We start from the raw sequence: 113,771 nt of genomic DNA, 5'->3' as shown, positions 1-113,771 counted from the left end.
GACATTCCGTACATCGATCAGAGCTTTGGTTTCCAGACGGCGGTCGCGCACGCCACCGAGGTGATCCGGGCCGCCCATGTGGAGGCCACCGCGTTCCCCGGCGGGATCGGGCTCGTACAGCTGATGGGTCGGCATTCGGGTTTCATCGCCTGCTACGCGGCGCTGGCCACCCACGACGCCGATTTCGTCCTGGTGCCCGAGGTTCCGTTCGCACTGGACGGCCCGGGTGGCCTCCTGACGCACCTGCGTCGCCGGGTCGCCGACCGGGGGCACGCGACGGTCGTCGCCGCCGAGGGCGCCGGCCAGGAGCATCTGGCCGGCGAACCCGTCGGGCACGACGCCTCCGGCAATCTGCGGCTGCACGATTTCGGCCGCTACCTGCGGCAGCGGATCGTCGAGGACTTCGCCGACGCTGGACGCGAGGCGAGTGTGAAGTACATCGACCCGAGCTACACGATCCGTGGGGTTCCGGCCAACCCGTACGACAGTGTCTACTGCATCCGGTTGGCGCATGCGGCGGTGCACGCGGCGATGGCCGGTCGGACCGACCTGGTGGTGGGTCGGTGGCGGGGCAGGTTCGTGCACGTGCCGATGCCGCTGGCGGTGAGCGCCCGTAACCAGGTCGACCCGTACGGCGACCTGTGGCTGTCGGTCCTGGAGGCCACCGGTCAGCCGCCGTTGATCGCCTGATCGCCTGATCGGGCGGCCGGTTTGGCCGCCCACTACACAGAGGATGCTCACCAGCAGCGGCTCACCACCACTGGCGTACTGTCACGGTCGCGGCTCCGCTGTTGTCGCTGAGGTTGTCGTCGTTGATCGTGACCTCGAACCTGCCGCCGACCAGCCCGGCGGCTTCGTAGAGCAGGCACGGCGAGGTCGACGGCGTGCCGGTGTCCCGGGTGCCGACGATCGGGAACCATCTGCCGGCCTCGTACCATCCGCGCCCGCTGACGAAGGCCGCGCCGGCCGTCACCGAGCCGATCAGTGAGTAGGGAGGCTCACCGGGCGCCGGGTAGCCGGGCACGGCGTGCTCCCAGGAGTACCCGTGCACCGGCTTGACGCTGCCCCAGAAGTCGGTCCTGATCTCCCCGGTCGCGTCGACGCGCAGGGCATCGCCGTTCTCCAGGCCATGCGCCGCCAACCAGGGGGTCACGTGGTTGCCGGCGGCGGACCAGGGGTCGGACGTGTGGTTCGGCGTGGTCATGGGTGGCTGGCATTTCTGCAGGGCCGACGACTCCGGGGGCAGCAGGTAGCCGGTCTCGCGGCGGTACAGGCCCCAACCGGCGGCGGGCGAGCTGTAACCCGCGACCCGGTTCCACGTCGCCAGGGCGGCGTTGTCCTCGGTGGCCGGGTGTAGAAGGCCATGCCGCCGCCGACCGGTAGCGCGATCGGCACGTACCCCTCGATCCGGAACAGCGTGTACTCGTGGCCGGATGTCTTGCGGTCGCCGACGTTGCCGGCCCAGTTGGGGTCGGTGGTGAGGAAGTTGTCCGCGCGGTCGGGGCTCCACCAGTGGTAGAGCGGGGTGGTGCCGGCCGGCCTGGGGTTGTCGGGGTTGAAGACGTGCCCTTGGATGCCGACGCTGTGGTAGAGCGGGTCGGGCGCGCAGCCGGCGAGGCGGAAGTACTTGCAGGTCCACGCCGACTGGCTGGTGGTGAAGTAGTCGCCCCGGGCGGGGCTGAAGAAGGTGACGAGCGGGACCAGGGTGGGGCCGCCGGCGGTGGCCGGGGGCGCCGCGAGGGTCACCGCACCCGCCGTCGCGATCACTCCGGTGACGATCCCGGCGGCCAGCAGGCTCCGGATTCGGGCTAACGCAGTGGTGAACATCGATCATCCTCGTGGGGCTGAAGGTGGCGAAAGCAGGCACAGTCCAGCACCGGATCCCGGAGGTTGGCGTGAGTAGCGCGCCGCTCAAATCGGTGCGGCGGCTACTCACCCGGTGGTCGGCCGGGGATGTCCGCTGCCGACCCACCCCGATTCTTGTACGCTTGTACATGTACTTTTGTACAAGAACGGAGACGATCATGGCGTACGTGTTCCTCGCTGCCGCGATCACCGCCGAGGTGATCGGGACGAGTCTGCTCAAGTCGACCCACGGGTTCACCCGGCTGTGGCCGACGCTCGCCCTGGTCGCGGCGTACGTCACCGCGTTCGCCTGCCTCGCCCAGGCGGTGAAGACGATCCCGGTCGGTGTCGCGTACGCGCTGTGGGCCGGGCTCGGCACGGCGGCCATCGCCGCGATCGGCGCGACGTTCCTGGGCGAGCCGTTGACCCTGGCGAAGGTGACCGGGATCGGGCTGGTCATCGCCGGTGTGGTGGTGCTCAACCTGGGCGGTGCCCATTGACCGCCGACCCGGGCAGCGCGGCCAGCCGGCGTCCGGCGCGGCCCCGGGACCCGGAGGGCCGCCGCCGGGCGCTGGCCGCCGCCACCCTGGAGGTGGTCGCCGAGGTCGGCATCGGGCGGACCACGCACCGGGCGGTCGCCGCCCGCGCCGGTGTCCCGCTCGGGGCGACCACCTACTACTTTCCGACCCTGGCCGACCTGATCGTGGCCGGGCTGCGGCAGGCCCAGACGGACGTCGAGGCCGAGTTGCGCCGCTGGGCCGATCAGCTCGGCGACGGCACCGACCTGCCGGCCCGGCTCACCGGGCTGATCGGGGAGTACCTGGCCGACCGGGGCCGGGCGCTGACCGAGCTGGAGCTGTACCTGGCCGCAGCCCGCAGCCCCGAGCTGCGGCCACTGGCCCGCGCCTGGCGGGACCGTCTCTGCGAGATCCTGACGCCGCTGATCGGCGACCGCGCGGCGTACGCGGTCGCCGTCTTCGTCGACGGTGTCCTGCTGCAACACTTCGCCATCGGTGAGCCGCTGGACACCGCCGCTGTCGAATCGTCGATCGCCGCCCTGGTCAGGGTGGATCAGCCGGCTGCTGCCCGTGGTCGTCGGGCTGCTGCTGGCCGGCCGGCTGCCCGTCCGGGGTGACGGCGGCCGGCCCGTCCGGGGTGACGGCGGCTGGCCGGTTGTCCGGCTCGGCGGCGATCATCGCGGTGGTGTCGTCGATCAGGTCGGCCAGTCCGGCGGGGCTGAGTCCTTCGTCGGTGACCAGGGCGACGACCAGCAGTGTCTGCGCGGTGATGGTTTCGGCGGTGGCGGGCAGGGTGTCGTGCTGGCCGAGGGCGGCGTACATCAGGGTTTCCGCCACTGTCGGGTCGATGGCGGTGCCAGCCGGGTCGAAGCGTTCCCGGACGCTGGCGACGAAGCGGATCACCGCGCCCGGTTCGCCGGGCCGGAAGCGTCGGTCCACGGTGAGGACGAACAGTCCGCTGAGCAGGTCGAGGTATTCCTGCCACTGGTCGTCGTCGAAGCGGGCGAGTTGGCGTTCGTGTGCGCCGGTCTGCCCGGCGACCAGGTAGGTCAGGGCGGCGGTGGGTGCGCTGGTCACCGGCTCCTCCAGGTGCGGAAGGCGTCTTGCCAGATGTGGTGGCGGACGAGCTGCCAGAAGGTGCGGAACCTGACGTGGTGCCGGCCGGCGGCGACCAGCGACGCAGCGGTACGGGCGGCGACTCCGCGTACCTCGGTCGGTGGCTGATGCCCGGCGGAGCCGGCACCGTCGCCGGGTGGATCGCCGTCGTCGGTGTCGGCGGCGGCGGGTGGGGTGCCGGTGAGCGGGCGTCGGGCGGCCAGCCGGCGCAGCCGCTGCTGCGGCGGGTCGTAGCCGTTGGCGAGGGCGTTGAAGTAGCGGTCGAGGGCACCGGTGCCGACGCCGAGGCTGCCGCCGAGCTGGTCGAGGCGGGCCAGGGCGGTGCGCAGCCGGGCGGCGGCGGCCTGGGCGTACGGGTCGTCGCTGCGGGCCAGGCGGTCGGCGGCGGCCAGCACCCGGGGTCGGGCGTCGCCGGTGGTGCCGGCGGCGTGGGTGGCGTGCTCACGGGCGGTCCGCAGGCCGCGCATGATGGTGGCGACGCCGACCGGGCGGCTGCCCGGCAGCTGCGGCCGGGCGACGGTGACGGCGTCGAAGACTTCGCCGTACGCCTCCCACGCCTGGTGCAGGGCTTCCTCGTAGCGGTCGACGGCGAGCCGGGCGTCCGGGGCGAGCGTGTGGGCGTCGCCGAGCTGCTCGGTGACGTGGGTGACGGCGGTCTCCAGGGCCAGGCAGACCGCCCGCAGCGCGCCGATCGTGTCGGCGGCGACCTGCAGCGCTTCGCCGTCAGCGGCGTACTCCCGGGTGCTCATGCCGACCTGCTCAGCCAGGAGAACCGGGGCCGGTCGGCGGGGGTGTCGGCGACCCGGTTGGGGTCGAGCAGGGTCGCGCCGGGGCGGCGGAACGGCAGCCGGTGGTAGCGGTGCATCGTCGCTTCGGCTTCGGTCAGGTCCGCGCACGGTCCGGGCCGTCCACAGCCGAGACAACACCCGGTGTACGCCGAGGTGGTGTGGCGGTCGATGGTGCGTTGCGCCTCGACGACACGGGCGCGGGCGTACCGGGTGTAGTAGGTCCCGGAACGCTGGTCGCCGGCCGGGCGTGGCCGGGTGGGTGGTGGTGGGACGGTCGGGGTGGGGCGGGGGTCGGGTGTCACCGGACGTTGCCTCCCGTACGCGTGGAGATGGCACCCGCCGCTGATGCGACTGTTGTCGCAGGTGGCGGGCAGGTTGACGCACCCGGCCGACCGACAGGCGGCGTCGGTCGACCGGGCTCTTTGCGACGCAACTGGCTCCGGGTTTGCAGACCTGGGAGCGGGTTGCTCGGTCATCGTATATAACAAGTGATGTACGAGCAAGTTCGCTGGTCATCGCTTGCCATACCAACCGATTCATGGTCGAATGTGAGGTGCAGATCTGGGAGTAGACAATGCCCGCCAAACCGAAGTGGGCGCAGATTGCCGACGGCATCCGCGCCAAGGTCGCCACCGGAGAGCTTGCTCCGGGCGACAAGCTGCCATCGACCACCGAACTCGGTCGCGAGCACGGCGTCTCGGCGATCGTCGTGCGACAGGCGATCAACACGCTGAAGGCCGAGCGCGTCGTCGAAGGCGTGCCGGGAGTCGGCGTCTTCGTCGTCGACCCGAACGAGGCGCAGGACTGATCCTGTCGACACGCGTGGTAGGCGTCCTACCCGTCTGATGGCTTGCCGGGCATCGGCGGTGACCTCGGTAAGGCAGTCACTTCACAGGGCGAGTTGGCTACATCGCTGACCAGGGGAGGGCCGGCGATGCCACCGAGCGCCAAGTGGGTGGGACGCCGTCGCAAGCATACGGTAGTAGGTCGGGTCCGACGCGCTCTCGCCAGACCGCCAAGTTTCCCTCCACATCGCAGCGCTGTGTCGAGCCCTGGTCGCCGGGATCGTCGTCCTCGACACCATAATTGGTCAATGCTACGAGCATTGTCGCAGGCGCGCTCGCTGAGGAGAGTCGGCCGGACGACGCGCGAGGAGTGACGAACCTGGCTATCGCCGCCGACGCCTTCCCGCCTGACTTAGCTCCATCTCAATTACAGCCTGCCTACCCGGATGCGGGACGTCGTGCAGCAATGGTTGGTCGTAGGTCAAGGTTATAAGGTTAATAGACTTTGATAGAGTTCGTTCCAGTGGGGGAAGCCCGTTGTCGGCCACAATAATCTGACATGCTGGGTACGCCAGTGACAGGCGATACATTCTCTCGTAAAGCCTTTGGCCGGCAGCGACGTCGTCCGGAGTATTTCCGAGGCTAGTTCTAGGGCTGTCAAGCAGAAGCGCGTCGGGCATGAGATACTCGCTACTGCTTAACGAGTATGCCAGGTTGGCAAGGTAATAGGCGTCATTCGCGAGGGTCTTGCTGGCTCCGCTTACGCTTAAGCGATCGAATGAGTCTCCGTTGATTACGGGTAGGTAGGTCTGAGGGTCCAGTCCTGCTTCCTGATATCCAGCGAAGCGCAGTTCACGAATCTCTTCGTCGAATATTTCGCCTAACTCACCAATTCTGTACCTATTCTCTTCAACTCGTCGTCGTTCGTATGCTTGTTGTGTGCGGTTTGAATCCAATTGCTGGCCCAAGCGGCGTACTCTCGATTCGATTTCTTCGTGCTGGTTCCATTGATCTCGGAATCGCTCAATATCGCGCAAACGCGAGCGGGCTCGCTCACGGTCAGCTGCGGCCTCACTTGCCTGATCGATACTAGGAAAAATCTGCCTAGGATCGGCTTGCCTTTCCAGATCGCCCGCAGCTTCGAAGAGTTGTTCGCGGAGTCTATCTACTTGATTTGTCCACTCAGTGACATAATCTTCATCTTCTTTCAGAAGCATCCGTGCTTCTTCTTTCTGTGCCAGAATTCGAGTCACTATTGCATCGTGATCGCTCCGCAGTCTGGGGCCGGACCGAGATGGCTGGACCTGGGTGCAAAGAAGGCATAGCCCTGGATCAAGGTCGCGATCTGACACGGATTGTAGGCACCGTGGACAAACGCTAAATTCGAGACCTGAGATCGAATTGTGAGCGTCTGCCTCCCGCTGGGCTCTTTGTGCGTCGAGTTCGAGTTGTGCGAGCAAGGCACGACCTCGGTCGACTGCCACCTGCGCCAGCGTGCGCTCCGCTTCAGCGTCTGCCGCCGCAGTCCTGAGGGTTGAGATTCTCTTCCGGAGATTCTCCTGGTCTGCGCCGATTTCTGAGCCGGCCATCCGCTTAGCTTCCTCAAGGCGTCTCTCCGCCTCGACGAGGTCAGATCGTGCTTCTGCCTCTTCGGTTGACAGTTCGGCTTCGTGGGGTGCGCCAACATTGAATAGGAAGCGGCGGACGGTCTCCGCCTCCAATTTCGCCTCTCCCTGTGCTCGCTCTAGTGCGGCAGCATCAACCTCTAGATCTCGGATACGTTCATCAGACAAGCCGTAGGCCAACTCGAAAATAGCACGTCTTTTTCGGTTCGTGAAAGGATCGTTGTGTCCCGCCACCGATGAATTGACGTCATCCTGTGGTAGGTAGACATATCGGAAAAGGTCGAAGAAGGTTAAGGGCTCGCTGCCTGTCTCGCTGTTATTGCTTAGGCGTGCGATAGGAAACTTGAGAAGCTTAAGAATTTCGATGCCGGACCTCGGCATTTTGCCCGATGTGGCGGTCCATCGATGAGTGTAGCCACCTGTATGGGTGACGGTAACCTGATTCTGGCCTACCGCGCGGCTTAAGGTTAGTCGGTCTGCCCCAATCGTCACTTCCAATGTAACGAGCTGAAGGTTCTCTTCAATTGTCGTCATTAGCTTGGCGCCTTTGGCGCCAAGCGCGAATTTCAGAAGCTCTAGCATGCTGCTCTTGCCAGTTTTATAGCTTCCGGTGATGACGTTCAGTCCGGGCTTGAAATCATACCTGCTCGTGGCTTGAGTGGTCTTGAGGGCTATGCTATGAAACTGAAGATGGACTGCCATAATTCGATCCTTTATCGTATGCCAGATCAGATGTAGGTGCGGTGTGGGCGGTCAACTACATCGGGCAGGTTCTTGTAGATCAAATCTTTAAGTCGACTTCCGGTCGTGTTGAAGTTCGCCGCAATAAATTCGCAACGGCCGGCGGTTAGCTGCCAGGTAGGTAGGGAAATAAGCTGAGATGCGACTCGTTTTCCGTCCCCTGTAGCGGACATTCGCAGCCTTCCCTTTCCGCCCGAGCTTTTTATGAGACCAGTCCCGATGAGTATCCCGAGGATTGGATAATATCTATCATCCCATGGGCCATACTTATATCGGATCATACGGCTCTCTACTGCCAGTCGTTCGTTATCGGTTGCCCGCAAGTGAGCGGGAGGACCCTTGCTTGCCTCGGCAAGCGAAAGCCTCTCCAGCATTGCTGGATACCTCAGGAGAAAGTCTAGTTTTGCAAGCTTGGTCAACCCGTCAATTCCATTGCGTTTACTGTGGCTGAATGCTGAGATTAGTAGCAGAATTCGGGCGGCGTGATAGTCTAATCCGTTGTCGCGCGGAAGTTGATGGTAGATGCCTGCTTCAGGATCAGGCATGACTATCACCGTTGAACATCGGAAGTGCTAGCTGTGTATGCTGGTTTCGGTTCTTGGCTCCAGTGTTCCAAGGAGCCTCGTATTGCGGATCGAATTCATCGGACCACCAAATCTTGCATTCGTCTGTTAATTGGTATACGCATCCCATAAGTTCCGGCAGCCCGACGGGAATCCTTGGACTTAGGTCGGCGGCAGAAATGAACTGACTTAGCTCCATATGCATCTGGGTTCCATACGAAGCTTCTGCCTTCCTTGTGCGCGTTTCCGCGACCAATGCATGATGCAGAATCTCTGCTCGGATCCTGCCGACCTCGTCGGCAACCGGGCTCGGTACGTCGGGGCGGAAGCTGGCCTCAACTTCATACCAGCGTCGACGTAGGCGAGGGGCTGCTGAAACTACGGTAGGTCCGAGCATTCCGGCGCGGAGTTTGCGGGACATTGCTGTTCCGCTTGCGTTCTGTTCGTCGATGGCGTCGTTGGTTATAGGTATCCCGCTATCTTGAAGTCTTCGTAGAAATCGGGCTTTGGTGATCATTCGGACGCCTTTCGAATGGTTAGCAAGGTCATTGCCCACCATCCAATCAACATCTGGCTCGTGCGGATCGAGCCCTCGAACGGCTTCGTCGACAAGGTTGAACGCGGCGTCATAGGCCGCTCTGGCGAAGCCAGGACGCACGCCCAACCTGGCCAAAGTGGGTCGGACCGTATCGTCAATGACGAGCGCCCGCATGCTGTGCTCATCTCCGCCAGTGCTGTACATTTCTAATGCGGAGAGAAATTCGATGACTTCGTCCACGCTGCTAGAGCCAAGAGCGGACTGCAGGGCGCTAGCGTACCACTTCAGTGCATCCATGTCGCGAGAGTCGGGTTTGGTGGACAGGATTCTGGATAGCTCCCGTGCTTGGTTCTCGCCAACCTTGAATCCGTTATTTGTCACCCATAGGCACGTGTTTGTCTTTTCGCTCGCAATCCAACGTTCATAGAGGACCTTAAAGCCTCCTTTGGATGGCAAGTCGGCGAGTGACCAAGCTCCTTGATCTTGGTTTCGATGCTTTACTGAGACGAGGAGGTGTGGCTGTGTGCCGTCTGGTCCAGCACAGACATAGTCTGTATGCCACTCGCACAGCACCCACGGTCGCGGCCGTGTAAGCATCGCGAAGCACTCGCGAGTCGTGCACGCGTACTGGTACGCGTACCATTTTGCCGTCTCGTGGCCTCGGTCCTCCACCGGCTTCTCGGACAAACCGGGTCCAAGTAGCGGCGCAGTCTCTTCATGCACGTACAGCACGCTAGGGCCTGGTTGCCCTCTGTGTCCACTGCCGGTACGTACTTCCGCTCGGATACGTGCGGCACGTTTGTGAACTACAAGACGCTTGCGAAGATTGTGATCTTGAGGTATGGCGTTGGGTCTACGTGTCGGCAGTCAGGGCTTTTGCGTAGTCGACGCTCCGGGTTGTGAGCAGGGCAGATGCGAGGTGAATGACGACGCGGAGGCAAGTGAGCCGGCAAGGTCTCCGTCGCTGCAGGAGCAACGAGATCTCTCCGCACTGAAGTCGGCCATGTCCCATCGACTCAGCGCTCCTTTGCGGCAAACTGCTCCATGATGCCCACCCCGGGTTGTCCGCCGGTGTTCAGCAGGCTCGGTAGATGTAGGTAGGGCCGCCGGGTGCGGTGACGTCGACGTCGCGGCGGACCACGGAGACGTTCGCGCCGACCGCGGTGCACGCGGTGGTGTAGGCGTCGTCGGTGTACTCGATGTCGATGACGTCGTCGCCGTACACCTCGGTGTAGTCGCCGCACTCGGCGTAGCGGCCACATTCCTCGGCGATCGCGAAGTCGAGGCCGGCGGCTCTGCCCCGGGCGCCGAGTTCGGTGGTGTTCTTCTGGCCGATGGCCAGCCCGGCGGCGTGGGCGTGCGGGGCAAGCAGTTTCAGGTATTCGACGGCGTCGTCGAGGGTGAGCAGGTCGTCGGAGCGGTCGTACGAGTCGATGTTGTCGGGTTCGACGGCCTGGAAGCCGTCGGCGGCGCAGCCGTCGATCCATCCGTTGACGATGTCGGCGATGGCGGTGCGCTTCGCGGCGGTGGAGATGTCGAGCAGGATCTCGTCCCAGTCGCCGTTGACGACGTACTCGCCGTCGGCGTCGCGTAGCAGCAGGTCGTCGTGGTTGCGCTGCCACCAGCTGACTTCGTGGGGCTGGACCTGGAAGGCGTTGACGTAGCAGATGGTGTAGCGGCCGGCGGCCGGGGACGCCTCCCGGTCGCGGCTGACCACCGTGACACCGTCCGGTGGGGCGTACGGCTCGCCGATCTGGTAGTCAAACCGGGCATCGACCGGCGGCAGAATGACCCCGGCGGCGGCCGGGGTGGCAGCTGCCTCGGCGGCCGGGTCCGAGTCGACGCCGACGCTGGCGGCCACGAACAGCGCCCCGCCGACAAGCACGGCACCGGCGACGAGACTGACGGCAACGGTACGCGGCACCACGACTGGCCTCCGGGCCTGAGCTTCAGTGCTGGAAGACCGTGTCAGTGTGCCATTCGAGCAGGTCGTGGTCGGGGCGGCGGGCCTTCTGCTCGGGTACGGCGATCTGGGTGCCGGCGCGGGCGTAGAACTGTTCGCCGTTGCCGAAGTCGTCGCGCAGGCGTCGGCTGACGAGCAGCCGATACTTCGGGTCGACGCCCAGGTAGCCCTGGTCGAAGAGGATGTGTACGTCGGCCCGCAGCAGCATGCCGTTGTCGATGCGGTGCTCGCCGCCGGCGGCCACCGGGCGGATGTGCGCCGCCTGCAGCGCCGGCCGCAGTTTGCTGTCGGTGATCGCGCAGCGCCGGGAGTACGTGTCGAGGACGACCGCCTTGAACGACTGCTGCCCGAGGCGCTGCGGCCGGAGCCGGGGGTCGCCGAACACCGGTCCCGGCCGGTGCCAGGAGCCTTCCGGGTCGACCCGCACCTCGCCGCCGAGCAGCAGTTTCGTCAGGTGTTCGAAGTAGTCGAAGTGCGTGCCCGTCGACAGGTCGTAGGTCTTGCCCTGGGTGAGGTTCGACGGAAACTCTGGCGGTGGCTCCGGCTGCCGGCCCTCGGGGAAGAAGACGGTGTCGCGGATGAAGATGCAGCCGATCACCGGGTCCTCGCCGGGGCCGATCGGATCCTTGCGGTACTTGCCGATGTCGCGGGCCATGTCGGCCAGGGAGCCCGCGCCGTTGGCCTCGCCGAACAGCCCCCACGCTTCCGAGAGCCGCAGCTTCGCGAAGCCGCTGAAGAAGCCGCCACCGACGATGCGGTTGTGCGGGTAGCGGCTCTTGAAGAAGAACGGCTCGCCGGGGGTCAGGACCTTGAAGCTGCCGCCGCCGGGCCGCCAGAAGTTGACCTCGTTGATCTGCGGCCGGGCGGCGAGGAAGCTGCGCCACTCGCCGTCGGTGACCCCCACGAACGCCTTCACCCGGTCATCTTGCTCGGCAGGCGGCGCAGCCCGGAATGGGCCGACCGGCTGACAGTCGAGAGTGCACCTTGCCGGCGCGGGCCGAGCGCGGTTGGATGCGGGACTATGCGGGAGCTGCCGGCGTTCGGAGTCCAGTTGGCGCTGTTGGCCGGGCGACGCGGTCTCGACGCCGGCTCGCTGGCGCGCGGTACGGGCACCGCCGACACGGTGATCCTGTCGGTGCTCGCCGGTGGCGAGCCGGACCCGTCGCTGCTGTGTCGGCTCGGCCCCGTCCTCGGCCTGCACCGGAGCGACCTGTTCGTGATCGCCGGTCAGCCGGTGCCGGACGATCTCACCCCGCTGGACGCCACCGCGTCGAGCGCGCTCGGTTGGCTGGCCTGGTCGCTGACGTACCTACCGGGTGCCGTACCGGAACTGCACCAGCTTGTACGCGCGATGCCGCAGCAACCCCGCCCGGCCCCGCCGCCGCCGGAGCCACCGCGCCACCGGCGCCTGCGCGGCCCCGGTGGCCTGGTGGTGCGCCTGCTGCAAAACCGGAACCTGGGCCTGCCCGGCTCCGCCAAGTACCTGTTCGGCATTGGCAAGGGTCCGATGCTGTCGGCGTCGACGATCGGGTTGATCGGCGGTGCCGAGAAGACGTTGACACCTGAGCTGCTCGCCGGGTTCGCCGCGTTCATCGACATCCCCCGGGACGACCTCAGCGCGCTGACCGGAATCGACCTGGCTGGAGTCGACCAGCCGGCCCACCCGGACGCGGCCAAGGTCGCCGAGCTGATCTGGGCGGCCCGCCGGCTGACCGCCGACCAACTGCAACAGGTCGACCGTCACGCCCACGCCATCCGGCATCAGCGCACCGACGAACTCGAACCCTGGCTCCGATGCAACTGCCACGACCCTGCCTGACGCCAGGCCGCATGAGACGGACGGGCAGAACGCGACGTGATCGGCGCGGGCGGTTGACGGCAGTGGTTAGCGTCGGCGCATGGTAAGTGGGCTTCTTCGGCGGATCTCGGCCGTCCTCGGTGCTGCGGCGGTCGGTGTGGCCGCCGCTGTCGTCACGGCGGCCGGGCCGGCTGCGGCGGACGTCACCCCGGCGGTGACCGGCTACGTGTGGGCCAGCAACCCCAGCGCCGCCAGTCACACGGTGCCGATGTGGACCTCTGGCGGGCACACCTACTACTCGTACGCGAAGAATCCCGGCGGCGGGGCGATCACCGTGACCCGGTCCGGTGCCGGCGTTTACCAGGTGCGTTTCGGTGGGCTCGGGTCGCTGGTGACCGGCGGTGGGGGAGTGGTCCACGCCCAGGCGTACGGTGCGGCGGTCCGGTTCTGCACCGTGGGCTCCTGGTATCCGTCCGGCGTCGATCTGCTGGTCAACGTCTACTGCTTCGGGGCCAGCGGTGCCCGGCAGGACGCGTACTTCGTGGCGAACTTCGTCGAGGCCAGCGGCTCCACGCTGGCCGCCGACGGCGTGTCGTACCTCTGGTCGAATGATCCGACCTCGCCGATGTACACCCCGAACAGCTGGTACCGCTTCGACGCCGGTGCGGGCACACCATGGGTGGCGCGGGACGCGCCCGGTTCGTACGCGGTGAAGCTGCCCGCCTCGGCCGCCCAGACGCAGGACACCTTCTACCAGATCACCGCCTACACGTCGGCGGCCGTCAAGTGCAAGGTGGTAGGCTACCTCGCGGACGGGATCGCCCGGGTGCTGTGCCGCAAGGCCTCCGGAGCCTTCGTCGACTCCCGGTTCACGATCACCTGGACGATCCACAACCTGCTGCAGCAGATCGCTCCGACAGCGCTGGCGACGGTCGACGACACGTACCCGTCGGGTGGGCCGGCACCGGCGATCACCTGGACCAACGGCAGTTCGGTGAGCGGCGACTACGCCGTCACCCGGACCGCCACCGGGCGCTACGAGATGTTCTTCCCGCAGATCATCGACTACTCCGGGCACGCCGTCGCGTACGCGCTGGGCTACCAGGACGCCCACTGTCACGTGCAGTACTGGCACCCGGTCGGCACCACCGACATGAAGGTCGGCGTGACCTGTATGAACAGCGCCGGCAGCCCGGTCAACACCCCGTTCATGGTCGGCTTCACCTGGTAGGGCGCGACACGCGGACACCCAGGCAGGGCGTCAGGACTTCCGGAGTCGGCGTAGCCACTCGATGCCGAGCCGGTGGCCGTCGGGGAACTGGTCGTCGCGATCCCAGCGCCAGGTGGTGATCATCGCCAGCACGAGCGTTCGGCAATCTCGGAGCAGGTGGTGATCGACGCCCGGGTACCGGTCGCCGACCTCGTCGGGGGCGTGGGCCAGGTCGAACTCGACCGGTCCCCGGCAGCACGTCTCGAAGTCGATGAAGAGCAGGCCGACCGGGGTCGAGAGCAGGTTGCCCGGGTGGGGTTCCCCGTGCAGGAGTTGTTCGGGCCGGCCGCTGTCGCTGACCGCTCGGCGCAGCCGGTCCAGCTTGTCAGCCAGGAAGATCCGGTCCGCTTCGGCCAGCCTCGGGGTCCGGTCGCGGTCCGCCACGAGCGCCTGGGCCTCGGAAACCCGGTCCGTGAAGTGCGGAGTGGGCAGGTCGACCCGGCGCATTCCGGCGTGCAGACGTCCGAGCGCATCGGCGTAGTCCGCAGGCGGGATCGATCGAGTCACCGGCTCGTAGTAGGTCCACAAAGTGACCACGTAGTCGTCCCAGGCGAAGACCTCGAGAGCTTCCAGCGCGGCCACCGGGCTGCCGACCTCGAACAACCGCTGAGCGATGTCCACTTCACGCTGGGCGCACTGGTGCGCCGCCGGTGCCACCTGCGCCAGCACGTCGCAGGGCCGCAGCCGCAGGGTGAGCTTGTTCGAGTTGTGCAGGACGGCGGCGTCGTCGACGGTCAAGCCGAGCGACGCGGCGATCGACATGGCTGCCTGCGTTGCCCGCTGGGCCGCCTCCGCCTGCATCGGACCACCGTAACGTCAGCTACGTTTCCTGGGCATGAGCCACGATCGTCAGGTGGGCAGGGTGCGGCAGCTGTCGCGTTACCCGGTCAAGTCGATGCTGGGGGAGGATCTGGACCGGGCGTACGTCGACGAGGCGGGCATCGCCGGAGACCGCGCCTTCGCAGTGCTCGATTGTCTCACCGGCAGGGTGGCCAGCGCCAAGAACCCGCGCCTGTGGCGGGACATGCTGACCGTACGGTCCACGTTGCTGCCTCCCGACGCCGCCGGTGCCCCGGCGGTCCGGCTGACCATGGTGGACGGTATGACCGGGACCGTGACGGTGACCGGCCACCGTGATTCGGCGCTGTCCACGCTGCTGGGCCGGGATGTGCGCCTGCTCGACCGGGCCGCGCCGGGCGCGACCATCGAGCGGATGGACCCGGACCAGGTACGCACCGACGACGACCTGTCGCGCGCGCAGACCGCCAGCTCCGTGCTGGCTGCCGGCTCGCCACCGGGTACGTTCTTCGACTTCGCGCCCCTGCACCTGATGACGACCGCGACACTGACCGCCCTCGCGGCCCACTCAGGTCGGCCGGTCGACGCGCGCCGCTTCCGGCCCAACGTTGTCGTCGAGGTGCCCGACCCGGGTGCCGGTCTCGTCGAGAACCTCTGGCCGGGGCGTCGGCTGCGGATCGGTCGCGACGTGGTCGCCGAGGTCGTCGTCGCGACCCCACGGTGTGTGGTTCCGGCGCTGCGGCATGGTGACGTCGAGCCGGATGTCGCGTTGCTGCAGGTGCTGAGCCGGCACAACCGTCTGCGTCTGGAGGGCGTCGGTGTTCTGCCGTGCGCCGGGGTGTACGCGCGCCCGCTGGAGTTCGGCGTCATCCGCTCCGGTGACCCGGTCGAGTTCTGCTGACGGTGCCCGTACTCGGTGATTCAGCGTGCGCGGCGGTAGTGCATGGCCACCGCGCCGTTGCGCAGCGGCTTTGCTGAGAGCAGTTCGAGCTGGCGGGTGCCGGGCAGCCCGCCCTGGTACAGCGTCGGCCCGTGGCCGGCGATCCGGGGATGGACGAGCAGCTTGTACTCGTCGATCAGGTCCAGCCGGTCGAGTTCGGTCGCGAGCGTGCCGCTGCCGAGGAGGACCCCGGCCGGGTTCGCGTCCTTGAGCTTCCGCACGCCCTCCCGCAGATTGCCGGCGATGTGGTGACTGTTGGTCCACGGGAAATCGGTGCGGGTCGACGACACCACGTACTTGGGTTTGGCTTCCAGCTTGACCGCCCACTCGCGTACGGCCGGCGGCGTTTCCTGGTCGCCGCGGGCGACGGCCGGCCAGTAGCTCTCCATCATTTCGTAGGTGACGCGACCCCACAGCATTGCCCCGCTGGCGTCCATGAGGCGGGTGAAGAGGGCGTGCGTCTCATCGTCAGCGATCCCCTCCTGGTGGTCGACGCAGCCGTCCAGGGTGAGGTTGAGGCTGAAGGTGAGCAGGCCCATGGCCGGCGAGTCTAATGCCGCTACGGTGTCACCGCCTGCGACTCTGACCTCGGGATGCACCTGGAGGACGCCGGGACCATCGCTCGTGCGACGATCAGGTAGTCAGAAGCCGGTCGACAAGGGTCTTGAGTGTCTTGGCGTCGTCGGTGCCGAGCGGGTCCACCAGGTGGCGGCGGGTCGCCGCCTCCAACGCCGGCAACGTAGCGTCGATCACGCGTCTACCGTCCGGTCGTAGGGCGACTTCCACCCCGTTCGGGACCTTGGCGCGGGCCACGTAGTCGCGTTCGGTCATCCGGGTCAGCAGATGCGACAGCCGCGTCCGGTCCCAGCCGAGCGCGGCGGCGAGAGCGTTCTGCCGTTGGCTTCCGCCGGACTCGTGCAGGCAGACCAGGACGCTCAGTTCCGGCTCGGAGACGCCGGACGCGGTGGTGGTTTCGACGATGACAGCGGCACGGACCGTCTCGTAGGCGCGTTTCCACCGCAGCCACAGTTCAGTCCCCTCACCTGCGCCATCTGTTGACATGTCAACACCTCTCCTTCTAGGGTACGGCCCAGACAGAGACCACTCAGTCGTAGGAGGGCTTCTCCGATGTTCGATCCTCGGCGGCACTACGCCAGCCTGCGCCTAGTGGCGCTGCTCCCACTCTTCCTGTTCCTCCCCGCCGTGATCGCCTTCTTCGTGGACCCGGACGTCACGTGGGGAGAGTACTTGGGTGTCTTCTTCCACCTCTCGATCCTCTTTCTGGTCTCACGCCTGCCAGCGGTGCCGTGGGCCAAGGCGGCCGGCTACGGCTGGGTGGCACTCGACGTACTCGCCGGCATAATGATGATCAACGGGATCGAGTACGAGACCGCGTGGGCGGTCCGGCTCGGTGGCCACGTCCTCGCCGGGGTCTGGATCGTCACGAGTTCCCTGGCGAGCCACTTCTGGCCGGTGCGCGTGGTCGGCGTTCTCACCGGCGTATGGCTCGCCGGGTACTCCTTCGTCGGTACCCACCTCGCCGAGGAGTTCCTACGCCCGGCCGGCATCATGATCCTGGTCTGGTTCGCTCTTCTCGCCACCTTCGACGGCAACCAGCCGGAGCGCCCGGCGGTGGCGGCCAGCGTCGCGTGAATCGTGGGACCAGCCCTACGGGCTCGCTGGTCCAAGATTCGCCAGGTATGCCTTGATGATCTATAGAGGACTGTGACGGCTGTCACAGGTATAGGGTCGTAAGTCGGAGCCTTACAAGGGTGCCACCTGCGCGTCCACAGCTGACTCCAACATCATCCGGTAGCGGTCCGGTGACCCAGGGTTGACGAACCCAAATGGGTCGTTGACTATGGCAATGGCGGTTCAACAAGCAGGGTGTAGGCCGACCGGCCGCACAGAGTCGCCGTCGCCGTTGCTGCTGTTTCCGCAGCATCAACCTCCGTCCTCGCCATTCCAAATCCTGGAAATGACGCGTGGATTCGCAAGCAACCGGGATGGTTGCTCGACAAAAGGAGTTAGCCGCATGGGTGTGCCCGGTAGAACCCGTATTACCCGGGGTGCTCGGCGCCTCGGTGTCATCGCGCTGGCCGTGGCCGTCGCGCCCGTCCTGTCCGCCACCGGGGCCACTGCGGTTCCGGCCGAGGTGGAGACCAAGCCGACCCGGGTCGCCGGCTCCGATCTGAGCACCAGCAGCTCGCTCGCGCCGGTGCAGCTGCCGGGTGACAAGACCGCCCGCACCTATTCACCCGCGCAGCTCAAGGCGTTCGAGCGCACCGGCGGAGACCCCGACGTGCTGGCGTACTGGACACCGGAGCGGATGAAGGCGGCCAAGCCGCTGGACGCACCCGGCGACGCCGTGTGGGTCGAGAACACCGCGCGGGCCATCGCCAGCAAGACGCCCACGGTCGTGACCAAGCCGGTGGCCGCCACCGTCGCGACGAAAGAGATCGCTGCCCCGGATCCGGTGACGAACTTCTCGATCACCAACGGCAAACTGTTCATCGGCGGCTACGAGAGCGGCTCGTGGTGCTCCGCCTCGGCGGTCGCCACCTCGTCCAAGCGGGTGTTGATCACCGCCGGCCACTGTGTCCACAGCGGCCAGGGCGGTGACTGGCTGAGTAACCTCGTCTTCGTGCCGAAGTACAACGCCTTCAACGCCGACCACGACCCGGTCGGCCGGTTCCAGGCATACCGGTTGCGGACGTTCAACGAATGGATGAACAACAGCAACCTCAACCGGGACGTCGGCTGGGTGACCACGTTCTCCGGTGGTGACTGGAACACGACGGTCGTCGACACCGTCGGCGGGCATGGCCTCGCCTACAACGGCGGCACCGAGTTCGATGTGTCAATTTTCGGATACCCGAGCAACCGCGACGGCGGGGACAAGATGTGGGCCTGCTGGGGCACCGCCGTCGACAACAGCATTCTCGACAACCGTTCGAAGATCACCTGTAACTTCGGTGGCGGTTCCTCGGGCGGTCCATGGATCTGGAATTACAGCAACGCCACCGGTCTCGGCCATGTCCGATCGGTCATGTCCACCGTTGACGGCAGCGGAGTGAACCGGGGGCCGTATTTCGACACGGCGGTCCTCGACGGCACGAACGCCGCCAACGGCGACTGGTAATCTGAGTCGATGCTGACGCGACGACCGCCCCGACTGACAGCCGTACTGCTGGTCGGGGCGGTCGTCGCGCTGAGCGCCTGCGGCTCGGCGGCCGAGCCGGGCGACGACGGCGACGGCACCACCGCCACCCGGGCACCGGACGCCGCAACGAGCCCGGGGGCGCTGCCGGTCCGCGACGACCTGGTTGACCCGCAGGTCGTCGCCTGGCGCCGCTGGCGCGCCGTCGACGACCGTACGCTCGAATTCACCGTGACCGCCGGTCCCGCCGACTGCTACGGCGCCGAGCCGCAGGTGCAGGAGAGCGAGACAGCGGTGCGCGTCCAGATCCGGGTGGGCCGGCTGCCTGAAGCGGCCGACGAGGAATGCCCAGCGATCGCCCTGGAATCGGCTGTCCTGGTACGCCTGGCCGCGCCGCTGGGCGACCGCGAGGTCGAGCAGTTGAACTGACCCCGTCCCGTGCCCCGGGTCGTCGTGCATGGCGGCACGGCCGGGTCGAAGGCCGCGCCTACCATCGGGGTCATGGCACTGACGGCGGACGACGTCGACCGGTTCGAGGCGGCCCGGCCACGCCTGGCGGCGATCGCCTACCGCCTGCTCGGCTCCGCCAGTGAGGCCGAGGACGCCGTACAGGAGACGTTCCTGCGCTGGCAGGCCGCCGACGTCGACCGGATCGACGTCCCCGAAGCCTGGCTGACCAAGGTCCTCACCAACCTGTGTCTCAGCCAGTTGACCTCCGCGCGGGCCCGCCGCGAAACGTACGTCGGCCAGTGGCTGCCCGAGCCGCTGCTCGCCGGCGACCCGATGCTCGGCCCGGCCGACACCGCCGAGCAGCGCGAATCCGTCTCGTACGCCGTCCTCGCCCTGATGGAACGCCTGACCCCGCACGAGCGGGCCGTCTACGTCCTGCGGGAGGCGTTCGGCTACCCGCACCGCGACATCGCCGGCATCCTCGGCGTCTCCGAGGCCGCCAGCCAGCAGATCCTGCACCGGGCCCGGCGGCACCTCGCCGACGGCCAGGCCCGCACCGAGGTCGACCGGGTCGCCGCCCGGCGGGTCGTCGAAGAGTTCCTGTCCGCCGCCACCAGCGGTCGGATCGAGCCGCTGGTACGCCTGCTCACCGGCGACGCCGTCTCGATCGGCGACGGCGGCGGGCACGTCCCGGCCCGCGCCACGCCGGTCGTCGGTGCCATCGCGGTCGCGAAGTTCCTGCGCGGCCTGTTCACCCCGGGGGCGGCCAAACGCGCCCTGCTCGGCGGCTCACCCGAGGTGTACGCCTGGACCGCCAACGGTGACCCGGCGGTCGTGGTCGTCATCGACGGCCGGGTCATCGGCGTCATGTGCCTGCAGGTCACCGCCGACGGCGTCGCCGTGGTCCGCAGCCAGGTCAACCCCGACAAGCTGCACCGGGCCACCACGTCCTGGGCCGCCGCCGACCACGGGGAACCGCTGTTCATCGCCTTCTGACCCCACCGTGTGAGCTGCGTCACGCCGCTGTCGCGTCAGCAAACGCGGGGCTGCCCGGTTCAGGTGGCGTCACACCCCGTGCAGACAGACAGGAGCAGGACATGCGGCACCGCATCATCGTCCTCGGCGCCGGCTACGCCGGAGCCACCGCCGCCGGCCGCCTCGCCCGGCGGCTCGACCCCGCAGACGTCGCCATCACCGTCGTCAACGCCGAACCCGACTTCATCGAACGCGTACGGATGCACCAGCTGGCGACCGGCCAGGACCTCAAACCCCGGCCGTTGCGGGAGATGTTCGCCGGCACCGGCGTCGAGCTGCGGATCGCCACGGTCACCGGTGTCGACGTCGACGCCAGGACCGTCACGGTCGCGGACGCGGCCAGCGACGGCCCCGACGGCAGCGGAGCCGACACCCTCGGCTACGACACGCTCGTCTACGCCCTCGGCAGCGGCTGGAACCCCGGAGCCGTCCCCGGCGTCGTCGAACACGCCGACGAGATCGCCAGCCGGCCCGGCGCGCTGCGGTCGCGGGACCGGCTGGCCCGGCTCGCCGCCGGGCAACCCGTCGTCGTGGTCGGCGGCGGCCTGACCGGACTGGAAACCGCGACCGAGATCGCCGAGGCCCGCCCGGATCTCGATGTCGCCCTCGCCGTGCGCGGCGGCCTCGGCGACACCCTGTCGCCGAAGGGCCGGGCGCATCTGCGCAAGGTCCTCGCCGGGCTCACCATCACCGTGTACGAGCACACCGCCGTTACCGGCGTCGCCGCCGACCGGGTCACCACCGCCGACGGCGGCACCATCCCGGCCGCCGTCACCATCTGGACCGCCGGGTTCGCCGTCCACCCGATCGCGCGTACCACCGGATTGCAGCTTGCTGACAGCGGCCAGATCGTCGTCGACGGCACCATGCGCTCGGTGTCGCATCCGGACGTGTACGCGGTCGGCGACGCGGCCCGGGCGATCGGCCCCGGCGGCAAGCCGCTGCGGATGTCGTGCGCCTCGGGCACCCCGATGGCGTGGCAGGCCGCCGACTCGATCGCGGCCCGGCTGACCGGCGGGAAACTGCCGAACGCACCCCTGCGCTACTTCAACCAGTGCATCTCGCTGGGCCGTCGTGAGGGCCTGATCCAGTACGTCACCGCCGACGACCGCGCCAAGCCGGCGGTGCTGACCGGACGGCTCGCCGCCGGCTACAAGGAGCTGGTCTGCAAAGGCGCCGCCTGGGGCGTCGCCAACCCGACCCTGCGGCTGCCGACCCGCCGCCGCCGCGTAACCCGCAGCGCCGCCCACACGGGCACCGCAGCCGGCTGACCCTCAGCCGTCGAGCGACACTAGCCGGCCTGGTAGACGTAGGTGGGGCTGCCGGGCGCGGTGACGTGGAGGTCGCGGCGGACCTGATGACCACCGACGAAACTCGACCGTACGGCGTCCCCGCGGCCGCCCCACGTGAGGTCACCCGGCCGGGATTCTGGTCCGGGTGAACTGCTCCGAGACCTGCCACATCCGAGCGGCGTCCTCGGTGAGCAGCGGGGAGAAGGTCCGGTGCTCGACCGGCGGGCCGCCCAGGTTGCCGAGGCCGCTGGGACCGTACAGCACACCGCCTTTCGCGTCCGGGGCCGTCGCGGCGAGCAGCGCCGGCAGGGCCGCCGTCTCGACGGTGCCGAGCAGGATGCCCCGGGCGGACAGGGCACGGATCAGCCGTACCTGCGGGGTGTCCTTGCTGCGGCCGACCTCCGGGCGGGCGGCGAGCAGGCTGGTCGGGGCCACCCCGGGGTGGGACAGGTTGCTGGTGATGCCCCAGCCCTCGGCCTGGCTGCGCCGGTCCAGCTCCAGCCCGAACAACCCGAACGCGATCTTGGATTGACTGTAGGCGCGCTGCCCGTGGTAGCCGCGTTCCCAGCCCAGGTCGTCCCAGTTGATGGTGCCGCTGCGGGCCGCGATGCTGATCTGCGAGGTCACCCGGGCCCGCCCGGCGCGCAGCAGCGGCAGCAGGTTGCCGACCAGCGCGAAGTGCCCGAGATGGTTCGTGCCGAACTGCAGCTCGTGCCCGTCCGCCGTCGTCTGACGCTGCGGTGGGGTCATCACCCCGGCGTTGTTGATCAGGATGTGGATCGGCCGGTCCTGCGCGAGCAGGGTCTCGCTGAGGGCGGTGACCGACGCCAGGCTGGACAGGTCGAGGTCGCGCAGCGAGACGTCCGCGCGCGGGGCCGCCGACCGGACAACTCCCATCGCGTGTTCGCCTTTACGCCGGTTGCGTACCGGTAGGACCACCTCCGCCCCGGCGGCGGCCAGTCGGGTGGCGATCACCAGGCCCATTCCGTCGCTGGCGCCGGTGACCAGCGCTCGTTTTCCGGACAGGTCGGGAATCGTGATGTCGATCGTTCGCCGTGCCATGGTGCGTCTCCTTCGTCGGGTACCCCACCGATCCTCAGGCGTCGCCGGCACCGCAACCACGGCCTGCCGATCCCCGGCTCCGGCCGGCCCCCCCCCATCGGTCCGGCGGCGTCCCCGCCGGTCCGTCCCGTCGCAGGGGCGGATCGGCGATCCGTGGTTACCGCTGGCCACGGACGGTAGAAACGAGGCAGGACCGCGAAGGAGGCACCCCGATGATCGACCGCGCCGGGCTGGCCGAGTTCCTCCGCAGCCGCCGCGAGGCGCTGCAGCCGGAGGACGTCGGCCTGCCGCGCGGCCCCCGCCGACGCACCAGCGGGCTGCGGCGCGAGGAGGTCGCCGCCCTGTGCCACATGTCGACCGACTACTACTCCCGCTTGGAGCGCGAACGCGGGCCGCAGCCGTCGAGCCAGATGCTCGCCTCGATCGCCCAGGGCCTGCACCTGTCCCTCGACGAACGGGACCACCTGTTCCGCCTCGCCGGGCACCAGCCGCCGGCCCGTGGCGGCGGCGGCGTCACCGAACACATCAGCCCCGGCCTGCTGCGGGTCCTCGACCGGCTCACCGACACCCCGGCCGAGATCGTCACCGAGCTCGGCGAGACGCTGCGGCAGACCCCGCTGGGGGTCGCCCTCACCGGCGACACCACCCGGTTCACCGGGCCGGCCCGCAGCGTCGGCTACCGCTGGTTCACCGACCCGAGCGCCCGGGACCGGTACGCCCCGCAGGAACATCCGTTTCTCACCCGGATGTACGCCTCCGGTCTGCGCCAGATCGTCACCCTGCGCGGCCCCGACTCCCGGGCCGCGCGGCTGGCCGACCTGCTCCTCGCCGGTAGTGAGGAGTTCCGCCGGGCGTGGGACAACTACGAGATCGGCGTCCGCCCGCACGACGTCAAACACTTCGTTCACCCGCAGGTCGGCGCCCTGGAGCTGACCTGTCAACAACTGGTCGACCCCGGCCAGGCCCACTCACTGCTGGTCTATACGGCCGTCCCCGGCAGCGAAAGCCACGACAAGCTGCACCTGCTGTCCGTCATCGGCGCCCAGCCGCTGCGCTGACCGGCGCGGCCGCCCGCCGCGCCTGACGACGCGGCGGGCGGATGACCTCAGGTGGTCGTGCAGACCAGGTCGGTCGGTGGGTTGTTCGTCCCACCGACGCTGGCGAGAAACCCGAAGGTGGTCGAGCCGCCGGCCGGCAGCGACCCGTTGTAGGACACGTTGGTGACCCGTACGTTCGCGCCGCTCTGCGTGTGGGCACCGCTCCACATCTGGGTGATGACCTGCCCGTTGGGGAAGGTCCAGGTGACGGCCCAGCCCTGGATCGGCGAGGCGCCGGCGGTCACGGTTACCTCGCCCTGGAAACCGCCGGGCCACGACCCGGTGACCGCGTACGTCGCCCGGGCCCCGGACGGCGGGGGAGAGCTGCTCGGACTCGGGGTCGGGGACAGCGACGGACTCGGCGAGACCGACGGGGACGGGCTCGCCGACAGGGTCGGCGTCGGTGTCGGCGACACGCCGGGACGGGCGAGCCGGTAGGTGTGTCCGGCGCGGACGGCGAACTGGACCACGTCGGTCTCGGGTTGGGTGGCGCTCGGCGTACCGCCGTCGTCGACGTCGGTGAGAGTGAAGCTGCCGGTGAACAGCCGGGCCCGCAGCCGTACGGTGCCGTCGCGGTCGGCGCGGACGTGGAACTCGTCGGCCCGGCCGTCGTGCCACACCATCGCGACGGTGTAGCCGCCTCGACCCCGCAGCCCGGCGACCTGCCCGGTCGGCCAGGCGGCGGGCAGCGCCGGCAGCAGGTGCAGCTCCCCGTTGTGGCTCTGCAGCAGCATCTCGGCGACCCCGGAGGTGGCGCCGAAGTTCCCGTCGATCTGGAACGGCGGGTGCAGGTCGAACATGTTCGGTGCCAGCCGGTCGGTGCGGACCAGGTCACGCAGCAGCTTGTGGGCGCGGGCGGCGTCCTCCAACCGGGCCCAGAAGTTGATTTTCCAGGCCAGCGACCAGCCGGTGCCGTCGTCGCCCCGGATTTCCAGGGTCCGGCGCGCGGCCTCGAACAGCTGGGGGGTGCCGCGCCGGGTGATCTGGTTGCTGGGGTGCAGCCCGTAGAGGTGGGAGACGTGCCGGTGGTTGCGTTCCGGCTCGACCCAGTCGGCCAGCCACTCCTGGACGTTGCCCCGGGAGCCGATCCGCATCGGCGCCAGCCGGTCGCGGGCCGCCCGGACCTGGGTCCGCAGAGTCGGATCCACGCCGAGGACCTCGCTGGCCCGGGCGACCCCGTCGAACAGGTCGCGCAGGATCTGGTTGTCCATCGTGGGTCCGGCGCAGACGCTGGCGTCGCCGTGGTGGGCGATCTCGGGGGAGTTCGACGGGTTGGTGACCAGGTATCCCAGGTTCGGATGGGTGACCAGGGTGTCGAGGAAGAACTGAGCGGCGCCCTTCATCGCCGGATAGTTGGTCTGCAGGAAGGTGACGTCGCCGGTGAACTGGTAGTGCTCCCAGATCAGGGTGGCCAGCCACGCGCCACCGGTCTGCCACATACCCCAGAACGCGCCGTCGACCACCGAGGAGCCCCGCCACCCGTCGGTGTTGTGGTGGGTCACCCAGCCGCCGGCGCCGTACTGCGCCTGCGCGGTCCGCGCGCCGCTGACCGCCAGGTCCCGGACCATGTCGAAGACCGGCAGGAAGCACTCGGAGAGGTTGGTCGTGTCGGCCGGCCAGTAGTTCATCGGCAGGTTGGCGTTGATCGTGTACTTCGAGTCCCACGGCGGGGTCATCGAGTCGTTCCAGACGCCCTGCAGGTTCGCCGGCTGGCTGCCCGGACGTGACGACGAGATCAGCAGGTAGCGGCCGTACTGGAACAGCAGCGCGGAGAACTGCGGGTCGTCGACGCTCGCGTGCTGGGCGATCCGGACGTCGGTGGGCTGGTCGGCCGCCGCCGTGCGCCCCAGGTCGATCGACACCCGGTTGAACAGCGCCTGGTAGTCGGCCAGGTGCCGGCTGCGCAGCTGGTCGAAACCGACGGTACGGGCGGTGTCGAGATGGTTGCGGGCGATGCCCTGGTAGTCGCCGTTGACGGTGCGGAAGTCGACGTAACTGGATCCGATCGAGACCAGCAGGGTGACGCTGGTCGCGCCGGACACCCGCAGGCTCCCCCCGGAGCTGCTGACCGTCCCGCCGGTGGCGATGGCGGTGGTCAGGGCGAGGAAGCGCACCGAACCGGTGACGCCCTCCATGCTCCCGGAGGTGCCGTCGAGTGCGATCGTCGTCGCGTTCGGGCTGGAGACGGAGCTGCGCTGCGGGCTGTCGAAGGTGGCGGTGAAGGTGATCGCGTTCGACCGGTCCGCGGTCAGCCGTACGACGATCACCTGGTCCGGAGCGCTGGCGAACACCTCGCGCCGGTACCGCACGCCCCCCAGCACGTACGTGGTGGTGACGGTGGCCGTGGTGAGGTCGAGCGTACGGTCGTACTGGGACATGCCGCTGGCGGAGCCAAAGGCGAGCCGCAGGTTGCCGACCGGCTGGTAGGCCAGCTGCCCACCGGGCGAGCCCATCATCGTCTGGTTGATCAGGTTCTGCGCCTGGGTCCACTGGTCGGCGAAGACCAGCCGGCGGATCTCGGCCAGCGCGCCGGCGCCGCGCGGGTTGGCGGAGTCGTAGGGGCCGCCGGCCCAGACGGTGTCCTCGTTGAGCTGGAGCCGGTCGGTGTCGACGTTGCCGAAGACCATGGCGCCGAGTCGGCCGTTGCCGACGGGCAACGCGCGCAGCCAGTCGCTGCCGGCCGGTTCGTCGTACCAGAGCGCCATGTCGCCGGCTGCCTGCACCTGTGGTGGCGTCGCCGGGTCTGCGCGGGCGATCGCGGTCCACCCGGCGGGCAGCAGGACGGCACCCGCCCCGGCCGCCCCGGCGGTGAGGAGTTTGCGTCGGGTCACTTCAGACATAGCGGTTCTCCAGGATCCGTACCGGGCGGTTGGCCGCAGGCACGTCGACCCGGCCACCAGGTCATGCATTGATAACGATCGTTGTTAACGTTAACGATCGGGATGGTCCAGTGTCAACGATCTGCCGGGCGCCGTGCAGTGACGGGCGTACGCCCTCGGCGGTTCAGCGCAGCGACGTTGCCGGACGCGCCAGCCGGGTGCGTACGGCGGCGGCGTCCGGGTGGCCGGCCCGCTCCAGCAGCACCAGCGCCGCCGCCCAGTCGCCCCGGGCCGGGTCGACCTGGCCGCAGGCGTACCGCGCGTCGCCGAGGTCGACCAGGGTCTCCGCCTCGCCGCCCCGGTCGCCGATCGCCCGGAACAGCCGCAGCGCCCGCTCGTGGCAGCCGACCGCCGCGCGATGGTCACCGGCCGCCGCCTCGGCACAACCGGCGGTACGCCAGTTGGTGGCCGCCCCGTGCCGGTTGCCGAGCTCGGTGTTGATGGCGAGGGCCTGCCGGCAGAGCTCGCGGGCCTGGTCGGGCTCGCCCAACCGGATCCGGGTCCAGGCGATGTTGTTCATCGCCCGCGCCTGCCCGGTCAGATGCCCGGCCTGCCGGTACAGCTCCAGCGACCGCAGGTCGTAGTCGAGGGCGTCGGCGTCGCGGCCCTGCCGCTGCCGTACCCGGGCGAAGTTGACGTTGGTCTGCGCCTGGTTCGCCCGGTCCCCGACGGCGACGAACAGCTCCAGGGCCTGCGTCAGGTGCCGGGCGGCCTGGTCGGTGCGGTCCAGCTGGGTCAACGCCCGACCCAGGTTGCGGTGCAGATTCGCCTGCGCCGCCTGGTCGCCCAGCCGCACCGCCGCCGGCAACGCGGCACCCTGCACGGTCAGTTGGTCGTGCCACAGCGCCCGCAGGTTGACGTAGCTGGTCAGACTCCAGGCCAGCTCCCAGGCGTGCCGGTCGAAGCGCTCGCGGGACGCCAGATCGACCGCGCCGAGTAGCACCCGGTGCTCGGCCACCAGCCAGCGCATCGCCGCCGCGCCGTCGGCCAACGCCGGCACCACCACCCCGGGTGCCGGGCAGTCCAGCAGGATCGGGTCCCGGTGCGGGTAGAGCAGCCGGTCGGCGGCGTACGCGGTGTGCAGCAGGTGGTCGAGCAGCCGCCGGGTCGCGGCCCGCCGCCGCGTCGCCGGCTCCTGCGCCTCGGCCAGCTCGGCGGCGTACGCCCGCAGCAGGTCGTGCAGCACGTACCGTCCCGGCGAGTGCTCGGTTATCAGGCTGGCGCGGGTCAGCACGGCCAGCAGCCGTCGGGCGGCGGGCACCGTTTCACCGGCCAGGCTTGCCACCGCCGGCACGGTCAGCTCCGGCCCGGGATGCAGCCCGATCAGCCGGAACAGCCCGGCGGCGGCCGGGTCGAGCGCCCGGTACGACCAGGAGAACACCGCCCGTACGTCGGCCGCCGGATCGCCAGCGTCGAACACGTCCAGGCCGGCACCGGCCTCGGTCAGCTCGGCGGCCAGGTCGGTGAGGGTGACCGCCCGGTTCACCACCACCCGCGCCGACGCGACGGCGAGCGCCAGCGGCAGCCGGGCACACCGGTCGACGATCCGCTGGGCGGCGGCCGGCTCCGCCCGCACCCTTGCCGGCCCCAGCCGCCGGGCGAGGAACCGCCGCGCCTCGGCGGCGGTGAACAGATCGAGGGCGAGCGGCCGGGCCCCGTCCACGGCGACCAGACCGCCCAGCTGACCTCGACTGGTCACCACGGTGACGCAGCCCGGCGCGCCGGGCAGCAGCGGGCGGACCTGTTCGGCGTCGCGGGCGTTGTCCAGCACGATCAACATCCGCCGGCCGGCGACCAGGCTGCGGTAGCGGGCGGTCTGCGCGGCCAGCCCGATCGGCACCCGCTGCGGGACGACCCCGAGCGCGGCCAGGAACCCGCGTACCACCTCGGCGGGATCCAGCGCCGCACCGGCCGGGTCGAATCCACGCAGGTTCACGTACAACTGTCCATCCGGGAACCGGTCGCGGCTGCGGTGCGCCCAGTGCAGCACCAGGCTGCTCTTGCCGACCCCGGCGGTGCCGGTGACCACCGCCAGCGGCGGCTGCCCCGGGTCGTCGACCGGCAGCGCGTCCAACTCGACCAGCGCGGCGACCCGGCCGGTGAAGGCCGACGGCGCGGCCGGCAGTTGACGCGGTACGTCGGCCGCCTCTGGCGCGGCGCGCGGGGCCGGAGTCAGAGCCGCCTCCGGGGGTGCGGCCGTGTCCGGGGGTGCGGCCGTGTCCGGGGGTGCGGCCGTGTCCGGGGGTGCGGCCGCCGTCCCCAGTGCCGGGTCCGCGGTCAGGATCCGGTGGTACGTCTGCCGCAGCGCCGCCGCCGGATCGGTGCCCAGTTCATCGGCGAGCCGAGTACGGACCACCTGGTAGTGCCGCAACGCCTCGGCCTGACGGCCGGCCCCGTACAGCGCCCGCATCAACTGACCGGCGATCCGCTCGTCCAGTGGATGCTCGGCGGCCAGCGCGGTCAACTCGCCGAGCAGATCGGCGTGCCCACCGGCCGCCAACCGCAGGTCGACCAGGTCGAGTCGGGCGGCGAGCCGGTCGGCGGCCAGCGCGGTGCGTACCGTGTCGAGCCAGGCCGACTCCAGGGCACCGAACGGCGTACCGCGCCACAGCGACAACGCCTGGGCCAGCAACGCCATCGGATCGTCGACGGTCGCCGACGTCGCGTCGGTCCGCGCGGCGGTCGTGCCGGCCCTGGCCCGCCGAACCAGCTGATCGAACAGGTGCAGGTCGACCAGGGCAGGGTCGACCTGCAGCAGGTAGCCGCCGGACCGGCGGACGATCCGCAGCGGCTCGGCCGGGGCCAGCACCTGCCGCAGCCGGGACAGGTAGCCGGCGAGCGCATTGCGGGCTCGCTGCGGTTGCCGGTCACCCCAGACCCGGTCCAGCAGCCGGTCGGTGGGCACCAGCCGGTTCGCGTCGACCAGCAGCGCGGCCAGGACGCAGCGCTGCCGGGCGTGCCCCAGGTCGAGGTCACGGCCGCCGACCCGCACCGTCACCTCTCCGAGGACCCGCAGCTCGACGTCGGCCGATGCAGTGTCCACCTCTGCAGGATGCCCCGCATCTCGCGATCGAGCAGCCAATTTAACGACTGCCGAAACATCTCCGAAGGTCCACCGGCCACTGTCTGGATCGACGGCACACGCCAGTCACCTCGATCAATCCGAAAGAAGGAGCGATGAACACGAAACACCGTCGCACCGGTCTACGCGTGGCGGCGCTGCTCGCCGCCCTGACCGTCGGCGCGGCCGCCCAACTCGTCGCGACCGCGCCGGCCGCTGCGGTCAGCGGCCTGTTCCGGACCACCCACCTGGCCACCGCGACGAACTCACAGTCACCGAAGTTCCGGGCCGCCGAGTGCCCGGGCGACACCCGGGTGATCGGCGGCGGTGCCCGGGTGACCGGGCCGGCCGCCGGGTCGATCCGACTCAGCGCCCTGCAGCCGGTCAGCGGCCCCGGCCAGACCGACCGGTACGAGGTCTGGGCGGACGAACCGCCGGGCGGCGTCAGCGGCAACTGGGCGCTGGAGGGGTACGCCATCTGCGCACCGGCGGCTTCCGTGCCCGGCTACAACATCGTCCCCGGGAACTCCGCCTACTCCTCGTCGCCGACCCGCAGCACCGCCGCGGGCTGCTCGGGCAGCCAGCGGGTGATCGGCACCGGGGCGAGCGTCACCGGAGGCGGCTTCGGCAACGTCGGCCTGCAGATGTCCCGGGCCTCCGGACCACTGGACATCGCCCGGGCCGCCGCCGCCGAGGACGGCGCCTACTCGGGCAACTGGCGGGTCACCGCGTACGCCATCTGTGCGAACCCGGTGGGGGCGGCGGCCGAAGGATCGGTGCAGACCGGGGTCGCCTCGGCCAGCGACTCCTGCCCGGCCGGTGAGCAGGTGCACTCGGTCGGCGGGGCGACGGGAGCGGGTGCTTCCGGGCAGACCTTCCTGAGCTCGCTCTACCCGAACGCCGGTCTCAGCACTGTGCACCTCACGCTGACCGGTGTGCCCACCGATGGTCTGGCGATCCAGGCGATCTGCGCCTGACCCGACGGCCACGGTGACCCCGGGGCCGGCGGAGCCGACCAGCCGCACAGTGAGAACAGATGGGCCGCAGGGGGCATCCCGCCACCCTGCGGCCCACCAGGGATCCCTCATGTTTCCCTCATTACCGCCTCAGGTATCAGCAGGTCGACCGTGCGATGATCTTGGCGCCTCCCGACACGTCGAGGGTGGCGGTGAGGTGGAGACGGTGTCAGCGAACCGCGAGGTTCTGAACTTCTACGCGGGCCCGACCGGCCTGCCCCGCAACGTCATGGAACGCATCCGCGTCGAACTCGGCGACTTCCAGGGCACCGGGATGAGCGTGATGGAGATCAGCCACCGGGCACCCGAGGTCGAGTTCCTGCTGGCCGACACGACCGAGCGGGTCCGTCGCCTGCTCGGCCTCGGCGACGAGTCCGACGTTCTGCTCCTGCAGGGTGGCGGATCGCTGCAGTTCGCGATGGTCCCGATGAACTTCTCGGCACCCGGTGACCCGGTCGACTACGTCGACACCGGGTACTGGGCAGCCAAGGCGATCCGGGAGCCACGGACCCTCGGACGGGACGTCGCGGTGGTGGCCTCCTCCGCCGACCGGGACCACACCTACGTTCCGCCGGCCGGCTCGATCCGGCCCCGGCCGGACGCCCGGTACCTGCACCTGGTCACCAACAACACGGTGGAGGGCACCCAGTTCCACCAGGCACCCGCCGTTGCGGTGCCGGTGATCGCCGACATGAGCTCCGACCTGATGTCCGACACCTTCGACCCGGCGGCGTACGACGTCGTCTACGCCCACGCGCAGAAGAACATCGGCGTCGCCGGAGTGACCGTCGTGGTCGCGCGCCGCCGCATGCTGGACGACATCGTCGGTGAGCTGCCGGCGGTGCTCGACTACCGGGTGCACCGACAGCACGGGTCGAACTTCCACACCCCGCCGACCTTCGCCATCTACGTGACCTGGCTGATGCTGGGCTGGTTGGCCGACGAGATCGGCGGGCTGGCCAGCATGGGCGGGATCAACCGCCGCAAGGCGCAGATCCTCTACGACTACCTGGACAGCGTCCCGTTCTACCGCACCACTGTCGACCCGGCGTCGCGTTCGCTGATGAACGTGGTGTTCGACCTGCCCACCCCGCAGCTGCTCGCGGAGTTCCTGGCCGAGGCGCAGCAGACCGGTATCGCCGGGCTGGCCGGGCACCGCTCGGTGGGTGGCTGCCGGGCCAGCCTGTTCAACGCCGTGACCGTCGAATCGGTCGAACGGCTGGTCGACTTCCTGCACACTTTCGAGCGCCGCAACCGGACGACGGACCTGCCACCCGATCCGTCCACCGAACGATAGAGACAAGACACGATGAATGCTGCTCCGTTCCAGGAACTGCCCTGGCCGCGTATCCGGGAACTCGTGGTCGACGCGCTGAGCGTCGGCCACCGAACACACATGGCGCATGGCATGGTGGAGTTCGACGTGTCCCGCCCGATGGAGTTGATCGCGCGCTACCGTGCCCAGGTGCCCGACGGGCTGTCGTTCACCGCCTTCCTGGTCTACTGCCTCGGTCACGCGGTCGACGAACACAAGATGCTGCACGCCTTCCGCAAGGGCCGTCGCAAGCTGGTCGTCTTCGACGACGTGGACGTCAACACACTGCTGGAGAAGCGCAAGCCCGACGGATCGCTGGTACCGGTCATCTACGTGGTCCGAGCCGCGAACCGCAAGAGCCTGGCGCAGATCAACCACGAGATGCGCGCCGCCGCCCGTACCGACCTGTACGACGACGAGGGGGTCCGCCGGCGCCGCCAGCTCCTGCGGCTGCCGCGCCCGGCCCGGCGGGCAATCTGGTGGTGGATGCGGCGCGACCCGGCCCGGGTCAAACGTCAGTGGGGCACCGTCGGACTGTCCAATGTCGGATCCTTCATCAGCCCGCGCCCGTCCTGGGGGATCTCGATCTCGTTCCTGACCAGCACGCTCATCGTCGGCGGAATGTACGACAAGGTACGGTGGATCGACGGTGCCGCCGCACCCCGCAAGACCCTCAGCGCCACCGTCACGGTCGACCACGACATCGTCGACGGTGCACCCGGGGCCCGGTTCGGCGAGACGTTGGCCGGGCTGATCGAAAACGCCGCCGGCCTGGATGACGCGTTCGTCACCGAGAGCCTCGCGTTGCAGGGAGCCGACAGTGCGCCGAACTGACCACCCGCCGCTGCGGCTGCGGCTCAGCGCCCTGCGCACCGACCTGCTGGGCGTGCAGAAGCGGCTGGTCGCCGACCACCGTGGGTTCGTCCGGTACCGCGTACTGCACCGGGTCTTCACACTGCTGGCCGACGCGGACGCCAACCAGCGGGTGTTCATCGGAAACCTGCCCGGCTACGGTCGCAGCCTGCAGCACGACAACCTGTCGCTGATCATCGGCCAGGGCCTCATCTGCAGCGACGGTGAGACGTGGCGGCGGCAGCGGACGCTGACCCAGCCGGTGTTCAGCCGGGCGCTGCTCGAACGCGTCGTCGAGATCACCGCCACCCTGATGACCGAGGTCGTCGACGGCTGGGAAAGCGCCCGCGAGCGGGGCGAACCGGTCGACGTCTTCAGCGACATGCAGACCCTGGCCATGCGGGTCATGGCCGTGGCGCTGTTCAGCCACGACCCGAAGACGACCGCCAACGACTTCGTCGACACCGTACGGGTCGGGTTGGAAGTGGTGGTCCGGCGCAACATCAGCCCGGTGACGGTGCCCCTGTGGTTTCCCACCCGGCTGCACCGCCGGTTCGCCCGCCATCTGCGGGCGGTGGACGACTTCGTGGCGGATCGGATCGAGGAACGGCTGGCCGACAACGACCGGTACACCGACATCCTCGGTGACCTGATCCGCGCCTACGGTCCGCAGGCCGGTCAGCACCGTCGGGAACTGCGCGACCAGGTCGTCACCCTGTTCTTCGCCGGCTTTGAGACGACCGGGACGGCGCTGGCCTGGACCTGGCACCTGCTCGGCCAACACGACGAGAGCGCGGGCCGGTTCCGCGAGGAGCTGGCCCGGGTGCTCGGTGGACGGGCACCGAGCTACGACGACCTGGGCGCCCTGGGCTACACCCGGCAGGTGATCCAGGAGTCGATGCGGCTCTATCCGCCGGTCTACACCCTCACCCGCCGGGCTGCCGCCGCCGATGAGGTCGACGGCCACCGGATTCACCGGGGTGACAACCTCGTGATCCCGGTGCACGCGATGCACCGGATGCCGCAGTACTGGCCGGAACCGGATTCCTTCTGCCCGCACCGTTTCGCACCGGGTCGGATGACCACGCAGCAGCGGCGCGCCTATCTGCCGTTCGCCGCCGGGCAGCGCAAGTGCATCGGCACGAACTTCGCCATCACCGAGATGCTCACGGTGCTGGCGGTCGCCGGGCAGCGGGTGCGGCTGACCCCGGTCGACGGGCATCCGGTCGAGGTGGCACCGGCGGTCACCCAGTATCCCCGGTACGGGCTGCTCATGCATGTCGAACCGGTTGGCCCGGCATGAACGACGGCACCTGGTACGGAACACTCGACCCGGCCGACCCGGCGCAGGTGTCGGAGTACGAACAGGACTTCTACCGTGCCTACGCCGGCCTGACCGACAACCGGCTGGTCCGGCTGATCTGGGAGTGGGACGACACCGCACGGCGGCTGCGGACCCGGATTCCGTACCAGGACCAGATTGTCTACTGCTGGCGGGAGGGCACCGGCCGGCTCATCGGTGCGATGGCGGTCAGCATCTCCGCCGAGCGCGGGTTGCAGTCCGCGTCCTTCGGATTCAGCCCACCCGGGTCAACGGGTGCCGGCCGGGGCGGTGGGCGGGTCTGCGAGATCCTCAACGTGATGAGCGCCGGCGGCGGGCATGTCTGGACGCGCGCCACGTACACCGGTTTCATCCGCGACTTCGGCTACCGCGACCTGGTGGCGCGCGGCTACGACGTCGCCTACGCCACCTGCACCCGTCGGCGGCTACGCCCGTACCTGCTGCTGGGCGCCGAGCTGCTGGATCGCCGGTCCATCGACGGTGAGGAGCGCATGTTCCTGCGCTGGCCGATCGGGGCGATGTCGAACTGAGCCGGGCGGGGAACCGAGCACCATCGACGACGCCCCGTGACCGGAATCTACGGCGGTATCACCCAGGCGAAGTGCCGGTCGCGATCGAGTAGCCCGGTAGGCTGCCGGCCCGTGAGCCTTTTGCGCAAGTCGGGAGTCCTCGACCGGGATGTACCTGTTACCTCGGATGACCATCCGAGCACGGTGACGGAGAAATCGGATCGGCCCGGCTGGCTGCGACGGCACCGACGTTGGTGGTATCCGCTGGTCGTGGCGCTGCTGCTGGGGCAGATGGCGTTCGCGATGGTCACCACCGCGGTGGCGCAGGCGCCGACCATCGACGAGCCGGTGTACGTCGGTGCGGCCGCGCTCTACCTGCAGGGCGGCGGTCTGCAGGTCAACCCGGAGCATCCGCCGCTGGGCAAACTGATCATCGGGGCCGGCCTGCTGTTCGTCGACCCGTACATCGAGCCGTCCTTCCAGGGCAACCAGACGGACCTCGGGCGGCACGTGCTGTACGAAGCGGGCAACGACGCCGACCGGCTGCTGTTGCTGGCCCGGTTGCCGATGATCGGGCTGACCCTCGCGTTCGGGTTGGTGGTCTTCGCGTTCGCCCGCGACATCACCGGCCGGGCCGGTGCCCTGATCGCTCTGGCGGTGTACGCGTTCACGCCCGACGTGATCGCGCACGGCTCGCTGGCCACCCTCGACGTGCCCACCGCCGGGTTCCTGCTGACCTCGGTCTGGCTGCTGTGGCGGGCGCGGCGGCGACCGTGGCTCTACCTGCCGTTGGCCGGCCTGGCGCTCGGCGCGGCACTGGCCACCAAGATGAGCGCGTTGGCGGCGGTCCCGGTGCTGCTGGCGCTGGCCGCCTGGTCGGTCCGGCACGCCCGGCCGGCCTGGCCGCCCCGCCCGTCCTCACCCCGGGCCCGGCGGTACGTCGTCGCCGGCGCGGCCGCGACCGCGATCGGACTCCTCGCGTTGCTGACCGTGTGGGTGAGCTACCTCGTCGTCGACCCACGGCTGCAGACGGTGCCTTCCGGCTCGGTGCCGGCGATCGGCGGGTTGCGCGGAACCGTGGTCGACTGGCTGCCGTTTCCGGAGTCGTTCCGCGACGGCATGCGGATCCAGTTCGGCTTCGAGGACTGGAAATGGGGCGGGTACCTGTTCGGTGAGACCTACTCCGGCCACCGGTGGTACTACCTGCCGGCCGCGCTGCTGGTGAAGACGCCGCTCGGGGCGCTGGCGCTGTGGCTGGTCGGCGCGGCCGCGATGCTGTCGGTGCCCCGGCTGCGCCCGGCCGCCGGATACCTGCTGGTGCCGGCCGGCGTACTGCTGGCCGTCGCGATGACCGGCTCCCGCGACCTCGGCGTCCGGTACGCGATCGTCGTCCCGGTCTTTCTGGCCGTGGCGGCGGCGGCCGTGACCGCCGTACGGTGGCCGGCCGCCGCCCGGTACGCCCGACCGGCGGCGGCCGTGCTGGTCGTGCTGATCGCGGCGAGTTCGGCCCGCGCGTTCCCGTTCTACCTGCCGTACGCCAACGAGGCGTTCGGCGGCCCGGCGCGCACCTACCACCATCTGCACGACTCGAACGTGGACTGGGGGCAGGACCTGAGCCGGCTCGCCGACCGGCTTCGGCAGCGGTACCCGGACGAGCGGGTGTGGCTGGCCTACAAGGGCGCCGGCGTGCCGGAGTACTACGGCATCTCCGCCACTGATCCGCGCGAGGTGCCGCCCGAGGAGGTACGCGGTCTGCTGGTGGTGTCGAACACCTGGGTGGCGACCACCGGCGGTGAACTACGCGAGCTGATCGACAGCAGCGAGCCGATCGACCAGGTCGGTCACTCGATCACCATCTTCCGCCGCTGACCCGGTGACCACCGCGCGTATTTTCGGTGGGAGCTCACCGGTGCCGGTCGTGGGCGAGCCGCCGCGCGAGCCGGGCGACGGCCAGCCCGGCCGGTGACGTCGCGTCCCGCCGCCACACCAGCTCCAGATCGGGGGCGGGCAGCTCGTCGGTCAGCTGGAGCACCACCCCGTCCACTGTGGGTAGCTCGGCGAGTGAGCGGGGCACCAGGGCGAAACCGTCAACGTCTGCCAGCCCGATCCGGCGCCACCCCAGCTGCTCGCAGTCGACCACCTCGACGGCTACACCGGCGCGGGCGCAGGCGGCCAGGATCGCCGACCGGTAGCCGGGCGTCAGCTCCTCCGGTGGCAGACTCAGCCGGCCGTCGGCCAAGTCGGCCAACCTGACCGCGTCCGATCCGATAGCGGTACGCCCGGCCAGCGGATGCCCGGCGTCGACCACCGCCACCAGCGGCTCCCGGCGTACTGTCTGGCGGTCCAGGTCCTGGTGGCCCGGCATCCCCCGGGACAGCACCAGGTCGAACCGGCCGGCCCGCAGGCCGACGTCCAGCTCGGCCGGCCACGCCTCCCGCGTCCGTACGGTGATCTGCGGATGGGCCGCCCGTACCGCCGCCAGCAAGCGCGGCAGCACCTGCGACGTGGCGCTGGCGACCAACCCGATGCGTACCGTCCCGGTCTGACCCTGCCCGGCGGCCCGGGTAGCCCGGACCACCGAGTCGGCGTCGTCGAGCAGCCGCCGGGCGGACGCCACGAACGCCGCGCCCGCGTCGGTCAGCCGGGTCGGCCGCCGCTCGAACAGCGGTACGCCGAGCTGCCGCTCCAGGTCGCGGATCTGCCGGCTCAGCGGCGGCTGCGCCATGTGTAGCCGGCGCGCCGCGCTCTCGAAGCTGCCTTCCTCGGCGACGGCGACGACGTACCGCATGACGCGCAGCTCGACCGACATACCGGCACGGTATCCCGACATACCCAGGTGATCTTGTTGCGGGTCGTTCCCGCCGGTCAGGCTCGAACCGACCGACCACCGGAAGGGACACAGTGCACACATCTCGACTGCTCGTCGCGGCCACCGTCGCCGCGACGTCCGGCGTACTCGCCGCTGGGCCGACGGCGCCCGCGGCTCCCGCCGCGGCCGCGCCGATCGCGTTCCACGCCGCCTCAGCGCAGGCGCACCACCACCACCAGCGGCCGGGCAGCTACGTGCTGGCCGGCGACGACGCCTACCCGGAAGGCATCGCCCGCGACCCACGCGGCCCGTACTTCTACGTCAGCAGCCTCACCGACGGGCGGATCTACCGGGGCGACGTCCGCTCCTCGCGGACCACCGTCTGGCTGGCCGGCAACGCCGCCGACGGCCGGACCACCGCCGGTGGTATGAAGGTCGACCGGGCGGGTCGGCTGATCGTCGCCGGCGGCGGCACCGGCTACGTCTGGGTGTACGACACCCGCAGCGGCGACCTGCTGCACCGCTTCGCCACCGGCATCCCGAACTCGATGCTCAACGACGTCGCTCTGGCCGCCAATGGCGACGTCTACGTGACCGACTCGTTCCAGCCGACTCTGTACCGGATCCCTGCTGGGCAGCTGCGTGGCGGCGTCGGGGCGACCGCACCGCTGCGGCCGTTCGTCGACCTGCGGGGCACCAGCATCGACTACGGCGACGGGTTCAACCTCAACGGACTGGTGGTCACCCCGGACCAGCGGTATCTGATCGTCGCGGACTACAACGACGGCGCGCTGCACCGCGTCGACCTGCGGCGTCGTACCGTCTCCGCGATCGACCTGGGCGGCGCGGCGGTACACGGCGACGGTCTGCTGATCCGGGGCGGCCTGCTGTACGCGGTCAGCAACGTCGACGGTAACGGGGACACGGTCAACGTGCTGCGGCTGCACCGCCAGGCCACCCGGGCCACGCTGCTGGCCCGGGTCACCGATCTCCGGCTGCACGGCCCGTCGACGGCCGCGTTCGACGGCCGTGACCTGCTGGTGGTCAACTTTCAGTACGGGGCGACCGACCCGGTGCTGCCGTACACGGTGGTCCGGATAACCGCTCGCTGGTGACGATCCGCCGTTCGGCCCCCACACCACGGGTGCGGGGGCCGGACGGTCCGACTGGACCCCACCACAGGTCAGCGGCTGAGCCGCAGGTCCGTGCACCGACCCGAAGTAATTGATGCTGCTGTATGTTATCTGACACCCAATCTGGCTGACTCTGCGTATCGTCGTCGGTGGCGGCGACTACCCGAGTACGGACCGCGCCCGATGTGGTCCGGGCCAAGGAGGGTGCCGATGGCCCCCAGCGGACCTGGCCGACGCCGGCTTGCTCACCTCGTCGGCGTCGCGGACCCCGATGGGCTTCGCGAGCGCGCCGAGGCGTTCGCACTTACCGCCGACCACGACCACGACCACCGGTCCACCGGGCCGCACCACGCCACGGACACCACCGGCACGGTCAGCGTGACGGTTGACGACCGTGCCCGGGTCCTCGACGTCACGGTCGCCCGCCGTTGGCGCGAACGCCTGCCGCCATCGGCCTTCGCGGAGGCGTTGTACGAGGCGTACGTCAGTGCGGTGCGGGCGTCGTTCGAATCCGCCGCGCTCGCCGCGTTGCGTGTCGACGCCGGTCACCGCAGACGGAACGAGCCAGCGCCGGACGATCCAATACCGGCTTCGGACGAGCCGACGCCGGCTTCGGACGATCCCGGCTGGTCCGGCAGGCTGCGGGCGGCCCTGGACCGCAACGGCGCGGCACTGCGGCGGCTGTCCCGCAGGCAAACGCCGCCCGCCGTGGACGAACATGGCGTGCCGAGCCCGCACGGCTATCTGAACCTGCGGCTGCGTGGCCGTGGCCTCGTCGGCGTCATCGGCGACGTGCGACGCGTCGCCGGTGCCGACGCCGCACAACTGCGTGGCGACGCCCTGGCCGCGATGCGGGCCGCCGGTCTCGCCGGGCATCCCCATCAGCTCGGCCGATGAGGAGAGCGAAATGGCTGACGAACTGGACGTTGTCACCGACGCGTTGCGGGCCGAGAGCAGCAAGTGGCACCGTCTGTCCGACAGCATGATGAGTGTCAAGCTCGCCGCCGAGCGGTTGACCCTCGCTCCGACCGCGTTCTACATCGGCCAGGCCAGTGGCGACGTGCACTCCGCCGCGTACGACGAATTCCATGCCTTCCTGACCCGGGTGCTCGGCGAAGCCGCGACCGAGTTCGATGAGATCGGCGCGGTGCTGCGTGATTTGGCCGACCGCTACGACGAGGCCGACGCGGTCATCGCACTCGACCTCAACGACGTCTACCGCCGGTAGCCGATCAGGGGAGGAGAGCCGGCCATGCCACCGCCGGACCAGGAGTACGGCCCGCCGTTCAACGAGGCGTTCGAGCAGATCCACTCCGGCGTCGAGATCGCGGTGGAGAAGTTCAACGAGACAATGGACAACATCAACCGCTGGCAGTGGATGTTCGGTGCCGCCGCGCAGTGGTGGATCCACGACCGGTCGCAGCAGGTCCGGGAACACTTCGCGACGATCCTCGACAGAGTTGATCACGCCGTCGACCACCAACTGCCGGTACTGTCGCTCATCTCCACCAGTTTCCGGTGGCTCGACGAGGTCCGGACCCCGGTGTCCGAGCTGTCCTTCCAGGTAGTCGATCCGCTCGACCAGAACCTGCACCGCTGGACGGGTGACGCGGCGACCGCCTACCAGTCCAAGGTCGGCCACCAGCAGCGAGCTGTCGACGAGACGGCGGTCAAGACCGAGTTCGTCAGCCAGTGGCTGTTCGGCGTCGCGCGGTCGAACGTCGAGTACGCCGTCGAGCTGGCGCGGGTCGTCACGGAACTCGCCGGCCATATGGCCCAGGCCGCGGTCGATACGGCGGCCGTCATCAATATCCCGTGGGCGATCGACGCGCTCGCCGGGGCGGTCGGCGACCTGGTGACCGCCAGCCTGGACAACCTGCTGGCGATCGGGGAGCGGTTCGTCGGATCGATTGGCGAGAAACGCGACCTCGCCGCCCAGGCCGGTGACCATTCGCGGCTGCCGGACGGTTCGTGGCCGCAGGCGGTACGCAACAGTTAGCCGTCGGCGGACGGGCGGCAGCCGGGTCACCGGTGCGGCAACTGGTCAGTTCTGCGGTACCAGGGCCAATGCCGACCCGGCGATGGTCCTGGCCGGCTCCGCGAGCTGGGCGGTGGGGACGAACTCGTTTCCACCGACGGCCAGCCAGACCAGGAGCATCAGGTTGGCGAGCTGCACGTGGATCATGTATTCGGCGTATTTGAACCCGGGCTCCGTGCGCCGGGCGAACGCCGCCGCCTGGTCGCCGAGACCCGGCACACCGCCCTCCGGCAGCATGACCGTGAACTCACCCCGGTCGCGGTACAGCCTCTCGGCATCGGCAACTGTCGCCGGCGTCGCCGCCTCCACCCGCAGGCTGCCAAGATGCCCGCTGCGGGTGATGAGCTTGAACAGGCATGCCGCGCCGGGCGCCGCCTGCGGTGGCGTCGGATCCGTGGACTCCACCGTCAGGGCGAGAGTCGCCAGCGGGTCGAGATCGACCAGCTCGCACAGGTCGAGGCCCACGGCGCCGTACCGGGGACCGGTGGGCGTCGGCGTCGGCTCGGCCGTCGCCGTCGGGAACGCCGGGGGTGACAGCTCCGGCAGGGACGATTCACCGCCGCACCCGCTCACGAGTACGGCGAGTACGAGCGCCACCGGCACTCGCCACCCGGGACCATTCAGTCGAGCCATCGTTGCTGACGGTAGTCGCTGATGCCGACGGTAGCTATCCTGTTACTGACTTTTGTCTATCAATTTGTTTTCAGGGCAGATCGGGCTCGGGAGGTAACGCGGCGGCGACCTGTTCGGCGTACCGCCGGGCCTCGACGTCGTCGGCGTAGCGGCGGCGCGGCCAGAAGAAGCCGCGCAGCCCGTCGCCCCTGGTCCGGGGTACCACGTGGGTGTGCAGGTGCGGCACCGACTGGGACACCCGGTTGTTGATCGCGACGAAGGTGCCGCCCGCGTCCAGGCCAGCCTCGACCGCCGCCGCGACCCGCTGCACCAGTGAGAAGTACCCGGCCAGATCGGCCGGCGGCAGGTCGGTCAGGGTGACCACGTGCGGGCGCGGGCTGATCAGCACGTGGCCCGGGAACACCGGCCGGGTGTCCAGGAACGCCACCCCGGCGGGGGAGTCGGCGACCCGCCACGCGGGGGACTCCCCGGCGATGATCCGGCAGAACACGCATCCGCTCACCGCCGCACCCTAGCCCGGCTGGTGCTCGACCAGCAGGTTCCACCGCACGTCCGCGCCGGCCTCGACCCGGATGGTGACCGGACCGCCCGGGTGGTCCTGGTCGACGTTGCGGGTCTTCGTCACCTCGTCGGCGGGGCACTGCAGCTCGAACCGCATCCCCGGGTCGAGGAACACCGCGAGGTCGGCAGCTCCGCTGGTGGCGGCGGCATCCCCACGGCCGCCGCTGACGCAGTCGAGGCTGACCGACAGTTGGCCGGGCGGGATCTCAACCGTGCCGACCGAGACCGGGCCGCTGGTGGCGGCCACCGAGGCGACGGGCCGGGCGTCGGCCATCGGGTCGGGCAGCGGCGCGACCGGCGGCGGCTGTGCCGCTGACAGCTGATCGACCGGGTCGGCGCTGGTGGCGGGCGGGCCGGTGTCGGCTTCCGACGGGTCGGCGGTGCAGGCTGCGGTGCCTGCCCCGATGGCGACGACGGTGAGTACGACGCCGAGCGTCGCGCGGACGTGACTCATTCGTACCGCTGCAGGATCTGTTTCATCTGGTTGATCTCCTCCTGCTGCGTCTCGACGATCTGTCCACACAGCTCGATGATCTCCGGGTCGGTGATGTCCGACCGCTCGCAGACCAGGATCGCCCGCGAGTGGTGCGGGATCATCGACTTGAGGAACTGCTCGTCGCCGATGAAGCTCTCCTGCCGACCGAAGTAGAACGCCACCCCGAACAGGACGACGAACCCGACCGCCAGGATCACGTTCAGCGTACGGTTGCCGAACATCATCCACATCACCCCGAGCATGATCACCCCCATCGGGGCGACCATCATCAACGCCATGTAGGTGTTGCTGAGGTTGAGGTAGAAGTCGTCGATGGTCCAGATCATCGAGTACGTCAGCAGCAGCATCACCACGAAACTCAGCGTCAACGCGACGCCCAGCCGCAGGTAGCTCCGGTTCATCATCGCCAGCTCTCCGTACGTCGTCGGGCCCGATCGCGGCGTCGCATGTGATCCGCCGCAACCTTCGCCTACCCGCCCTGACGGTGCGGTAACACCCGCGACGGCACCTGTCGCCGGACGCCGACGGTCAGCAGGTAGCCGATCATCCAGAGCTCGCCGACGGTGGCCGGCGCCACGAGCAGGTCGGCGACGATCCGGGCGTCGGGCGCGAGGTAGAGCAGGAACCCGCTCGTGAGGTAGCAGATTCCGCCGATGACGAGCACCCAGCCGAGCGGTCGCGGCATCCAGCGTGACCGGAGCACACAGGTGCCCATCGGGATGAGCCACAGCCCGAAGAACAGGTTGCCCACCCCCCACAGGTTGCCGCTGACCAGGTAGAGAGTCTGGACGATCGTCGCGGCGTCGCCGATCGGCTCGCCCGCGACCTCGACGGCCGTGGCGAGCATCGCCGCACTGCCCATGATCGCCACCGCGTTGACCAGCCCGAACGCGCCGATGCTGCCGGCGGCGAGCGGGTCGGCGGTGCGGAAGAGGCGGTAGAACCAGACGGCGGCGAGCGCCTGGGTGACGACGACACCCAACTCGAGCGCGACGCCGATGCGGCCGAGCGTCTCGTGCCCTACCAGGTTGCCAAGTGTCGCTGCGGGGTCGCCGGCGATGAACAGCTGGGAGCGGACGATCAGAAAGCCGAGCATGGCGGTGATGCCGAGGCCCAGATAGAACACGCCGGTCAGCCGCGCCGTGCGGACCAGATCGCTCATGAGTATTCCCCTCTCGTCCGCCGGGCGTCCGTGGACGTGACCGGCTGTCTTACGCTGTAAGGCAGCCTAACTTACGGTGTAAGGTGCGGGCAAGCGGAGACCGCCGAGAGGACCGGGGCTTGTGGCCGGCACGCGACCTTGTGGCGGCTCACTACCCTGAGGCCCGGCGACGCGACGGAGAATGTGATGTCTCTGCTGGAACACCTGCCGACCATCCTCGCGGTGGTCGTCGGCGGGGTGCTCACCTACGTCGGCACCGGAATCACCGAGCGCAGCCGGTGGCGTCGGGAACAGTCCGTGCGGTGGGACGAGCGGCGGCTCGCCGGGTACGTCGAATTCGCCGCCACCGCCAAGCAGATCGCCTTGCTCGCCTCACGGGTGCTGGCCAGCCGCGGTCTGGTTACCGCGATCAGCCCGATCGGCCGTGAGGAAGGGCTGGCTCGGCTCGGACAGGCCGAGTCGGACCGGTCCGTGTGCTTCGAGTCGATCCTGCTGCTCGCCGACGGGCCGACCATCGCCGCCGCGCAGGCCCTCACCGAGACGTTGTGGAGGCTGGAGGCCTTTGCCACCGGTGACGAACCAGTCGACGAACAGACCTGGCGGGCCGGGTTCGTCGACTACCGCCGTGCCCGGGCGCAGTTCTACCAGGTGGCCCGGCTCGACATGGGGGTGCGGGCAGCGCAGATCCCGATGAACGCGATCGCCTCCCGTGACGCCCGCCCACCGGGATCGCTCGCCGCCACCGGCACCGACTGACCGCGCGGAGCCGCCGCTCAGCAGCGCAGGTCGAGCCAGACGAGCCGGTGGTCCGAGGTCGGGAACCCGCCGGGCAGCGCCGGGTCGTAGTCGCCGACCAGCCGGAACAGCGGATCGTCCGGCGTCGGCCAGAAAACCCCGCTGCCCGCCGTCCGCAGTCGGCGGCTCGGCAGCAGGTAGTCGACCCGCAGGTTGCCCGGCGTACCGTCGGCGAAGTCGGCGGTGTCGTAGCGGGAGTCGCCCTCGTGGGTCAGGTTCGCCCCGCCCTGGCGCTGGCTGGCCGCCGGCCCGCCCGCGCTGGTCGGCGGCCGCCGGTCGTCGACCAGCGGATGCCCGGTGAGCTGCTGGGCCGATCCCGGGATGCTGTCGCCGTCGTACGGGTCGGAGTTGAGGTCACCGGCGATGACGAACCGGGCACCCGGGCGCAGCCCACCACGGCGGCCCCGGTCGTCGTAGATGTAGCCGGACCGGGCCGGGGTGACGTAGTCGGCCCAGAACCGGATCTCGTCGTGGTTGCGCCGGCCGTTGCGGTCCTCCGGGCCGTCGAACACCGGCGGCGTGGGGTGGCTGGCCAGCAGATGCACGGTCTGCCGGCCGATCCGCACCGGCACGTCCCAGTGGCTCTTCGACGACAGCCGTACGTCCGCGAGGGCCTCGGGGGAGTACCAGTCAGCGGGCTCCGGGGTGTCCGGGTCGTCCGGCAGCAGCGCCCCCGGCATGTCGCGCCAGCGGAACGTCTGGAAGGTGCGCAGCGACCGCCGGTCGATCGGGTGACGCGAGTAGACCGCCATGCCGTACTGGCCGGGGAACAGCCCGAAGCCGTACGCGTCGTCCGGGCCGCCGACCGTACCGTCGCGGTTGAGGTCGTGCCCGGACGGCACGCCGGTGTTCGACGGGGCGCTGAACCGGTACGGGTAGTGGATCGGCCGGGCCCCGCCCTGGCCGTGGGACAGGTAGTTGCGCTGGAACAGCTCGACGGCCCGCCCCTCGGCGTCATGGTCGAACTCGTTGATCAGCAGCACGTCGGGGCGGACCCGCTGGATGATCTCGGCGACGTTGGCGGCCTGCCGATCGCCCAGGGTGGACAGGTCGGCCACCAGGCCGCCGTCGACGCCCCGGTTGAGTGAGGCGTTGAAGGTGGCGAACCGGACGCCGCCGTGCCCATCGGCCGGTGTCCCGCCTGCCGTCGCCGTCCCGGGCACCAGCCCTGCCGCCAGACCGGTGGCGATCATCGCCATCAGAGCGGTCACCGTTCGTGTCCGTACCCGCTGTGTCACCGTGCCACCCTCCGGTCGTGTGGTGACCAGTTAACCGGATCTATGTGACGGTTCGGCGAATGATCTCCGAACGTCCGGGCGTCGGCCGTCCGGCCGTACCGCGATGGTCAACTGGCGCGCTACCCTGAGGGCGCGGTCGTCGATGCCCGCCGGTCCACCGTCGCGGTTCCACCCACCAGTACGATGTCTCGCGGAGCGCCGAGCGCTGGTGGGCACTTCCGTTCGGACATCAGACAGGGTCGGCCGATCGGCCGGTTCAGGGGAGAGACTAGCCTCATGGGCGTGACACGCCGCGCAAAGATCGTTTGTACGCTTGGCCCCGCGACCGCGTCCCCGGAGCGTATCCGTGGGCTCGTCGAAGCGGGCATGGACGTGGCCCGGCTGAACTTCAGCCACGGCAGCCACGAGGACCACCAGCAGGTGTACCAGCTGGTCCGGGAAGCGGCCCAGGCCGCCGGCCGGGCGGTCGCCGTGCTGGCCGACCTGCAGGGCCCCAAGATCCGCCTCGGCCGGTTCGCCGACGGGCCGCACGAGTGGCGCACCGGCGACTCGGTCGTCATCACCAGCGACGACATTATCGGCAGCCGGGAGCGGGTCTCCTGCACCTACCGCAAGCTGCCCCAGGAGGTTCGCCCCGGGGACCGGCTGCTGATCGACGACGGCAAGGTTGCCGTCGAGGTCAGCGCGGTGGACGGCAACGACATCCGGGTGCTGGTCGTCGAGGGCGGGCCGGTCTCCAACAACAAGGGCATCTCGCTGCCGAACGTCGCGGTCAGCGTGCCGGCCCTGTCGGACAAGGACACCGACGACCTGCGGTTCGCGCTCGGCCTGGGCGCCGACTTCATCGCCCTGTCGTTCGTCCGGTCGCCCGAGGACATCAAGCTGGTCCACGCGATCATGGACGAGGAGGGGGTTCGCCGACCCGTCCTGGCCAAGGTCGAGAAGCCGGAGGCGGTCACCCACCTGGAGGCGATCGTCGACGCGTTCGACGGGGTGATGGTGGCCCGGGGCGACCTGGGCGTCGAGTTGCCGCTCGACGAGGTGCCGCTGGTGCAGAAGCGCGCGGTGCAACTGTGCCGGGAGAACGCCAAGCCGGTCATCGTCGCCACCCAGATGCTCGACTCGATGATCGAGAATTCGCGGCCGACCCGTGCGGAAGCCTCCGACGTTGCCAACGCGGTGCTCGACGGCACCGACGCGGTGATGCTCTCCGGCGAGACCAGCGTCGGCAAGTACCCGGTGCTCACGGTCAGCACCATGGCCAAGATCGTCACGACGACCGAGCACGGCTCGATCTCGGTGCCCCGGCTGCAGCACGACCCCCGTACCCACGGCGGTGCGCTCACCTCGGCCGCGTCGCAGATCGCCCGGGCGATCGGCGCCAAGGCGATGGTCGCCTTCACCCAGACGGGTGACACCGTGCGTCGGCTCTCCCGGCTGCAGTGCGAGCTGCCGCTGCTGGCTTTCACCCCGGTCGCCGAGGTGCGCGACCAGCTTGCCCTCTCCTGGGGGGTGGAGACCTTCCTGATGCCGTTCGTGCAGCACACCGACGACATGTTCCGCCAGGTCGACCAGGCACTGCTCGGCCTCGGCCGGGCCAATCCCGGCGAGTACGTGGTGATCGTCGCCGGCAGCCCGGTCGGCACCCCCGGCTCCACCAACACGCTGCGGGTGCACCAGCTTGGTAGCCTCGTCGACGCCGCGGCGGCCCGGGCGTTGCAGTGACCGGTGATCCGGTCGGCGGGCAGGCCGCCGTCGATCAGCTGCTCGAGGTGCTCGACCTGACCCGGACCGGGCCGTCGGCGTTTCGCGGGATGAGCCCCAAGGTGGGGCCGCAGCGGGTCTTCGGCGGCCAGGTCGCCGGTCAGGCGCTGGTCGCCGCCGGGCGGACCGTCGACCCGCAGCGGCTGGTGCACTCGCTGCACGGCTACTTCGTCCGCCCCGGCGACGGTGCCGAGCCGATCGACTACGAGGTGGAGAACATCCGCGACGGCCGGTCCTTCTCGGTCCGCCGCTCGGTGGCGTACCAGCACGGCAAGCCGATCTTCTTCATGTCGGCGTCGTTTCACCGGCCCGAGGACGGACTGGACCACCAGGCCCCGCAGCCACCGGACGTCCCGCCGCCGGAGGCGGTGCCGACGATGGTGGAGCGGCTCGCCCGCTATCCGGAGCGGCTCGGTGTCTGGGCGGTGATCCCCCGGCCGATGGACGTGCGGTACGTCGGCGAACCGGGTCTGGTCGCCCCCGGGGACCGGCCGGCCGACCCGTACCAGCGGGTCTGGATCCGCGCCGACGGCAAGCTGCCCGACGATCCGCTGCTGCACGCCTGCGTACTCACCTACGCCTCCGACCTGACCTTGCTCGACTCGGTGCTGTCCGTGCACGGCGAGGTCTGGGGTCCGGGCGGGGTGATCGGGGCCAGCCTGGACCACGCGTTGTGGTTCCACCGGCCGTTCCGGGCCGACGAATGGTTCCTCTACGACTGCTGGAGTCCGTCGGCCGCCGGCGGGCGCGGGCTGGCCACCGGTCGGATGTTCACCCGCGACGGCCGGCACATCGCCAGCGCCGTACAGGAAGGACTGGTCCGGCGGGTCGGCGGGTGACCGGGCCGACTGCCCGGCCGGTGCTCGGGCGGCCGTGATCAAGGTAGATGACCGACGTCGCGGTCGGCCGGTCCGATAATGGAAACAGTGCCGTAACCTGAGAGGTATGCGTCTCTCTGCCCGGGTCGACTACGCGCTGCGGGCCGCCGCCGAGCTGGCGGTCGCGGCTGCGGCGTCGGCGCGGGTCGTGTTGACCGCCGAGCAGGTCGCCCGGGCTCAGGGCATCCCGCCGAAGTTCCTCGAGGGCATCCTGCTGCAGCTGCGCCGGGCCGGCGTGGTGCAGGCCCAGCGCGGCCCGGACGGCGGCTACTGGCTGGCCCGCCCCGCCGAGCAGATCAGCCTCGCGGAGCTCATCCGGGTCATCGACGGCCCGCTCGCCCACGTGCGGGGGCACCGGCCGGAGGAGCTCGGCTACCAGGGTGCGGCGGTCGCGCTGCAGGACGTCTGGATCGCGTTGCGGGCCAGCGAGCGGGAGATCCTCGAGTCGGTCACCGTCGCCGACGTCGCCACCGGCAAACTCCCCGAGCGGATCCGGGATCTCGCGGCCAACCCACGCGCCTGGACCTGACCGGCCGCGACCGACTTCGTCGGCGTGCTTGACAACAGCACCGGCCACCCGCATTCTCTACTAAGTCGATAGGTTTGCTATCTCAAGTAGGTGTGCTGTGCGAAAGCTGCTGGTACTCGCCCTCGTCGGACTGCTCGCTCAACTGGTGGACGGCGCGCTGGGAATGGCGTACGGAGTCACCTCGACCACCCTGCTGCTGCTCGCCGGAATCGCCCCGGCCTCGGCGAGCGCCTCGGTGCACCTGGCGGAGATCGGCACCACGCTCGCCTCCGGCACCGCGCACTGGCGGTTCGGCAACGTCGACTGGCGGGTCGTCGGCCGGATCGCCGTACCTGGCGCGGTCGGTGCCTTCGCCGGTGCCACCGTCCTCAGCTCCGTCTCGACCGAGGCCGCCGGGCCGTGGATGGCCGGGATCCTGCTGGCCCTCGGGGTGTACCTGCTGATCCGCTTCGCCCGGCCGATCCCATCCCGGCGGGTCAGCCGACCCCTGCGCAGCCGGTTCCTCACCCCGCTCGGGCTGACCGCCGGCTTCATCGACGCCACCGGAGGCGGCGGGTGGGGCCCGGTCGCCACCCCGTCGCTGCTGGTCTCCGGGCGGATGGAGCCGCGCAAGGTGATCGGCTCGGTGGACACCTCGGAGTTCCTCGTCGCGGCGGCGGCCAGCGCCGGCTTCCTGATCGGGCTCGGCGGCCAGGGCTTCGTCCTGCCCGTCGTCGCGGCGCTGCTGGTCGGTGGCCTGCTCGCCGCCCCGCTGGCCGCCTACCTGGTGCGGATCGTGCCGGCACAACTGCTCGGCGCCGCGGTCGGCGGTCTCATCGTGCTGACCAACGCCCGGTCGCTGATGCGCGCCGTCGAGGTGCCCCCGGCCCCGAGGTTCACCGGGTACGCGGTGATCGTCGCCGGCTGGGCGCTGGCCCTCGGACTGGCCGTCCGGGTGCTGCGCGCGGCCCGCCGTGACCAGCGGCGGTCAGCGCTGGTCGGCGAGCAGCCCGGCGGCGGTGTCCGCGATCAGCTCCCAGGCGGCGGCGACGTGCCGTCGCTCGGTACGCGGCGCGCCGACGGCCAGCCGCAAGGTGAACCGGCCCGCCACCCGGGTGTGGGTCAGCAGCACCGAGCCGCTGGCGTTCACCCCGGCCAGCAGGGCGGAGTTGACCTCGTCGGGCTGGTCGCGCAACCGGAAACAGACCAGTGAGAACGGCCCCGGCGTGACGAGCTCGAACCGGTCGTCGGCGCGTACCTGGTCGGCGAACCAGGCCGCGTGCGTCACCGCCGAACGGATGTGCGCCCGCAGCCCCTGTGCGCCGTACCAGCGCAGCACGAACCACAGCTTCAACGCCCGGAACCGACGACCGAGCGGCACCTGCCAGTCCCGGTAGTCGATCACCGTGCCCGCGTCGCTGAGCGCATTGCACAGGTACTCCGGCATCACCGTCAACGCCTCGACCAGCTCGGCCCGGTCCGCCACCCAGAACGCGTCGCAGTCGAACCCGGTCAGCAGCCACTTGTGCGGGTCGAAGCAGTACGAGTCGGCCCGCTCCAGCCCGGCGTGCGTCCAGCGCAGCTCCGGGCAGACCGCCGCCGCGCCGGCGTACGCGGCGTCCACGTGCAGCCACACCCCGTACTCGGCGCAGATCGCGCCGATCTCTTCGACGGGGTCGATGGCGGTGGTCGAGGTGGTGCCCACGGTGGCGACCACGATCGCCGGTCGCCGCCCGGCGGCCAGGTCGGCATCGAGGGCGCGGCGCAACGCGTCCGGCCGCATCGCCAGCGTCACCGGATCGACGTCGATCAGCCGTACACCCTGATCACCGACCCCGGCGATCCGGGCCGCCTTCTCGATCGACGAATGGCCCTCGGTCGAGGTGTAGACGGTGTAGCCGGCGGCGGTGCCCGCCGTGCGCCAGGTGCCGCCGCTCGCCCGGTGCAGCGCCACCAGGGTGGCCACCAGCGTCGCCGACGACGCCGAGTCCTGGATGACGCCACCACCGGTGGACCCCGACCGGAACCGGTGCGGCAGGTCCAGCAGCTGGGCCAGCCAGTCGAGCAGCACGGTCTCCACCTCGGTGCAGGCCGGACTGGTGGCCCAGAGCATGCCCTGGACGCCGAGGCCGGCGCTGACCAGGTCGCCGAGCACGCTCGGGGCCGAGGTGTTGGCCGGAAAGTAGCCGAAGAAGCCGGGGTGCTGCCAGTGGGTGAGCCCGCCGACGACCACCCGGTCCAGGTCGGTGAGGATCCGGTCGAACGGCTCGCCGTGCTCCGGCGGCGTCACCGGCAGCGCCCGGGCCACCGTACCGGGCGGATCCGACGGCCGTACCGGATGTTTCTCCAGGGTCTGCCAGTAGTCGGCGATCCAGTCGACCACCGCGTGCCCGGCCCGGCGGAACTCGTCCGCCGACATGTGCCCGCCGGCCGTGGTGTCTGCGCCGGGCGTGGTGCCCGGAGCGGATGCGTCGCCTGCCATGCGGTCGAGTTGATCAGGAATCGGTACGGCGGGCAAGCGCCACCATCGTCTCCGGCCCGGTGCCTGCGACGGCGGTGTCTCCGGCCTCGGCGCCCGGCAGCGCGGCGGCGGGGCCGGGGCCGGTGCTGGCCCGGACGGTCAACCGTGGGTCGAGCAGCGTGGCGGCCGGCACCGCGTCGCCCTGGACCTTGCGCATCAGCAGGCTGACCGCCTGCCGGCCGACCTCCTCGGCCGGAATCAGCACCGAGGTCAGCGCCGGACCGGACCGCTCGGCGACCTCGTCCGGGCAGATCGCCACCACCGAGATGTCGTCGGGGACCCGTCGACCCAGGGTCGGCAACGCGGCCAGCACGTGCCCGACCGCCGCCTCGTTGTGCACCACCAGCGCGGTGAGCCCCGGGTGCCGGTGCAGCAGCCCGGCCAGTTCGCGGCGTACCGCGTCGTAGTTCTCCTCGCACGGCTGGGCGACCGCCGTGACGCCGCAGCGGGCCGCCGTCTCGGTGAAGCCGGCCCGGGTCCGGTGGGCGAAGCCGGTTTCCCGTTCGTAGACCACCGCCGGGGCTCCGAGCAGGGCGAGCTGCCGGTGGCCGAGCGTGACGAGATGTTCGACGCAGGCCTCGCCGGCCCGGTAGAAGTCCAGGTCGACGCAGGTCAGACCGGCGGACTCGGCCGGGAAACCGATCAGCACGCTGGGCCGTTCGAGTTCACGCAGCAGGGGTACGCGTGGGTCGTGCATCTCCACGTCCATGACCACGATGCCGTCGACCATGGCGCTGACCGCGATCCGGCGCAGCCCGGCCGGCCCTTCGTCGGCGGTGACCAGCAGTACGTCGTGGTCGAACTGCCGGGCGGTGGTGACCACGCTGGTGGCGAACTGCATCAGCACCGGCAGGTGCATCCCGGAGCGCAGCGGCAGCACCAGCGCGATCACGTTCGCCCGGCGGCTGGCCAGCGCTCGGGCGCCGGCATGCGGGTGGTAGCCGAGGGCGTGGATGCTGGCCAGTACGCGTTCCCGGGTGGTCGCCGAGATCGCCCGCTTGCCGCTGAGCACATAGGACACCGTGCTGACCGCGACGCCGGCGTGCCGGGCCACGTCGGCGATCGTCACCATGTCGGCCCGCTTCCCGGCCCGGTCCCGCGCCGGGCCCGCCCCGGCGGGGTCCGGCCCGGCGCCGGTCGGCTGTGACGGAGTTGACACTAGGCTCCTCCATCCATGTCCCTGGCCGGACCGTCAGTGGCGGTCCCGGCAAAACTCAGGTAGCTCACCGTAGCGCCTGCCGTACTGAAAAGCAGATACAGGTCTCGGGTTCCGGACAGTCCGTGCAGCTCCGCCCGTACCTCGGCCCAGTCGTCGCGGCCGCCGGTCGCCGGTACCGGAAGCGTACCGGCGACCGGGCCGGCCAGCGGATCGTCCAGCCGCAGGGTGACCGTCGACCCGTCCGCCGCCCGGCCGACGGCACCGGGGTCGGCCCCGGCCCCCTCCCGGGGCGGCCGGTGCGCGACGCGGGCGGTGACCGCGGTGGGTCCGGAGTCGAAGTCGACGTCGGTGAACGCGATCCAACCGCCGTCCTCCGCCGCGCCCACCGCGTCCCGACCCTCGGGATGGTCGGCCGGTGCCGTGCCGGCGTAGTCGTCGTTGTCAGCGGCCCACAACGGCCCGGCCAGCGGATCGCGGGGCCCGATCCGTTCACCCCGTACGGTCAGGGTGGCGGTCGCCACCAGATCGGCGCTGGACCGGCCGACCGACACGGTGTGCCGGGCGCTCTCCACCACCGGCCGGTCCCGGGTGACGTCCCAGGTCGCCAGGTCGGCGGCGGCGAGGCGGAACCGGAGCGTGGTCTGCGCCCCCGCCGCGAGGCTGATCTTGCGGAAGGCACGCAGCTGGCGCAGTGGCTGCTTGACCCGGGAGTGCCGCTGGCGGGTGTAGAGCTGCACCACCTCGGTCCCGGCCCGCGCCCCGCTGTTGCGCACCGTGACGCTGACCTCGACCCTGCCGTCGGCACCCACCTCGGTGGCCGACAACCGCAGGTCGCGGTAGTCGAACCAGGTGTAGCTCAGGCCGTGGCCGAACGGGTACAGCGGTTCCCCCCGGAAGTAGAGGTAGGTCGCGTCCGAGGCGATCACGTCGTAGTCGAACAGGTCGGGCAGGTCTGCGGTACGCCGGTACCAGGTCTGGGTGAGCCGGCCGCCCGGATCGGCGTCCCCGCAGAGCACCTCGGCCAGCCCGGTGCCGTACTCCTGACCGCCGTGCGCGGACCAGACAATCGCCGGGACGTGCCGGTCGGCCCACTCCACCGCGTACGGGTAGCTGCTGGCCAGCACCAGCACGGTGCGCGGATTCGCGGCCCGGACCGCCCGCAGCAGCGCCGCCTGGGCGGCGGGTAGCGCCAGGTCGACCCGGTCCTCGGTCTCCCGCCCGCACACCATCGGATGGTTGCCGAGCACCACCACCGCCACGTCGGCGTCGCGGGCCAGTGCTGCCGCCTCCCGGGCGCCATCGGTGACCATTTCGACGGCGAACCTGGTGGCGGTGTCGACGCTGGCGGCCTCGGCCCGCGCCAGCCCGTCCGGGCCGACGGTGACGTAGCGGTCCCGGGCCAGGTGGTGCAGTGCCGTGCGGCCGTCGGCGGCGCGGACCAGCCGGAAGGTCTCGTTGACCACCCACCCTCCCGGGCCGGACCGGTCGTTGACCAGCACCCCGTCGTCGCGGGCGGCCAGGTAGCGGCCGTTGGCGACGCTGCGCAGCGCGACCACCCCGTCGCCCCAGTCGAACACGTCGAAGCAGCACTGCGGCGCCGCCTCCGGCGCGGCGGCGCGCGGCGGTCCGCCCGCCGTGCTGTCGGCCCGCAGCGGTCCACCGGCGGCCGCGCCGCTGGCCTGCAGGTAGGTCGCCGCGGTGCCGAGCCGCAACGCGATCCGGTCCACTCCCTCGTGGTGGGTCACGGCCGCCGTCGGCAGCCGCGCGGTCAGCCCGGCGCGGGCGGTGACCGCGTACGGCATCGATCCGGCGTACCAGTCGGTGTGGAGGGTGTCGGCGAGCGGGCCGACCACCGCGACCCGCCGGATCCGGTCCGGGTCCAGCGGCAGCACCGGGTCGGATCCGGACTCCGTCGGTGCGTTGCGCAGCAGCACCACCGACTCGCGTACCGCGATCCGGGCCAGGTCCTGGTGGGCCGGGCAGTTGATCACATCGGTGCCGGTCGTCGCGAACGGGTTGCGTTCGGGTGGATCCAGCTCGCCGAGCCGGATCCGGACGGAGAGGATCCGGCGGACCGCGCGGTCGATGTCCGGTTCGGTGAGCAGCCCGCGCGCCACCGCCTCGGTGATCCGCGCGACGGTCGGCAGCGAGTCGGTGTCGTCCTCGGTGAAGCTGTCGATCCCGGCGCGCAGCGCCGCCGCGTAGCCGGTGACGTGGTCCGGGTGGTAGCCCTGGGCGCCGGCGATGTTGGTGGCCGCCCCCGCGTCGCCGACGACCAGGACATCGTTGTCGGTCCACCGGCGCAGTTGTTCGTCGATCAGCGGGCTCAGGTGCGCCGGCCGTCCGTTGACCAGGTTGTAAGAGGCCATCACCGCGACTGCGGCACCGGCGGCGATCGGGGCGCGGAACGCCGGTAGTTCGTACTCGTGCAGTACCCGGGGCGGCAGGTTGCTGCTGGTGGTGGCCCGGTCGGTCTCGTTGTTGTAGCCGAGGAAGTGTTTCAGGGTCGGCGCGGTCCGCAGGTAGTAGGGATGGTCGCCGCGCAGTCCGCTGGCGTATCCGGTGGCCAGCACCCCGGTCAGCCAGGGGTCCTCGGCGTAGCCCTCCTCGTTGCGGCCCCACCGTGGATCCCGCAGCGGGTTGACCACCGGCGCCCACACGTTCAGGCCGACGCCGACGGGGTCTTTGTGGTGGAACGCGCGTACCTCGTCGCCGACCGCTTCGCCGATCCGCCGCAGCAGGTCCGGGTCCCAGCTGGAGCCCAGCCCGAGCGCCTGCGGGAAGACGGTCGCCGGGCCGAGCCACGCCACCCCGTGCAGCGCCTCGGTCCCGGTGCGGAAGCCGGTCAGGCCGAGTCGGGGCACCGGGGGCTGATGCTGGTGCAGCAGGGCGATCTTCTCGTCGAGGGTGAGCCGGCGGAGCAGATCGGTGACCCGGGCGGCCACGGGTTGGTCGGGGTCGCGGAACGTGCTGTCGCTCATAACGTGGATCGCCTTCCGGGATCGGCAAGGGCACCCGTGTGGGTCGCCGCGGCGGTGCGGGCACCGCCGCGGTCACCGGATCACGGGCAGGCGTCGGTACGCGGTGGAGGTTGGCCGCCAGCCCGGGAAGCGCTGGCTCGAAGCGCTTCGACGACCGTCCCAAAAACGCTCCACTGTCGACACGATTTCAGCCGTGTTAACCGTGGAGCCCTTTGAGGTTGACATCCATCAGTACGGACGGTCAAGGGGCTGCCCGCCACAAATTGATGTCAGCCGCCGTCGCCGTCCCCGGCCGCCGCCCCGGGCCACCGCAGTGGCCGCTGGTCAGCCGGGCGGCGGCCGCCGGTGCGGTCAGCCGGCCGGGCGGACCGGCATCCGGCCGTTGTCGATCGCGGCGATCGCCCGGGCCGCGCCGCCGATCGCCGCCGCGCCGCCGGCCAGATCGGAGGCCGCCAGCCGGGTGCCGCCGGCCGCCGGAGCCACCGTACGGTCGGCGAGCTGCTGCCGGGCCGCCGGCAGCAGCCACTGGGCGAGCGGGACGTAGTAACCGCCGAGCAGCACCACCTCGGGGTTGATCAGGTTGGCCAGGATGGACACCCCGGTCCCGAGGTGCCGGCCGACCTCGGCGAGCGCGTCGAGAGCCGCCGGATCGCTGGCGCGCGCCGCCGCCCGTACCCGGTCGATCTCCGGTGCGAAGTCGGTGACCGGCCCGTCGACCTCGGCGTCCGGCAGCACCCGGCGGATCAGCGCCGGTACGGCGGCCAACGCCTCCAGGCAGCCGTTCGCGCCGCAGCGGCACGGCGGACCCTGCGGATCCAGCTGAATGTGACCGACCTCGCCGGTGAACCCCCGCGCGCCGTGCAGCAGCCGCCCGTCCACCACCAGCCCCGCGCCGATGCCGGCACCGCCGGTCAGATGCACCAGGTTCGCGGTGCCGGCGTACGGCCCGTGCCGGTGCTCGGCGAGCGCGGCCAGCTGGGCGTCGTTGTCCACCACCACCTCGTACGCCGGCCCGCGCAGCGCCCGGACCAGATCGGCGTGCAGGTCGACGTCGCGCCAGCCCAGTTCGGGGGAGAGGCTGACCCGGCCCTGCTGGTCGACCAGGCCGGGCACCCCGACGGTGAGCCCGAGCACCTGCCGCCCCTGCCGGGTCACCCGGTTCACCGCCCGGCCGGCCAGTGCGGCCACCGTGCTGGCCGCCTTGCCCGGGGTGGCGGCCAGCCCGGTGAAGGCGCGTCGCCAGGACAGCAGCTCACCGCCGGCCAGGTCGAGCGCGACCGCGGTCAGGTGGTCGGCGCTGATCTCGATGCCGATCGCGGCGTACGCGTCGCCGTCGACGACCAGCATGGTGGCCGGGCGACCGATGCGGTGTTCGGTGAGGCCGGTCTCCCGGACCAGGCGGCGGTCGATCAGATCGGCGACCAGGCTGGAGACGGTGGCCTTGTTGAGCCCGGTGGCACCGGCGATGTCCGCCCGGGAGCAGGGCGCGTTGGCCCGGACGTAGCGCAGCACGACCGCGAGGTTGGTGGCGCGTACGTCGGTCAGGTCCGCTGGCTGCGGGCCGCTCCGCATGGTGATCACGTTACGCCCCGGGTCCCGGCCGGGTGGCTCGGGCCGGATGCCCGGCGGGCCGGCGTGTCGCGGCGGTCGCCGCGGGGTGGGCCGCCACCGGCGGTTCGCGTCATGTCGGCCTCCCTTGTGGCACCTGTCACCGTCGGCTACTTTGTTTAGTCAGCAGACGAACTAACTCTAGCGTGCAAACCGTACCCCCACACCCCCATTTCGAGCTGGTTCGTCCCACCGTCGCCGGGATGCCTGGCTCGCCGATACGAAGGGAGCGCGCCGTGGATCGATTCCTCGCGGGCGCGGCCACCAATCGACGTCGATTCCTGGGCCTGGTCGGCCTGGGTGCCACCGCGATGGCCGGTGGCGGTTTTCTATCCGGCTGCAGCCGGCCGGCCGGCACCCAGGGCACGGCGACCGACGTCGACGCGGTCAGCGCGGTTCTGCCCAGATACCAGCCGGTCGAGCTGATCACCCCGGACATCGCCGGGGTACGCCCGATCGCCGACGGCTACCTGACGTACCCGACCGACCTGGTCAGGGCGGTCACCGAGACGCCCGGCAGCAGCGGTGAACCGCTCACCGCGATGACTCCCTGGTGGGGGCCGACCCCGCCCGGCATCGACCGCAACGCCTACCTGCAGGCGGTCAACGAGCGGCTCGGCGTGCCGATCGACTTCAGCGTCCAGGATGGCAACACCTACGCCGACAAGCTGAGCGCCATCCTCGGTGCCCGCGACGTGCCGGACCTGCTCTGCGCCCCGAACTGGGAAATCGACAAGATCCCGCGGTTCTCCGACGCGGTGTCGGCGCTGTTCGAGGACCTGACCGACCACCTCGCCGGTGACGCCGCGCTGGCCTACCCGCACCTGGCCAGCTTCCCGACCGGGGCCTGGCAGTACGCCGTCTGGGGCGGCCGGCTGGCGGCGGTGCCCTGGCCGACCGACGGCCCGTTCCCGTACGCGCTGTTCTACCGCAAGGACCTCACCGACGCCGCCGGCGTGCAGGCCCCGAAGAACATCGAGGAGCTCTACGAGTTCGGCAAGGCGATGACCGATCCGGCCAACGGCGTCTGGGCCTTCGGCTCGATCTTCAACATGGTGCAGATGTTCTACGGTGTGCCCGGCTCGCAGGGCGGCTGGCGGCGCACCGACGGCGGCGGTCTGGAGTTCAAGTACGAGACCGAGGAGTATCGCGAGGCCCTGGAGTTCACCACCAAGCTGTTCGCCGAAGGGCTGGTGCACCCGGACATCGTGGAGAGTAGCGGAGCCGCCGACGCCAAGCAGCTGTTCAACAGCGGCAAGATGATCTGCTACGAGGACGGCGTCGGCGCCTGGCGCGGGATGTACTCGGAGCAGCGGCAGATCACCCCGACGTTCGACATGCGGCCGGTGCCGATCTTCTCCGCCGACGGGCAGAGCACCCCGGTCGCCTGGGGCGAGGAAAAGCCGATCTTCTACACGTTCATCAAGAAGGGGCTGGGCAAGGAGCGCGTCGAGGAGATCCTGCGGGTGCTCAACTGGTGCGCCGCGCCGCTCGGCACCGAGGAGTACCACCTGCGCCAGTACGGCGTCGTCGACCAGCACCACACGGTCAGCGCCGATGGCAGCCCGGAGCTGACCGAGCTGGGCCGGCAGGAGATCGCCGACCAGTACACCTTCATCGTCGGGCGTTACCCGACCATCGTGCAGACCGCCGACGTCCCCGGCTTCGTCGAGGCCCTGCTCAGCTACTCCAACGAGACGGTGAAGTATCTGGAGCCGAACCCGTGGGCCGGGATCAAGTTCGAGCTGCCGGCCAACCTGTCGCGGGTGCAGCAGCCGACCGAGGACAAGATCCTCGACGTGCTGCGTGGTCGGCGGCCGACCAGCGACCTCGAGCAGATCACGCAGGAGTGGCGCAGCGGCGGCGGTGACGAGGGGCGCGACTTCTTCCGCAAGGCGCTCGAAGACAACGATCGATGACCTCGGTCGAGACGTCCGTGACCGCCGGATCCGGCGACGACCGGAGCCGGCGGTCGCCGGACCAGCCCACCCCGGACGGCAACCGCCGGTCACGCCGTACCCCGGATGGTCGGCGCACCCGCCGACGGACGGTGCCGCTGCGGGCCCGGCTGCGCCGCGACTGGCCGCTGCTGCTCATGGCCGCGCCGGCCGCGCTGCTGCTGCTGGTCTTCCACTACCTGCCCACCCTGGGCAACGTGATCGCCTTCCAGGACTACAACCCGTGGGTCGGCGACAACGCGTTCGAGGCGTTCGTCTACAGCGAGTGGATCGGGTTCGGCAACTTCGAGACCCTGTTCCGTGACCCGGCGTTCTGGGACGCGGTGGTCAACACCCTGACCATCACCGCGTTCCAGCTGGTCTTCTTCTTCCCGCTGCCGATCCTGTTGGCGATCCTGCTGCACAGCATCCTGTCGACCCGGGTGCGCGGGTTCATCCAGAGCGTCGTCTACCTGCCGCACTTCTTCAGCTGGGTGCTGGTGGTCACCTTCTTCATGCAGATGCTCGGCGGGGCCGGCCTGCTCGCCCAGCGGATGCGCGACGCCGGGCTCGACCCGCTCAACGTGATGGGCAACCCGGACACGTTCATCGTGCTGGTCACCGCAGAGTCGGTGTGGAAGGACGTCGGCTGGGGCGCGATCATCTTCCTGGCCGCGCTCAGCGCCATCGATCAGAACCTCTACGAGGCGGCGGCGGCCGACGGCGCCGGACGCTGGCGGCGGCTGTGGCACATCACCCTGCCCGGGCTGCGTCCGGTCATCATTCTGCTGCTGATTCTGCGGCTCGGTGACGCGCTCACCGTCGGGTTCGAGCAGTTCATTCTGCAACGTGAGGCGGTCGGCCGGCAGGCCGCCGAAGTGCTCGACACCTACGTCTACTACCAGGCGATCATCCCGCAGCAGTGGGGGATGGGTGCCGCCGCCGGCCTGTTCAAGGGCGTCATCGGGCTGGTGCTGATCATCGCCGCGAACAAGTTCGCCCACCGCCTCGGCGAGCAGGGAGTGTATTCCAGGTGAGCATCGCACGTACGCTGACCGCCGGGCGGCGACCCCGGCTCGACCCGGTGAACCAGCCGCCCCGCCGGCGGCGCCCCGGCGTCGGCCGGCCGGTCTGGGAAGAGCCACCGAGCCCGGTCGGCCAGGGCGTCAAAGGGCTCGTCCTCGCCGCGATGGTGCTGGCCGTGATCTTCCCGCTGTGGTCGGTCCTGGTGACCAGCCTCGCGTCACGGGAGACCATCAACGCCACCGGCGGCATGGTGGTCATCCCCCGGGAGATCGACCTGTCGGCGTACGTGAACATCTTCGCCGGCGGTCAGATCAGCCGGGCAGTGTGGGTCAGCACCCTGGTCACCGTCGGCGGCACGACGTTCAGCCTGGTGCTGACGGTGCTGGCGGCGTACGGACTGTCCCGCAAGGACTCGGTCGCGCACCGTCCGCTGCTGTTCCTGTTCCTGCTCACCTTCCTGATCTACCCCGGCATGGTGCCGAGCTACCTGGTGGTGACCGGGCTGGGCCTGAAGAACAGCCTGTGGGCGCTGATCCTGCCCACCGCGATCAGCGTGTTCAACCTGGTGGTGATCCGGGCGTTCTTCATGAACGTGCCGGCCGAGCTGATCGACGCGGCCCGCATCGACGGCGCCGGGGAGTTCCGGATCCTGTGGCGGATCATGCTGCCGCTGTCCCGGGCGGTGATCGCCGTCGTCGGCCTGTTCTACGCCGTCGGCTACTGGAACGCGTACTTCAACGCGGTGCTCTACATCGACGACAACGACAAGTGGCCGATCCAGCGGGTGCTGCAGAGCTACATCCTGGCCGGCCAGTCGCCGTCGGTCACCGGCGCGCCGGTGAACATCCCCGGGGTCACCGCGTACCCGCCGACCCTGGCGGTCAAGATGGCGGTGGTGGTGATCACCGTACTGCCGGCGGTGGTGATCTTCCCGTTCGTGCAGCGGCACTTCACCAAGGGCGTCATCACCGGCGCGATCAAGGGTTGACCGGCCGGCACCGCTGGTCAGAGCGGTACGCCGCCGAGCAGCACAGTGGCCGGTGGCTCGGTGCCGGTCACCGCGACGACCTCGACCCGGCGGACCGGCAGCGGCCCGTCGACGTCGACCCGCAACGTGTCGCCGTCGCGTACCGCCCGGACCGTGGTGTCGCCGTCGACGTCGCAGACCACCGTCTCGGCGCTGACGCCGCCCCAGCTGACCAGGGTCACGTCGGTGAACGGGCCGTCGCCGACGATGTCCCGGGGCTCCGTCGTCGGGATCAGCGCGCCGTGCCGGACGAACAACGGGATCCGGTCCAGCGGCGTCTCGACCGGCAGATGCCGTCCGCCTACATGGGTCCGGCCGGTCCAGTGGTCGACCCAGTCACCGGCCGGCAGGTAGACGTGCCGCCGCCCGTCCGCATTGATCATCGGCGCGACCAGCAGGTCGGTGCCGAGCCGGTACTCCAGTTCGGCACCCCAGGCGGCCGGGTCGTCCGGCGAGTCGACCAGCAGCGCCCGCATCATCGGGGCACCGGTGCGGGCGGCGGTGACCGCCGCCGAGTAGAGGTAGGGCATCAGCCGGTAACGCAGCCGGATCGCCTCGACCGCGTCGCGCGCGGCGTCGTCGGGAAAGTCCCACGGCAGCCGGCTGGTGGTGCCGTGGAAGCGCACCAGCGGCGAGAACGCCCCGAACTGCGCCCACCGCACGTACAGGTCGGGGGTCGGGGTGCCGTGGAAGCCGCCGGCGTCGTGACTCCAGAACGGTACGCCGGACAGGCCGTGCGACAGCCCGCCGCGCAGTGTGCTGGCCATCCCCGGGTACGTGGCGTTGACGTCGCCGCTCCACTGGGCCGGATGCCGCTGCCCGCCGAGGAACGACGACCGGGCCCACACCATGCCGTGCCCGGCGACCTCCTGGGTGACCGCCGCGACCGCGTCGTTGAACAGCAGCGTGTAGACGTTGTGCAGCTCGACGCCGGTCATCCCGTTGTGCGCCACCGCGTCGGCCGGCACCCCTTCGGCGAAGTCGGTCTTGAACACCATCGCGCCCTGCCGCAGCAGGTCGCGCAGCAGACCGGTGAACCACTCGGTAGCCGCCGGGTTGGTGAAGTCGACGATCCCGCAGACCGGGTAGGAGCCGTGCCAGACGTCGGCGATGTAGGTGGAGCCGTCCGGGCGGCGCAGGAAGTAGCCGGCCGCGTCGGCCTGCGCGAAGACCGGGCTGCCGGTCATGATGTACGGGTTCATCCAGAGGCTCACCTTGAACCCCTGCTCGGCGAGGGCGGCCAGCATGCCGGCCGGGTCGGGGAAGTTGGTGGCGTCCCAGGCCAGGTCGGACCAGGCGCCGTCGGCCTGCCAGTAGCAGTCCAGGTGCAGCACGTCGCACGGGATGCCGTCGGCACGGATCCGTCGGGCCCGATCCAGGACCTTCTCCTGGCTGTCCACGAAGAAGCCGGACGAGATCCAGGTGCCGAACGCCCACTTCGGCGGCAGCACCGGTCGACCGGTCAGCCGGTCGTAGCGGTCCAGGATCTCGGCGGGGGTGGGGCCGGCGATCACGTAGTAGTCGATCAGGTCGTCCGGCACCAGGATCTGCACGCAGCTGTGCGTGGAGGAGCAGATGTCGAACTCCACCGGCATGCCGCTGTCGACCAGCACCCCGTAGCCACGGTCGGACAGGTACAGCGGGACGTTCTTGTGCGACCGGTCCGACTCGCTGCCGAAGGCGTCGAAGTTCCACATCAGCGCCCGCTGGCCGCGCTTGTCCAGCCGGGTGAACTTCTCGCCGAGCCCGACGAAGCGTTCGTCGCCGGGCGCGTCGAAGCTCTCGTGGTACGCGGCGACGGAGCCGTCGACCAGGGACCGGCCGAACGGCAGGGTGCGCAGTCGGCCGCTGATGTCGCGCTCGCCCCGGTTCTGGTTGAGCAGCACCCGACCCTGCCGGTCGAGGAACCGCAGATGCCACGGGTCGAGCCGCAGCTCGGCGACGACCGTTCCGGCGTCGACGCGTACCGTGTCGCCGTCCACTGTGACCACAGCCGGGTACGGGCGCGGATCGACCAGCGGCAGCGCCCGGGCCGACCGGCTGCGGGCGTCGGGCGTCGCGCTCAGCCGGACCCGGATCACCCCCTCCCCGGCGGCGCTGACCGCGACCGTCAGCGTCTCACCGTCGGCGGTGCTGCCCTTGCCGGTGATCCCGGCCGCATCGGTGCCCAGCAACTCGGCGCGGACCAGCGCGGACAAGCCCTCCTCGCCGGGCGCGCGGACCGGCAGGTCGGGCGGGTCGGCCACGAATGTCTCATGGGGGACCAGGGGCGGACGGTACGGCATGGGCTCTCCTCGTCGGTCCGGGGCTCGACGCTCCCTGGTGGAACCAGTGGCCTGGGGGCGACTAAATTAGTTTCTTTGGTAATCCAACAAACTGTCAACGTCGGAGGGAGCGCCGATGCGCTGGCCGAAAGGACTCGACGGGCTCTGCTACGGCGGGGACTACAACCCCGAGCAGTGGCCGGAGACGACCTGGGTCGAGGACGTCGAGCTGATGCGTCGCGCCCGGGTCAACCTGGTCACCGTCGGGGTGTTCGCCTGGTCCCGGCTGGAACCGCACCCCGGCGAGTACACCGTCGACTGGCTCGACCGGGCACTCGACCTGCTGCACCAGGGCGGGATCCGGGTCGTCCTGGCCACCCCGACCGCCTCGCCGCCGCCGTGGTTCTCCCTCGCCCACCCCGACGCGCTGCCGGTCACCGCCGACGGGGTACGGCTGCGGCACGGCAGCCGGGACACGTACTGCGCGGCCGCCCCCGCGTACCGCGTCGCGGCCCGGCGCATCGCCGCGATGCTCGCCGAACGCTACCGCGACCACCCGGCGCTGGCGATGTGGCACGTGCACAACGAGTACGGCACGGTCTGCCACTGCCCGCACGCGGCCGACGCGTTCCGGCGGTGGCTGCGACAGCGCTACGGTGACCTGGACCGGCTCAACGAGGCGTGGACCGGTGCGTTCTGGAGCCAGTGCTACTCCGACTGGACGCAGATCGACCCGCCGCGCGCCACCCAGTACCTGACCAACCCGACGCAGGTGCTGGACTTCCGCCGGTTCTGGTCCGACGAACTGCTCGCCGCCTACCGCGACCAGCGCGACCTGCTCCGCGAACACACGCCGGACGTGCCGATCACCACCAACTATGTGTTCGGTGACTGGGTCCCGGTGGACCACGCCCGGTGGGCGCGGGAGGTCGACCTGATCGCCGTCGATCACTATCCGACCGAGACCGACGGCCGGGCCGAGGAACAGACCGCGCTCGCCGCTGACCTCGCCCGGTCCTGGTCACGCCCGGTCACCGGGGACGGGTCACCGCCATCGGCCGGCCGGCACCGGCCCTGGCTGCTGATGGAGAGCGCGCCCAACCTGATCTACCGGTACGCCGAGGGGACCGCCTACGCCAAGGAGCCCGGCCGGATGCTGCGGCACAGCATCGCCCACGTGGCACGCGGCTCCCGGGGCGCGATGTTCTTCCAGTGGCGGGCGCCGCGCGGCGGTGCCGAGCTGTTCCACTCGGCGATGGTGCCGCACGCCGGCGCCGACTCCCGGACGTTCCGGTCGGCGGTACAGCTCGGCGAGGCGCTGCGGCTGCTCGCCGCGACCGACACCGCCGCGGTGACGGCCCGGGCCGCGATCGGCTGGGACGCCGCCAGCGGGTGGGCGCTGCAGCATCCCGGGCTGCCGTCGGGGCACATCTCGTACGCCGACGAGGTGGCCGCCGCGCACCGGGCGCTGTGGCGGTGCGGGATCACCACCGACTTCGTCTGCCCGGCGGCCGGACCACTGGACCTGACCGGCTACCGGATCCTGGTGCTGCCTGCGCTGTACCTGATGGACGACGCCGTCGCGAACACCCTCGCCGACTGGGTACGGGCCGGCGGTCAACTGGTGGTCAGCTACCTGTCCGGGGTCGCCGACCCCGACGCCCGGGTCCGGCTGGGCGGGTATCCGGGTGCCCTGCGTGAGCTGCTCGGCGTCCGCAGCGAGGAGTTCCTGCCGCTCGGTCCGGACGGCACCGCGCCGCTGTCCGGCGGGCGCATCGGACGGCTGTGGCGGGAACGGGTCGAGGCCCGCGGGGCCGAACCGGTGCTCAACTACGTCGATGGCGTGCTGGCTGGTCAGCCGGCGGTGACCCGTCGGTCGGTCGGTGCCGGGGCCGCCTGGTACCTGTCCACCAGGCTGGACGACGACGGCTACCGGGAACTGCTGGCGGTGGTCGCCGCCGAGGCCGGGGTGGCACCGGTGCTGCCCGCCGCGCCCGCCGGGGTGGAGGCGGTACGCCGGGTGGACGGCACCACCCGGTGGCTGTTCCTGTTCAACCATGGCCGGGAGGAAGCGGTGGTGGCGGCCACCGGTGAGGTGCTGGTCTCCGGTGGCGTCCTGCCGTCCGGGGAGATCATGGTGGCCAGCGACGTCCTGCCCGCCGGTGAGGTCCTGCTGGCGGTCGGTGCCGGCTCGGCCGATTCCGGCCGGTCGACCGGCCGATGGCCGGTCGGCTCGGCTGGTGTCACCGGCACACCGGGTCGCGGCCGGGGCGCTCGTCGGGTCCGGGTGCCAGCGGGCGGGCTGCTGGTGCTGCGGGAGCCGGACCAACCGGTGGGTGACCGCAGCCGCCGGCACGGACCCCGCCGGGCTCCGATGGACATCGACATTGATCGAGGAAAGCGATTGCCCTAGCATTGGCCTGCACGGGAGCCGACCGACGACCGCCGCACCGCGGTCGACCGATCCAGCGCAGCGCCACCGGGCGTACGCCCCGGCCGGGCAGCCGGGCGTCCGTCCGTTGCCGCCCGCCCTCTGCTCCCGGAGACTCTCATGCGCAATGTCCCTCCCAACAGTTCCCGGTCCCAGCCCGGGAATCCCCGCCGAGCCCTGCTCGCCGTCGCGACCGCGGTGGCCACCGCGGCCGGTGCCGGCGTGGCCACCACGATCCTCGCGTCGCCGGCCGCCGCAGCCGCCGGCTGCGCGGTCGACTACCGCGTCACCAGCCAATGGCCCGGTGGCTTCGGCGCCAGCGTGTCCGTGACCAACCTCGGTGACCCCGTCACCTCCTGGCAGCTGACCTGGTCGTTCGGCGCCGGGCAGACGATCACCCAGGCGTGGAACGCGGCGGTGACGCAGAACGGTGCCCAGGTCACCGCGGACAACGTCGGCTACAACGGGAACCTGGCCACCAACGCCAGCACCGAGTTCGGCTTCAACGGATCCTGGAACAACAGCAGCAATCCGGTCCCGACGACCTTCGCGCTCAACGGGACCACCTGCACCGGCGGCGTCGCGCCGACCACCGCACCCCCGCCGACGACGGCACCCCCGACCACGGCACCACCGACGACCGCCCCACCGACCACGGCGCCACCGACCACGGCGCCACCGCCCACCACCCCGCCGCCGACGCCGGGGCCCGGCGCCAAGCAGATGGAGGACCTCGACCGGGGGCTGATCAGCGTCCGCTCCGGATCCGGCAACCTGGTTTCCTGGCGGATGCTCGGCACCGAGGCCGCCGGCACCGGCTTCCACGTCTACCGTGGCTCCACCCGGGTCACCTCGTCGCCGGTCACCGCGTCGACCAACTACTACGACGCCGGTGCCGCGTCCAACGCCAGCTACACGGTCCGGGCGGTGGTCGGCGGCGTCGAGCAGCCCGCGTCCCCGGCGTCGCTCACCTTCGCCGACGGCTACCTCGACGTACCGCTGCAGGTGCCGCCGGGCGGCACCACCCCGTCCGGGGAGTGGTACAGCTACTCGGCGAACGACGCCAGCGTCGGTGACCTCGACGGTGACGGGCAGTACGAGATCGTGCTCAAGTGGGATCCGTCCAACGCCAAGGACAACTCCCAGTCCGGCTACACCGGTAACGTCTATGTCGACGCGTACCAGCTCGACGGGACCCGGCTGTGGCGCGTCGACCTGGGTCGCAACATCCGGGCCGGGGCCCACTACACCCAGTTCCAGGTGTACGACTACGACGGCGACGGCCGGGCCGAGGTGGCGATGAAGACCGCCGACGGCACCCGCGACGGCCGGGGCACCGTGATCGGCAACGCCGGCGCCGACTACCGCAACTCGTCCGGTTACGTGCTCTCCGGTCCGGAGTTCCTGACCATGTTCGACGGCCAGACCGGTGCGGCGATGTCCACCGTCAACTACGTGCCGGCCCGGGGCAACGTGTCGTCCTGGGGCGACTCGTACGGCAACCGGGTGGACCGGTTCCTCGCCGGCACCGCCTACCTGGACGGCCAGCGACCATCGTTGATCATGTCACGCGGCTACTACACCCGCACCGTCATCGCCGCCTGGGACTTCCGCAACGGCAACCTCACCCAGCGGTGGGTCTTCGACTCCAACTCGTCGGGCAACGGCAGCTACGCCGGGCAGGGCAACCATTCGCTGTCCATCGCCGACGTCGACCGCGACGGCCGCGACGAGATCGTCTTCGGCGGTGCCACCATCGACGACAACGGTCGCGGGCTGTGGAACACCAGCCTGAACCACGGCGACGCCGGCCACGTCGGTGACCTCGACCCGGGGCGGTCCGGGCTGGAGTACTTCAAGGTCCAGGAGGACGGCTCGAAGCCGTCGTCGGCGCTGATCGACGCCCGCACCGGGCAGATCATCTGGCAGACCCCGACCGGCGGGGACAACGGCCGGGGCGTGTCGGCGGACATCTGGGCCGGCAGCGCCGGTGCCGAGTCCTGGTCGTCGGCGGTGGACGGGCTGCGCTCGCCGACCGGCGGCAACGTCGGACGCAAGCCGTCGTCGGCCAACTTCCTCAGCTGGTGGGACGGCGACCCGGTCCGGGAACTGCTCGACCAGACCCGGATCGACAAGTACGGCACCTCCGGCGACACCCGGCTGTTGACCGGCTCCGGGGTGGCATCGAACAACGGCACCAAGGCGACCCCCGCGTTGTCGGCCGACCTGTTCGGCGACTGGCGGGAGGAGGTCATCTGGCGGACCAGCGACTCCCGCGCGTTGCGGATCTACGCCACCCCGCACACCACCGACCGACGGATCCACACCCTGATGCACGACCCGCAGTACCGGGTGGCGGTCGCCTGGCAGAACACCGCCTACAACCAGCCGCCACACCCGTCGTTCTTCATTGGCGCCAACATGCCGGCACCACCGACGCCGAACGTCTACTTGCGGTGAATGTCTACCTTCTGGTGAATCCGGCGGCCGGCTGAGTGAGCCGGCGGCCGTAGACGCGCCGACGGGGGACCGGAACCCGGTCCCCCGTCGGCGGACGCGACGACATCCACCCCACGCGTGATCTCGTGCGTCGAACCATCACCTGCCAAAGACGATAGCCAGCGGACCGTCGCGCGGCGGTGACCAGCTGATGAAGCTCCTGTTTCCGGCTATTGATCGCCGTCCGTGGGGTGACCCGGGTCACCGGCCACCAGCTCGAACGAGCGCACCCGGTCGGCGACGTCGTACACCATCGTGGTCAACATCAGCTCGTCGGCACCGGTGCGCTCGCGCAACTCGTGCAGCGCCCGCCGGACCGTGTCGGGGGAGCCGACCGCCTGCTCGTCGTTGCGTTGGCGGATGAACTGCCGCTCGAGATCCGTGTACGGATAGGCGGCCGCTTCCTCCGGGCTGACCAGTGCCTCCGGCCGCCCAGCGCGCAGCCGCAGGAACGCCAGGGCGGCCGGGCCGGACAGCCACTCGGCCCGCTCGTCCGACTCGGCGCAGACGACGTTGACCGCGACCATCGCGTACGGCCGGTCCAACCACACCGACGGGCGGAAATGCTGCCGGTACAGCGCGAGCGCCGGCAGCGTGTTGGCCGCACTGAAATGGTGTGCGAAGGAGAACGGCAGACCCAGGGTGCCGGCGAGCTGGGCGCTGAATCCGCTGGAACCGAGCAGCCAGATCGCCGGTGACTGCCCGGCGTGCGGGGTCGCGGCGATCGGTCCGGCGTCGCCGCGCAGATAGCCGATCAGGGTCGCCAGCTCCTGCGGGAACGTCTCGGCGCCCAGCCCGGCCATGGTGCGCCGCAGCGCCAGTGCGGTGGCCTGGTCGGTGCCCGGGGCCCGGCCGATGCCGAGATCGACCCGGCCCGGGTGCAGCGCCTCCAACGTGCCGAACTGCTCGGCGACCACCAGCGGCGGATGGTTGGGCAGCATCACCCCGCCGGAGCCGACCCGGATCGTTGAGGTGGCCGCAGCCAGGTGGGCGAGCAGCACCGCCGGGGCCGAGCTGGCGATGGCGGGCATGTTGTGGTGTTCGGCCACCCACAACCGGTGGTAGCCGAGCTGCTCGACTCGGCGGGCCAGCTCGGTGGTGTGCCGCAGCGCCTCACCGGCGGATCTGCCGGCGGCGACTGGGGCCACGTCGAGGACGGAGAGCGGTACGTCGATCACACCTGTGCCCAACCCGGTGCCGCGCCCGGATCTTCCCGCCACCCGGATCTTCCCGCCGCCCGGATCTCCCGGCATCGTCGGTTCGGCTAACCTCGGCGGCGAGCGGCAGCCGGCCGCCGCGCAGACGAGGAGACTGGTCGATGCGGATCGTGGACGCCCGGGTGATCGTGACCTGCCCGGGCCGCAACTTCGTCACCTTGAAGATCGTCACCTCGGACGGTGTGACCGGCGTCGGCGACGCCACCCTCAACGGCCGTGAACTGGCCGTCGCCAGCTACCTGCGTGACCACGTGGTACCGACGCTGATCGGTCGGGACGCGAGCCGGATCGAGGACACCTGGCAGTACCTGTACCGGGGTGCCTACTGGCGGCGCGGCCCGGTCACGATGAGCGCCATCGCGGCAGTCGACACCGCGCTGTGGGACATCAAGGGAAAGGTCGCCGGGCTGCCGGTCTACCAGCTGCTCGGCGGTCGCTGCCGCGACGGGGTCACCGTCTACGGCCACGCCAACGCCGAGACGGTCCCCGAGGTGCTCGCCGAGGTGGCCCGCTACGTCGACCTCGGCTACCGGGCGGTGCGGGTGCAGACCGCCGTCCCGGGCCTGCCGGCCACCTACGGCGTCGGCAAGGACCGGATGTTCTACGAGCCGGCCGACGCCGCGATCCCCACCGAGACCACCTGGTCGACCGAGCGCTACCTGGTGCACACCCCGCAGGTCTTCGCGGCGGTACGCGACGAGTTCGGCCCGCACCTGAAGCTGCTGCACGACGCCCACCACCGGCTCACCCCGATCGAGGCGGCCCGGCTCGGCAAGGACCTCGAACCGTACCGGCTGACCTGGCTGGAGGACCCGGTCCCGGCCGAACTGCAGGAGGGCTTCCGGCTGATCCGCCAGCACACCACCACCCCGATCGCCGTCGGCGAGGTCTTCAACACCATTTTCGACTGCCAGCAGTTGATCACCGAGCAGTTGATCGACTACGTCCGGACCACGGTGGTGCGGGCCGGCGGGATCAGTCACCTCCGGCGGATCTTCGACCTGGCGGCGCTGCACCACGTCCGCAGCGGCTCGCACGGCGCCACCGACCTGTCCCCGGTCTGCATGGCCGCCGCGCTGCACGTCGACCTGAGCATCCCCAACTTCGGTCTGCAGGAGTACATGCGGCACACCGAGGCCACCGACGAGGTGTTCCCGCACGCTTACCGGTTCGCCGACGGCTACCTGCACCCCGGCGAGGAACCCGGGCTCGGCGTCGACATCGACGAGTCCGCGGCGGCGCGCTACCCGTACGCGCCGGCGTCATTGCCGGTAAACCGACTCACCGACGGCAGCATGCACAACTGGTGACCCGACCCGACCCGACCCGGCCGGTCGGTTTCCCACCGGCACGCATCGATGTGAGGCTGAGATACCCTACGACGCAGGTTTGAGGTATCTCAGCCTCACATCGACGCGGCGCTGCGGCTCTTCCGGCTCAGCCGACGCGCAGTGCTGCGGCCATGGGTGGTCGGTCGACCGGGTCGCCGGAGCGGCGCATCGCCCACAGCGGCGGGCCGTCGGCCGGCAGGTGCGCCACCCGGACGATCCGGTAGCCGTGGCGTTCGTGGAACACCCGCTGTCGCTGGCTGCACGCCTCGACCACGGCCGGCATGCCGATCCGGTCGAGCCGGGCATGATGCGCGGCCAGCAGCGCCGACCCGATGCCTCGCCGTCTCAGCCAGGGTGCCGCCGCCAGGAACGCCAGATGGTGGTGCCGGCCTGTCGGCTCCACTCGGCCGGCGGTGAAGGTGTAGTGCGCGTACGGGCCGTGCCGGTCGCCGCAGGCCCGCAACCTGCGCCGTTGATGCTCCGCCGCGAGCAGCCGGTCTGCCGGGTGCGGGTACCAGATCGCGACTCCGTCGCAGTGGCCGACGACGTCGACGATCCCGTGCCGGACGCCGAACTCCAGCTCGGCGGTGAAGAACTGGTACATCGTCAGGTACCGCAGTGCGTGATCATTGATCAGCCAGGACACCACCGGGTCCAGCACACACGACTGCGCCAACAACTCCGCCAACGGCTCCACATCGGCAGTCGTGGCGGCCCGTACGGTCAGCATGGCCGCCACGTCCACAGCAGGAACCGGTCGAACAGCTCGGCCGCCGTCACGTCGGGCAGGTCGAACGCCGCCTCGGTCATCCGCTCCACCATGTATGTCGCCAACGCGACCGGCCCGAACACGCCCGCCAGCTCGACCCGCGCCACCAGACACGGCCAGGATCCGCCGCAGCCGGTGCACGACCACGACGGCCGCACCACTACATGAGCATCGCCGCCGCACGCGGACAGGTCCCGCAACTGTGCCCTCACCGCGACCACCGGCCCCGGTTCATTCGAGCCGCGTCTACCGCAGCCCGACCGACAGCACCCGCCCGACCAGCGCCGGCCGCGCCGGGCCGGCCGGCCGGCCCGGTCGGGCTGAACCGCATCGAATGCCGAGGCGCGCACTCCGGACACCGCAACGTCGCCCCACACCTCGGACACCATCGCTGCTTCAGCCGGAACGTGAAGAAGCCGACGCCGAGGCCGAGCAGCAGCCCGCCCATTGCGGTGATCAGCAAAAACACGTGTGACCTCCAGTCTTGACCAGCCGGACGTGGTCCGGGCTCTCATGTCCGATCTGCTGCGGTAGGCGACACGCGACCGACCTGCGGAGATCAGTTCAAAACTTATTGTCTACATCGGATCGCGATGGCAGGAGTTCCGCCTGTAGTCAGCTACGGTCCGGCATGACCAGTTCACGCTGCAACCCTCGTGGTGAGACAATCATGCTGAGACACGACTAGTGGGCGGTGATGCATGCGCCGTCTCGCGGCAAGCCGGACGACGCATCAAGATGAGACTGGGAGGATGGTGCCGATGGCTGAAGTGGGATCGACGGTGCCGCGGCGGGAGCTTGGCCGGCTGCTGAGGCAGGCCCGAGAGCAAGCCGGAATCGGCCTGGAGGCTGCGGCCTCCGACCTTGAGTGGTCGCGCGCCAAGATGTACCGCATCGAGTCAGGTCAGACCCCCGTGCGAGCGCTTGATGTCGACCAGATGTGCCGCCTGTACGGGGCGTCATCGGAGATGACCGAGGTCTTGATCAGCCTTGCAAAGGAGTCCAAGAGCAAGGGCTGGTACCACGCCTACGGGGAGGTCATCCCTCGATGGTTCGAGCTGTACGTAGGCCTTGAGTCTGCGGCCAGCCGCATTCGGACCTACGAACACGCCTTGGTGCCCGGCCTGTTGCAGACACCCGACTACACCGCCGAGGTAGCGCGAACTCGACAGGGTGTCAGCGAGGACGAAGTCGCCAAGCTCGTTGGCCTGCGGGCGGAACGTCAACGCCTGCTGGTCCGAAAGCGGCCGGCTGCCCCCTCTCTGGATGTCATTATCGAGGAGGCGCTCCTGCACGCTAGCGTTCCCGGCATGGCTGAGCAGATTGACCGACTCGTGGAGGCGGGCGTGGCGCCCAACGTGTCCGTCCGGCTCCTGCCACTCAGCAAGAAGTTGAGCCAGGTCGCTATTGCCGGCAGCTTCGTCATCTTGGATTTCCCGACCAATGGTGCCCGATCTGCAGAGCCAACGACCGTATACAACGAAGGACTTTCGGGAGCGCTCTACATCGACCGATTGGAAGAAGTGAGGGCGTACGCCGAGGTGTGGAACGCCCTTACGCGTCAGGCATTGAGCGTTGAAGAGTCCCGTAAACTCATGCAGGAAATCAAGGGGAGGAATCATGACTGACCTGACTGGTGCTGCGTGGCGAAAGAGTAGCCGAAGTAGCTCCCAAGGCAACTGTGTGGAGGTTGCAACCAACCTCCCAGGAATCGTCGCCGTCCGAGACAGCAAAGATCGGGAAGGGGCGACGTTGCTCTTCGCTTCTCGCGGATGGGATGCCTTCCTCGGCTTCGCCAGACTTTCGAGGTAACCATCTCGCAATGGTGACCGGTTGGAGGCCGCAAGGAGCCCTGCCCGGCGGTGACAAGCCGGGTGGGGCTCCTGTCTCCGCGTCCGTGCCCACGTAGGACACGCCCGGGCCGGCGGTGGGCGGCGGTCGGGCCGGCACCGGCAGTGGGGCAGCGGGCTGTGCAGCACCAGGCAGATTGTCCGTAGCAGCTCGACCTCCGGCGTGCACCGCGCAGCACCCGAGGTCGTGAAGACCCGGGTCCCTCCGGAACCACCACCGACTGATGGGCATCCACAGCCGCCTCACCAGGTACGACACCCCTGCCACCCGCGAGTTGGACGCACGCGTACGGAGTCTGGTCGCATAGCACGATGACATCGGGCGTCCAGCGGGTAGCCGTCGTCACTGGAGCCAACCGAGGGCTCGGCCGAGCAATCGCCCAGCAACTCGCACAGGCCGGCCTCCACGTGGTGGTCACCGCCAGAAGCGACGAAACCGCAGAGCGCACCGCCACAGAGCTGACCGGCCTCGGCCTGCCTGCCTCCGGCCACCAGCTCGACATCACCGACCCCGCCAGCGTCGCCCGTGCCATGGCCGACGTCGGCTACCAGTACGGCCGGCTCGACGTCCTGGTCAACAACGCTGCCATCGCCATCGACCGAGGCCAGGCCGCCAGCGCGGCCGACATGGAGAAGGTCGCTGCGACCCTCGACGCGAACCTCATCGGCACCTGGCGCTGGTGCACCGCCGCCATCCCCGAGATGAAGCGAAACGGGTACGGCCGGATCGTCACCGTCACCAGCCACATGGGTACGTCCGCCGAAATGGGCACCGGCAGCGTCTCCTACCGAGTCTCCAAAGCAGGCGTCAACGCGCTTACCCAGCCCCAGATCCTCGCCGCAGAGCTACACGAGCACAACATCCTCGTCAACGCGGCGTCGCCGGGGAAGGTCAACACTCGCCTCGCCTACGGAAAAGCCAACCACACCCCCGGCGAAGCAGCCGACACCTTCACCTGGCTGGCCACGCTCCCCGACAATGGACTCACCGGCGACCTCTTCTACAACCGCAAGCTACTACCCTGGTAGGTAGGAGATAGGCGGAAGTCGACCGGGGTGGAATCATGTCTGATCTGACCGGTGCGGAGTGGCGGAAGAGCAGCCGAAGTAGCTCACAAGGCAACTGCGTCGAGGTTGCAACTTGATCGGGACTGGGAGTCGATCCGCGCGCTCCGACAGCAACGCGTGCGCCGTGATCCACAGCGCTCCAGCTGACCACACGCCGGCGTGTCGGGTCGAAGAGACGCTGTGGATCACGGCTGTCCGAGGTCGGTCAGCGAGGAAGTCGTCACGAGCGCGGCTCCAGGGGCACGCTGTGAGCGGTCAGGCCGGCACCGGCAGTGGTGGCAGTGGGCTGTGCAGGATCAGGCAGATGGTCCGCAGCAACTCGACCTCCGGCACGGTCATCACCCCGTCGTGTCCGATCACCGCGACAGCCGCCGCTACCAGCCGGGACTTCTCCACTGGGCGCAGTTTGTCGAGGATCGGCCAGACCGATTCCAGCTCCAGTACGCCGCCCGCAGGCGGGGTGAACCGGGCGGATGCCTGGGGCAGGGCGTGCGCCGCACCGGCGGCGAAGGCCCGCTGCGCGGCGGCCGGATCCGGGTGCCCGGCCTGGGCGAGCACGCTGAGCAGCGTCTGTACGGCAGGTTGGCTGGCGCGCAGCGTACGGCGGCCGTGGCCCGGCTGCGACGATGGCCGCAGCGATTCGCGCAGCTCATCGCCGACGAGCCGGGACAGGCAGTACTCGAAGACGCTGACCCGGCCATCGGCCCGGACCAGGGTGGCCATCGCATCGGCGAGCGTGTCGCGTTCGGCCGGTGACCGCTGCGCCAACGCGGGGAAGGCGATCTCGGCCAGCGGCAGCCGCAGCATCGGGTGCAGGCCGGCGGTCCGCGCACCGGCCTGCCAGGCGGCGTCGGCGAGCGGGGTGCCGTACCGCTGGGTGATGGCGGCATGCTGGCCGGCGCGGACCTGCGGGTCGGCCGACAGCAGCAGGCCGAGGATCAACGGTGCCACTGTGTCCGGTCGACGGGCCTGCTCCGTCAGCTCCTGCGGGATCCGGGAGAGCAGGTCGGCGGCGTGTTGGTAGGCGCTCGCCGGCGGCGCGCCGATCCGGTCGACGACCTGGGCCGGGTCCATCGGCACCCGGGTGTCGTCGGCGGGCAACGCGGCGTCGGCGGGCAACGCGGCACCGCCCGGGGTGCCGCCGGTCAGCCCGAGCGCGCGGTCCTCGGCCAGCCCGGACGGCGGGGCCGCCGCCCACCGCCTGGACAGCGTGGTCAGCTCGGCCGGGTCGAAGCTGGGATCGAGCGCCTTGATCCGGTCGGCGATCGGTGGATGCGTCGAGAACAGCGCGGTCAGCCTGCCACCCGGCCCGAACAGCATGTGGCCGACCTCTTCGGACTTCGGACTCTTCAGCTGTGACCCGGCGGGCAGCCCGGCGATCTTCTTGAGCGCACCGGCCAGCCCGGCGGTCTGCCGGGTGAACTGCACCGCCGACGCGTCGGCCAGGTACTCGCGCTGCCGGGAGACCGACGCTTTGATCAGCCGGCCGACCAGCACACCGACGTACCCGGCGGCGATCATCGCCAGCCCGATCAGCGGCAGCGGGTTGCCGCCCCGGTTGTCGCTGCGGGTGCGGCCACCGCTGACGAATCCGGTGCGCAGTAGCCCGCGCCCGATCACCGCCAGGAACAGGATGCCGAACAGCAGCCCCATCAACCGGATGTTGAGTCGCATGTCGCCGTTGACCACGTGGCTGAACTCGTGCGCGATGACGCCCTGCAGCTCGTCGCGGTTGAGCCGCTCCAGGGTGCCACGGGTGACCGCGATGGCCGCGTCCGAGGTCGACCAGCCGGCGGCGAACGCGTTGATGCCCTCCTCGCGCGGCAGCAGGTAGATCTCCGGCACCGGCACGCTGGAGGCGATGGCGATCTCCTCCACCACGTTGCGCAGCCGGCGCAGCTGCGGGTCGGTGGTGTCCGGCGGCACCGGGACGCCGCCGAGCTCCCGGGCCACCCGCCCGCCGCCACCGCGCAGCGTGACGGTGCGGACCAGCGCCGCCAGGCCGATCACCGCAACGGTCGCCAGGCTGGTCACCACCAGCATGCCGAGGAGCGCGGCCGGTTGCCGGGACGCGCCGTCGAAGACGACGAAGACGGCGAGGTCGACCACGGCCACGATGCCGACGACGGCGGCCACGAACAGCACGACCAGCCGGGCGGAGACCCGCCGGACCTGACGCTGGCGCTCGAAGAAGTTCATCGATCAGAAGGTGATCCGGGGGGCCTGCCGCTGCTGCGGATCGTCGACCTCGAACGGGGCGGCCGGGCCGAACGAGAACATGTTCGCGATCATGCTGCCGGGGAACCGTTCCCGCTTGTTGTTGTAGCCCATCACCGCGTCGTTGTAGGCCTGCCGGGCGAACGCGACCCGGTTCTCGGTGGAGGCCAGCTCCTCGGTCAGCTGCATCATGTTCTGGTTGGCCTTGAGGTCCGGGTACGCCTCGGAGAGCGCGAACAACCGGCCCAGGCTCTGGGTCAGCATGTTCTCGGCCCCGGCGAGCTGCTGCATCGCCGCCGGGTCGCCCGGCTTGCCGGTCGCGGCGGCCTGCGCGTCGACCGCGCCGCCGCGAGCGGCGATCACCGCTTCGAGCGCCTCACGTTCGTGTCTCATGTACCCCTTGGCGACCTCGACGAGGTTGGGGATGAGATCGTGGCGTCGGGTCAGCTGTACGTCGATCTGGGCGAACGCGTTCCGGAACGCGTTACGGGCGGTGACCAGTCCGTTGTACACCGCCACGCCGTACCCGGCGAAGACCAGCACCACCAGCGAGATTATGCAAAAGAGTGCAATGACCAGCTCCATAACCAGCCGAGCCTACGCCCTCGGCGTGCTCGGTGACCCTGGTCTTGGACATCCGCAGCGGCTGGCGGGTCGACGACGGCGTGCCGGCCGGTCGGGTGGTGCCCCCGGTGGGATTCGAACCCACACTGTCGGAGGTTTGAGCTCCGTCTCTCTACCGGTTGGAGTACGGGGACCTTTGTCGGGTCTGGGGCCCGGCTACGGCAAGCCTACCTACTACGCTGAAGGCGGCGACACCCAACCCGGTGGGTGTCGGGTGGCAAGCGTTGGGGGTAGGGGTACGTGGCCGACACGCAGGCGGGTGCCGAGCGCAGGCGGGTGCTGATCGCGGAGGACGAGGCGTTGATCCGCCTCGATCTGGCGGAGATGCTCCTGGAGGAGGGCTACGACGTGGTCGGCGAGGCCGGGGACGGCGAGACGGCCGTCCGGCTCGCCGAGGAGCTCAAGCCCGACCTGGTCATCCTTGACATCAAGATGCCGATCATGGACGGGTTGGCGGCGGCCGAGCGGATCGCCGGTGGCCGGATCGCCCCGGTGGTCATCCTCACCGCCTTCAGCCAGCGGGACCTGGTGGAGCGGGCCCGGGCGGCGGGTGCGATGGCGTACCTGGTGAAGCCGTTCCAGAAGAGTGACCTGGTGCCGGCGATCGAGATCGCGCTGTCCCGCTACTCCGAGGTGGCCGCGCTGGAGTCGGAGGTCGCTGGCCTGACCGACCGGCTGGAGACCCGCAAGGTCGTCGAGCGGGCCAAGGGCATGTTGATGACCTCGTACGGCATGACCGAGCCGCAGGCGTTCAAGTGGATCCAGCGGATGGCGATGGACCACCGGATGACCATGCGCGACGTCGCCGACCGGATCCTGGCCGAGACGCCCGGTGAGGCCGCCAGCCAGCAGCAGTGAGCCGAGGCCGCCAGCCAGCAGTAGTGAGCCGCTGCCCCGGCATCGACGTCGGGGGATGACGGTCGTCTCGTGTTACAGCCATACGGGCAGTCAGGCCACGCTACGTAACGTTTTTGTCAACGGCCCTTCCTGAACCTTACGGCGTGCCCGGCAGGTGGGATAGCGTCCCGCCCCAAGGCCGGGATAACGGCTGGGTGCGTGCTTCCCGCAAGAGCCAATCGGCAGTGGGTGGTTCGGGCCAATTGGATCTAGGAGGGTTTCGAGCCTTGAAGCGTAATCTTGTCCGCGTGCTCGGCGGCGTCGCCATGATGGCGCTCGTCGCGGGCGGCGCCGCCTGCGGCGGCGGCGACGGCGACACTACGGAAGCTGGCGGCGATGCGTGTGGTTACAAGATCGCCTTTTTCGGGGCGCTGACCGGCCCCTCTGCGGCGCTCGGCATCAACGAGAACAACGGTGCCGCGCTCGCGGTCGAGCAGTACAACGAGGCGAACCCGGACTGCGAGGTCGAGCTGGTTGGCCTGGACTCGCAGGGCAGCCCGGACCAGGCGCCGGGTCTGGCCCAGCGGGCCATCGACGACGAGAAGATGCTCGGCATCGTCGGTCCGGCGTACTCCGGTGAGTCGGAGGCGGCCGGCCCGCTGTTCGCCGAGGCCGGTCTGGTCACCATCACCCCGTCGGCGACCCGGCCGAGCCTGGCCGACCAGGGCTGGCCGACCTTCTTCCGGGGCGTCGGCAACGACCTGAGCCAGGGTCCGGCCGCCGGTGTCTACATCCGCGACGTGCTGAACGCGGAGAAGGTCTTCGTCATCGACGACCAGTCGGCGTACGGCGCCGGGCTGGCCGACGAGGTCAAGAACGTCCTCGGTGACCTGGTTGTCGACTCCGACAAGGTCCAGGGCGAGGGCAAGCAGGTCGACTTCTCCGCGACCGTCACCAAGGTGCGTTCCTCGGAGGCGGAGGCGGTCTTCTTCGGTGGCTACTACCAGGAGGCCGGCCTGATCCGTAAGCAGCTCACCGACGCGGGCATCACCGCGACGATGGTTGCCGGTGACGGCGTCAACGACCCGGCGTTCGTCGAGTCGGCCGGTGCGGCTGCGGCCGAGGGCACCATTCTCACCTGCCCCTGCCAGCCGGCCACCGAGGCGCGCGGTAGCTTCGCCGCCGACTACGAGGCGCTGCACGGCAGCCCGCCGGGCACCTACAGCGACACCGCCTACGACGCGGCGAACATCATGCTCGAGGGCATCAAGGAGGGCAACACCACCCGCGAGGCGCTGCTCGAGTGGGTGCGTGGCTACGAGGGCGAAGGCGTCGCGGCCAGCTACAAGTTCGACGAGAAGGGCGAGATGGACGTCAACCAGGTTGTCGTCTGGGCGTTCAAGGTCGTCGACGGCGAGGTCGTGGCGGACCAGGAGATCCCCAAGCCCTGATCCGCCCGATCGGCGAGATCAGCTGTCTAGCGGGTGCGGCCGGGAGCACGCTCCCGGCCGCACCCGACTCTTTTCCCAGCCCTCGATGGAGCACCCTCCTTGGACGTCAACGGACTGCTCTCGAACTTCGGAGAGCTCACCACGACCGGCTTGACACAGGGCGCCATCTATGCCCTGGTCGCGCTGGGCTACACGCTGGTCTACGGCGTGCTCAGACTCATCAACTTCGCCCACTCCGAGGTCTTCATCGCCGGCGCGTTCGCCGCGCTGTGGACCTGGGGCGCGCTCGGCCTGACCCAGGACTCGGTGGTCAGCGGAGTGGGCCAGATCGTCTTCTACTTCCTGATCGCGATGGTCGCCGCAGCGCTGGCGTCGGCAGCGACCGCGACCCTGGTCGAACGGGTCGCGTACCGGCCGTTGCGCAAGCGCAACGCGCCGCCGCTGGCCTTCCTGATCACCGCGATCGGCGCGTCCATCGTGATGGCCGAGGCGTTCGGGATCTACACCCGGCGGTTGCCGCAGGGCCTGCCGACCATCATCAGCAACGAGCCGTGGTTCACCGTCAACGGTGTGCCGGTCAGCATCGTGCAGGTGCTGACCGTCGTCGCGGCGCTGGGCATGATGATCGGCCTCGACCTGTTCATCAACCGCAGCCGAATGGGCCGGGGCGTGCGCGCCGTCGCCCAGGACCCGAACACCGCCGCGCTGATGGGGGTCAACAAGGACCGGATCATCATGATCATCTTCGTGATGGGCGGCCTGATGGCCGGCGTCGCCGGCCTGCTCTACAACGTCCGCATCGGGGTGCTCACCTACAGTGTCGGCTTCCTGCTCGGGCTCAAGGCGTTCACCGCAGCCGTGCTCGGCGGGATCGGCAACCTGCGCGGCGCGCTGCTCGGCGGCTTTCTGCTCGGCGTGGTCGAGAACTACGCCTCCGGTCTGTTCGGTACGCAGTGGAAGGACTTCGTGGCCTTCGCCGTGCTGGTCGTCCTGCTGATGTTCCGGCCGACCGGCCTGCTCGGCGAATCCCTGGGGAGGGCGCGGGTATGACCAGTCTGCGGACCAAGCTGCACGACGCACGCGGCGAGCTCTCCGACCGCTGGCACCACATGCCCAAGTGGACCCGCTGGGTGCTGATCGCCGCCGTGGTGGTGTTCTTCTACGCCCTGCCCAACGAAGGCTTCTACCAGCACCTCGGGCCGATCCCGACCACCGAGTCCAACTTCGGTCAGGTCCTGTTCACCGTCTCCATCTACGTGCTGCTGGCGGTCGGGCTGAACATCGTGGTCGGCTTCGCCGGCCTGCTCGACCTCGGCTACTTCGGCTTCTTCGCCGTCGGCGCGTACACGGTCGCGGTGCTCACCTCGCCCAGCAGCGACCTCAAGACGCTCTGGCCGTGGCTGGCGGCGCTGCCGCTGGCGATCGGCATCACGATGATCTCCGGCCTGATGCTCGGCACCCCGACCCTGCGGCTGCGCGGCGACTACCTGGCGATCGTCACCCTCGGCTTCGCCGAGATGATCCGGATCGCCGCGGTCAGCTCCGAGTTCCTCAAGGGCCAGCGCGGGCTCAACCAGATTCCGCACCCGCCCGGCGAGTACGCCGACGGCAAACCGGTCTTCGGCGTACTCGACGCCCGCCCGTACTACTGGCTGGTGCTCACCCTGATCATCGTGGTGGTGATCCTGGTCAGCAACCTCAACCGCAGCCGGGTCGGCCGGGCCTGGGTCTCGATCCGGGAGGACGAGGACGCCGCCCAGCTGATGGGGGTGCCCACCTTCAAGTTCAAGCTGTGGGCGTTCGCCATGGGCGCGGCGATCGGTGGGCTTGCCGGCGCGTTGTTCGCCGGCAAGCAGAACTTCGTCAGCTCGCAGAACTTCGAGCTACTCAACTCGATCATCATCCTGGCGGCGGTGATCCTCGGCGGCTCCGGCAACATCGTCGGCGCGATCGTCGGCGGCGGCCTGGTGGCGTACCTGATCGAACGCTTCCGGGGCATCGAGCTGTTCGGCATCGAACTCTACGAGTACCGGTTCCTGGTCTTCGGCCTGACTCTCGTGATCATGATGATCTTCCGGCCGCAGGGCCTGATCGCCAACCGGCGACGATCCGCCGAGTTCAAGGACCGCCGAAAGGAGGTGGCCGTCGGTGGCTGACACCGAAGCGACCGGGACCGGCCCGACCGCCGCGACCCGCGAACCCCTGCTCGAGGTCGACCACGTCACGCTGCGCTTCGGCGGCGTGGTCGCCCTGGACGACGTGAACTTCACCCTCTACAAGGGCGAGATCCTCGGCCTGATCGGCCCGAACGGGGCCGGCAAGACGACCTGCTTCAACGCGATGACCGGCATCTACCGGCCCACCGAGGGCGAGATCCGGTTCCGCGGCCAGCGGATCACCGGCAAGAAGCGCCACCAGATCACCAAGATGGGCATGGCCCGGACGTTCCAGAACATCCGGCTGTTCCCCGAGATGACCGCACTGGAGAACGTCCAGGTCGGCGCGGACGCCCACCACAAGACCAGCGTCATCTCGGCGATGCTGCGGCTGCCACGGCACTGGCGCGAGGAGCGTGACGGCCGGGAGAAGGCCCGCGAACTGCTGGACTTCGTCGGCATCGGCCACCGGATCAACGAGATGGCCCGCAACCTGTCGTACGGCGAACAGCGGCGGCTGGAGATCGCCCGGGCGCTGGCCACCAGCCCGGTGCTGCTCTGCCTCGACGAGCCGGCGGCCGGGTTCAACCCGGCGGAGAAGGAGGAACTGCTCCAACTGATCCGGCAGATCCGCGACCGGGGCGTCACCGTGCTGCTGATCGAGCACGACATGCGTCTGGTCATGGGGGTCACCGACCGGATCGTGGTGCTGGAGTTCGGAAAGAAGATCGCCGAAGGCCTGCCCGCCGAGGTGCGGGACGACCACCGGGTGATCGCCGCCTACCTGGGAGTGCCCGACGATGCTGCTTGAGATCGACGACGTCAGCCTGCTGTACGGGCGGATCCAGGCGCTGCACGGCATCAGCCTGACGGTGAACGAGGGCGAGATCGTCGCCCTGATCGGCGCCAACGGTGCCGGCAAATCAACCACCATGCGGGCGATTTCCGGCATCCGGCCGATCGCCGCCGGGCGGATCACCTTCGACGGCGAGGACATCTCCAAGCTCCGGGCCGACCTGCGGGTCCGGCGCGGACTGTGCCAGGCACCGGAGGGCCGGGGCATCTTTCCCGGCATGACGGTGCTGGAGAACCTCGACATGGGGGCGTACACCCGGCGCGACCGCGCCGGTATCGCCGCAGACCTGGACCGGGTGCTGGGCCTGTTCCCCCGGCTGGCCGAGCGTCGCAGGCAGCCCGGCGGCACGCTGTCCGGCGGCGAGCAGCAGATGCTCGCCGTGGGCCGCGCGCTGATGAGCCGGCCGAAGCTGCTGCTGCTCGACGAGCCGTCGATGGGGCTCGCCCCGATGCTGATCCAGCAGATCTTCGACATCATCGTGGAGATCAACCAGCAGGGCACCACGGTCCTGCTGGTCGAGCAGAACGCCCAACAGGCGCTGTCCCGGGCCCACCGCGCGTACGTGCTGGAGACCGGCCGGATCGTCAAGTCCGGCACCGGCGCCGACCTGCTGCACGACCCGGCCGTCAAGGAGGCGTACCTCGGTGTCGCCTGACCCGGCACCGGTACGACCCGACCACCCCCTCGGAGGAAACGTGACCACCTCACATCACCGGATCCGGCGGGCCGTCACCGGCGCCGCCGGAGCGTTCGCTCTGCTGCTGGCCGTCGCCAGCTGCGGGGAGCAGGACAGCGTCGAACAGCCGGGCGGCGCCGCGCCGAGCGCGTCGGCCGACGACGAGCTGGCCGCGCTCGTCCCGGACGAGATCAAGGCCGACGGCAAGATCCTGGTCGGCGTCGACGCGACCTACGCCCCGGCGGAGTTCCTCGACACCGACGGCAGCACCGTCATCGGCTTCGACGTCGACCTGTTCAACACCGTCGCGGGCAAGCTCGGCCTGACCACCGAGTACGTGCCCAGCCAGTTCGACGACATCATCCCCGGGGTGATGTCCGGCAAGTACGAGATCGGGGTCTCCTCGTTCACCATCAACGACGAGCGCAAGGCCCAGGTCGACATGGTGTCCTACTTCTCGGCCGGCACCCAGTGGGCGTCGCGGGCCGGGGAACCGGTCGACCCGGACGACGCCTGCGGCAAGCGGGTGGCGGTCCAGGCCGGCACCGTGCAGGTGGAGGACATCGAGGCCCGCTCGGCGGCGTGCGTCGAGGCCGGCGACCCGGAGATCGTCATCGAACAGTTCCAGGGGCAGGACCAGGCGACCACCTCGGTGGTCTCCGGCAAGAACGACGCGATGCTGGCCGACTCGCCGGTCTGCGCGTACGCGGTCCAGCAGACCAACGGCGAGCTGGAACTGTCCGGCGACATCTACGACTCGGCGCCGTACGGCTACGTGGTGGCCCAGGACCAGGCCGGGTTCGCCGAGGCGTTGGCCGAGGCGCTTGACGCGATCATCGCCGACGGCGGCTACGAGCAGGCGCTGAGCAACTGGGGCGTCGAGGCGGGCGGGATCACCGACCCGGCCGTCAACCCCTGAGCCCCGGCTGCCGATGTCCGCGGACAACCCTTCCTCCCCGGACGGCGTGACGCCGTCCGGGGAGGCACCCCCACCCGGGCCGCCTGCGCCCGAGTCCGGGTCGCCGGAGCCGGCGCGCAGCCGACCCGAGCCGATCCGGGCGGTGCCGGTACGCCGGCCGGGCCGTTGGTTGGCGGTCGGCGTGCTCGCCGTACTCGCCGCGATGTTCGTCCACCTGCTGGTCACCAACGACCGGTTCCAGTGGACTTTCATGATCGACAACATGTTCCGGCCGCCGATCGTCGAAGGCGTGCGGACCACCATCACGATGACCCTGCTCGCGATGGTGATCGGCGTCGCGCTCGGGGTGCTGGTCGCGGTGATGCGGCTGTCCGGCAACCCGGTCCTGGCCGGCGTCGCCTGGCTCTACACCTGGTTCTTCCGGGCGGTGCCCCGGGTGGTGCTGCTGGTGCTCTTCGGCAACCTCGGCATCCTCTGGGAGCGGCTGGAGTTCGGGCTGCCGTTCGACCGGCAACTCGGCGCGCTGTTCGGCGTCACCGACTTCGAGGCCCGGATCTGGGGCTTCGACGCCCGGACCGCGATCAGCGGTTTCGTCGCCGGTCTGCTCGGGTTGGCGCTGTCCGAGGCCGCCTACATGGCGGAGATCGTCCGCGCCGGCATCGGCTCGGTCGACCCCGGCCAGGCCGAGGCCTGCGCCGCGCTCGGCATGAGCCAGGGCCTGACTCTGCGCCGGGTGGTGCTGCCCCAGGCGATGCGGGTGATCGTGCCGCCGACCGGCAACGAGACCATCGCGATGCTCAAGGACACCTCGCTGCTGGCCTTCGTTCCGGTCACCAACGAGCTGTTCTTCCAACTGTCGGCGGTCGGCTCGCGGACCTTCCAGGTCTTTCCGATGCTGGTCGCCGCCTGCCTGTGGTACCTGGCGCTGACCAGTGTGCTGATGGTCGGCCAGTCCTTCGTCGAACGGCGGTTCTCCCGCGGCTTCGGCACCATCGCTGCGAAAGGGGCCCGATGACCGCGCCACCCGCCGGGTCGGACACCCTGATGGTGCACGCCGAGAACGTACACAAGTCGTTCGGCCCGGTCGACGTGCTCACCGGAGTGGACCTGGCGGTCCGGCCAGGTGAGGTGTGCTGCGTGATCGGGCCGTCCGGCTCCGGCAAGTCGACCTTTCTGCGCTGCATCAACCACCTGGAGAAGATCGACGCCGGGCGGATCCGGGTGGACGGGGAACTGGTCGGCTACCGGCAGCGGCGCGGCAAACTGCACGAGCTGCCGGCCCGGGAGGTGGCCGCGCAGCGCCAGCAGATCGGCATGGTGTTCCAACGGTTCAACCTGTTCCCGCACATGACCGCGCTGGACAACGTGATGGAGGCGCCGCTGCGGGTCCGCCGCCAGCCCCGGCCAGCGGTCCGTGAGCTGGCGGCGGCGTTGCTGGACCGGGTGGGTCTGGCGGACCGGGCGGACGCCTACCCGGGGCAGCTGTCCGGCGGGCAGCAGCAGCGGGTGGCGATCGCCCGCGCGCTGGCCATGCGGCCCAAGCTGATGCTGTTCGACGAGCCGACCAGCGCGCTGGACCCGGAACTCGTCGGCGAGGTGCTGGACGTGATGCGGGACCTGGCCCGGGACGGGATGACGATGATCGTGGTGACCCACGAGATCGGTTTCGCCCGGGAGGTCGGTGACTCGCTGGTATTCATGGACGGCGGGGTGGTGGTCGAGTCGGGCGTACCCCGGCAGGTCCTGGCCGACCCGCGGCACGACCGGACCCGGGCCTTCCTCAGCAAGGTGCTGTGACCCCGCGCCGCGCCCGGCGCGAGCCGCTCGGCACGGTGTCGTACCCCACGACTAGAGTCGCTTGACGTGACCGACGACGCGCCCCGCCTGTTGCTGCTCGACGGCCATTCGCTGGCCTACCGGGCGTTCTTCGCGCTGCCCGTGGAGAACTTCTCCACCAGCACCGGCCAGCCGACCAACGCGGTCTACGGCTTCACCTCGATGCTGATCAACGTGCTGCGCGACGAGCGGCCGACTCACATCGTGGTCGCCTTCGACGTCTCCCGCCGGTCGTTTCGCACTGAGCAGTACGCCGAGTACAAGGCCGGCCGATCGGAGAGCCCGGCCGACTTCGCCGGCCAGGTCAGCCTGGTCCAGGAGGTCCTCGACGCGCTGCGGATCCCGTACGTCAGCAAGGAGAACTACGAGGCGGACGACATCATCGCCACACTGGCCTGCGAGGGCCGCGACGCCGGGATGGACGTGCTGATCTGCACCGGCGACCGGGACGCCTTCCAGCTGATCGACGACCGGATCACCGTGCTGTACCCGCGTAAGGGCGTCTCCGACCTGGCCCGGATGGATCCGGCGGCGGTCACCGCCCGCTACGGAGTCGGCCCGCAGCACTACCGCGACCTGGCCGCCCTGGTCGGCGAGTCCAGCGACAACCTGCCCGGGGTGCCCGGGGTCGGGCCGAAGACCGCCGCCAAGTGGATTAGCCAGTACGGCGGGTTGGACGGCGTCATTGCCCAGGTCGACAAGATCAAGGGCAAGGCGGGGGAGAGTCTGCGTGAGCGCCTCGCCGACGTGCTGCGCAACTACGAGCTCAACCGGTTGATCGCCGACCTGGAGTTGCCGGTGGCAACCGCCGACGCCAAGTGGGCCGGCTGGGACCGCGAAGCCGTCCACCAGGTCTTCGACAGCCTGCAGTTCCGGATCCTGCGCGACCGGCTCTACCAGTACCTCGACGCCGTCGAGCCGGAGGCCGAAGCCGGCTTCGACCTGGCCGGCGAGGTGCTCGGCGCCGGGGCGGTCGCCCCCTGGCTGGCCGCGCACGCTCCGGCCGGGGCCAGCGTCGGCGTCGCGGTCGCCGGCGGCTTCGGCCGGGGCACCGGCGCCCTGACTGCGATCGCGGTGGCCACCGCCGCCGGGGCCGCCGCCTGGTTCGACCCGGCCGCGTTGGACGCCGCCGACGAGGCGGCGGTCGCCGGCTGGCTCGCCGACGACCGGCGGCGCAAGGTGCTGCACGACAGCAAACCGGCCCGGCTGGCGTTCGCCGCGCACGGCTGGTCGCTGGACGGCATCGACCGGGACACCGCGCTCGCCGCCTACCTGGCCCGGCCGGACCAGCGCTCCTACGACCTGGTTGACCTGGCGCTGCGCTACCTGCACCGGGAGCTGCGGGTCGACGCCCCAGACGACGGCCAGCTCACCCTCGACGGGCTCGGCCCGCAGAGCGAGGTCGAGCAGAACCTGATGCTGCGCGCCCGGGCCACCCTCGACCTGGCGGCGGCGATCGACGCCGAGTTGGCCCGCGACGGGGACGCCTCGACCCGGCTGCTCGCCGACGTCGAGCTGCCGCTGGTCGAGGTCCTCGCCGGCATGGAGCAGGCCGGCATCGCCGCCGACACCGAGTACCTGACCGAGTTGGAGGCGCAGTTCGCCGCCGAGGTCAAGGCCGCCGCCCAGGCCGCCTACGGGGTGATCGGCCGGGAGTTCAACCTCGGCTCACCCAAGCAGCTGCAGGAGATCCTCTTCACCGACCTGGGCCTGCCCAAGACGAAGAAGATCAAGACTGGCTACACCACCGACGCCGACGCGCTGCAGTGGCTGTTCGCCCAGACCGAGCATCCGCTGCTGGCCCACCTGTTGCGCCACCGCGACGTGGCCCGGCTCAAGTCGACCGTCGACGGGCTGCTCAAGTCGATCTCCGACGACGGCCGGATCCACACCACCTTCAACCAGACGGTGGCCGCCACCGGCCGGCTCTCCTCCACCGACCCCAACCTGCAGAACATCCCGATCCGCACCGAGGAGGGCCGCCGGATCCGGCGGGCATTCGTCGTCGGGGCCGACTACGAGTCGTTGCTGACCGCCGACTACAGCCAGATCGAGATGCGGATCATGGCGCATCTGTCCGGCGACGAGGCGCTGATCGACGCGTTCAACTCCGGCGAGGACTTCCACGCCGTCACCGCCGCGTCGGTGTTCCAGGTGCCGTTGGAGTCGGTCGACGCCGAGCAGCGTCGGCGGATCAAGGCGATGAACTACGGGCTGGCGTACGGGCTGAGCGCCTTCGGCCTGTCCCAGCAGCTCGGCATCGCCACCGACGAGGCGAAGGCGCTGATGGAGGAGTACTTCCGCCGGTTCGGCGGGGTCCGTGACTACCTGCAGGCGCTGGTCGGCCAGGCCCGTCAGGACGGCTACACCTCGACCATCCTCGGCCGCCGTCGTTACCTTCCTGACCTGGTCAGCGACAACCGACAGCGTCGGGAGATGGCCGAGCGGATGGCGCTCAACGCCCCGATCCAGGGCTCCGCCGCCGACCTGATCAAGGTCGCGATGCTGCACGTCGACACCGCACTGCGTACCTCGTCGCTGCGGTCGCGGATGCTGCTGCAGGTGCACGACGAGCTGGTCTTCGAGGTGGCGCCGGGGGAGCGGGCCGAGCTGGAAAGCCTGGTCCGTCGCGAGATGGGCGGCGCCCACCCGCTGTCGGTGCCGCTGGAGGTCTCCGTCGGGGTCGGCACCGACTGGCACACCGCCGGGCACTGACCGGCCGCCGACCGACGTCGGAGCCGCCGGCCGACCCGATGGCCGGGTCGGCCGCCGGTCACGCCTTCAGCGGGTCGTGCCCCCAGTTCATCAGCGAGTGCCGCCACCGGGTGTCGCTGACGTCGCCGGACGGACGCTGGGCCAGGTGCCGGTGCACGTACCCGACCACCTTGCGCATGTGCGCGTAGTCGTCGTCGGACAACGCCTCCCGCTTGGTCCGCAGCAGGTCGACGATCCGGCGGCCGGAGGCGTGCCCCACCGACTCGCCGCCGTCGTGGTGCTGCCCGGCGGCGGTCGACTCCGGGGTACGCAGCCACTTCTCCAGCTCACCCGGGCTCATGTTGACCGCTTCGACGAACGCCCGGTACGCCGCCGCGCCGTCGGAGGCGTCGGTCCGGGTCGGGCGGGAGCCTGCGGTACGGGTGCGGTCACTCGGCACGGCGCAACGCCTCCGGCTTGTGCACCGCGTCGCGGCCGGACTTGTCGCTGCGGACCCGGTACTGCGGATGCTCCGGGTCGGCGACCACGGTACGGCCGGCGGCCTCCCGTCGGGTGGTGATTTCCTCCTCGACGGTGCCCGGCACGGTCACCCCGTGGCTGCGCCAGTTGACCCGGTCGCCGGGTCGGGGATGCTCGACCGGTCGGCCGGGCCGCTGGTCGGGCCGGTCGCCCTCGCGGGGGCGGTTGTTCCTCGCCATGGCGGCCGGGTACCCACCGTCCGGGCGGGCAATCCCGTCCCGAGCGGGTCTACGGGGTGATCTCGGAGATCGGCAGCTTCACCGGGAACGGGGCGTCGAGTTCGAGCAGGTCGGCGGACTCGCCGACGAGGGCGTACTCCCGCTCGCCGCTGGCGCCCGGCCGGTCGCCGAGCTGGTAGGCGTAGATCCGCACCGGATCCTGCTCGACCCGCCAGTAGTGGCCGATGCCGACGGCAGCGTACCCGGCGGGCCGGTGGAACCGGTCCCGGCGGCGGGTCGCCGGGGAGACCACCTCGACGGCCAGCAGTACCTCGTCGGGGGTCAGGTAGTGCCGGTCGCGGCTGCCCTCGGCGCGGTGCAGCAGCACGTCGGGCTCGTAGGTGTTGCGTGGCCCGACGGCGACCCCGACCGCCTGGGTGGCCCGGTAGCCGTCCGGCGCGTGCCGGCGCAGCCAGGCGCAGAGCAGGGACGAGATGTCCTGGTGGTCGAGAGTGGGGGAGGGAACCACGGTGAGGACTCCGTCGAGGAGTTCGACGCGGGGGGCGTCGGCGGGCAGGGCGAGGACGTCTTCGATGCTGTAGTCAGCCAGCTGCTGCCGGACCGGGTCCGGCTGCCACGGTGCGGTCCACGCCCCGCCGGACGGTGCGGCAGGATGGATCGGCTCGGCGCTCACCCGGTCAGCGTACGGTCGTCGGGGTGCCGGCGAGGGCCGGCGGCGCGTCGGCGGGTCGGCGCGCGGTGAGCGTCGGCCGTCTCACCCAGCCGTGGGCGGCCGGTCGGCGACGAAGATCGCGGTGCCGGGGAAGAGCCGCCCGCGCAGCGGACTCCACTGCCCCCAGATCTGTTCGTGCCCGTCCGGCCACGGTGGTTCGACGACGTCGAGCAGCCGGAACCCGGCGGCGACGAGCTCCCGGACCCGGTCGCCGACCGTGCGGTGCTGCTCGACGTAGCTGGGCGTGCCGTCGTCGTCGGTCTCCACGTACGGCCGCCGGTCGAAGTAGGAGTGCACCGCGACCAGGCCGCGCTCGCCCGGGTCGTCGAGGAAGATCCAGCGCATCGGGTGGGTGACGGCGAAGACCCAGCGCCCGCCGGGGCGCAGCACCCGGTGCACCTCGCGCATCACGGCCGCCGAGTCGGCGACGAACGGCACCGCGCCGAACGCGGTCCAGACGGTGTCGAACGCGGCGTCGACGAACGGCAGCGTCAGTGCGTCGGCCTGCACCAGCGGCACCCGTACGCCGGTGCGGTCGGCGCCGGCGACGGCCTGGCGCAGCATGCCCGCCGACAGGTCCAGCGCGACGGCGCGGGCACCCTGGCCGGCGAGCCACCGGCTGCCGGCGGCCGCCCCGCAGCCCAGTTCGAGCACCCGCCGCCCGGCGACGTCACCGAGCAGCCCGGCGTCGGCCTCCCGCAGGCCTTCCGGGCACCAGCGCAGGTCGGCGTCGCCGAGGAACCCGCCGTGCTCGGCCTGGTAGTCGTCGGCGTCGGCGTCCCACCAGCGTCGGTTGGCCTGCCGGGCCTGCTGGTCGGTGACCTCGTGCCTGGTCACTCTGAGTTGGTCGGAATCCGGGAGGAGGTCGGAATCCGGCCCGCCGTCGGGTCCGCCGCCGGGCGTGGGTGTCGCGGTGGTCACGGCGCAGACGGTACGGGCAGCGTCGTGTGGGAGCGTTACCGGCCCGGCGTGCTACGCTTGACGGCCCGCGAAACTGGTGTGATCTCGGTCACAGCGAATCCCCGAAAGTGCGGGAATCCCCGCCTGTGGGTCCGATTTTTCCCAACCACCGACATGTGCGCCCGGATAGCTCCCGGGAGGGCTTGCACGCTGTGGTAATGCAACCGGTAGGCTAGTCGATGCGCTCGCGGATCGTGTGCCTCGGCAGGGAGCAGGTCCGCGGTCGGCGGTTACATCCGATGATGGCAGCGGCGGTCGATGATCCCCTCGGTCACGGTCGGTGACGAAGACGTCATCGTCGCGGTGTGCCCGCCGGCGGATCCGTGAGCCACGCCAGGTCACCGCAACGACAAGCCAGCAGTGACACCCATCCGATCCGGAGCAACCGCCCACATGACGAGCAGCATCGAGGCCACCTCGAGCGCCCCCAAGGTCACCGTCGACGACCTCGGCACCGAGGAAGCCTTCCTCGCGGCGATCGACGAGACCATCAAGTACTTCAACGACGGCGACATCGTGGAAGGTACCGTCGTCAAGGTCGACCGGGACGAGGTCCTGCTCGACATCGGCTACAAGACCGAGGGTGTCATCCCCTCGCGCGAGTTGTCGATCAAGCACGACGTGGACCCAGCCGACGTTGTCTCGGTGGGCGACCACATCGAAGCCCTTGTCCTGCAGAAGGAGGACAAGGAAGGCCGGCTGATCCTGTCGAAGAAGCGCGCCCAGTACGAGCGCGCGTGGGGCACGATCGAGAAGATCAAGGACGAGGACGGGGTCGTCCGTGGCTCGGTCATCGAGGTGGTCAAGGGTGGTCTGATCCTGGACATCGGGCTGCGTGGCTTCCTGCCCGCGTCGCTGGTGGAGATGCGCCGGGTCCGTGACCTGCAGCCGTACGTCGGCCGCGAGCTCGAAGCCAAGATCATCGAGCTGGACAAGAACCGCAACAACGTGGTCCTGTCCCGCCGGGCCTGGCTGGAGCAGACGCAGTCCGAGGTGCGCACCGAGTTCCTCAACAAGCTGCAGAAGGGGCAGGTCCGCAAGGGCGTCGTCTCCTCGATCGTCAACTTCGGCGCCTTCGTCGACCTCGGCGGAGTGGACGGCCTGGTGCACGTCTCCGAGCTGTCCTGGAAGCACATCGACCACCCGTCCGAGGTGGTCGAGGTCGGCCAGGAGGTCGAGGTCGAGGTGCTCGACGTCGACCTGGACCGCGAGCGGGTCTCGCTGTCACTCAAGGCCACCCAGGAAGACCCGTGGCGTCAGTTCGCCCGGACCCACGCGATCCAGCAGATCGTGCCCGGCAAGGTGACCAAGCTGGTGCCGTTCGGTGCGTTCGTCCGCGTCGACGACGGCATCGAGGGCCTGGTGCACATCTCCGAGCTCGCCGAGCGGCATGTCGAGATCCCCGAGCAGGTCGTCCAGGTCGGCTCCGACGTCATGGTCAAGGTCATCGACATCGACCTGGAGCGTCGTCGGATCTCGCTGTCGCTCAAGCAGGCCAACGAGGGCTTCGTCGAGGGCGAGGAGCACTTCGACCCGACCCTCTACGGCATGGCCGCCACGTACGACAACGAGGGCAACTACATCTACCCCGAAGGCTTCGACCCGGAGACCGGGGAGTGGCTGGAAGGCTTCGACAAGCAGCGGGAGACCTGGGAGCAGCAGTACGCCGAGGCCCGCAACCGTTGGGAAGCACACACCCGGCAGGTGCAGACCGCCCGGGCCGCCGACGCGGACGCCGCAGCCAACCCGGCTCCGCCGGTCGCCGCCCCAGCGGGCGGTGGCGGTGGCGGCGGTGGTGGGGCGACCTCCAGCTCGACCCCGTCGCGGGCCAGCGAGGAGCCGGCTGGCACCCTCGCCACCGACGAGGCGCTCGCCGCGCTGCGGGAGAAGCTGGCCGGCGGCAAGAGCTGAGGCCCCATAGCAACACCGGTTGACACAGACAGCGGTCCCGCCGGGCATCCTGCCCGGCGGGACCGCTGTCTGTCGTGGCGTACCACTGTCTGCCGCACCCACTGTGCGGCCCGACCCTGTGGGACCCCACCCACTGACCGGAGCTGGCGGACACCAGCCCCCCGGCGGACCGGCCGGGCAGCCGATCCGGTTCACTGGGCGGCATGCTGAGGGTAGGTCTCACCGGCGGCATCGGTGCCGGCAAGAGCGCCGTCGCCAACCGGCTCGCCACACACGGCGCGGTGATCGTCGACGCCGACCGGCTGGCCCGGGAGGTGGTGGCACCGGGCACCGACGGGCTGGCCCGGGTCGTCGCGGCCTTCGGGCCGGACGTCGTCGCCGCTGACGGTGCCCTGGACCGGCCGGCCCTGGGCGCCCGGGTCTTCGCCGACCCGGCCGCCCGGCGCCGGCTGGAGGAGATCGTGCACCCGCTGGTCCGGGCCCGTACCGCCGAACTCACCGCCGCCGCCCCGACCGACGCGGTCGTGGTCAACGACGTACCGCTGCTGGTGGAGACCGGGCTGGCCGCCACGTACCACCTGGTGGTCGTGGTGTCGGCGGCCGAGGCACTGCGCGTCGAACGGCTGACCCGCGACCGGGGGATGGCGCCCGACGACGCGTGGGCCCGGATCCGCGCCCAGGCCGACGACGCGCAACGCCGCGCCGCTGCCGACGTGCTGCTGTCCAACGACGGCAGCCGCGACGACCTCGCCGACGCCGTCGACCGGCTCTGGCACGACCGGCTGGTGCCGTACGAGGCGAACCTGCGGGCCGGTCGGCCCGCGCCGCGTCCGCCGCTGGCGGTGCTCGCCGAACCCGATTCGACCTGGCCGGAGCAGTTCGACCGGCTGGCCGCCCGGGTACGGCGGGCAGTCGGCGCCGACCGGCGGGTCGACCACATCGGCTCCACTTCGGTGCCCGGTCTGCCGGCCAAGGACGTCATCGACATTCAGCTCACCGTCGAGTCGCTGGACGATGCCGACGGTTGCGCGGATGCGCTCGCCGCCGCCGGGTTCCCCCGGTTTCCCGGCGACTGGTGGGACAACCCGCGCCCCGATCCGGCGACCGGCCGGCCGGGTGAGCGGTGGCCGAAGCGGCTGCACGGCAATGCCGACCCGGGCCGGCCGGTCAACCTGCACGTGCGGGTCGCCGACTCGCCGGGCTGGCGCTACGCGTTGGCGTTCCGGGACCTGCTGCGCGCCGATCCGGGTGAGCGGGCCGGCTACCTGGCTGTCAAACGGCGGATCGCGGCGACCGCGCCGACCACCCGGGAGTACGCCGAAGCCAAGGAGCCGTGGTTCGACCAGGTCTGGCCGCGCCTGCTCCGGCGGATCGAGGAGACCGGCTGGCAGCCGTGACAGGTCGCCGGTACCCGGCGCCGTCGTACCGGCGAATGACGATCGGATGCGTGTCGTCGGACGGCGCTGCGGGGTGTCGCGTCGATGCGGCGAATTGGATCAACCGCTGGGAGGTGGAAGGTGGGAGGTGGGGCGCTCGCGGCGGCCGGGTCACGCGGGGCGTGACAACTCCGGGTGCGCTCACCGGCTGGCGCCAGGGCAGCTACCCGAACATCCGGACCCGTGGCGCGCCGCGATGGGCGCTGCCGGTGGTCCGCGCGGCCGCCGCGAGCGGCCTACCCTGCAACGGTATCGCGGGTGAGGCAACCCACACAATGACAATATCGATGCCGATCGGCGACCGGCGGCACTCTGTCGGACCCGCGGCGTAGGTTGGAGGTCATGGCGCTCGACATCCCGCGACTCGACGGCCGCTTCCAGGTCGTCAGCGACTACTCGCCGGCCGGCGACCAGCCGGCAGCCATCGACGAGCTTGAGCGCCGGGTGCGTCGTGGCGACCGGCATTCGGTGCTGCTCGGCGCGACCGGCACCGGCAAGAGCGCCACCACCGCCTGGCTCGTCGAGCGGCTGCAGCGGCCCACCCTGGTGATGGCCCCCAACAAGACGCTCTGCGCCCAGCTGGCCAAGGAGTTCCGCGAGCTGATGCCGCACAACGCGGTGGAGTACTTCGTCTCCTACTACGACTACTACCAGCCCGAGGCGTACATCCCGCAGACCGACACCTACATCGAGAAGGACTCCTCGATCAACGAGGAGGTGGAGCGGCTGCGGCACTCGGCGACCATGTCCCTGCTGACCCGCCGCGACGTGATCGTGGTCGCCACCGTCTCGGCGATCTACGGCCTGGGCACCCCGCAGGAATACCTCGAACGCGCGGTCAAGGTCACCGCCGGCGCCGAGCAGGACCGCGACTCGCTGCTGCGCCGCCTGGTCGACATCCAGTACGCCCGCAACGACCTGTCGTTCAGCCGGGGCACGTTCCGGGTCCGCGGCGACACCCTGGAGATCATTCCGGCGTACGAGGAGCTGGCGGTCCGGATCGAGTTCTTCGGCGACGAGATCGAGCGCCTCTACTACCTGCACCCGTTGACCGGTGACGTGGTGCGCGAGGTCGACCAGTTGCTGATCTTCCCGGCCACGCACTACGCCGCCGGGCCGGCGCGGATGGAGCGGGCGATCCACGACATCGAGGCCGAGCTGACCGACCGGCTCGCCGAGCTGGACCGGCAGGGCAAGCTCCTCGAAGCGCAGCGGCTGCGGATGCGCACCACGTACGACATCGAGATGATGCGCCAGGTCGGTTTCTGCTCCGGCATCGAGAACTACTCGATGCACATCGACGGCCGCGACTACGGCAGTCCGCCGCACACCCTGCTCGACTACTTCCCGGACGACTTCGTCACCGTCATCGACGAGTCGCACGTGACGATCCCGCAGATCGGCGGCATGTTCGAGGGCGACGCCTCCCGCAAGCGGATGCTGATCGACCACGGGTTCCGGCTGCCCAGCGCGGCCGACAACCGGCCGCTGCGCTTCGACGAGTTCCTGGAACGGGTCGGCCAGATGGTGTTCCTGTCGGCCACCCCCGGCACCTGGGAGATGGAGCAGTCTGCCGGTGAGTTCGTCGAGCAGGTGATCCGCCCCACCGGCCTGGTCGACCCGCAGGTCAAGGTCAAGCCGACCAAGGGGCAGATCGACGACCTGATGCACGAGATCCGGCTGCGCACCGACCGCGACGAGCGGGTGCTGGTCACCACGCTGACCAAGAAGATGGCCGAGGACCTTACCGACTACCTGCTGGAGCACGGCATCCGGGTGCGCTACCTGCACTCCGAGGTCGACACGCTGCGCCGGGTCGAGCTGCTGCGCGAGCTGCGCAAGGGCGACTACGACGTACTGGTCGGCATCAACCTGCTCCGCGAGGGCCTGGACCTGCCCGAGGTGTCCCTGGTGGCGATCCTCGACGCCGACAAGGAAGGCTTCCTGCGTAGCGGCCGGTCGCTGATCCAGACCATCGGCCGGGCGGCACGTAACGTCTCCGGCGAGGTCCACATGTACGCCGACAAGATGACCCCGTCGATGGCGGACGCGATCGACGAGACCAACCGGCGCCGGGCCAAGCAGGTGGCGTACAACGAGGCCAACGGCATCTCCCCGGAGCCGCTGCGCAAGAAGATCCACGACATCCTCGACGACATCTACCGGGAGGCCGACGACACCGACGGCGCGCTCGCCGGTCGGTCGGTCGGCGGCTCCGGCCGGCAGATGTCGCGCGGCAAGGGGCCGGTGCCGGAGACCCGCAGCAAGGGCCGGGGTGTTGCCACTCCGTCGAGCGCCGGCATGGCCCGCGCCGACCTGGCTCAGCTGATCTCCGAGCTCAACGACCAGATGCTGAACGCCGCCCGCGAGCTGCAGTTCGAGCTGGCCGCCCGGATCCGCGACGAGATCTCCGAGCTGAAGAAGGAGCTGCGGGCGATGGACGTCGCTGGCGTCAGCTGACCCGGTCGCCCGGGTAGAGCTGGGCCAGCTCGGCACCGGGGCGCTGACTGGCCCGCCAGAGCAGCCCCCACGTGTCGTCGAGATCCGCCTCGTCGTCGCCTTGCCTGTCGGGCGCGGTCTGGCCGGGCGGTGGTGTCGCCTGGGCTGGCGGGGCAGGCCAGCCCGGCTCGCCGGGGCGGACCAGCTCCAGCTCACCCCATTGCAGGTAGAACGTCCAGGCGTCCTCGACGGTGCGGAAGATGCCGACCTCGCGGATCTCCCGCTGCGGGTGCCGGAAGTAGACCAGTGCCTCGTCGGCGTACTCCAGGCCCCAGCCGACGGCCGGAAACTCCGGTGCCCCGTCCACTGGGTCGACCGGCTCGATCAGCAGGAACTGCTCGGGCGGCGAAGTGTCGTTCATGACTTCCTCCACGTTGTCTTCGCTGGGGGATCACATGTTCGTCTGACCGTCGCTTTGTATTTGCGGCTTATGTTCTGTGATCGACCGCAGGCGCTGCGCCTTCGGCGGGTACCCCGTGTGCACTGGTTGGAGAGCTCGACGTGTCGGCTACCGACCTCCTTGGTGGATCGGGGCTTGACCGTGCCCTGGAGTTGCAGGGTGTCGAGCGCCATGGATGTCAGTCAACACCACCCAACCCTAAACCGCAATACTGCAAAAACAGGGTTTCGGACCACGGTGTGCGGATCATGTCCTCGTGACAAGGGATGTGATGCTCGTATACCGTGGTCAACGGGCTTCGGCGTAGATCGTCTAGGTTGGACCGTGGTGAGGGCTTCATGCGGAACGACTAAGCTGCAGGGTGGGAGGGGTGAATGCCTGCAAGGAGGAACATCGCCGGGCCTGACGGCTCAGGCTCGATGGCCGCGCGTAGGAGGCTCGGGCGGCTGCTGACTGAGCTGCGCGAAGCCAAGGCCATCACACAGGAAGCAGCGGCCGAGTACATCGAGCGGGTGCCCTCGACCCTCTACCGGATGGAGACCGGCAAGCCTGGGGTCCGCATCCGGATCAAGCAGGACATCCACGGCCTATGCGAGCTGTACGAGGTCGACGCGCCTACCCGTGAGGCGCTGGTGCAGCTTGCCGAGACGACCAAGATTAAGGGTTGGTACCAGCCTTACCACGACCTACTGGTGCAGACGAACTTTGACTCGTACATCGGTCTGGAGCAGGACGCGAGCGAGATCGACACCTTCGAGTCGCAGCTCGTGCCCGGCCTGCTGCAGACTGAACGGTACGCTCGCGCGTTGGTCAGCGTTCCAGACAACCGAGAGCGCGACGCTGACGAGGTTGAGCGACGGGTCCGGATGCGGCTGCGCCGACAGGAGATTCTCACCCGCGCGGACCCTGTTCGGCTGGACGCCGTGTTGAGTGAAGCGGTGCTTCAGCATGTGGTGGGTGGGCCTGCGGTGATGATCGAACAGCTTCGGCACCTTGCGGCCATCAGCGAGCGGCCGAACATCACGCTGCGTGTGCTGCCCTTCGCGGCCGGACTCCACGACGGATTGGTGTCCGGCAGCTTCGTGATCCTGCGGTTTCCCGACGACATCGAGCCACCGGTGGTGTACTCAGACGTCCTGTTGGGAGGTCTCTGGTTCGAGGCGCCGAGCGAGATTGCCCGGTTCCGTCGAGCGTTGACCAGCATCATCGAGAGCGCTCTGGATCAACCCGCGTCCAGGGACATGATTGAGCAGACAGCTAAGGAGCTGACCGGAGATGTATGACCTGACCGGAGCGGTGTGGCGCAAGTCCATCCGCAGCAACAACAGCAACAACTGCGTCGAGGTCGCGACCGACGTGCCGAGCTACGACGGGGTTGTCGCCGTACGTGACAGCAAGGAGCAGAACGGTCCGGTGCTGATCTTCGACCGTGATGGATGGAAGGCGTTCCTCGTCGGCGCTCATTCGGGCCGCTTCGACCTCCAGCCGTGACAATGACCGGTCTACAGGTAGCCTCCATCTCCGCTATACCTGGTTGCTCGGCGGGCGACCCCACCGAGCCGCTGCGGTGGCGCAAGAGCAGCCGCAGCAACGCGAACGGAAACTGCGTCGAGGCCGCGCCGGCCGGTGAGGTGGTTGCGGTCCGCGACTCCACCGACCCGACCGGCCCGGTGCTCGCCTTCCCTGTCGCCACCTGGCGATCCTTCGTGGATAGCTTGCGTAGCTGACGCTACCCGGCCAGGCCACCTCGCCGGATTGGGGCAGCACGAGCCCGTATGACTCGTTGTCGTATCGGTCCGTGACCACGTCGCATCCGCAGCCGTGTCGATGATGATCAACGTGCACTTCACTGCGCGGGACTGACGGCGGTCGCCTTCGGTCGCCCATACCGCAGACAGGCATGGCGGCCTCGGTCGTTTGTCGGCTCTACGTCAAGGACCCGGTGTGAAGTGCTAGCTAACCTGGTAGCGGAAGGTTGAACAGATCGCTATCGAATAGGGGTGCGCCGTGGCGTCGACTCCAACCGAGCCGCTGTGTTGGCGCAAGTCCATCCGCAGCAACGCCAACGGTGACTGTGTCGAGGTCGCACCGGCCGGCGGGCTGGTCGCGGTCCGCGACTCCACCGATCCGACTGGTTCACGGCTGGCCTTCCCCGCCACCGCCTGGCGCTCCTTCGTGGACGGTCTGCGTGGCTGACGTCGCGCGGGCGAAGCCCTACCGTAGGGGGCGGCAGCGTGGCGCCGCCAATCGATCGTCTGACCCGCCGACCGGGTAGAAGGCCGAGTGCCTGGTCACGACTCCTGGGTGTAGCCGTGTCCTCTGAGTAGCCGCACGGTCTGCGCCACCCCGGCCTTGATCTTCGCCGCGTCCGCCTTGTGCTCGGCGTAGTGGTCGTCAGGGTCAGCCTGACCTCAGCATGGGGCGTTGCACGGGAAGCCGGCGTTCCTTGCCGAAGCCCTGACAGCCGAACCGTGTCCCCGGCATTGAACGAGACTGCGTGCCCCGCACTCTGACGAGCCGCCCCGCCTTGCGTCAGAAGAGTAAGGAAACCAGGAGCCTTCAGCGTCCTCGGCGCGTGTAGGCGCGCAACGATAGCGGGACGAAGGTCACCAGCAGGGCGGCCGTCCAGAGCAGGACGGCGGTCACCGGATGCGCGAGTGGCCAGGCCGCGTTTCCCGAGGGGGCGCCCGGATTGCCGAACAGCTCCCGGGAGGCGGCGGTGAGCGCGCTCACCGGGTTCCAGTCCGCCAGGAAGCGCAACCAGCCCGGCATGCCGTCGGTCGGGACGAACGCGTTCGACAGCATCGTGAACGGCAGGCCAAGCGGCACCATCGCGTCGGCGACCTGGTCGTTCTTGACCGCCAGGCCCACATAGACGCCTACCCAGCTCAGCGCGTACCGCAGCACGATCATCAGCAGGAACGCCTGAGCCGTGGGGATCAGGCCACGGTGGGGCTGCCAGCCCACCAGCAGTCCCGCACCTACCATGATGGTCAGCATCAACAAGCCGGTCAGCAGGTCGGCGCCGGTCTGCCCGAACGGCACCGCCAGGCGTGCCATCGGCATGGAGCGGAATCGGTCCATCACGCCGCGGGTGGCGTCGCTGGCCGTGCGCGTCATGACCCCCAGCCATGCGGAGAAGGTCACCATCGCGAACAGGCCGGGCATGAGGTACTCGCGGTAGTCGCCGCCATCCGGCACCTGGATTGCGCTGCCGAGGACGTAGCCGAACAGCACCACCATGACGGCGGGGAAGACCAGCGCCGCGATGATCTGGCCGGGCTCCTGCCGTAGCCGTGCGAGCTCGCGGCCGATCAGGGTCAGTCCGTCGGCGAGCGTCCAGCCCAGGCGATTCAGTGGTGTGGTGGTGGCGGTCATCGGACGGGCTCCGTGTGGTCGGTGAGGCGCAGGAACACCTCGTCGAGGGTGGGGCGGCGCAGGCTCACGTCGGCGGCGGCGACTCCGGCGTGGTCGAGCTCGCGCACGATGTCGGCGAGGCGCAGTCCGGTGGCGGGCAGTGCGACGCTGAGCTGGTCGGCTCCGGCCGTCGTGGTTTCGGCGCCGATCAGGACGGTCAGAACCGTCGCTGCCGCAGGCAACGCTGCGGGGTCCTCGACGGTGACGTCGAGACGGTCCCCGATCGTGGCCTTCAGCTCGTCCGGCGTGCCGGTGGCGATCACCTGTCCGTGGTCGATGACGGCGATGTCGTCGGCCAGCCGGTCGGCCTCGTCCAGGTACTGGGTGGTGAGCAGCACGGTGGTGCCTTCGGCCACCAGTTCGCGGATGCTGTCCCAGATCTCGACGCGGCTATGCGGGTCCAGGCCGGTGGTCGGCTCGTCCAGGAAGAGCACCTCAGGGCGCAGGATGATGCTGGTGATCAGGTCCAGCCGGCGGCGCATGCCACCGGAGTAGCCGGCTACCGGGCGGTCGGCGGCGTGCGTCAGGTCGAAGCGGTCGAGCAGTTCGTCGGCCCGCCGGTGCGCCTCGCGGCGGGACAGGTGGTAGAGGCGTCCGAACATGCGCAGGTTGCCACGGCCGGTGAGCTTCTCGTCCACGGCGGCGTACTGGCCTGCGAGCCCGATCCGCTCGCGTACCCTGCCCGCCTCGCGGACGACGTCGTATCCGGCTATCCGGGCGTGTCCGGAATCGGGATTGGACAAGGTCGCCAGGATGCGTACCGCAGTCGTCTTCCCTGCCCCGTTGGGCCCTAGCACGCCGCACACCGTTCCCCTCGGGATGCTCAGGTTCAGCCCTCGCAGCGCAGGGACGGTGCCGAAGGACTTGCGCAGCCCGTTGGCGACCACGATCGGATCCGCCCCTGTCGCCTTACTGGGTACGTTGTACGCGGTCATGGTGGCCACTGTAAGAGACTGGGTACGATGTACGCAACGGAGGGGGTGGACACGGTGACCGACGGCGAGTACGTGAACATCTGGATGCGACCCGAGCGCCCGGCCTACGGGCCGAAGCCGGGCTACAGCCGCGCGCAGATCACCGAGGCGGCGATCCGGATCGCCGACGCCGAAGGGCTGGAGGCCGCCACCATGCGACGGATCGCCGCCGAGATCGGCGCCGGTGCGATGTCCCTCTACCGGTACGTCCCGAGTCGCGACAACCTTGTCGATCTCATGGCCGACCAGGTGATGGGCGAGATCGACGTCGCGGGGATGCCCTCAGGCGACTGGCGCACGGACCTGACGCGCTACGCCGACGGGCTTCGGGCCATGTGGCTGAGGCATCCCTGGATGGCCACCGTGCAGCGGTCACTGCCCAGCTTCGGCCCTAACCAGCTGTTCCTGATCGAACGGCTGATGGGCGTGCTCGATGACGTCATCCCCATCGACGAGAACCTAGGCCTCATAGCCATGCTGAGCGGCTACATCGAGGGCACCGTCCGCGAGGAGATCGGCTCAACCAAGGAGCTGCGCCGCAGCGGGCTCAGCGAGTCGGAGTGGATGGCGCGGAGCCACCCGTACGTCGACCAACTGGTGAGAAGCGGCGAGTACCCGATCTTCACCAAGATCGTAACGCAGGCGCGTCAGCCGCACCTGAGCCGCGACGACCAGTTCCGAGACGGACTCCAGCGGGTTTTCGACTGCATCGCCGCCGCCCTTCCATCAACGGCCGACTCCGGGCAACCAAGTGAACTGCAGTCGCCGCAGTAGGGCGCGACGGGCAGCGGGGCGTCGCACCGGGTTGCTATCGTGCCGGGTCCGCAGCCCCACGCCCTCCCCGGAGCACCGTCGATGACCATCAATGAGCACATCACCCACTTCGCCGGACTGCCGGTGGTCGACTTCGACCCGCAGACGGCGGCGCAGCACACCGGCACCCCGGTCGCCTGGCGGCTCAGCGCGTCGGAGGAGGACGAGGTCGAATTCGCGCAACTCTTCGCCACCTGGCTGGACACCGTCGACCCGGCGAGCGTCGACGCGCTGGTGACCGGCGACTGGGGCGAACCGTGGGACGTCGCGTTCCCGCTGGAGCTGCTGGTCGACGCCGCACCCAGGCTGACCAACCTGCGGGCCGTGTTCCTCGGCGAGATGACCTTCGACGAGTGCGAGATCTCCTGGATCCTGCAGCCCGACGTCACCCCGCTGCTGGCCGCCTACCCGGCGCTGCAGGTGCTGCGGGTACGCGGTGCGATGTCGCTGCTGTTGCAGCCGGTGCGGCACACCGGGCTGCGCGAGTTCGCCATCGAGTCCGGCGGGCTGCCGGCCGCCCTCACCCGCGCCGTGGCCGCCAGCGACCTGCCGGCCTGCACCCATCTGGAACTGTGGCTGGGCACCCCCGACTACGAAGGTGACACCTCAGTGGACGATCTGGCGCCGATCCTCGACGGCACCCGGCTGCCCGCGCTGCGTACCCTCGGGCTGCGCAACGCCGAGATCGCCGACGCGGTCGCCGCCGCGCTGACCGCCGCGGCGGTGGTGCCCCGCTTGGAAACCATCGACCTGTCGTTGGGCACCCTCGGTGACGAAGGGGCCACCGCCCTGCTCGCCGGGCAGCCGTTGACCCATCTGCGCCGTCTCGACCTGCACCGGCACTACCTGTCCGACGCGATGATGGTCCGGTTGCCGGCCGCACTGCCCGGCGTCGACGTCGACCTGAGTGATCAGCAGGAGGTCGACCCGCACCGGGGGCGGTACGTCTCGGTCGGCGAATGACCGGTTGTTAACCTCACCCGATGAGCCACACCACGCCGCTGGTCGTGGTCGGCAACCCGGGCAACCGGCGGGTCGGGGCGTTCCGCGCCGCCGCGCACGCCGCTGGCCTGCGGGTTCGGGTGCTGCCCTGGCGGAAGCTCGCCGCCGGGGAGGAGGTCGCCCTGCCCTACGGGGCGACGGTACGGATCGACTCGCCCGGCGAGGACTCCGAGGTGGACCGGCTGCTGCGCGGCGCCGGCCGACCGCTCGACCACGGCGAGATCAGCGGCGGTGCCGCCTGGTACGCCGGGCTGCGCGCCGCCCTGGGCCGGCTCACCGACGCCGCCCGGCGGGCCGGCGCGACCCTGCTCAACGACCCGGCCGACATCGCCGTGCTGTTCGACAAACGTGCCGGGCATCGGCGGCTGGCCGCCGCCGGGGTGGCGCAACCGGCCATCCTGGACACCGCACCCGGCGACTGGGCGCAGCTGCGTACCGCTCTGTCCGACGTCGGCTGGGCCCGGGCCTTCGTCAAGCCGGTGCACGGGTCGTCGGCGTCCGGGGTGCTCGCCCTGCACACACACGGCCGGCGGGTGCAGGCGGTCACCTCGGTCGAACTGGCCGACGACGGGCGGCTGTTCAACTCGCTGCGGGTGCGGACCTACCGCACCGAGCGGGAGGTTGCCTCTATCGTGGACCTGCTGGCACCGGACGGGTTGCTGGTGCAGCGCTGGTTCCCGAAGGCCGGCCTGCACGGCCGGGTCGTCGACCTCCGGGTGCTGGTGATCGCCGGTGAGCCGGGCCACCTGGTGGTGCGCAGCAGCGATGGTCCGCTGACCAACCTGCACCTGGGCAACCGGCGCGGTGACCCGGCGGCGGTACGGGCTGCGTTCGGCCCCCGCCGGTGGGCGGCGGCGCTGGCCGACTGCGTTGCGGCGGCCCGTTGCTTCACCGGCAGCCTGCACGTCGGAGTGGACCTGATGATCGGCAGTGACTGGCGGCGGCACGCCGTGGCGGAGGTGAACGCCTTCGGCGATCTGCTCCCCACGGTGTGCGACGCCGCGGGGCGGGACAGCTACGCTGCCCAACTGCATGCCATACGTACCGGCCGGTTCGCCGCCTGGCGGACCACGGCCGCGATGGGGAGGTCGGCATGAAGGACCTGATCGGCAGCCACGACCTGCTGTTCGTCACGCTCGACACGTTGCGTTACGACGTGGCGGCCGAGCTGCTCGCCGCCGGCCGGACACCGCAGCTGGCCCGCGCGCTACCGAACAGGCAGTGGCAGCGCCGGCACAGCCCGGCCAGCTTCACCTACGCCGCACATCAGGCGTTCTTCACCGGTTTCCTGCCCACCCCGGCCGAACCGGGCAGCCACCCCCGGATGTTCGCCGCGGCTTTCCCCGGCAGCGCCACCACCGACGAGCACACCTGGGTCTTCGACGCACCCGACCTGGTCACCGCGCTGCGCAAGGAGGGCTACCACACGGTGTGCGTCGGCGGGGTCGGGTTCTTCAACCGCTCCTCGCCGCTGGGCGCGACCCTGCCGGGCCTGTTCGCCGAGGCGCACTGGGAGCCGGCGTTCGGGGTGACCGCGCCCGGCTGCTTCGAGGCCCAGCTGGACCGGATCGCCGAGGTCGTCCCGGCCGTACCCACCGACCAGCCGCTGTTCCTGTTCGTCAACGTGGCCGCCATGCACCAGCCGAACCGGCACTACCTGCCGGGCACCGAACGCGACAACCGGGACAGCCACGCCGCCGCCCTGGAGTACGTCGACCGGCACATCGGCCGGCTGTTCGCCATGGCCAGCTCCCGGGGCCGGCCCTGCCTGACGATCATCTGCGCCGATCACGGCACCGCGTACGGCGAGGACGGGCACAGCGGGCACCGGGTCGGCCACGAGGTGGTGTGGACGGTGCCGTACGCCAATTTCGTGATCGCCCCCGGCGACTGGTCCGACGCCGCGACGCCGGACCCGGCGTGACCGTCGCGGACCTGGACGGCTCGCCGTACCAGGGCTACCTGTACGGGTATCCGCACAAGACGGCGTACCGGCCGCTGCGGCCGCGCCCCGCGCTGGCCGACTTCTGGTCCGGGCAGCGCCGCACGGAGCTGTTCCTCTACCTGCACCTGCCGTTCTGCGAGATGCGCTGCGGCTTCTGCAACCTGTTCACCCGGGCCAACCCGCCGGCCGGGCAGGTGGCCGCCTACCTCGACCAGCTGCGCCGCCAGGCGGTACGGGTGGCCGCCGCGCTCGGCGACGACGCCCGGTTCGCCCGGGTCGCCGTCGGCGGCGGTACGCCGACCTACCTGGACGCGGACGAGTTGTCGACGATGTTCGACCTGGTCGACAGGTTCCGGCCGGCGGGCGTGCCGACGGCGGTGGAGACGTCGCCGGCCACCGCCACCCCGGACCGGCTGGCGGTGCTCGCCGCCCGCGGCACCACCCGGATCAGCATCGGGGTGCAGAGTTTCCTCGACGCCGAGGCGCGGGCTGCCGGCCGGCCGCAGCGTCGCGTCGAGGTCGAGCGCGCCCTGGCCGCTATTCGGGACCAGCCGATCCCGGAGCTGAACATCGACCTGATCTACGGCATCCCCGGCCAGACCGACGCCACCTGGGCGCAGTCGCTCGACGCGGCGCTGCGCTGGGAGCCGGCGGAGATCTACCTCTACCCGCTCTACGTCCGCCCACTGACCGGCCTGGCCCGCCGTGCCCCGGCCGACCTGCCTGATCCACAGTGGGACGAGCAACGGCAGACGCTGTACCGGCACGGCGTCGACCGGCTGCGCGCCGCCGGCTACCGGCAACTGTCGATGCGGCATTTCCGCCGTGCGTCGCTGCCGGTTGTCGACGCCCCGGCGTACTCCTGCCAGGAGGACGGGATGGTCGGTCTGGGCTGCGGTGCCCGGTCCTACACCAGCGACCTGCACTACTCGTTCGACTACGCGGTCTCCGTTGGGCAGGTGCGGGCGATCATCGACGACTACCTGCGCCGGCCGGAGTCCGACTTCGACGTCGCCGAGGTGGGCTTCCGGCTGGACCGCGACGAGCAGCGCCGGCGCTGGTTGATCACCTCGCTGCTGCGCGCCGACGGATGCGACCAGGCGGCGTACGCGGCGCGGTTCGCCACCCGGGCCGTCGACGACTTCCCGCAGCTGGCGACGCTGGTCGACCGGGGCTGGCTGACGGTCAACCCGGATCGGCTGGCGCTGACCGGAGCCGGCCTGGCCCGCAGCGACGCGATCGGCCCGTGGCTGGTCTCGACCGAGGTCCGGGCGGCGATGGCCGGCCTGCCGGCCCGGTGAGCCGGATGGACCTGAGCATCCTCTACCGGGGTCCGCTGGCCAGCTGCAACTACGACTGCCCGTACTGTCCGTTCGCCAAACGCCGCGACGACCCGGCAACGCTGCGCACCGACCGGGTGGCGCTCGACCGGTTCGTCGACTGGGCCGTGCGTAATCCGCACGACGACCGGATCTCGGTGCTGTTCACCCCGTGGGGCGAGGCGTTGACCAGGTCCTGGTACCGGCGGGCGCTGCTGCGGCTGGCCGGGCTGCCGCAGGTGCACCGGGTGGCGATCCAGACCAACCTGGCCGCCCGGCTGGACTTCCTGGCCGACGCCGACACCGACCAGCGTCGCCGGCTGGCGTTCTGGGCCACGTACCACCCGGGCCAGGTCGACCGGGAGGTCTTTCTGCGCCGCTGCGGTACGCTGCGTACCGCCGGGGTGCGGTTCTCGGTGGGGGTCGTCGGCCTGCCGGAGCACCTGGCGGCCGCCCGGTCGCTGCGGGCCGCGCTACCGGCCGAGGTCTACCTGTGGGTCAACGCCGCCGACGGGCACCTTTACGACGTCGCGCAGCAGCGGGCGTGGACCGAGCTCGACCCGCTGTTCGGCTACAGCGTGCACCCGCACCCGTCGGCCGGGCGGTCGTGCCGTACCGGGGAGTCGGTGGTCTCGGTCGACGGGTCCGGCACGGTACGCCGGTGCCACTTCGTCGCCGAACCGCTGGGCAACCTCTACGACGGCTCCTACCGGGCCGGCCTGCGGCCTCGTCCCTGCCCACTGGACTCGTGCGACTGCCACATCGGCTACGTGCATCTGCGGGACCTGCCGCTGTACGACGTCTTCGCCGGCGGCGTCCTGGAACGCATCCCGCACGCCTTCCCCGATACGGCGTCGGAGGTCGCAGCGGCTACCGGTCCGGCCGCCGCTGCGGATCCGGTCAGCGGCGGGTGACCCGGTCGACGGCGCGCAGCACCGCGGCGTACCCGTCCTCGGTGGCGATCCGGGCCGCGAGGTTCCGGGCCCGTTCGGTGTACGTCGGCCGGTCGAGCACCGTGCGGATGGCGGCGGCCAGTCGGTCGGCGGTGAGCCGCCGGGCCGGCAGCGGTTCGGCGGCGACCCCGAGCCGCGCCAGCCGGGCGGCCCAGAACGGCTGGTCGGCGATGAGCGGTACGGTCACCGCCGGCACCCCGGCCCGCAGCCCGGCGGCGGTGGTGCCGGCCCCCGCGTGGTGGACCACCGCGGCGACCCGGGGCAGCAGCCAGTCGTGCGGTACGTCGTCGACCGCGAGGACGCCGTCGCCGCAGACCCGCAGCCCACCCCAACCGGCCTGCACGATCGCGCGTACGCCGGCCCGACGCAGCGCCGCACCGATCAGTGTCGGCAGTGACGCGTCGAGCACCGCCATGCTGCCGAAGGTGATCAGCACCGGCGGCGGACCGTCACGCAGGAACCCGGTCAGTTCCGGCGGGGGAGTCCAGTGCGGGTCGGTGGCCGGCCACCAGTAGCCGACGACCTCCAGCCCTGGGCGCCAGTCGGCCGGTCGGGGCAGCACGCTCGGGCTGAACCCGTGCAGCACCGGCCAGCCTGAGCGCCTGGCCTGCCGCAGCAGGGCGGCCAGCGGGACCGGCGGCAGGCCGAGCCGGTGGCGCAGCCGCCGGGAGGAGCGGTCGTACGCCCGAGCGCTGGCCGCCTCGGCGCCGCGCCCCAGCGCCCGGTTGCCGGCCGACCCGAAGGACCGGTCGCCGAGTAGCACCGGCGGGAAGTCGCCGGTCGGTGCGACCGGTTGCAGGAAGACCCCGATGCTCGGGATCCCGCGTCGCTGTGCCGCCGAGTAGCCCAGCGGCGCGGTCGTGGTGGCCAGCAGCAGTACGTCGGCGTCGGTGCCGACGTCGACCAGCCCGGTTGCGAGATCGTCGAGGTAGCGCCGGCCCTGCCGGACGAACTCGGCGGTGCCGCGCAGCCCGCCGCCGAGCCGGTGCAGCCGTCGCCCGCCGGGGGTGCGTTGGGCGGCGTACGGGTCACCGGGCAGCGGCCGGAAGTCGAGGCCGCCGCCGGTCACCAGCGCGTCGAAGGCGCCGTGGGTCGTCACGGTGACCCGGTGGCCGGCGGCCCGTAGGGCCTGCCCCAGACCGGTGTACGGTGCGACGTCGCCCCGGCTGCCGGCGGTCACGATCTCTACCCGCACCGCGGGCTCCGGATCGGTCCGAACCGGCCGGACGCCGGCAGGGTCCGGGTCACGTCGGCAGGGTCCGGGTCACGTCGGCAGGTCGACGAAGTGTTCGACCACCGGCGGCGCGGCGAAGTACGGGCCGATCAGTTCCCGCCACCGCAGGTACCGGTCGGTGGCGCGGAAGTTCTGCTCGTGCGCGTCGACGGAGTCCCATTCGACTAGCAGCACGAACCGGCTGGGACTCTCCACTCCCCGGGTCATCCGCACCGACCGGCAGCCGTCGGTGGTGGCCAGCAGGTGGCGGCCGGCGGCGTACGCTGCGGCGAAGTCGGCTTCCCGGCCGGGCTGGACATCGACCAGCGCGATCTCAAGCACCATGGCGGGAAGCCTGCCACACGGCTGCGCCCGGACCGGCCCGAGGGGTTGGGTCCGGACCAGCTCCGGGCTGGCTCCGGCCCGGCGAACCGACGGTTCGCGACGACTATCTAGCCTCCTAGGATGCTTGAGAAGTTGTGCTTGTCGTCACCGATGACCCGCCCCGGTGTGTCGTTTGCCCGGTGGTTGCGCAACAATGACGCAGGAGGAGGGGAGTATTCCCTCGCGTTGGTGTCGTCAGCACGGTTGGCCCGCATGGTGGACCGACCCGGCACCTGCGGTCGTCGTCAACCAGGCAGACAGTTCGGTGGACGATGGCGGAAGAGACCTCCGTCAGTCACTGCTGTGCGCATCTCCACGAAGGCCGGGGCGTGCCTGTCCCGGTGCCGGTCGGCGGTGCCCTGTGTCTGCCGGAGGTCCGAGTGAACATCCCTGCCTGGGTTTGGCTGGTCAGCCTGGTCGTACTGACCGCGGTGCTGATCGCCGACCTGTTGATCATCGTCCGGCGGCCGCATGAACCGAGCATGCGCGAGTCGGCCGGCTGGACCGTCTTCTACATCGTGCTCGCGGTGATCTTCGGCCTCGGGGTGTGGGCCACGTCCGGCGGGCGGTACGCCGGCGAGTTCTTCGCCGGCTACGTCACGGAGAAGAGCCTCTCCGTCGACAACCTCTTCGTGTTCGTGATCATCATGGGCCGGTTCGTGGTACCCCGGAAGTACCAGCAGAAGGTGCTGCTGGTCGGCGTCGTGCTGGCGCTGGTGCTGCGCGGCGGTTTCATCGCGGCGGGTGCCGTGCTGATCTCCCAGTTCTCCTGGGTGTTCTACATTTTCGGCGCCTTCCTCATCTACACCGCCATCGGTCAGCTGCGCCAGCCTGAGACGACCGACGAGTTCTCCGAGAACGCGCTGATCCGGTGGAGCCGTCGGGTGCTGCCGGTCTCCGGCGCCTACGACGGTGGGCGGCTGACCACGCTGACCGAGGCCGGCCGGCGGATGTTCACGCCGATGCTGATCGTCATGATCGCGATCGGCGTCACCGACCTGATCTTCGCGCTGGACTCGATCCCGGCGATCTTCGGTATCACCCAGGAGCCGTACCTGGTCTTCACCGCCAACGTCTTCGCGTTGATGGGGCTGCGGCAGCTCTACTTCCTGCTCGGCGGTCTGCTGGACCGGCTGGTCTACCTCAGCTACGGCCTGGCGGTGGTGCTGGGCTTCATCGGGGTGAAGCTGGTGCTGGAGGCGTTGGCCGACAACACCCTGTTCTTCGTCAACGGTGGCGATCCGGTCGGCTGGGCACCGCACATCCCGATCTGGCTGTCGCTGACCGTCATCTTCGTCACCCTGCTGGTCACCACGGTGGCCAGCCTGGTCAAGTCGTCCCGGGACCGTAAGCGGGAGCTCGCCGAGATCGTCAAGTGACCGGCCGCTGGGGTCGCCAGCGGCCGGCGACCCCAGCGGCCGGTGCGGTTCAGCTCTGGTGCTTGCGGCGGGCCGCCGCCCGGGCCCGGGCGGTCTGGTCGAGGATCACCTTGCGTAGCCGTACCGCCTCGGGGGTGACCTCGACGCACTCGTCCTCGCGGCAGAACTCCAGCGCCTGCTCCAGGGAGAGCTTGCGGGGCGGCACCAGCCGCTCCAACTCGTCGGCGGTCGACGAGCGCATGTTGGTCAGCTTCTTCTCTTTGGTGATGTTGACGTCCATGTCGTCGGCGCGGGAGTTCTCGCCGACCAGCATGCCCTCGTACACCGGGGTGCCCGGTTCGACGAAGAGCGAGCCGCGTTCCTGCAGGTTGAACATGGCGAAGCTGGTCGCCACGCCGGTCCGGTCGGCGACCAGTGATCCGGTGGGCCGGGTCCGCAGCTCGCCGAACCATGGCTCGTAGGACTCGAAGACGTGGTGCAGGATGCCGGTGCCGCGGGTCTCGGTGAGGAACTCGGTCCGGAACCCGATCAGCGCGCGGGCCGGTACCAGCCACTCCATCCGGATCCAGCCGGTGCCGTGGTTGACCAGCTGCTCCATCCGGCCCTTGCGGGTGGCCAGCAGCTGGGTGATCGCGCCCAGGTACTCGTCGGGGGCGTCGATGGTCAGCCGCTCCACCGGCTCGCAGACCCGTCCGTCGATTTCCCGGGTGACGACCTGCGGTTTGCCGACGGTCAGCTCGTACTGCTCGCGGCGCATCTGCTCGACCAGGATGGCCAGCGCCAGCTCGCCCCGGCCCTGCACCTCCCAGGCGTCCGGGCGTTCGGTGGGCAGTACCCGCAGCGACACGTTGCCGATCAGTTCGCGGTCCAGCCGGTCCTTGACCAGCCGGGCGGTCACCTTCGACCCCTTGACCTTGCCGGCCAGCGGTGAGGTGTTGGTGCCCAGGGTCATCGAGATCGCCGGCTCGTCAACGGTGATCAACGGCAGCGGGCGGGGGTCGTCCGCGTCGGCCAGGGTTTCGCCGATCATGATGTCCGGGATGCCGGCCACCGCCATGATGTCGCCCGGACCGGCGGCCTCGGCGGGCTTGCGTTCCAGCCCTTCGGTCATCAGCAGCTCGGAGATGCGGACCTTCTGCAGGCTGCCGTCGGTGCGGCACCAGGCGACGGTCTGGCCCTTGCGGATGGTGCCCTGCCGGACCCGGCACAGCGCCAGCCGGCCCAGGAACGGCGAGGCGTCGAGGTTGGTCACGTGCGCCTGCAGCGGCGCGTCCGGGTCGAAGGCCGGCGCCGGGATCGTCTCCAGCAGGGTGCGGAACAGCGGCTCCAGGTTGTCGCTGTCGTCCGGCACCGCACCGCCGGCCGGCTGGGTCAGCGAGGCGACGCCGTCGCGGGCGCACGCGTACACGATCGGGAAGTCGATCTGGGTCTCGTCGGCGTCGAGGTCGAGGAAGAGTTCGTAGGTGTCGTCGACGACCTCTTTGATCCGCGCGTCCGGCCGGTCCACCTTGTTGATCACCAGGATGATCGGCAGCCGGGCCTGCAGCGCCTTGCGCAGCACGAACCGGGTCTGTGGCAGCGGCCCCTCGCTGGCGTCGACCAGCAGCACCACGCCGTCGACCATGGTGAGGCCGCGTTCCACCTCGCCGCCGAAGTCGGCGTGCCCTGGGGTGTCGATGATGTTGATGACGACCGGGTCGCCCTGGTCGGGCACGTAGCTGATCGCGGTGTTCTTGGCCAGGATGGTGATGCCCTTTTCGCGCTCCAGGTCCATGGAGTCCAGCGCCCGGTCGGGCAGTTCGGCGCGGGCGTGCAGCTGGCCGCCTTGGCGCAGCATCGCGTCAACCAGCGTGGTCTTGCCGTGGTCGACATGCGCGATGATGGCCACGTTACGGAGATCGGAGCGGGTCTGCATGCTCCTATCCTCCGGCATCGGCGCGCCGGGGCGGCATCGGGTCGGCCCCGACCGGCTTCGGCGTCGGGTCGGCCCCGACCGGCTTCGGCGTCGGGTCGGCCCCGACCGGCACCGGCTCCGGGACGTGGTGGCGGGAGAGCGCGCTGGGCCACCAGAACCGTCGGCCGAGCACCATCGCGATCGCCGGCACCAGCAGCGTCCGGACCAGCAACGTGTCGAGCAGTACGCCGAACCCGACGATCACCCCGATCTCGGTCAGGGTGACCAGCGGCAGCACGCCGAGGACGGTGAAGACCGCGGCGAGCAGGACACCGGCGCTGGTGATCACTCCGCCGGTGACGGCGAGCGCGGTCCGCATGCCCTGCCGGGTGCCGTCGATGGCCGCCCCCTCCCGGGCCCGGGTGGTGAGGAAGATGTTGTAGTCGACGCCGAGGGCGACCAGGAACAGGAATGCCAGCAGCGGCACGCTGGTGTCCAGCGCCGGGTAGCCGAGCACCTGGGTGAACAGGGTGGTGGCCGCGCCGAGGGCGGCGAAGAAGGTGGCGACGACCGTACCGACCAGGATCAGCGGTGCGACGATCGACCGGAGCAGCACGATCAGCACCGCCAGCACCACCACGAGCACCAGTGGGACGACGACCCGCAGGTCACGCAGGGCGGCGTCGCGGGTGTCGAGGTTCGCGGCGACGGAGCCGCCGACGAGGGCGTCGGCGGCCGGTACCGAGTCGAGCGCGGCGCGCAGGTCCCGGATGACCTGGTAGCTTTCCGCGCTGTCCGGTTCGGCGCGCAGCACCACCTCGACGACGGCGAGGTCGGTGGTGCCGCCGGCTGGTCGGGCGCTGGCGACCCCGTCGACCGTTCCGACGGCGGCGAGCACCGCCGGCGTCTGGGCGGCGTCGGCGACGACGATCACCGGGTCGGCGGCGCCGGGTGGGAAGGACCGGGACAGGGTGGCCAGCCCGTCGATGGATTCGGCGCTGACCCGGAACTGTTCGGTCTTGCTCAGCCCGATCCGGGCGTCGAGCAGGCCGGTGGCCAGCACGGCGAGCAGCAGCAGGGAGCCGGCGAGCACGGTGCGGGGTCGGCGGCTGACCAGGGCGCCGGCCCGGGCCCAGATGCCGCTGCGGGTGGGGTCGGGCTGGCCGGGGCGGGGGACGAACGGCCAGAACAGGCCACGTCCGCAGACGGACAGGGCGGCGGGCAGCACGATCAGGCCGTACAGCATGGCGGTGGTGATGCCGACGGCGCCGGCGACGCCGATGGCGCGGTCGTTGGCGAGTACGGCGGCGAGCAGGGTGAGCAGGCTGAGCACGACGGTCAGGGCGCTGGCGGTGATCGCCGGCCCGGCGGAGCTCAGCACCCGGCGCAGGGCTCGGCGGCGGTCGGGTTCGCGGCGCAGTTCCTCGCGGTAGCGGGCGATCAGCAGCAGGGCGTAGTTGGTGCCGGCACCGAAGACGAGCACGTCGACGATGCCGGTGGTGGAGGGGTCGATC

The 113,771-nt window shown here is 70.2% G+C and carries 105 protein-coding genes, 1 tRNA gene and 1 pseudogene (2 of these 107 cut by a window edge); 62 read left to right on the top strand and 45 right to left on the bottom strand.

The window, feature by feature from the left end:
• On the top strand, positions 1–690 hold the 3' portion of the coding sequence (locus ACN27J_RS08885; RefSeq protein WP_421365057.1) for an ATP-dependent 6-phosphofructokinase. It extends 636 nt beyond the left edge of the window; 690 of the gene's 1,326 nt are visible here — the last part of the coding sequence; its start codon lies beyond the left edge, outside the window; its stop codon occupies positions 688–690.
• A 61-nt stretch (positions 691–751) separates the two neighbouring features.
• On the opposite strand, the gene ACN27J_RS08880 is transcribed toward ACN27J_RS08885, so the two are convergent.
• Positions 752–1,204 carry a hypothetical protein gene (locus ACN27J_RS08880; protein ID WP_421365056.1) on the bottom strand — a complete coding sequence of 151 codons (453 nt, stop codon included), beginning with the start codon at positions 1,202–1,204 and terminating at the stop codon, positions 752–754.
• On the bottom strand, positions 1,201–1,827 hold the full coding sequence (locus tag ACN27J_RS08875) for a hypothetical protein (RefSeq protein ID WP_421365055.1): 627 nt from the start codon (positions 1,825–1,827) through the stop codon (positions 1,201–1,203). The genes ACN27J_RS08880 and ACN27J_RS08875 overlap by 4 nt, the downstream gene beginning before the upstream one ends.
• A 194-nt stretch (positions 1,828–2,021) precedes the next feature.
• Here ACN27J_RS08875 and ACN27J_RS08870 point away from each other — a divergent pair, with 194 nt between their 5' ends.
• Positions 2,022–2,345, top strand: coding sequence for a DMT family transporter (locus ACN27J_RS08870; protein WP_353850380.1), 324 nt, complete (start codon positions 2,022–2,024; stop codon positions 2,343–2,345).
• Positions 2,342–2,980 carry a TetR/AcrR family transcriptional regulator gene (locus ACN27J_RS08865; RefSeq protein ID WP_421365053.1) on the top strand — a complete coding sequence of 213 codons (639 nt, stop codon included), beginning with the start codon at positions 2,342–2,344 and terminating at the stop codon, positions 2,978–2,980. The genes ACN27J_RS08870 and ACN27J_RS08865 overlap by 4 nt, the downstream gene beginning before the upstream one ends.
• Here ACN27J_RS08865 and ACN27J_RS08860 read toward each other — a convergent pair.
• From ACN27J_RS08860 to ACN27J_RS08850, 3 genes are read right to left on the bottom strand one after another with little or no spacing between them, the layout of a single operon-like run.
• A complete protein-coding gene (locus ACN27J_RS08860; protein WP_421365051.1) occupies positions 2,907–3,440 on the bottom strand; it encodes a hypothetical protein in 534 nt (177 codons plus the stop codon). The two genes, ACN27J_RS08865 and ACN27J_RS08860, sit on opposite strands and share 74 nt — an antisense overlap.
• Positions 3,437–4,228 carry a hypothetical protein gene (locus tag ACN27J_RS08855; protein WP_421365049.1) on the bottom strand — a complete coding sequence of 264 codons (792 nt, stop codon included), beginning with the start codon at positions 4,226–4,228 and terminating at the stop codon, positions 3,437–3,439. The genes ACN27J_RS08860 and ACN27J_RS08855 overlap by 4 nt, the downstream gene beginning before the upstream one ends.
• Positions 4,225–4,569: a hypothetical protein gene (locus tag ACN27J_RS08850; protein WP_421365048.1), complete on the bottom strand. Its 345-nt coding sequence runs from the start codon at positions 4,567–4,569 to the stop codon at positions 4,225–4,227. The genes ACN27J_RS08855 and ACN27J_RS08850 overlap by 4 nt, the downstream gene beginning before the upstream one ends.
• 272 nt (positions 4,570–4,841) lie before the next feature.
• On the opposite strand from ACN27J_RS08850, the gene ACN27J_RS08845 reads away from it, so the two are divergent.
• Entirely contained in the window at positions 4,842–5,075 is a 234-nt protein-coding gene (locus ACN27J_RS08845) for a winged helix-turn-helix domain-containing protein (RefSeq protein ID WP_421365047.1), read from the top strand.
• Between the two features lie 360 nt (positions 5,076–5,435).
• Here ACN27J_RS08845 and ACN27J_RS08840 read toward each other — a convergent pair whose 3' ends face one another.
• The 5 genes from ACN27J_RS08840 to ACN27J_RS08820 all read right to left on the bottom strand — a co-directional run bounded on the left by ACN27J_RS08840 (position 5,436) and on the right by ACN27J_RS08820 (position 11,398).
• Positions 5,436–7,379, bottom strand: coding sequence for an AAA family ATPase (locus ACN27J_RS08840; RefSeq protein ID WP_421365045.1), 1,944 nt, complete (start codon positions 7,377–7,379; stop codon positions 5,436–5,438).
• A gap of 26 nt (positions 7,380–7,405) precedes the next feature.
• The gene (locus ACN27J_RS08835) at positions 7,406–7,963 is read right to left on the bottom strand and encodes a hypothetical protein (protein ID WP_421365044.1); all 558 of its coding nucleotides are present in this window, start codon (positions 7,961–7,963) and stop codon (positions 7,406–7,408) included.
• On the bottom strand, positions 7,956–8,816 hold the full coding sequence (locus tag ACN27J_RS08830; RefSeq protein WP_421365043.1) for a hypothetical protein: 861 nt from the start codon (positions 8,814–8,816) through the stop codon (positions 7,956–7,958). The genes ACN27J_RS08835 and ACN27J_RS08830 overlap by 8 nt, the downstream gene beginning before the upstream one ends.
• 778 nt (positions 8,817–9,594) lie before the next feature.
• Positions 9,595–10,443: an endo alpha-1,4 polygalactosaminidase gene (locus tag ACN27J_RS08825; RefSeq protein ID WP_421365042.1), complete on the bottom strand. Its 849-nt coding sequence runs from the start codon at positions 10,441–10,443 to the stop codon at positions 9,595–9,597.
• 25 nt (positions 10,444–10,468) lie between these two features.
• Positions 10,469–11,398 carry an HNH endonuclease gene (locus ACN27J_RS08820; RefSeq protein WP_421365041.1) on the bottom strand — a complete coding sequence of 310 codons (930 nt, stop codon included), beginning with the start codon at positions 11,396–11,398 and terminating at the stop codon, positions 10,469–10,471.
• A 105-nt stretch (positions 11,399–11,503) separates the two neighbouring features.
• Between ACN27J_RS08820 and ACN27J_RS08815 the strand changes: the two genes are divergently transcribed.
• Both ACN27J_RS08815 and ACN27J_RS08810 read left to right on the top strand, forming a co-directional pair.
• On the top strand, positions 11,504–12,301 hold the full coding sequence (locus ACN27J_RS08815; protein WP_421365040.1) for an XRE family transcriptional regulator: 798 nt from the start codon (positions 11,504–11,506) through the stop codon (positions 12,299–12,301).
• A gap of 79 nt (positions 12,302–12,380) precedes the next feature.
• Positions 12,381–13,511, top strand: a complete 1,131-nt coding sequence (locus tag ACN27J_RS08810) for a hypothetical protein (protein ID WP_421365039.1) — start codon at positions 12,381–12,383, stop codon at positions 13,509–13,511.
• A gap of 30 nt (positions 13,512–13,541) precedes the next feature.
• On the opposite strand, the gene ACN27J_RS08805 is transcribed toward ACN27J_RS08810, so the two are convergent.
• Entirely contained in the window at positions 13,542–14,351 is an 810-nt protein-coding gene (locus ACN27J_RS08805) for a phosphotransferase family protein (protein ID WP_421365037.1), read from the bottom strand.
• A gap of 34 nt (positions 14,352–14,385) precedes the next feature.
• On the opposite strand from ACN27J_RS08805, the gene ACN27J_RS08800 reads away from it, so the two are divergent.
• Entirely contained in the window at positions 14,386–15,249 is an 864-nt protein-coding gene (locus ACN27J_RS08800; protein ID WP_421365035.1) for an MOSC domain-containing protein, read from the top strand.
• Positions 15,250–15,269: 20 nt separating this feature from the next.
• Here ACN27J_RS08800 and ACN27J_RS08795 read toward each other — a convergent pair whose 3' ends face one another.
• Both ACN27J_RS08795 and ACN27J_RS08790 read right to left on the bottom strand, forming a co-directional pair.
• Positions 15,270–15,827: a dihydrofolate reductase family protein gene (locus ACN27J_RS08795; protein WP_421365034.1), complete on the bottom strand. Its 558-nt coding sequence runs from the start codon at positions 15,825–15,827 to the stop codon at positions 15,270–15,272.
• 94 nt (positions 15,828–15,921) lie between these two features.
• Complete coding sequence (locus tag ACN27J_RS08790; RefSeq protein WP_421365032.1) at positions 15,922–16,350, bottom strand: MarR family winged helix-turn-helix transcriptional regulator; 429 nt, start codon at positions 16,348–16,350, stop codon at positions 15,922–15,924.
• Between the two features lie 66 nt (positions 16,351–16,416).
• On the opposite strand from ACN27J_RS08790, the gene ACN27J_RS08785 reads away from it, so the two are divergent.
• From ACN27J_RS08785 to ACN27J_RS08765, 5 genes are all read left to right on the top strand, one after another.
• Positions 16,417–16,941, top strand: coding sequence for a hypothetical protein (locus tag ACN27J_RS08785; RefSeq protein WP_421365030.1), 525 nt, complete (start codon positions 16,417–16,419; stop codon positions 16,939–16,941).
• Positions 16,942–17,212: 271 nt separating this feature from the next.
• On the top strand, positions 17,213–18,430 hold the full coding sequence (locus ACN27J_RS08780) for a trypsin-like serine peptidase (RefSeq protein WP_421365028.1): 1,218 nt from the start codon (positions 17,213–17,215) through the stop codon (positions 18,428–18,430).
• Positions 18,431–18,439: 9 nt separating this feature from the next.
• Positions 18,440–18,877, top strand: coding sequence for a hypothetical protein (locus tag ACN27J_RS08775; protein ID WP_421365026.1), 438 nt, complete (start codon positions 18,440–18,442; stop codon positions 18,875–18,877).
• Positions 18,878–18,949: 72 nt separating this feature from the next.
• Positions 18,950–19,894, top strand: coding sequence for an RNA polymerase sigma-70 factor (locus ACN27J_RS08770; protein WP_421365024.1), 945 nt, complete (start codon positions 18,950–18,952; stop codon positions 19,892–19,894).
• Positions 19,895–19,995: 101 nt separating this feature from the next.
• On the top strand, positions 19,996–21,204 hold the full coding sequence (locus tag ACN27J_RS08765; RefSeq protein ID WP_421365022.1) for an NAD(P)/FAD-dependent oxidoreductase: 1,209 nt from the start codon (positions 19,996–19,998) through the stop codon (positions 21,202–21,204).
• Positions 21,205–21,345: 141 nt separating this feature from the next.
• On the opposite strand, the gene ACN27J_RS08760 is transcribed toward ACN27J_RS08765, so the two are convergent.
• Positions 21,346–22,287: an SDR family oxidoreductase gene (locus tag ACN27J_RS08760; protein ID WP_421365020.1), complete on the bottom strand. Its 942-nt coding sequence runs from the start codon at positions 22,285–22,287 to the stop codon at positions 21,346–21,348.
• A 212-nt stretch (positions 22,288–22,499) separates the two neighbouring features.
• Between ACN27J_RS08760 and ACN27J_RS08755 the strand changes: the two genes are divergently transcribed.
• Positions 22,500–23,345: a helix-turn-helix transcriptional regulator gene (locus tag ACN27J_RS08755; RefSeq protein ID WP_421365019.1), complete on the top strand. Its 846-nt coding sequence runs from the start codon at positions 22,500–22,502 to the stop codon at positions 23,343–23,345.
• Positions 23,346–23,392: 47 nt separating this feature from the next.
• Here ACN27J_RS08755 and ACN27J_RS08750 read toward each other — a convergent pair whose 3' ends face one another.
• Both ACN27J_RS08750 and ACN27J_RS08745 read right to left on the bottom strand, forming a co-directional pair.
• The gene (locus tag ACN27J_RS08750; protein ID WP_421365017.1) at positions 23,393–26,224 is read right to left on the bottom strand and encodes a glycosyl hydrolase family 95 catalytic domain-containing protein; all 2,832 of its coding nucleotides are present in this window, start codon (positions 26,222–26,224) and stop codon (positions 23,393–23,395) included.
• A 163-nt stretch (positions 26,225–26,387) separates the two neighbouring features.
• Positions 26,388–29,306: an AfsR/SARP family transcriptional regulator gene (locus ACN27J_RS08745; protein WP_421365016.1), complete on the bottom strand. Its 2,919-nt coding sequence runs from the start codon at positions 29,304–29,306 to the stop codon at positions 26,388–26,390.
• A 134-nt stretch (positions 29,307–29,440) separates the two neighbouring features.
• Between ACN27J_RS08745 and ACN27J_RS08740 the strand changes: the two genes are divergently transcribed.
• From ACN27J_RS08740 to ACN27J_RS08715, 6 genes are all read left to right on the top strand, one after another.
• Complete coding sequence (locus tag ACN27J_RS08740) at positions 29,441–30,301, top strand: hypothetical protein (protein WP_421365014.1); 861 nt, start codon at positions 29,441–29,443, stop codon at positions 30,299–30,301.
• Between the two features lie 205 nt (positions 30,302–30,506).
• Positions 30,507–31,637 (top strand): 3-phosphoserine/phosphohydroxythreonine transaminase, encoded by a 1,131-nt coding sequence (gene serC, locus ACN27J_RS08735; protein WP_421365012.1) that lies wholly within the window; start codon positions 30,507–30,509, stop codon positions 31,635–31,637.
• A gap of 12 nt (positions 31,638–31,649) precedes the next feature.
• A complete protein-coding gene (locus tag ACN27J_RS08730; protein WP_421365010.1) occupies positions 31,650–32,489 on the top strand; it encodes a 2-oxo acid dehydrogenase subunit E2 in 840 nt (279 codons plus the stop codon).
• Positions 32,476–33,810 (top strand): cytochrome P450, encoded by a 1,335-nt coding sequence (locus tag ACN27J_RS08725; protein WP_421365008.1) that lies wholly within the window; start codon positions 32,476–32,478, stop codon positions 33,808–33,810. The genes ACN27J_RS08730 and ACN27J_RS08725 overlap by 14 nt, the downstream gene beginning before the upstream one ends.
• A complete protein-coding gene (locus tag ACN27J_RS08720; protein WP_421365006.1) occupies positions 33,807–34,379 on the top strand; it encodes a hypothetical protein in 573 nt (190 codons plus the stop codon). The genes ACN27J_RS08725 and ACN27J_RS08720 overlap by 4 nt, the downstream gene beginning before the upstream one ends.
• 183 nt (positions 34,380–34,562) lie before the next feature.
• Positions 34,563–36,227 carry an ArnT family glycosyltransferase gene (locus tag ACN27J_RS08715; RefSeq protein WP_421365005.1) on the top strand — a complete coding sequence of 555 codons (1,665 nt, stop codon included), beginning with the start codon at positions 34,563–34,565 and terminating at the stop codon, positions 36,225–36,227.
• Between the two features lie 34 nt (positions 36,228–36,261).
• Here ACN27J_RS08715 and ACN27J_RS08710 read toward each other — a convergent pair whose 3' ends face one another.
• Positions 36,262–37,167: a LysR family transcriptional regulator gene (locus tag ACN27J_RS08710; RefSeq protein WP_421365003.1), complete on the bottom strand. Its 906-nt coding sequence runs from the start codon at positions 37,165–37,167 to the stop codon at positions 36,262–36,264.
• Positions 37,168–37,259: 92 nt separating this feature from the next.
• On the opposite strand from ACN27J_RS08710, the gene ACN27J_RS08705 reads away from it, so the two are divergent.
• From ACN27J_RS08705 to ACN27J_RS08690, 4 genes are all read left to right on the top strand, one after another.
• The gene (locus ACN27J_RS08705; RefSeq protein ID WP_421365001.1) at positions 37,260–38,282 is read left to right on the top strand and encodes an SMP-30/gluconolactonase/LRE family protein; all 1,023 of its coding nucleotides are present in this window, start codon (positions 37,260–37,262) and stop codon (positions 38,280–38,282) included.
• Between the two features lie 228 nt (positions 38,283–38,510).
• The gene (locus ACN27J_RS08700; protein ID WP_421364999.1) at positions 38,511–39,197 is read left to right on the top strand and encodes a hypothetical protein; all 687 of its coding nucleotides are present in this window, start codon (positions 38,511–38,513) and stop codon (positions 39,195–39,197) included.
• 10 nt (positions 39,198–39,207) lie between these two features.
• The gene (locus tag ACN27J_RS08695) at positions 39,208–39,528 is read left to right on the top strand and encodes a hypothetical protein (protein WP_421364998.1); all 321 of its coding nucleotides are present in this window, start codon (positions 39,208–39,210) and stop codon (positions 39,526–39,528) included.
• A 24-nt stretch (positions 39,529–39,552) separates the two neighbouring features.
• Positions 39,553–40,299 carry a hypothetical protein gene (locus tag ACN27J_RS08690; protein ID WP_421364997.1) on the top strand — a complete coding sequence of 249 codons (747 nt, stop codon included), beginning with the start codon at positions 39,553–39,555 and terminating at the stop codon, positions 40,297–40,299.
• 45 nt (positions 40,300–40,344) lie between these two features.
• On the opposite strand, the gene ACN27J_RS08685 is transcribed toward ACN27J_RS08690, so the two are convergent.
• From ACN27J_RS08685 to ACN27J_RS08665, 5 genes are all read right to left on the bottom strand, one after another.
• Positions 40,345–40,971 carry a hypothetical protein gene (locus ACN27J_RS08685; RefSeq protein WP_421364995.1) on the bottom strand — a complete coding sequence of 209 codons (627 nt, stop codon included), beginning with the start codon at positions 40,969–40,971 and terminating at the stop codon, positions 40,345–40,347.
• 70 nt (positions 40,972–41,041) lie between these two features.
• Positions 41,042–41,473 carry an HIT family protein gene (locus tag ACN27J_RS08680; protein WP_421364993.1) on the bottom strand — a complete coding sequence of 144 codons (432 nt, stop codon included), beginning with the start codon at positions 41,471–41,473 and terminating at the stop codon, positions 41,042–41,044.
• 9 nt (positions 41,474–41,482) lie between these two features.
• Positions 41,483–41,986 carry a hypothetical protein gene (locus ACN27J_RS08675; protein WP_421364992.1) on the bottom strand — a complete coding sequence of 168 codons (504 nt, stop codon included), beginning with the start codon at positions 41,984–41,986 and terminating at the stop codon, positions 41,483–41,485.
• On the bottom strand, positions 41,983–42,432 hold the full coding sequence (locus ACN27J_RS08670; protein ID WP_421364990.1) for a DUF305 domain-containing protein: 450 nt from the start codon (positions 42,430–42,432) through the stop codon (positions 41,983–41,985). The genes ACN27J_RS08675 and ACN27J_RS08670 overlap by 4 nt, the downstream gene beginning before the upstream one ends.
• 65 nt (positions 42,433–42,497) lie before the next feature.
• Entirely contained in the window at positions 42,498–43,190 is a 693-nt protein-coding gene (locus tag ACN27J_RS08665) for a DUF4386 domain-containing protein (RefSeq protein WP_421364989.1), read from the bottom strand.
• 186 nt (positions 43,191–43,376) lie between these two features.
• On the opposite strand from ACN27J_RS08665, the gene ACN27J_RS08660 reads away from it, so the two are divergent.
• A complete protein-coding gene (locus tag ACN27J_RS08660; RefSeq protein WP_421364987.1) occupies positions 43,377–43,946 on the top strand; it encodes a hypothetical protein in 570 nt (189 codons plus the stop codon).
• Positions 43,947–43,963: 17 nt separating this feature from the next.
• Here the strand turns inward: ACN27J_RS08660 and ACN27J_RS08655 are convergent, their stop codons facing one another.
• Positions 43,964–45,196, bottom strand: coding sequence for an endonuclease/exonuclease/phosphatase family protein (locus ACN27J_RS08655; RefSeq protein WP_421364985.1), 1,233 nt, complete (start codon positions 45,194–45,196; stop codon positions 43,964–43,966).
• A gap of 303 nt (positions 45,197–45,499) precedes the next feature.
• On the opposite strand from ACN27J_RS08655, the gene pyk reads away from it, so the two are divergent.
• The 4 genes from pyk to ACN27J_RS08635 all read left to right on the top strand — a co-directional run bounded on the left by pyk (position 45,500) and on the right by ACN27J_RS08635 (position 49,586).
• The gene (gene pyk / locus ACN27J_RS08650; RefSeq protein WP_278170061.1) at positions 45,500–46,948 is read left to right on the top strand and encodes a pyruvate kinase; all 1,449 of its coding nucleotides are present in this window, start codon (positions 45,500–45,502) and stop codon (positions 46,946–46,948) included.
• Positions 46,945–47,826, top strand: a complete 882-nt coding sequence (locus ACN27J_RS08645; RefSeq protein ID WP_421364983.1) for an acyl-CoA thioesterase — start codon at positions 46,945–46,947, stop codon at positions 47,824–47,826. The genes pyk and ACN27J_RS08645 overlap by 4 nt, the downstream gene beginning before the upstream one ends.
• 106 nt (positions 47,827–47,932) lie before the next feature.
• A complete protein-coding gene (locus ACN27J_RS08640; RefSeq protein WP_278170058.1) occupies positions 47,933–48,394 on the top strand; it encodes an RrF2 family transcriptional regulator in 462 nt (153 codons plus the stop codon).
• A 97-nt stretch (positions 48,395–48,491) separates the two neighbouring features.
• Complete coding sequence (locus ACN27J_RS08635; RefSeq protein WP_421364981.1) at positions 48,492–49,586, top strand: sulfite exporter TauE/SafE family protein; 1,095 nt, start codon at positions 48,492–48,494, stop codon at positions 49,584–49,586.
• A 36-nt stretch (positions 49,587–49,622) separates the two neighbouring features.
• Here the strand turns inward: ACN27J_RS08635 and ACN27J_RS08630 are convergent.
• The 4 genes and pseudogenes from ACN27J_RS08630 to ACN27J_RS08615 form a co-directional block, all read right to left on the bottom strand.
• A pseudogene (locus tag ACN27J_RS08630) lies at positions 49,623–50,792 on the bottom strand (pyridoxal phosphate-dependent decarboxylase family protein); the annotation flags it as partial.
• A 76-nt stretch (positions 50,793–50,868) separates the two neighbouring features.
• Positions 50,869–51,966: a LacI family DNA-binding transcriptional regulator gene (locus ACN27J_RS08625; RefSeq protein WP_421372159.1), complete on the bottom strand. Its 1,098-nt coding sequence runs from the start codon at positions 51,964–51,966 to the stop codon at positions 50,869–50,871.
• A gap of 86 nt (positions 51,967–52,052) precedes the next feature.
• A complete protein-coding gene (locus ACN27J_RS08620) occupies positions 52,053–55,034 on the bottom strand; it encodes a glycoside hydrolase family 3 C-terminal domain-containing protein (RefSeq protein WP_421364979.1) in 2,982 nt (993 codons plus the stop codon).
• A 351-nt stretch (positions 55,035–55,385) separates the two neighbouring features.
• Positions 55,386–56,606 carry an ROK family protein gene (locus tag ACN27J_RS08615; protein WP_421364978.1) on the bottom strand — a complete coding sequence of 407 codons (1,221 nt, stop codon included), beginning with the start codon at positions 56,604–56,606 and terminating at the stop codon, positions 55,386–55,388.
• Between the two features lie 272 nt (positions 56,607–56,878).
• Between ACN27J_RS08615 and ACN27J_RS08610 the strand changes: the two genes are divergently transcribed.
• The 3 genes from ACN27J_RS08610 to ACN27J_RS08600 are packed head-to-tail and all read left to right on the top strand — an operon-like array spanning position 56,879 to position 60,593.
• A complete protein-coding gene (locus ACN27J_RS08610) occupies positions 56,879–58,561 on the top strand; it encodes an extracellular solute-binding protein (RefSeq protein WP_421364976.1) in 1,683 nt (560 codons plus the stop codon).
• Complete coding sequence (locus ACN27J_RS08605) at positions 58,558–59,616, top strand: ABC transporter permease (protein WP_421364974.1); 1,059 nt, start codon at positions 58,558–58,560, stop codon at positions 59,614–59,616. The genes ACN27J_RS08610 and ACN27J_RS08605 overlap by 4 nt, the downstream gene beginning before the upstream one ends.
• Positions 59,613–60,593 carry a carbohydrate ABC transporter permease gene (locus ACN27J_RS08600; protein WP_421364973.1) on the top strand — a complete coding sequence of 327 codons (981 nt, stop codon included), beginning with the start codon at positions 59,613–59,615 and terminating at the stop codon, positions 60,591–60,593. Before ACN27J_RS08605 ends, ACN27J_RS08600 begins: the two co-directional genes overlap by 4 nt.
• Positions 60,594–60,610: 17 nt before the next feature.
• Here the strand turns inward: ACN27J_RS08600 and ACN27J_RS08595 are convergent, their stop codons facing one another.
• Positions 60,611–62,917 carry a TIM-barrel domain-containing protein gene (locus ACN27J_RS08595; RefSeq protein ID WP_421364971.1) on the bottom strand — a complete coding sequence of 769 codons (2,307 nt, stop codon included), beginning with the start codon at positions 62,915–62,917 and terminating at the stop codon, positions 60,611–60,613.
• 115 nt (positions 62,918–63,032) lie between these two features.
• Between ACN27J_RS08595 and ACN27J_RS08590 the strand changes: the two genes are divergently transcribed.
• Complete coding sequence (locus ACN27J_RS08590; protein WP_421364969.1) at positions 63,033–65,309, top strand: beta-galactosidase; 2,277 nt, start codon at positions 63,033–63,035, stop codon at positions 65,307–65,309.
• 138 nt (positions 65,310–65,447) lie between these two features.
• On the top strand, positions 65,448–67,787 hold the full coding sequence (locus ACN27J_RS08585) for a cellulose binding domain-containing protein (RefSeq protein WP_421364967.1): 2,340 nt from the start codon (positions 65,448–65,450) through the stop codon (positions 67,785–67,787).
• A 209-nt stretch (positions 67,788–67,996) separates the two neighbouring features.
• Here ACN27J_RS08585 and ACN27J_RS08580 read toward each other — a convergent pair whose 3' ends face one another.
• Positions 67,997–69,046: an LLM class flavin-dependent oxidoreductase gene (locus tag ACN27J_RS08580; protein ID WP_421364965.1), complete on the bottom strand. Its 1,050-nt coding sequence runs from the start codon at positions 69,044–69,046 to the stop codon at positions 67,997–67,999.
• 98 nt (positions 69,047–69,144) lie between these two features.
• On the opposite strand from ACN27J_RS08580, the gene manD reads away from it, so the two are divergent.
• Positions 69,145–70,353, top strand: a complete 1,209-nt coding sequence (gene manD, locus ACN27J_RS08575) for a D-mannonate dehydratase ManD (RefSeq protein WP_421364964.1) — start codon at positions 69,145–69,147, stop codon at positions 70,351–70,353.
• A 127-nt stretch (positions 70,354–70,480) separates the two neighbouring features.
• Here manD and ACN27J_RS08570 read toward each other — a convergent pair whose 3' ends face one another.
• Together ACN27J_RS08570 and ACN27J_RS08565 are read right to left on the bottom strand one after the other, a co-directional pair.
• Positions 70,481–71,104, bottom strand: coding sequence for a GNAT family N-acetyltransferase (locus ACN27J_RS08570; protein WP_421364962.1), 624 nt, complete (start codon positions 71,102–71,104; stop codon positions 70,481–70,483).
• Complete coding sequence (locus ACN27J_RS08565; protein ID WP_421364960.1) at positions 71,098–71,304, bottom strand: hypothetical protein; 207 nt, start codon at positions 71,302–71,304, stop codon at positions 71,098–71,100. The genes ACN27J_RS08570 and ACN27J_RS08565 overlap by 7 nt, the downstream gene beginning before the upstream one ends.
• A gap of 600 nt (positions 71,305–71,904) precedes the next feature.
• On the opposite strand from ACN27J_RS08565, the gene ACN27J_RS08560 reads away from it, so the two are divergent.
• The 4 genes from ACN27J_RS08560 to ACN27J_RS08545 all read left to right on the top strand — a co-directional run bounded on the left by ACN27J_RS08560 (position 71,905) and on the right by ACN27J_RS08545 (position 74,138).
• Entirely contained in the window at positions 71,905–72,771 is an 867-nt protein-coding gene (locus tag ACN27J_RS08560; RefSeq protein WP_421364958.1) for a helix-turn-helix domain-containing protein, read from the top strand.
• Complete coding sequence (locus tag ACN27J_RS08555; protein ID WP_421364956.1) at positions 72,764–72,955, top strand: DUF397 domain-containing protein; 192 nt, start codon at positions 72,764–72,766, stop codon at positions 72,953–72,955. Before ACN27J_RS08560 ends, ACN27J_RS08555 begins: the two co-directional genes overlap by 8 nt.
• Positions 72,956–73,305: 350 nt before the next feature.
• Positions 73,306–74,022: an SDR family NAD(P)-dependent oxidoreductase gene (locus ACN27J_RS08550; protein ID WP_421364955.1), complete on the top strand. Its 717-nt coding sequence runs from the start codon at positions 73,306–73,308 to the stop codon at positions 74,020–74,022.
• A gap of 35 nt (positions 74,023–74,057) precedes the next feature.
• Positions 74,058–74,138: a DUF397 domain-containing protein gene (locus ACN27J_RS08545; protein WP_421372158.1), complete on the top strand. Its 81-nt coding sequence runs from the start codon at positions 74,058–74,060 to the stop codon at positions 74,136–74,138.
• 178 nt (positions 74,139–74,316) lie between these two features.
• Here ACN27J_RS08545 and ACN27J_RS08540 read toward each other — a convergent pair whose 3' ends face one another.
• From ACN27J_RS08540 to ACN27J_RS08530, 3 genes are all read right to left on the bottom strand, one after another.
• Positions 74,317–76,260 (bottom strand): M48 family metallopeptidase, encoded by a 1,944-nt coding sequence (locus ACN27J_RS08540; protein WP_421364953.1) that lies wholly within the window; start codon positions 76,258–76,260, stop codon positions 74,317–74,319.
• 3 nt (positions 76,261–76,263) lie between these two features.
• The gene (locus tag ACN27J_RS08535; RefSeq protein ID WP_421364952.1) at positions 76,264–76,824 is read right to left on the bottom strand and encodes a LemA family protein; all 561 of its coding nucleotides are present in this window, start codon (positions 76,822–76,824) and stop codon (positions 76,264–76,266) included.
• 135 nt (positions 76,825–76,959) lie between these two features.
• Positions 76,960–77,036: transfer RNA gene (locus ACN27J_RS08530), tRNA-Leu, on the bottom strand.
• A gap of 106 nt (positions 77,037–77,142) precedes the next feature.
• Between ACN27J_RS08530 and ACN27J_RS08525 the strand changes: the two genes are divergently transcribed.
• The 10 genes from ACN27J_RS08525 to polA all read left to right on the top strand — a co-directional run bounded on the left by ACN27J_RS08525 (position 77,143) and on the right by polA (position 88,348).
• Positions 77,143–77,760, top strand: a complete 618-nt coding sequence (locus ACN27J_RS08525) for an ANTAR domain-containing response regulator (protein WP_123602467.1) — start codon at positions 77,143–77,145, stop codon at positions 77,758–77,760.
• Between the two features lie 305 nt (positions 77,761–78,065).
• Positions 78,066–79,190: a branched-chain amino acid ABC transporter substrate-binding protein gene (locus ACN27J_RS08520; RefSeq protein ID WP_421372157.1), complete on the top strand. Its 1,125-nt coding sequence runs from the start codon at positions 78,066–78,068 to the stop codon at positions 79,188–79,190.
• Positions 79,191–79,289: 99 nt separating this feature from the next.
• Positions 79,290–80,240 (top strand): branched-chain amino acid ABC transporter permease, encoded by a 951-nt coding sequence (locus ACN27J_RS08515; protein WP_421364950.1) that lies wholly within the window; start codon positions 79,290–79,292, stop codon positions 80,238–80,240.
• Positions 80,237–81,346 carry a branched-chain amino acid ABC transporter permease gene (locus ACN27J_RS08510; RefSeq protein ID WP_421364949.1) on the top strand — a complete coding sequence of 370 codons (1,110 nt, stop codon included), beginning with the start codon at positions 80,237–80,239 and terminating at the stop codon, positions 81,344–81,346. Before ACN27J_RS08515 ends, ACN27J_RS08510 begins: the two co-directional genes overlap by 4 nt.
• On the top strand, positions 81,339–82,157 hold the full coding sequence (locus ACN27J_RS08505) for an ABC transporter ATP-binding protein (protein ID WP_421364947.1): 819 nt from the start codon (positions 81,339–81,341) through the stop codon (positions 82,155–82,157). The genes ACN27J_RS08510 and ACN27J_RS08505 overlap by 8 nt, the downstream gene beginning before the upstream one ends.
• Positions 82,147–82,857: an ABC transporter ATP-binding protein gene (locus ACN27J_RS08500; protein WP_278170019.1), complete on the top strand. Its 711-nt coding sequence runs from the start codon at positions 82,147–82,149 to the stop codon at positions 82,855–82,857. The genes ACN27J_RS08505 and ACN27J_RS08500 overlap by 11 nt, the downstream gene beginning before the upstream one ends.
• A gap of 40 nt (positions 82,858–82,897) precedes the next feature.
• Entirely contained in the window at positions 82,898–83,797 is a 900-nt protein-coding gene (locus ACN27J_RS08495) for an ABC transporter substrate-binding protein (RefSeq protein WP_421364945.1), read from the top strand.
• 13 nt (positions 83,798–83,810) lie between these two features.
• Entirely contained in the window at positions 83,811–84,812 is a 1,002-nt protein-coding gene (locus tag ACN27J_RS08490; protein ID WP_421364943.1) for an amino acid ABC transporter permease, read from the top strand.
• Positions 84,809–85,594: an amino acid ABC transporter ATP-binding protein gene (locus ACN27J_RS08485; protein WP_421364941.1), complete on the top strand. Its 786-nt coding sequence runs from the start codon at positions 84,809–84,811 to the stop codon at positions 85,592–85,594. Before ACN27J_RS08490 ends, ACN27J_RS08485 begins: the two co-directional genes overlap by 4 nt.
• A gap of 66 nt (positions 85,595–85,660) precedes the next feature.
• Positions 85,661–88,348 carry a DNA polymerase I gene (gene polA / locus ACN27J_RS08480; RefSeq protein ID WP_421364939.1) on the top strand — a complete coding sequence of 896 codons (2,688 nt, stop codon included), beginning with the start codon at positions 85,661–85,663 and terminating at the stop codon, positions 88,346–88,348.
• A gap of 58 nt (positions 88,349–88,406) precedes the next feature.
• Here polA and ACN27J_RS08475 read toward each other — a convergent pair whose 3' ends face one another.
• The 4 genes from ACN27J_RS08475 to ACN27J_RS08460 form a co-directional block, all read right to left on the bottom strand.
• Positions 88,407–88,787, bottom strand: coding sequence for a DUF3140 domain-containing protein (locus ACN27J_RS08475; RefSeq protein ID WP_282231312.1), 381 nt, complete (start codon positions 88,785–88,787; stop codon positions 88,407–88,409).
• Positions 88,777–89,046: a DUF2945 domain-containing protein gene (locus tag ACN27J_RS08470; RefSeq protein ID WP_421364937.1), complete on the bottom strand. Its 270-nt coding sequence runs from the start codon at positions 89,044–89,046 to the stop codon at positions 88,777–88,779. Before ACN27J_RS08470 ends, ACN27J_RS08475 begins: the two co-directional genes overlap by 11 nt.
• A gap of 49 nt (positions 89,047–89,095) precedes the next feature.
• Positions 89,096–89,719, bottom strand: coding sequence for a Uma2 family endonuclease (locus ACN27J_RS08465; protein ID WP_421364935.1), 624 nt, complete (start codon positions 89,717–89,719; stop codon positions 89,096–89,098).
• Positions 89,720–89,800: 81 nt separating this feature from the next.
• Positions 89,801–90,595 (bottom strand): class I SAM-dependent methyltransferase, encoded by a 795-nt coding sequence (locus ACN27J_RS08460; RefSeq protein ID WP_421372155.1) that lies wholly within the window; start codon positions 90,593–90,595, stop codon positions 89,801–89,803.
• Between the two features lie 516 nt (positions 90,596–91,111).
• Between ACN27J_RS08460 and rpsA the strand changes: the two genes are divergently transcribed.
• The 3 genes from rpsA to uvrB all read left to right on the top strand — a co-directional run bounded on the left by rpsA (position 91,112) and on the right by uvrB (position 96,525).
• Positions 91,112–92,629: a 30S ribosomal protein S1 gene (rpsA, locus tag ACN27J_RS08455; protein ID WP_278170007.1), complete on the top strand. Its 1,518-nt coding sequence runs from the start codon at positions 91,112–91,114 to the stop codon at positions 92,627–92,629.
• Between the two features lie 203 nt (positions 92,630–92,832).
• Positions 92,833–94,026: a dephospho-CoA kinase gene (gene coaE, locus ACN27J_RS08450; protein WP_421364934.1), complete on the top strand. Its 1,194-nt coding sequence runs from the start codon at positions 92,833–92,835 to the stop codon at positions 94,024–94,026.
• 381 nt (positions 94,027–94,407) lie between these two features.
• Positions 94,408–96,525: an excinuclease ABC subunit UvrB gene (gene uvrB / locus ACN27J_RS08445; RefSeq protein WP_421364932.1), complete on the top strand. Its 2,118-nt coding sequence runs from the start codon at positions 94,408–94,410 to the stop codon at positions 96,523–96,525.
• Here the strand turns inward: uvrB and ACN27J_RS08440 are convergent.
• Complete coding sequence (locus ACN27J_RS08440; protein ID WP_421364930.1) at positions 96,518–96,925, bottom strand: hypothetical protein; 408 nt, start codon at positions 96,923–96,925, stop codon at positions 96,518–96,520. The two genes, uvrB and ACN27J_RS08440, sit on opposite strands and share 8 nt — an antisense overlap.
• Positions 96,926–97,338: 413 nt before the next feature.
• Here ACN27J_RS08440 and ACN27J_RS08435 point away from each other — a divergent pair, with 413 nt between their 5' ends.
• The 4 genes from ACN27J_RS08435 to ACN27J_RS08420 all read left to right on the top strand — a co-directional run bounded on the left by ACN27J_RS08435 (position 97,339) and on the right by ACN27J_RS08420 (position 99,160).
• A complete protein-coding gene (locus ACN27J_RS08435) occupies positions 97,339–98,247 on the top strand; it encodes a helix-turn-helix domain-containing protein (RefSeq protein ID WP_421364928.1) in 909 nt (302 codons plus the stop codon).
• Positions 98,240–98,455: a DUF397 domain-containing protein gene (locus tag ACN27J_RS08430; RefSeq protein WP_421364926.1), complete on the top strand. Its 216-nt coding sequence runs from the start codon at positions 98,240–98,242 to the stop codon at positions 98,453–98,455. Before ACN27J_RS08435 ends, ACN27J_RS08430 begins: the two co-directional genes overlap by 8 nt.
• Entirely contained in the window at positions 98,401–98,691 is a 291-nt protein-coding gene (locus tag ACN27J_RS08425) for a DUF397 domain-containing protein (RefSeq protein ID WP_421364925.1), read from the top strand. The genes ACN27J_RS08430 and ACN27J_RS08425 overlap by 55 nt, the downstream gene beginning before the upstream one ends.
• A gap of 280 nt (positions 98,692–98,971) precedes the next feature.
• On the top strand, positions 98,972–99,160 hold the full coding sequence (locus ACN27J_RS08420; protein ID WP_421364923.1) for a DUF397 domain-containing protein: 189 nt from the start codon (positions 98,972–98,974) through the stop codon (positions 99,158–99,160).
• A gap of 363 nt (positions 99,161–99,523) precedes the next feature.
• Here ACN27J_RS08420 and ACN27J_RS08415 read toward each other — a convergent pair whose 3' ends face one another.
• Both ACN27J_RS08415 and ACN27J_RS08410 read right to left on the bottom strand, forming a co-directional pair.
• The gene (locus tag ACN27J_RS08415) at positions 99,524–100,342 is read right to left on the bottom strand and encodes an ABC transporter permease (RefSeq protein ID WP_421364921.1); all 819 of its coding nucleotides are present in this window, start codon (positions 100,340–100,342) and stop codon (positions 99,524–99,526) included.
• Complete coding sequence (locus ACN27J_RS08410; RefSeq protein WP_421364919.1) at positions 100,339–101,316, bottom strand: ATP-binding cassette domain-containing protein; 978 nt, start codon at positions 101,314–101,316, stop codon at positions 100,339–100,341. Before ACN27J_RS08410 ends, ACN27J_RS08415 begins: the two co-directional genes overlap by 4 nt.
• A 54-nt stretch (positions 101,317–101,370) precedes the next feature.
• Here ACN27J_RS08410 and ACN27J_RS08405 point away from each other — a divergent pair, with 54 nt between their 5' ends.
• The 6 genes from ACN27J_RS08405 to ACN27J_RS08380 all read left to right on the top strand — a co-directional run bounded on the left by ACN27J_RS08405 (position 101,371) and on the right by ACN27J_RS08380 (position 107,348).
• Positions 101,371–102,129 carry a TetR/AcrR family transcriptional regulator gene (locus tag ACN27J_RS08405; protein ID WP_421364918.1) on the top strand — a complete coding sequence of 253 codons (759 nt, stop codon included), beginning with the start codon at positions 101,371–101,373 and terminating at the stop codon, positions 102,127–102,129.
• Positions 102,130–102,210: 81 nt separating this feature from the next.
• Complete coding sequence (locus ACN27J_RS08400) at positions 102,211–103,131, top strand: STM4015 family protein (protein WP_421364916.1); 921 nt, start codon at positions 102,211–102,213, stop codon at positions 103,129–103,131.
• A gap of 20 nt (positions 103,132–103,151) precedes the next feature.
• Positions 103,152–104,267: an STM4014 family protein gene (locus ACN27J_RS08395; RefSeq protein ID WP_421364914.1), complete on the top strand. Its 1,116-nt coding sequence runs from the start codon at positions 103,152–103,154 to the stop codon at positions 104,265–104,267.
• A complete protein-coding gene (locus ACN27J_RS08390; RefSeq protein ID WP_421364913.1) occupies positions 104,264–105,094 on the top strand; it encodes an STM4013/SEN3800 family hydrolase in 831 nt (276 codons plus the stop codon). Before ACN27J_RS08395 ends, ACN27J_RS08390 begins: the two co-directional genes overlap by 4 nt.
• A complete protein-coding gene (locus ACN27J_RS08385) occupies positions 105,091–106,416 on the top strand; it encodes an STM4012 family radical SAM protein (protein ID WP_421364911.1) in 1,326 nt (441 codons plus the stop codon). The genes ACN27J_RS08390 and ACN27J_RS08385 overlap by 4 nt, the downstream gene beginning before the upstream one ends.
• A 5-nt stretch (positions 106,417–106,421) precedes the next feature.
• Positions 106,422–107,348 carry an STM4011 family radical SAM protein gene (locus ACN27J_RS08380; RefSeq protein ID WP_421364909.1) on the top strand — a complete coding sequence of 309 codons (927 nt, stop codon included), beginning with the start codon at positions 106,422–106,424 and terminating at the stop codon, positions 107,346–107,348.
• Here the strand turns inward: ACN27J_RS08380 and ACN27J_RS08375 are convergent.
• Together ACN27J_RS08375 and ACN27J_RS08370 are read right to left on the bottom strand one after the other, a co-directional pair.
• Entirely contained in the window at positions 107,335–108,582 is a 1,248-nt protein-coding gene (locus ACN27J_RS08375; RefSeq protein WP_421364907.1) for a glycosyltransferase, read from the bottom strand. The genes ACN27J_RS08380 and ACN27J_RS08375 overlap by 14 nt on opposite strands.
• 69 nt (positions 108,583–108,651) lie before the next feature.
• Complete coding sequence (locus ACN27J_RS08370; protein WP_421364905.1) at positions 108,652–108,945, bottom strand: antibiotic biosynthesis monooxygenase family protein; 294 nt, start codon at positions 108,943–108,945, stop codon at positions 108,652–108,654.
• Between the two features lie 419 nt (positions 108,946–109,364).
• Here ACN27J_RS08370 and ACN27J_RS08365 point away from each other — a divergent pair, with 419 nt between their 5' ends.
• Positions 109,365–110,363, top strand: coding sequence for a TerC family protein (locus tag ACN27J_RS08365; protein WP_421364903.1), 999 nt, complete (start codon positions 109,365–109,367; stop codon positions 110,361–110,363).
• A gap of 49 nt (positions 110,364–110,412) precedes the next feature.
• Here the strand turns inward: ACN27J_RS08365 and typA are convergent, their stop codons facing one another.
• Entirely contained in the window at positions 110,413–112,278 is a 1,866-nt protein-coding gene (typA, locus tag ACN27J_RS08360) for a translational GTPase TypA (protein ID WP_278169979.1), read from the bottom strand.
• Positions 112,279–112,282: 4 nt separating this feature from the next.
• Positions 112,283–113,771, bottom strand: partial view of an MMPL family transporter gene (locus ACN27J_RS08355; RefSeq protein ID WP_421364901.1) — the 3' portion only. 686 nt of this gene lie beyond the right edge of the window; only the last 1,489 of its 2,175 coding nucleotides appear in the window; its start codon lies off the right edge, out of view — the gene reads right to left on this strand; its stop codon occupies positions 112,283–112,285.

The sequence above is a fragment of the Solwaraspora sp. WMMB762 genome (genome assembly GCF_049179115.1).
Taxonomy (GTDB): domain Bacteria; phylum Actinomycetota; class Actinomycetes; order Mycobacteriales; family Micromonosporaceae; genus Micromonospora_E.
The sequence above is the reverse complement of the archived record's forward strand: the minus strand, read 5'-3'. Positions and strand labels throughout refer to the sequence as shown.

Coding starts and splice junctions, on each gene's coding strand:
- ACN27J_RS08880 (WP_421365056.1), bottom strand. CDS start 1,204: ATGACCACGCCGAACCACACGTCCGACCCCTGGTCCGCCGCCGGCAAC.
- ACN27J_RS08875 (WP_421365055.1), bottom strand. CDS start 1,827: ATGTTCACCACTGCGTTAGCCCGAATCCGGAGCCTGCTGGCCGCCGGG.
- ACN27J_RS08855 (WP_421365049.1), bottom strand. CDS start 4,228: ATGAGCACCCGGGAGTACGCCGCTGACGGCGAAGCGCTGCAGGTCGCC.
- ACN27J_RS08845 (WP_421365047.1), top strand. CDS start 4,842: ATGCCCGCCAAACCGAAGTGGGCGCAGATTGCCGACGGCATCCGCGCC.
- ACN27J_RS08840 (WP_421365045.1), bottom strand. CDS start 7,379: ATGGCAGTCCATCTTCAGTTTCATAGCATAGCCCTCAAGACCACTCAA.
- ACN27J_RS08835 (WP_421365044.1), bottom strand. CDS start 7,963: ATGCCTGATCCTGAAGCAGGCATCTACCATCAACTTCCGCGCGACAAC.
- ACN27J_RS08830 (WP_421365043.1), bottom strand. CDS start 8,816: ATGGATGCACTGAAGTGGTACGCTAGCGCCCTGCAGTCCGCTCTTGGC.
- ACN27J_RS08815 (WP_421365040.1), top strand. CDS start 11,504: ATGCGGGAGCTGCCGGCGTTCGGAGTCCAGTTGGCGCTGTTGGCCGGG.
- ACN27J_RS08810 (WP_421365039.1), top strand. CDS start 12,381: ATGGTAAGTGGGCTTCTTCGGCGGATCTCGGCCGTCCTCGGTGCTGCG.
- ACN27J_RS08805 (WP_421365037.1), bottom strand. CDS start 14,351: ATGCAGGCGGAGGCGGCCCAGCGGGCAACGCAGGCAGCCATGTCGATC.
- ACN27J_RS08800 (WP_421365035.1), top strand. CDS start 14,386: ATGAGCCACGATCGTCAGGTGGGCAGGGTGCGGCAGCTGTCGCGTTAC.
- ACN27J_RS08795 (WP_421365034.1), bottom strand. CDS start 15,827: ATGGGCCTGCTCACCTTCAGCCTCAACCTCACCCTGGACGGCTGCGTC.
- ACN27J_RS08790 (WP_421365032.1), bottom strand. CDS start 16,350: ATGTCAACAGATGGCGCAGGTGAGGGGACTGAACTGTGGCTGCGGTGG.
- ACN27J_RS08785 (WP_421365030.1), top strand. CDS start 16,417: ATGTTCGATCCTCGGCGGCACTACGCCAGCCTGCGCCTAGTGGCGCTG.
- ACN27J_RS08775 (WP_421365026.1), top strand. CDS start 18,440: ATGCTGACGCGACGACCGCCCCGACTGACAGCCGTACTGCTGGTCGGG.
- ACN27J_RS08770 (WP_421365024.1), top strand. CDS start 18,950: ATGGCACTGACGGCGGACGACGTCGACCGGTTCGAGGCGGCCCGGCCA.
- ACN27J_RS08765 (WP_421365022.1), top strand. CDS start 19,996: ATGCGGCACCGCATCATCGTCCTCGGCGCCGGCTACGCCGGAGCCACC.
- ACN27J_RS08760 (WP_421365020.1), bottom strand. CDS start 22,287: ATGGCACGGCGAACGATCGACATCACGATTCCCGACCTGTCCGGAAAA.
- ACN27J_RS08755 (WP_421365019.1), top strand. CDS start 22,500: ATGATCGACCGCGCCGGGCTGGCCGAGTTCCTCCGCAGCCGCCGCGAG.
- ACN27J_RS08750 (WP_421365017.1), bottom strand. CDS start 26,224: ATGTCTGAAGTGACCCGACGCAAACTCCTCACCGCCGGGGCGGCCGGG.
- ACN27J_RS08740 (WP_421365014.1), top strand. CDS start 29,441: ATGAACACGAAACACCGTCGCACCGGTCTACGCGTGGCGGCGCTGCTC.
- ACN27J_RS08730 (WP_421365010.1), top strand. CDS start 31,650: ATGAATGCTGCTCCGTTCCAGGAACTGCCCTGGCCGCGTATCCGGGAA.
- ACN27J_RS08720 (WP_421365006.1), top strand. CDS start 33,807: ATGAACGACGGCACCTGGTACGGAACACTCGACCCGGCCGACCCGGCG.
- ACN27J_RS08710 (WP_421365003.1), bottom strand. CDS start 37,167: ATGTCGGTCGAGCTGCGCGTCATGCGGTACGTCGTCGCCGTCGCCGAG.
- ACN27J_RS08700 (WP_421364999.1), top strand. CDS start 38,511: ATGGCCCCCAGCGGACCTGGCCGACGCCGGCTTGCTCACCTCGTCGGC.
- ACN27J_RS08695 (WP_421364998.1), top strand. CDS start 39,208: ATGGCTGACGAACTGGACGTTGTCACCGACGCGTTGCGGGCCGAGAGC.
- ACN27J_RS08690 (WP_421364997.1), top strand. CDS start 39,553: ATGCCACCGCCGGACCAGGAGTACGGCCCGCCGTTCAACGAGGCGTTC.
- ACN27J_RS08685 (WP_421364995.1), bottom strand. CDS start 40,971: ATGGCTCGACTGAATGGTCCCGGGTGGCGAGTGCCGGTGGCGCTCGTA.
- ACN27J_RS08675 (WP_421364992.1), bottom strand. CDS start 41,986: ATGAGTCACGTCCGCGCGACGCTCGGCGTCGTACTCACCGTCGTCGCC.
- ACN27J_RS08670 (WP_421364990.1), bottom strand. CDS start 42,432: ATGATGAACCGGAGCTACCTGCGGCTGGGCGTCGCGTTGACGCTGAGT.
- ACN27J_RS08665 (WP_421364989.1), bottom strand. CDS start 43,190: ATGAGCGATCTGGTCCGCACGGCGCGGCTGACCGGCGTGTTCTATCTG.
- ACN27J_RS08660 (WP_421364987.1), top strand. CDS start 43,377: ATGTCTCTGCTGGAACACCTGCCGACCATCCTCGCGGTGGTCGTCGGC.
- pyk (WP_278170061.1), top strand. CDS start 45,500: ATGGGCGTGACACGCCGCGCAAAGATCGTTTGTACGCTTGGCCCCGCG.
- ACN27J_RS08640 (WP_278170058.1), top strand. CDS start 47,933: ATGCGTCTCTCTGCCCGGGTCGACTACGCGCTGCGGGCCGCCGCCGAG.
- ACN27J_RS08625 (WP_421372159.1), bottom strand. CDS start 51,966: ATGGTGACGATCGCCGACGTGGCCCGGCACGCCGGCGTCGCGGTCAGC.
- ACN27J_RS08620 (WP_421364979.1), bottom strand. CDS start 55,034: ATGAGCGACAGCACGTTCCGCGACCCCGACCAACCCGTGGCCGCCCGG.
- ACN27J_RS08615 (WP_421364978.1), bottom strand. CDS start 56,606: ATGCGGAGCGGCCCGCAGCCAGCGGACCTGACCGACGTACGCGCCACC.
- ACN27J_RS08605 (WP_421364974.1), top strand. CDS start 58,558: ATGACCTCGGTCGAGACGTCCGTGACCGCCGGATCCGGCGACGACCGG.
- ACN27J_RS08595 (WP_421364971.1), bottom strand. CDS start 62,917: ATGCCGTACCGTCCGCCCCTGGTCCCCCATGAGACATTCGTGGCCGAC.
- ACN27J_RS08590 (WP_421364969.1), top strand. CDS start 63,033: ATGCGCTGGCCGAAAGGACTCGACGGGCTCTGCTACGGCGGGGACTAC.
- ACN27J_RS08585 (WP_421364967.1), top strand. CDS start 65,448: ATGCGCAATGTCCCTCCCAACAGTTCCCGGTCCCAGCCCGGGAATCCC.
- manD (WP_421364964.1), top strand. CDS start 69,145: ATGCGGATCGTGGACGCCCGGGTGATCGTGACCTGCCCGGGCCGCAAC.
- ACN27J_RS08570 (WP_421364962.1), bottom strand. CDS start 71,104: ATGCTGACCGTACGGGCCGCCACGACTGCCGATGTGGAGCCGTTGGCG.
- ACN27J_RS08560 (WP_421364958.1), top strand. CDS start 71,905: ATGGCTGAAGTGGGATCGACGGTGCCGCGGCGGGAGCTTGGCCGGCTG.
- ACN27J_RS08555 (WP_421364956.1), top strand. CDS start 72,764: ATGACTGACCTGACTGGTGCTGCGTGGCGAAAGAGTAGCCGAAGTAGC.
- ACN27J_RS08550 (WP_421364955.1), top strand. CDS start 73,306: ATGACATCGGGCGTCCAGCGGGTAGCCGTCGTCACTGGAGCCAACCGA.
- ACN27J_RS08545 (WP_421372158.1), top strand. CDS start 74,058: ATGTCTGATCTGACCGGTGCGGAGTGGCGGAAGAGCAGCCGAAGTAGC.
- ACN27J_RS08540 (WP_421364953.1), bottom strand. CDS start 76,260: ATGAACTTCTTCGAGCGCCAGCGTCAGGTCCGGCGGGTCTCCGCCCGG.
- ACN27J_RS08520 (WP_421372157.1), top strand. CDS start 78,066: ATGATGGCGCTCGTCGCGGGCGGCGCCGCCTGCGGCGGCGGCGACGGC.
- ACN27J_RS08510 (WP_421364949.1), top strand. CDS start 80,237: ATGACCAGTCTGCGGACCAAGCTGCACGACGCACGCGGCGAGCTCTCC.
- ACN27J_RS08500 (WP_278170019.1), top strand. CDS start 82,147: ATGCTGCTTGAGATCGACGACGTCAGCCTGCTGTACGGGCGGATCCAG.
- ACN27J_RS08490 (WP_421364943.1), top strand. CDS start 83,811: ATGTCCGCGGACAACCCTTCCTCCCCGGACGGCGTGACGCCGTCCGGG.
- ACN27J_RS08485 (WP_421364941.1), top strand. CDS start 84,809: ATGACCGCGCCACCCGCCGGGTCGGACACCCTGATGGTGCACGCCGAG.
- ACN27J_RS08470 (WP_421364937.1), bottom strand. CDS start 89,046: ATGGCGAGGAACAACCGCCCCCGCGAGGGCGACCGGCCCGACCAGCGG.
- rpsA (WP_278170007.1), top strand. CDS start 91,112: ATGACGAGCAGCATCGAGGCCACCTCGAGCGCCCCCAAGGTCACCGTC.
- coaE (WP_421364934.1), top strand. CDS start 92,833: ATGCTGAGGGTAGGTCTCACCGGCGGCATCGGTGCCGGCAAGAGCGCC.
- uvrB (WP_421364932.1), top strand. CDS start 94,408: ATGGCGCTCGACATCCCGCGACTCGACGGCCGCTTCCAGGTCGTCAGC.
- ACN27J_RS08440 (WP_421364930.1), bottom strand. CDS start 96,925: ATGAACGACACTTCGCCGCCCGAGCAGTTCCTGCTGATCGAGCCGGTC.
- ACN27J_RS08435 (WP_421364928.1), top strand. CDS start 97,339: ATGCCTGCAAGGAGGAACATCGCCGGGCCTGACGGCTCAGGCTCGATG.
- ACN27J_RS08430 (WP_421364926.1), top strand. CDS start 98,240: ATGTATGACCTGACCGGAGCGGTGTGGCGCAAGTCCATCCGCAGCAAC.
- ACN27J_RS08425 (WP_421364925.1), top strand. CDS start 98,401: ATGGAAGGCGTTCCTCGTCGGCGCTCATTCGGGCCGCTTCGACCTCCA.
- ACN27J_RS08415 (WP_421364921.1), bottom strand. CDS start 100,342: ATGACCGCCACCACCACACCACTGAATCGCCTGGGCTGGACGCTCGCC.
- ACN27J_RS08410 (WP_421364919.1), bottom strand. CDS start 101,316: ATGACCGCGTACAACGTACCCAGTAAGGCGACAGGGGCGGATCCGATC.
- ACN27J_RS08400 (WP_421364916.1), top strand. CDS start 102,211: ATGACCATCAATGAGCACATCACCCACTTCGCCGGACTGCCGGTGGTC.
- ACN27J_RS08395 (WP_421364914.1), top strand. CDS start 103,152: ATGAGCCACACCACGCCGCTGGTCGTGGTCGGCAACCCGGGCAACCGG.
- ACN27J_RS08390 (WP_421364913.1), top strand. CDS start 104,264: ATGAAGGACCTGATCGGCAGCCACGACCTGCTGTTCGTCACGCTCGAC.
- ACN27J_RS08380 (WP_421364909.1), top strand. CDS start 106,422: ATGGACCTGAGCATCCTCTACCGGGGTCCGCTGGCCAGCTGCAACTAC.
- ACN27J_RS08370 (WP_421364905.1), bottom strand. CDS start 108,945: ATGGTGCTTGAGATCGCGCTGGTCGATGTCCAGCCCGGCCGGGAAGCC.
- typA (WP_278169979.1), bottom strand. CDS start 112,278: ATGCAGACCCGCTCCGATCTCCGTAACGTGGCCATCATCGCGCATGTC.